Annotated in this window: 109 protein-coding genes, 1 other RNA gene and 2 pseudogenes (1 of these 112 running past the window's edge); 47 read left to right on the top strand and 65 right to left on the bottom strand. The window is 59.8% G+C overall.

Translation table 11 applies throughout. The features are described 5' to 3' along the window. Positions 1-252, top strand: the final stretch of a protein-coding gene (locus tag BEN48_RS12750; RefSeq protein ID WP_070735315.1) for a hypothetical protein. 486 nt of this gene lie to the left of the window's left edge; the window shows 252 of its 738 coding nt (coding positions 487-738); its start codon lies beyond the left edge, outside the window; its stop codon occupies positions 250-252. A gap of 98 nt (positions 253-350) precedes the next feature. Here the strand turns inward: BEN48_RS12750 and BEN48_RS12745 are convergent, their stop codons facing one another. Both BEN48_RS12745 and msrB read right to left on the bottom strand, forming a co-directional pair. After that, a complete protein-coding gene (locus BEN48_RS12745; protein ID WP_125932628.1) occupies positions 351-722 on the bottom strand; it encodes a hypothetical protein in 372 nt (123 codons plus the stop codon). A gap of 369 nt (positions 723-1,091) precedes the next feature. After that, positions 1,092-1,643, bottom strand: coding sequence for a peptide-methionine (R)-S-oxide reductase MsrB (gene msrB / locus BEN48_RS12740; RefSeq protein WP_070735313.1), 552 nt, complete (start codon positions 1,641-1,643; stop codon positions 1,092-1,094). A gap of 240 nt (positions 1,644-1,883) precedes the next feature. Here msrB and typA point away from each other — a divergent pair, with 240 nt between their 5' ends. The 4 genes from typA to BEN48_RS12720 all read left to right on the top strand — a co-directional run bounded on the left by typA (position 1,884) and on the right by BEN48_RS12720 (position 7,113). After that, positions 1,884-3,695: a translational GTPase TypA gene (gene typA / locus BEN48_RS12735; protein WP_070735312.1), complete on the top strand. Its 1,812-nt coding sequence runs from the start codon at positions 1,884-1,886 to the stop codon at positions 3,693-3,695. Between the two features lie 108 nt (positions 3,696-3,803). Next, positions 3,804-4,322, top strand: coding sequence for a DUF6630 family protein (locus BEN48_RS12730; RefSeq protein ID WP_070735311.1), 519 nt, complete (start codon positions 3,804-3,806; stop codon positions 4,320-4,322). Positions 4,323-4,431: 109 nt separating this feature from the next. Then, positions 4,432-6,210, top strand: a complete 1,779-nt coding sequence (locus BEN48_RS12725) for a hypothetical protein (protein ID WP_070735310.1) — start codon at positions 4,432-4,434, stop codon at positions 6,208-6,210. A 387-nt stretch (positions 6,211-6,597) separates the two neighbouring features. Next, entirely contained in the window at positions 6,598-7,113 is a 516-nt protein-coding gene (locus tag BEN48_RS12720; RefSeq protein ID WP_125932627.1) for a hypothetical protein, read from the top strand. A 1-nt stretch (position 7,114) separates the two neighbouring features. On the opposite strand, the gene BEN48_RS12715 is transcribed toward BEN48_RS12720, so the two are convergent. Beyond that, positions 7,115-7,936, bottom strand: a complete 822-nt coding sequence (locus BEN48_RS12715; protein WP_070735308.1) for a TrmH family RNA methyltransferase — start codon at positions 7,934-7,936, stop codon at positions 7,115-7,117. An 82-nt stretch (positions 7,937-8,018) separates the two neighbouring features. On the opposite strand from BEN48_RS12715, the gene BEN48_RS12710 reads away from it, so the two are divergent. The 4 genes from BEN48_RS12710 to BEN48_RS12695 all read left to right on the top strand — a co-directional run bounded on the left by BEN48_RS12710 (position 8,019) and on the right by BEN48_RS12695 (position 12,279). Beyond that, complete coding sequence (locus BEN48_RS12710) at positions 8,019-9,509, top strand: sensor histidine kinase (RefSeq protein WP_070735307.1); 1,491 nt, start codon at positions 8,019-8,021, stop codon at positions 9,507-9,509. A gap of 100 nt (positions 9,510-9,609) precedes the next feature. Beyond that, positions 9,610-10,020, top strand: coding sequence for a response regulator (locus BEN48_RS12705; protein ID WP_070735306.1), 411 nt, complete (start codon positions 9,610-9,612; stop codon positions 10,018-10,020). A gap of 527 nt (positions 10,021-10,547) precedes the next feature. Continuing rightward, the gene (locus BEN48_RS12700; protein WP_125932626.1) at positions 10,548-11,297 is read left to right on the top strand and encodes a hypothetical protein; all 750 of its coding nucleotides are present in this window, start codon (positions 10,548-10,550) and stop codon (positions 11,295-11,297) included. Between the two features lie 208 nt (positions 11,298-11,505). Further along, complete coding sequence (locus BEN48_RS12695) at positions 11,506-12,279, top strand: endonuclease III domain-containing protein (protein ID WP_083321042.1); 774 nt, start codon at positions 11,506-11,508, stop codon at positions 12,277-12,279. A 191-nt stretch (positions 12,280-12,470) separates the two neighbouring features. Here the strand turns inward: BEN48_RS12695 and BEN48_RS12690 are convergent, their stop codons facing one another. Further along, positions 12,471-13,607 carry a glycosyltransferase family 4 protein gene (locus BEN48_RS12690; RefSeq protein ID WP_125932625.1) on the bottom strand — a complete coding sequence of 379 codons (1,137 nt, stop codon included), beginning with the start codon at positions 13,605-13,607 and terminating at the stop codon, positions 12,471-12,473. 320 nt (positions 13,608-13,927) lie between these two features. Here BEN48_RS12690 and BEN48_RS12685 point away from each other — a divergent pair, with 320 nt between their 5' ends. After that, on the top strand, positions 13,928-14,821 hold the full coding sequence (locus BEN48_RS12685; protein WP_125932624.1) for a hypothetical protein: 894 nt from the start codon (positions 13,928-13,930) through the stop codon (positions 14,819-14,821). Between the two features lie 137 nt (positions 14,822-14,958). Here the strand turns inward: BEN48_RS12685 and BEN48_RS12680 are convergent, their stop codons facing one another. The 4 genes from BEN48_RS12680 to BEN48_RS12665 all read right to left on the bottom strand — a co-directional run bounded on the left by BEN48_RS12680 (position 14,959) and on the right by BEN48_RS12665 (position 18,742). Next, the gene (locus tag BEN48_RS12680; protein ID WP_070735302.1) at positions 14,959-16,161 is read right to left on the bottom strand and encodes a threonine synthase; all 1,203 of its coding nucleotides are present in this window, start codon (positions 16,159-16,161) and stop codon (positions 14,959-14,961) included. A gap of 63 nt (positions 16,162-16,224) precedes the next feature. After that, positions 16,225-17,130, bottom strand: a complete 906-nt coding sequence (locus BEN48_RS12675) for a LysR family transcriptional regulator (RefSeq protein ID WP_070735301.1) — start codon at positions 17,128-17,130, stop codon at positions 16,225-16,227. Between the two features lie 36 nt (positions 17,131-17,166). Beyond that, entirely contained in the window at positions 17,167-17,409 is a 243-nt protein-coding gene (locus BEN48_RS12670) for a hypothetical protein (RefSeq protein WP_070735300.1), read from the bottom strand. A gap of 190 nt (positions 17,410-17,599) precedes the next feature. After that, a complete protein-coding gene (locus tag BEN48_RS12665; RefSeq protein WP_070735299.1) occupies positions 17,600-18,742 on the bottom strand; it encodes a sensor histidine kinase in 1,143 nt (380 codons plus the stop codon). A 190-nt stretch (positions 18,743-18,932) separates the two neighbouring features. Here BEN48_RS12665 and BEN48_RS12660 point away from each other — a divergent pair, with 190 nt between their 5' ends. After that, positions 18,933-19,145 carry a hypothetical protein gene (locus tag BEN48_RS12660; RefSeq protein ID WP_070735298.1) on the top strand — a complete coding sequence of 71 codons (213 nt, stop codon included), beginning with the start codon at positions 18,933-18,935 and terminating at the stop codon, positions 19,143-19,145. Positions 19,146-19,240: 95 nt separating this feature from the next. On the opposite strand, the gene BEN48_RS12655 is transcribed toward BEN48_RS12660, so the two are convergent. Beyond that, positions 19,241-21,958 (bottom strand): S8 family serine peptidase, encoded by a 2,718-nt coding sequence (locus BEN48_RS12655; RefSeq protein ID WP_070735297.1) that lies wholly within the window; start codon positions 21,956-21,958, stop codon positions 19,241-19,243. A gap of 481 nt (positions 21,959-22,439) precedes the next feature. Between BEN48_RS12655 and BEN48_RS12650 the strand changes: the two genes are divergently transcribed. Further along, entirely contained in the window at positions 22,440-22,871 is a 432-nt protein-coding gene (locus BEN48_RS12650) for a hypothetical protein (RefSeq protein WP_070735296.1), read from the top strand. A 17-nt stretch (positions 22,872-22,888) separates the two neighbouring features. Here the strand turns inward: BEN48_RS12650 and BEN48_RS12645 are convergent, their stop codons facing one another. The 4 genes from BEN48_RS12645 to BEN48_RS12630 form a co-directional block, all read right to left on the bottom strand. After that, positions 22,889-23,761, bottom strand: coding sequence for an SMP-30/gluconolactonase/LRE family protein (locus tag BEN48_RS12645; protein ID WP_070735295.1), 873 nt, complete (start codon positions 23,759-23,761; stop codon positions 22,889-22,891). Positions 23,762-23,845: 84 nt separating this feature from the next. Next, positions 23,846-24,835: a 2-dehydro-3-deoxygalactonokinase gene (locus tag BEN48_RS12640; protein ID WP_070735294.1), complete on the bottom strand. Its 990-nt coding sequence runs from the start codon at positions 24,833-24,835 to the stop codon at positions 23,846-23,848. Between the two features lie 192 nt (positions 24,836-25,027). After that, a complete protein-coding gene (gene dgoD / locus BEN48_RS12635) occupies positions 25,028-26,176 on the bottom strand; it encodes a galactonate dehydratase (RefSeq protein WP_070735293.1) in 1,149 nt (382 codons plus the stop codon). 164 nt (positions 26,177-26,340) lie between these two features. Next, positions 26,341-26,967, bottom strand: coding sequence for a bifunctional 4-hydroxy-2-oxoglutarate aldolase/2-dehydro-3-deoxy-phosphogluconate aldolase (locus tag BEN48_RS12630; protein ID WP_070735292.1), 627 nt, complete (start codon positions 26,965-26,967; stop codon positions 26,341-26,343). A 176-nt stretch (positions 26,968-27,143) separates the two neighbouring features. On the opposite strand from BEN48_RS12630, the gene BEN48_RS12625 reads away from it, so the two are divergent. After that, on the top strand, positions 27,144-28,412 hold the full coding sequence (locus BEN48_RS12625; RefSeq protein ID WP_070735291.1) for a family 1 glycosylhydrolase: 1,269 nt from the start codon (positions 27,144-27,146) through the stop codon (positions 28,410-28,412). Between the two features lie 189 nt (positions 28,413-28,601). Here BEN48_RS12625 and BEN48_RS12620 read toward each other — a convergent pair whose 3' ends face one another. Next, complete coding sequence (locus BEN48_RS12620; protein ID WP_158010179.1) at positions 28,602-29,780, bottom strand: aminopeptidase; 1,179 nt, start codon at positions 29,778-29,780, stop codon at positions 28,602-28,604. A 383-nt stretch (positions 29,781-30,163) separates the two neighbouring features. Here BEN48_RS12620 and BEN48_RS12615 point away from each other — a divergent pair, with 383 nt between their 5' ends. Beyond that, positions 30,164-30,925 carry a DUF4197 domain-containing protein gene (locus BEN48_RS12615; protein ID WP_083321041.1) on the top strand — a complete coding sequence of 254 codons (762 nt, stop codon included), beginning with the start codon at positions 30,164-30,166 and terminating at the stop codon, positions 30,923-30,925. A gap of 80 nt (positions 30,926-31,005) precedes the next feature. Further along, a complete protein-coding gene (locus tag BEN48_RS12610) occupies positions 31,006-31,479 on the top strand; it encodes a MaoC family dehydratase (RefSeq protein WP_070735289.1) in 474 nt (157 codons plus the stop codon). 143 nt (positions 31,480-31,622) lie between these two features. Here the strand turns inward: BEN48_RS12610 and BEN48_RS12605 are convergent, their stop codons facing one another. The 3 genes from BEN48_RS12605 to BEN48_RS12595 form a co-directional block, all read right to left on the bottom strand. After that, positions 31,623-32,024, bottom strand: a complete 402-nt coding sequence (locus BEN48_RS12605) for a DUF779 domain-containing protein (RefSeq protein ID WP_070735288.1) — start codon at positions 32,022-32,024, stop codon at positions 31,623-31,625. A 72-nt stretch (positions 32,025-32,096) separates the two neighbouring features. Then, entirely contained in the window at positions 32,097-32,567 is a 471-nt protein-coding gene (locus BEN48_RS12600; RefSeq protein ID WP_125932623.1) for a hypothetical protein, read from the bottom strand. A 117-nt stretch (positions 32,568-32,684) separates the two neighbouring features. After that, a complete protein-coding gene (locus BEN48_RS12595) occupies positions 32,685-34,214 on the bottom strand; it encodes an aldehyde dehydrogenase family protein (protein WP_070735286.1) in 1,530 nt (509 codons plus the stop codon). Positions 34,215-34,482: 268 nt separating this feature from the next. On the opposite strand from BEN48_RS12595, the gene BEN48_RS12590 reads away from it, so the two are divergent. After that, positions 34,483-35,409, top strand: a complete 927-nt coding sequence (locus BEN48_RS12590; RefSeq protein WP_070735285.1) for an AraC family transcriptional regulator — start codon at positions 34,483-34,485, stop codon at positions 35,407-35,409. Between the two features lie 20 nt (positions 35,410-35,429). Here the strand turns inward: BEN48_RS12590 and BEN48_RS12585 are convergent, their stop codons facing one another. Then, positions 35,430-35,951, bottom strand: a complete 522-nt coding sequence (locus tag BEN48_RS12585; protein WP_070735284.1) for a GreA/GreB family elongation factor — start codon at positions 35,949-35,951, stop codon at positions 35,430-35,432. A gap of 168 nt (positions 35,952-36,119) precedes the next feature. Here BEN48_RS12585 and BEN48_RS12580 point away from each other — a divergent pair, with 168 nt between their 5' ends. Then, positions 36,120-37,331, top strand: coding sequence for an MFS transporter (locus BEN48_RS12580; protein WP_083321040.1), 1,212 nt, complete (start codon positions 36,120-36,122; stop codon positions 37,329-37,331). A gap of 8 nt (positions 37,332-37,339) precedes the next feature. Here BEN48_RS12580 and rfbD read toward each other — a convergent pair whose 3' ends face one another. The 6 genes from rfbD to BEN48_RS18805 form a co-directional block, all read right to left on the bottom strand. After that, entirely contained in the window at positions 37,340-38,203 is an 864-nt protein-coding gene (gene rfbD / locus BEN48_RS12575) for a dTDP-4-dehydrorhamnose reductase (RefSeq protein ID WP_070735283.1), read from the bottom strand. 27 nt (positions 38,204-38,230) lie between these two features. Next, complete coding sequence (locus BEN48_RS12570) at positions 38,231-39,172, bottom strand: TIGR03915 family putative DNA repair protein (RefSeq protein WP_193408677.1); 942 nt, start codon at positions 39,170-39,172, stop codon at positions 38,231-38,233. A gap of 57 nt (positions 39,173-39,229) precedes the next feature. Next, the gene (locus BEN48_RS12565) at positions 39,230-39,727 is read right to left on the bottom strand and encodes a GNAT family N-acetyltransferase (RefSeq protein WP_206599858.1); all 498 of its coding nucleotides are present in this window, start codon (positions 39,725-39,727) and stop codon (positions 39,230-39,232) included. Between the two features lie 83 nt (positions 39,728-39,810). Continuing rightward, positions 39,811-40,080: a hypothetical protein gene (locus BEN48_RS12560; RefSeq protein ID WP_070735280.1), complete on the bottom strand. Its 270-nt coding sequence runs from the start codon at positions 40,078-40,080 to the stop codon at positions 39,811-39,813. An 8-nt stretch (positions 40,081-40,088) separates the two neighbouring features. Beyond that, on the bottom strand, positions 40,089-41,357 hold the full coding sequence (locus BEN48_RS12555; protein ID WP_070735279.1) for a putative DNA modification/repair radical SAM protein: 1,269 nt from the start codon (positions 41,355-41,357) through the stop codon (positions 40,089-40,091). Positions 41,358-41,417: 60 nt separating this feature from the next. Then, positions 41,418-41,609 carry a hypothetical protein gene (locus BEN48_RS18805; RefSeq protein ID WP_125932622.1) on the bottom strand — a complete coding sequence of 64 codons (192 nt, stop codon included), beginning with the start codon at positions 41,607-41,609 and terminating at the stop codon, positions 41,418-41,420. Between the two features lies 1 nt (position 41,610). Between BEN48_RS18805 and BEN48_RS12550 the strand changes: the two genes are divergently transcribed. Continuing rightward, on the top strand, positions 41,611-43,572 hold the full coding sequence (locus tag BEN48_RS12550) for a BamA/TamA family outer membrane protein (protein WP_083321039.1): 1,962 nt from the start codon (positions 41,611-41,613) through the stop codon (positions 43,570-43,572). 240 nt (positions 43,573-43,812) lie between these two features. On the opposite strand, the gene BEN48_RS12545 is transcribed toward BEN48_RS12550, so the two are convergent. Then, positions 43,813-44,256 carry an energy transducer TonB gene (locus BEN48_RS12545; RefSeq protein WP_070735278.1) on the bottom strand — a complete coding sequence of 148 codons (444 nt, stop codon included), beginning with the start codon at positions 44,254-44,256 and terminating at the stop codon, positions 43,813-43,815. A gap of 409 nt (positions 44,257-44,665) precedes the next feature. On the opposite strand from BEN48_RS12545, the gene BEN48_RS12540 reads away from it, so the two are divergent. The 9 genes and pseudogenes from BEN48_RS12540 to BEN48_RS12500 all read left to right on the top strand — a co-directional run bounded on the left by BEN48_RS12540 (position 44,666) and on the right by BEN48_RS12500 (position 52,534). Beyond that, entirely contained in the window at positions 44,666-45,001 is a 336-nt protein-coding gene (locus tag BEN48_RS12540; protein WP_070735277.1) for an ArsR/SmtB family transcription factor, read from the top strand. Between the two features lie 27 nt (positions 45,002-45,028). Then, positions 45,029-45,484, top strand: coding sequence for a DUF6428 family protein (locus BEN48_RS12535; RefSeq protein WP_070735276.1), 456 nt, complete (start codon positions 45,029-45,031; stop codon positions 45,482-45,484). Positions 45,485-45,570: 86 nt separating this feature from the next. After that, positions 45,571-46,680 (top strand): ACR3 family arsenite efflux transporter, encoded by a 1,110-nt coding sequence (gene arsB / locus BEN48_RS12530; RefSeq protein WP_317043707.1) that lies wholly within the window; start codon positions 45,571-45,573, stop codon positions 46,678-46,680. A 64-nt stretch (positions 46,681-46,744) separates the two neighbouring features. After that, complete coding sequence (locus BEN48_RS12525; protein ID WP_070735275.1) at positions 46,745-47,170, top strand: arsenate reductase ArsC; 426 nt, start codon at positions 46,745-46,747, stop codon at positions 47,168-47,170. An 18-nt stretch (positions 47,171-47,188) separates the two neighbouring features. After that, positions 47,189-48,250, top strand: coding sequence for an ArsO family NAD(P)H-dependent flavin-containing monooxygenase (locus tag BEN48_RS12520; RefSeq protein ID WP_070735274.1), 1,062 nt, complete (start codon positions 47,189-47,191; stop codon positions 48,248-48,250). Between the two features lie 79 nt (positions 48,251-48,329). Then, positions 48,330-49,166 (top strand): CvfB family protein, encoded by an 837-nt coding sequence (locus BEN48_RS12515; RefSeq protein WP_070735273.1) that lies wholly within the window; start codon positions 48,330-48,332, stop codon positions 49,164-49,166. 290 nt (positions 49,167-49,456) lie between these two features. Beyond that, positions 49,457-50,110 (top strand): NAD-dependent epimerase/dehydratase family protein, encoded by a 654-nt coding sequence (locus BEN48_RS12510; RefSeq protein WP_070735272.1) that lies wholly within the window; start codon positions 49,457-49,459, stop codon positions 50,108-50,110. A gap of 73 nt (positions 50,111-50,183) precedes the next feature. Continuing rightward, on the top strand, positions 50,184-50,762 hold the full coding sequence (locus tag BEN48_RS12505) for a hypothetical protein (protein ID WP_070735271.1): 579 nt from the start codon (positions 50,184-50,186) through the stop codon (positions 50,760-50,762). A gap of 540 nt (positions 50,763-51,302) precedes the next feature. Further along, positions 51,303-52,534, top strand: a pseudogene (locus BEN48_RS12500) (isocitrate dehydrogenase (NADP(+))). Positions 52,535-52,642: 108 nt separating this feature from the next. Here the strand turns inward: BEN48_RS12500 and BEN48_RS12495 are convergent. The 9 genes from BEN48_RS12495 to BEN48_RS12455 form a co-directional block, all read right to left on the bottom strand. Then, positions 52,643-53,017, bottom strand: coding sequence for a cupin domain-containing protein (locus BEN48_RS12495; protein WP_070735270.1), 375 nt, complete (start codon positions 53,015-53,017; stop codon positions 52,643-52,645). Between the two features lie 119 nt (positions 53,018-53,136). Beyond that, positions 53,137-53,739, bottom strand: coding sequence for a hypothetical protein (locus BEN48_RS12490; protein WP_125932621.1), 603 nt, complete (start codon positions 53,737-53,739; stop codon positions 53,137-53,139). Positions 53,740-53,883: 144 nt separating this feature from the next. Continuing rightward, positions 53,884-55,101, bottom strand: a complete 1,218-nt coding sequence (locus BEN48_RS12485; protein ID WP_070735268.1) for an MFS transporter — start codon at positions 55,099-55,101, stop codon at positions 53,884-53,886. Between the two features lie 90 nt (positions 55,102-55,191). Further along, entirely contained in the window at positions 55,192-55,563 is a 372-nt protein-coding gene (locus BEN48_RS12480; RefSeq protein WP_070735267.1) for a hypothetical protein, read from the bottom strand. 1 nt (position 55,564) lies between these two features. Next, positions 55,565-55,870, bottom strand: coding sequence for a hypothetical protein (locus BEN48_RS12475; protein ID WP_125932620.1), 306 nt, complete (start codon positions 55,868-55,870; stop codon positions 55,565-55,567). Between the two features lie 241 nt (positions 55,871-56,111). After that, the gene (locus BEN48_RS12470; protein ID WP_070735265.1) at positions 56,112-56,807 is read right to left on the bottom strand and encodes an OmpH family outer membrane protein; all 696 of its coding nucleotides are present in this window, start codon (positions 56,805-56,807) and stop codon (positions 56,112-56,114) included. 100 nt (positions 56,808-56,907) lie between these two features. Next, on the bottom strand, positions 56,908-57,867 hold the full coding sequence (locus BEN48_RS12465) for a succinylglutamate desuccinylase/aspartoacylase family protein (RefSeq protein WP_070735264.1): 960 nt from the start codon (positions 57,865-57,867) through the stop codon (positions 56,908-56,910). A 207-nt stretch (positions 57,868-58,074) separates the two neighbouring features. Further along, complete coding sequence (gene rimK / locus BEN48_RS12460; RefSeq protein WP_070735263.1) at positions 58,075-59,028, bottom strand: 30S ribosomal protein S6--L-glutamate ligase; 954 nt, start codon at positions 59,026-59,028, stop codon at positions 58,075-58,077. Positions 59,029-59,099: 71 nt separating this feature from the next. Next, positions 59,100-59,576, bottom strand: coding sequence for an ATP-dependent zinc protease family protein (locus BEN48_RS12455; RefSeq protein WP_070735262.1), 477 nt, complete (start codon positions 59,574-59,576; stop codon positions 59,100-59,102). A gap of 26 nt (positions 59,577-59,602) precedes the next feature. Between BEN48_RS12455 and BEN48_RS19440 the strand changes: the two genes are divergently transcribed. Next, positions 59,603-59,821: a macro domain-containing protein gene (locus tag BEN48_RS19440; RefSeq protein ID WP_070735261.1), complete on the top strand. Its 219-nt coding sequence runs from the start codon at positions 59,603-59,605 to the stop codon at positions 59,819-59,821. 8 nt (positions 59,822-59,829) lie between these two features. On the opposite strand, the gene BEN48_RS12445 is transcribed toward BEN48_RS19440, so the two are convergent. The 5 genes from BEN48_RS12445 to BEN48_RS19170 form a co-directional block, all read right to left on the bottom strand. Further along, positions 59,830-60,534 (bottom strand): hypothetical protein, encoded by a 705-nt coding sequence (locus tag BEN48_RS12445; RefSeq protein WP_125932619.1) that lies wholly within the window; start codon positions 60,532-60,534, stop codon positions 59,830-59,832. Between the two features lie 60 nt (positions 60,535-60,594). Then, positions 60,595-61,476, bottom strand: a complete 882-nt coding sequence (locus tag BEN48_RS12440; protein WP_070735259.1) for a 4-hydroxy-3-methylbut-2-enyl diphosphate reductase — start codon at positions 61,474-61,476, stop codon at positions 60,595-60,597. A gap of 268 nt (positions 61,477-61,744) precedes the next feature. Next, positions 61,745-62,434, bottom strand: coding sequence for a (d)CMP kinase (cmk, locus tag BEN48_RS12435; protein ID WP_070735375.1), 690 nt, complete (start codon positions 62,432-62,434; stop codon positions 61,745-61,747). A 31-nt stretch (positions 62,435-62,465) separates the two neighbouring features. Next, on the bottom strand, positions 62,466-62,870 hold the full coding sequence (locus tag BEN48_RS12430; RefSeq protein ID WP_070735258.1) for a hypothetical protein: 405 nt from the start codon (positions 62,868-62,870) through the stop codon (positions 62,466-62,468). Positions 62,871-63,001: 131 nt separating this feature from the next. Beyond that, entirely contained in the window at positions 63,002-63,163 is a 162-nt protein-coding gene (locus BEN48_RS19170; protein ID WP_158010178.1) for a hypothetical protein, read from the bottom strand. Positions 63,164-63,240: 77 nt separating this feature from the next. On the opposite strand from BEN48_RS19170, the gene ade reads away from it, so the two are divergent. Beyond that, positions 63,241-64,902 (top strand): adenine deaminase, encoded by a 1,662-nt coding sequence (ade, locus tag BEN48_RS12425; RefSeq protein ID WP_070735257.1) that lies wholly within the window; start codon positions 63,241-63,243, stop codon positions 64,900-64,902. A gap of 187 nt (positions 64,903-65,089) precedes the next feature. Beyond that, complete coding sequence (locus BEN48_RS12420) at positions 65,090-65,590, top strand: hypothetical protein (RefSeq protein ID WP_070735256.1); 501 nt, start codon at positions 65,090-65,092, stop codon at positions 65,588-65,590. Positions 65,591-65,621: 31 nt separating this feature from the next. On the opposite strand, the gene BEN48_RS12415 is transcribed toward BEN48_RS12420, so the two are convergent. After that, a complete protein-coding gene (locus tag BEN48_RS12415) occupies positions 65,622-66,008 on the bottom strand; it encodes a response regulator (protein ID WP_158010177.1) in 387 nt (128 codons plus the stop codon). A gap of 84 nt (positions 66,009-66,092) precedes the next feature. Continuing rightward, positions 66,093-67,067 (bottom strand): annotated as a pseudogene (locus BEN48_RS12410) (PLP-dependent cysteine synthase family protein); the annotation flags it as partial. A 323-nt stretch (positions 67,068-67,390) separates the two neighbouring features. Between BEN48_RS12410 and sucD the strand changes: the two are divergent. Both sucD and BEN48_RS12400 read left to right on the top strand, forming a co-directional pair. Next, on the top strand, positions 67,391-68,272 hold the full coding sequence (sucD, locus tag BEN48_RS12405) for a succinate--CoA ligase subunit alpha (RefSeq protein ID WP_070735253.1): 882 nt from the start codon (positions 67,391-67,393) through the stop codon (positions 68,270-68,272). A 78-nt stretch (positions 68,273-68,350) separates the two neighbouring features. Next, a complete protein-coding gene (locus BEN48_RS12400; protein WP_158010176.1) occupies positions 68,351-69,586 on the top strand; it encodes a hypothetical protein in 1,236 nt (411 codons plus the stop codon). A 236-nt stretch (positions 69,587-69,822) separates the two neighbouring features. Here the strand turns inward: BEN48_RS12400 and BEN48_RS12395 are convergent, their stop codons facing one another. Further along, positions 69,823-70,467, bottom strand: coding sequence for a hypothetical protein (locus BEN48_RS12395; protein WP_083321037.1), 645 nt, complete (start codon positions 70,465-70,467; stop codon positions 69,823-69,825). A 347-nt stretch (positions 70,468-70,814) separates the two neighbouring features. On the opposite strand from BEN48_RS12395, the gene BEN48_RS12390 reads away from it, so the two are divergent. After that, a complete protein-coding gene (locus BEN48_RS12390) occupies positions 70,815-72,227 on the top strand; it encodes a mercuric reductase (protein WP_070735374.1) in 1,413 nt (470 codons plus the stop codon). 347 nt (positions 72,228-72,574) lie between these two features. On the opposite strand, the gene BEN48_RS12385 is transcribed toward BEN48_RS12390, so the two are convergent. The 4 genes from BEN48_RS12385 to BEN48_RS12370 form a co-directional block, all read right to left on the bottom strand. Next, a complete protein-coding gene (locus BEN48_RS12385; protein WP_070735250.1) occupies positions 72,575-73,342 on the bottom strand; it encodes a Swt1 family HEPN domain-containing protein in 768 nt (255 codons plus the stop codon). A gap of 76 nt (positions 73,343-73,418) precedes the next feature. Next, positions 73,419-74,684 (bottom strand): NADP-dependent isocitrate dehydrogenase, encoded by a 1,266-nt coding sequence (icd, locus tag BEN48_RS12380; RefSeq protein WP_070735249.1) that lies wholly within the window; start codon positions 74,682-74,684, stop codon positions 73,419-73,421. A 139-nt stretch (positions 74,685-74,823) separates the two neighbouring features. Further along, positions 74,824-77,832, bottom strand: coding sequence for a M16 family metallopeptidase (locus BEN48_RS12375; protein ID WP_241502264.1), 3,009 nt, complete (start codon positions 77,830-77,832; stop codon positions 74,824-74,826). A 246-nt stretch (positions 77,833-78,078) separates the two neighbouring features. Continuing rightward, positions 78,079-80,154, bottom strand: coding sequence for a DNA polymerase III subunit gamma/tau (locus tag BEN48_RS12370; protein WP_070735248.1), 2,076 nt, complete (start codon positions 80,152-80,154; stop codon positions 78,079-78,081). Positions 80,155-80,464: 310 nt separating this feature from the next. On the opposite strand from BEN48_RS12370, the gene ssrA reads away from it, so the two are divergent. From ssrA to BEN48_RS12350, 4 genes are all read left to right on the top strand, one after another. Beyond that, positions 80,465-80,836: a transfer-messenger RNA gene (gene ssrA, locus BEN48_RS12365) on the top strand. 446 nt (positions 80,837-81,282) lie between these two features. Beyond that, positions 81,283-82,026, top strand: a complete 744-nt coding sequence (locus tag BEN48_RS12360) for a hypothetical protein (RefSeq protein ID WP_070735247.1) — start codon at positions 81,283-81,285, stop codon at positions 82,024-82,026. Between the two features lie 156 nt (positions 82,027-82,182). After that, entirely contained in the window at positions 82,183-83,250 is a 1,068-nt protein-coding gene (locus BEN48_RS12355; RefSeq protein ID WP_070735246.1) for a glycosyltransferase family 4 protein, read from the top strand. A gap of 130 nt (positions 83,251-83,380) precedes the next feature. Then, positions 83,381-84,721 carry a flippase gene (locus BEN48_RS12350; RefSeq protein WP_070735245.1) on the top strand — a complete coding sequence of 447 codons (1,341 nt, stop codon included), beginning with the start codon at positions 83,381-83,383 and terminating at the stop codon, positions 84,719-84,721. A gap of 268 nt (positions 84,722-84,989) precedes the next feature. On the opposite strand, the gene BEN48_RS19165 is transcribed toward BEN48_RS12350, so the two are convergent. Further along, entirely contained in the window at positions 84,990-85,172 is a 183-nt protein-coding gene (locus BEN48_RS19165) for a hypothetical protein (protein WP_158010175.1), read from the bottom strand. Between BEN48_RS19165 and BEN48_RS12340 the strand changes: the two genes are divergently transcribed. From BEN48_RS12340 to BEN48_RS20200, 5 genes are all read left to right on the top strand, one after another. Then, a complete protein-coding gene (locus BEN48_RS12340) occupies positions 85,156-86,031 on the top strand; it encodes a glycosyltransferase family 2 protein (protein ID WP_070735243.1) in 876 nt (291 codons plus the stop codon). The two genes, BEN48_RS19165 and BEN48_RS12340, sit on opposite strands and share 17 nt — an antisense overlap. Positions 86,032-86,052: 21 nt before the next feature. Continuing rightward, positions 86,053-87,105 (top strand): glycosyltransferase, encoded by a 1,053-nt coding sequence (locus tag BEN48_RS12335; protein ID WP_070735242.1) that lies wholly within the window; start codon positions 86,053-86,055, stop codon positions 87,103-87,105. Positions 87,106-87,164: 59 nt separating this feature from the next. After that, the gene (locus BEN48_RS12330; protein ID WP_070735241.1) at positions 87,165-87,923 is read left to right on the top strand and encodes a WecB/TagA/CpsF family glycosyltransferase; all 759 of its coding nucleotides are present in this window, start codon (positions 87,165-87,167) and stop codon (positions 87,921-87,923) included. A 60-nt stretch (positions 87,924-87,983) separates the two neighbouring features. Then, a complete protein-coding gene (locus BEN48_RS12325) occupies positions 87,984-89,192 on the top strand; it encodes a glycoside hydrolase family 26 protein (protein WP_158010174.1) in 1,209 nt (402 codons plus the stop codon). 120 nt (positions 89,193-89,312) lie between these two features. Beyond that, on the top strand, positions 89,313-89,474 hold the full coding sequence (locus BEN48_RS20200) for a hypothetical protein (RefSeq protein ID WP_158010173.1): 162 nt from the start codon (positions 89,313-89,315) through the stop codon (positions 89,472-89,474). Between the two features lie 90 nt (positions 89,475-89,564). Here BEN48_RS20200 and BEN48_RS12320 read toward each other — a convergent pair whose 3' ends face one another. The 7 genes from BEN48_RS12320 to BEN48_RS12290 all read right to left on the bottom strand — a co-directional run bounded on the left by BEN48_RS12320 (position 89,565) and on the right by BEN48_RS12290 (position 96,851). Then, complete coding sequence (locus BEN48_RS12320) at positions 89,565-89,948, bottom strand: DUF3037 domain-containing protein (RefSeq protein ID WP_070735239.1); 384 nt, start codon at positions 89,946-89,948, stop codon at positions 89,565-89,567. Continuing rightward, the gene (locus tag BEN48_RS12315) at positions 89,926-90,720 is read right to left on the bottom strand and encodes a HipA family kinase (protein ID WP_070735238.1); all 795 of its coding nucleotides are present in this window, start codon (positions 90,718-90,720) and stop codon (positions 89,926-89,928) included. Before BEN48_RS12315 ends, BEN48_RS12320 begins: the two co-directional genes overlap by 23 nt. A 188-nt stretch (positions 90,721-90,908) precedes the next feature. After that, on the bottom strand, positions 90,909-93,482 hold the full coding sequence (locus tag BEN48_RS12310) for a DUF5916 domain-containing protein (RefSeq protein WP_083321035.1): 2,574 nt from the start codon (positions 93,480-93,482) through the stop codon (positions 90,909-90,911). Between the two features lie 178 nt (positions 93,483-93,660). Then, positions 93,661-94,413 (bottom strand): DUF4097 family beta strand repeat-containing protein, encoded by a 753-nt coding sequence (locus tag BEN48_RS12305; protein ID WP_070735237.1) that lies wholly within the window; start codon positions 94,411-94,413, stop codon positions 93,661-93,663. A 109-nt stretch (positions 94,414-94,522) separates the two neighbouring features. Next, on the bottom strand, positions 94,523-95,290 hold the full coding sequence (locus BEN48_RS12300) for a DUF4097 family beta strand repeat-containing protein (RefSeq protein WP_070735236.1): 768 nt from the start codon (positions 95,288-95,290) through the stop codon (positions 94,523-94,525). 104 nt (positions 95,291-95,394) lie between these two features. Continuing rightward, entirely contained in the window at positions 95,395-96,219 is an 825-nt protein-coding gene (locus BEN48_RS12295) for a HEAT repeat domain-containing protein (RefSeq protein WP_070735235.1), read from the bottom strand. Between the two features lie 80 nt (positions 96,220-96,299). Beyond that, positions 96,300-96,851 carry an RNA polymerase sigma factor gene (locus BEN48_RS12290; RefSeq protein WP_206599857.1) on the bottom strand — a complete coding sequence of 184 codons (552 nt, stop codon included), beginning with the start codon at positions 96,849-96,851 and terminating at the stop codon, positions 96,300-96,302. 342 nt (positions 96,852-97,193) lie between these two features. Between BEN48_RS12290 and BEN48_RS12285 the strand changes: the two genes are divergently transcribed. Then, complete coding sequence (locus BEN48_RS12285) at positions 97,194-97,574, top strand: hypothetical protein (protein ID WP_070735234.1); 381 nt, start codon at positions 97,194-97,196, stop codon at positions 97,572-97,574. 230 nt (positions 97,575-97,804) lie between these two features. On the opposite strand, the gene BEN48_RS12280 is transcribed toward BEN48_RS12285, so the two are convergent. The 5 genes from BEN48_RS12280 to BEN48_RS12260 all read right to left on the bottom strand — a co-directional run bounded on the left by BEN48_RS12280 (position 97,805) and on the right by BEN48_RS12260 (position 102,218). Beyond that, entirely contained in the window at positions 97,805-98,086 is a 282-nt protein-coding gene (locus BEN48_RS12280) for a hypothetical protein (RefSeq protein WP_070735233.1), read from the bottom strand. A 127-nt stretch (positions 98,087-98,213) separates the two neighbouring features. Continuing rightward, a complete protein-coding gene (gene uvsE / locus BEN48_RS12275) occupies positions 98,214-99,200 on the bottom strand; it encodes a UV DNA damage repair endonuclease UvsE (protein WP_083321033.1) in 987 nt (328 codons plus the stop codon). Between the two features lie 266 nt (positions 99,201-99,466). Then, entirely contained in the window at positions 99,467-100,171 is a 705-nt protein-coding gene (locus BEN48_RS12270) for a carboxypeptidase-like regulatory domain-containing protein (RefSeq protein WP_125932615.1), read from the bottom strand. Between the two features lie 106 nt (positions 100,172-100,277). Further along, entirely contained in the window at positions 100,278-100,904 is a 627-nt protein-coding gene (locus BEN48_RS12265) for a hypothetical protein (protein ID WP_070735231.1), read from the bottom strand. Positions 100,905-101,009: 105 nt separating this feature from the next. Continuing rightward, a complete protein-coding gene (locus BEN48_RS12260) occupies positions 101,010-102,218 on the bottom strand; it encodes a metallophosphoesterase (RefSeq protein ID WP_241502263.1) in 1,209 nt (402 codons plus the stop codon). A gap of 156 nt (positions 102,219-102,374) precedes the next feature. Here BEN48_RS12260 and radC point away from each other — a divergent pair, with 156 nt between their 5' ends. Next, positions 102,375-103,148, top strand: coding sequence for a RadC family protein (gene radC / locus BEN48_RS12255; protein ID WP_083321032.1), 774 nt, complete (start codon positions 102,375-102,377; stop codon positions 103,146-103,148). A gap of 213 nt (positions 103,149-103,361) precedes the next feature. Here the strand turns inward: radC and BEN48_RS12250 are convergent, their stop codons facing one another. From BEN48_RS12250 to BEN48_RS12225, 6 genes are all read right to left on the bottom strand, one after another. Beyond that, positions 103,362-104,168: a hypothetical protein gene (locus tag BEN48_RS12250; protein ID WP_070735229.1), complete on the bottom strand. Its 807-nt coding sequence runs from the start codon at positions 104,166-104,168 to the stop codon at positions 103,362-103,364. Positions 104,169-104,417: 249 nt separating this feature from the next. Continuing rightward, complete coding sequence (locus tag BEN48_RS12245; protein ID WP_125932614.1) at positions 104,418-105,674, bottom strand: VpsF family polysaccharide biosynthesis protein; 1,257 nt, start codon at positions 105,672-105,674, stop codon at positions 104,418-104,420. Continuing rightward, on the bottom strand, positions 105,668-105,955 hold the full coding sequence (locus BEN48_RS12240) for a hypothetical protein (RefSeq protein ID WP_070735227.1): 288 nt from the start codon (positions 105,953-105,955) through the stop codon (positions 105,668-105,670). Before BEN48_RS12240 ends, BEN48_RS12245 begins: the two co-directional genes overlap by 7 nt. A gap of 93 nt (positions 105,956-106,048) precedes the next feature. Continuing rightward, a complete protein-coding gene (locus tag BEN48_RS12235; RefSeq protein WP_083321031.1) occupies positions 106,049-108,340 on the bottom strand; it encodes a GumC family protein in 2,292 nt (763 codons plus the stop codon). Continuing rightward, positions 108,327-109,115, bottom strand: a complete 789-nt coding sequence (locus tag BEN48_RS12230; protein ID WP_070735225.1) for a polysaccharide biosynthesis/export family protein — start codon at positions 109,113-109,115, stop codon at positions 108,327-108,329. The genes BEN48_RS12235 and BEN48_RS12230 overlap by 14 nt, the downstream gene beginning before the upstream one ends. A 237-nt stretch (positions 109,116-109,352) precedes the next feature. Continuing rightward, positions 109,353-110,111, bottom strand: coding sequence for a DUF4184 family protein (locus BEN48_RS12225; RefSeq protein ID WP_070735224.1), 759 nt, complete (start codon positions 110,109-110,111; stop codon positions 109,353-109,355). 623 nt (positions 110,112-110,734) lie between these two features. Here BEN48_RS12225 and BEN48_RS12220 point away from each other — a divergent pair. From BEN48_RS12220 to BEN48_RS12210, 3 genes are all read left to right on the top strand, one after another. Then, positions 110,735-112,087 (top strand): exopolysaccharide biosynthesis polyprenyl glycosylphosphotransferase, encoded by a 1,353-nt coding sequence (locus BEN48_RS12220; protein ID WP_241502262.1) that lies wholly within the window; start codon positions 110,735-110,737, stop codon positions 112,085-112,087. Between the two features lie 194 nt (positions 112,088-112,281). Further along, positions 112,282-113,112: a T9SS type A sorting domain-containing protein gene (locus BEN48_RS20270; RefSeq protein ID WP_083321030.1), complete on the top strand. Its 831-nt coding sequence runs from the start codon at positions 112,282-112,284 to the stop codon at positions 113,110-113,112. Positions 113,113-113,135: 23 nt separating this feature from the next. Further along, positions 113,136-113,684 carry a JAB domain-containing protein gene (locus BEN48_RS12210; RefSeq protein ID WP_317043706.1) on the top strand — a complete coding sequence of 183 codons (549 nt, stop codon included), beginning with the start codon at positions 113,136-113,138 and terminating at the stop codon, positions 113,682-113,684. The last annotated feature ends 42 nt before the right edge of the window (positions 113,685-113,726 follow it).

The raw sequence follows: 113,726 nt of genomic DNA, 5'->3' as shown, positions 1-113,726 counted from the left end.
ACTGCCGAAGCGCCCAAAGCCCGCAGCCGCAAGCCCGCAACTCCCGCAAAGGCCACCGGTGCACGCCGCGGCCCCAAGCCTGCCGCTGCCGCTGCAGATGCCGCTGCGCCAGCTACGCGCCGTGGCCCCAAGTCCGGCACGGCCGCTACCGGCGCCCGCCGTGGACCAAATCCCCGCGCAGTAGCCGCTCCGGAAGTTACCGATGCAGAGAACTCTGCCGATAGCGCCAGCACCAACGAGGCAAGCGCATAGTTTTTTTTCGCAGCCACGGATTCTCGCAGCAAAAAGCCCGCCCCATTGAGTTGGGGCGGGCTTTTTGTTGCTATCAACGGCCGGGCGACCGGCTGTCGCTAAGGGCGCGGTGGCGGCGGTGGCGGGGGAATATTCACGGGCGCATCGTAGTTGAGGCGCTGAATGCGTGTGGCGGGAGTGGTGTTGTTGGGGTCGTTGGAATTCAGGTTTCCAATGCGCTTTTGGCGGTTGATGTCGGCCGCCTGCTCGCCCAGCTGCACCCGGTTGGGCGTGGCATCGGGAATGGCGGAGTTGGTGCCCGTGCCGTTGCTGTTGTAAATAGCCCGGCGGTCGGCGTCGGTTCTAATTTCGGTGGGCACGGCGGAGGGCGCAGCCCTTTCGGCAGTTTGGTCGGTGGCAGTGCAGCTGACCAACAGCCCCAAGGTAAGGGCGCACCCCAACCGCCCGCTGCAAGTAAGAAATATGTTCATGGCCCGTGCTGGAAAAAGGCCGCCCACATTGGCGGCCTGATTCAAACGGCGGACGGCGGCTTGTGGTTGGCTGAACTACGGCACTGGGCGGCAGACCTTGCCCGTAGTGATGCCGTTCCACAGCACCACGCAGGTTTCGAGGCATTGAATGGTTACCGGCTGGCGCTCCACCCACGAGTTGGGGTTGTGGGCGCATAGCTCGCGCCGTACATGACCTTAGTTCAAATACGCTGGTGGCAGAACGGCTGAACTGCTAATTCGGCCGTGACGCAAGCGGCCAAAAGCGGAGCCCTGCCAACAAAAATGCCCCCCAACGTAGATTGTCGGGAGGCAGTAACAAGTCGCATTTTGAGAAAAGCGCGCAGGATTTTATTTCTTTTTCTGGAATACCAACGCGTTGCCGTCCATGCAGTAGCGCTGGCCGGTGGGCTTGGGGCCGTCGTTGAACACGTGGCCGAGGTGGCCGCCGCACTTGGCGCACACAATTTCGTCGCGGCTCATGCCGAAAGTATCGTCCGACGCCACTTTGACGCTGGTAGCCGCAGCGGGCGCGAAAAAGCTGGGCCAGCCGGTGCCTGATTCAAACTTGGTGTCGGAGAAAAACAACAGGTTGCCGTCGGCGGCACAGTAGTAGCTGCCCTCGGCGTGGTTGTCGTGGTATTTGCCGGTGAAGGGGCGTTCGGTGCCTTGCTCACGGAGAATGTAGTATTGGTCGGGCGTGAGGGCCTTTTTCCATTCGGCCTCCGTTTTCTGCACCGGAAATTCATCGGGCTTGCCAGTCACGGCCTTGGGCTGAAAATAGGTCTTGCCCGACGCGGTACTGCTGGGAGGGGTGGTGTTCGCAGCCACATCACGCTTCTGCGAGCAGGCTGAGTTGAGGGTGAGCGCCGATACTGCTAAAAATAAAAGAGAGAAACGCATGGTCAGGGGGTGAAGTGAGATTCAGGTGCTCAACATACGAGGGAGCACCAGGGTTCGGTCTGCCAGGCAGACGGAAAAAGGCCGGGAACCTTACGCCCTGTCTAATCGATTTAGGACGATACGCTTGACCGCGCAACGACCAGCGCAGGCCCAGCTTCAGATGGGTGCTGAGTAAGAGTTGAGTAACCCAAGGCTTTGCGCGTTTTTATCCGTACCTTTGCACCCGCAAAAACAACCCATATGGCCAACAATATCCGTAACATTGCCATCATCGCTCACGTTGACCACGGCAAGACTACTCTGGTGGATAAAATTATCCACGCATCCAAGATTTTCGACGCGCACCAGCACTTCGACGACCTGATTCTTGACGACAACCCCCTGGAGCGCGAGCGTGGCATTACCATCGTTTCCAAAAACGTATCGGTACGCTACAACGGCACCAAAATCAACATCATCGACACCCCTGGTCACGCCGACTTCGGCGGTGAGGTAGAGCGCGTGTTGAAGCTGGCCGACGGCGTGTTGCTGCTCGTGGACGCCTTTGAAGGTGCCATGCCGCAGACGCGCTTCGTGCTGGGCAAAGCCATTGCTCTGGGCCTGAAACCCATTGTGGTGGTGAACAAAGTGGACAAGGAGAACTGCCGCCCCGACGAGGTGCACGAGCAGGTTTTCGACCTCATGTTCAACCTTGGTGCTTCGGAAGACCAGCTCGATTTCGTGACCTTGTACGGTTCCTCGAAGCAGGGCTGGATGAGCACCGATTGGAAAGTAAAGACCGACAACCTGATTCCGTTGCTCGACGCGGTTATCTCGTCGATTCCGGCTGCCCCTACCTTGGACGGCACGCCCCAGATGCAGATTACCTCGCTCGACTACTCGTCGTTCGTGGGTCGTATCGCCATCGGCCGCGTGCACCGCGGTACGCTGAAAGAAGGCTCGAACATGAGCTTGATGAAGGCTGACGGCAGCGTTAAGAAAGTAAAAATCCGCGAGCTGCACGTATTTGAAGGCCTCGGCCGCGTGAAAGTAGACTCGGTAAGCAGCGGCGAAATCTGCGCCGTGTCGGGCATCGAAGGCTTCGACATTGGCGACACGCTGGCTGATGCTGACAACCCCGAGCAATTGGACCGTATCAGCATCGACGAGCCGACGATGAACATGCTGTTCACCATCAACAACTCGCCGTTCTTCGGCAAGGAAGGCAAGTTTGTGACGTCGCGTCACCTGCGTGACCGTCTGTTTAAGGAAACCGAGAAGAACCTCGCCCTGCGCGTGGAAGCCACCGACAAAGAGGACACCTTCCTCGTGTTCGGCCGCGGCATTCTTCACTTGTCGGTACTGATCGAAACCATGCGCCGCGAAGGCTACGAACTGCAGGTGGGCCAGCCCCAGGTGTTGTTCAAAGAAGACGAGAACGGCAAGCGCACCGAGCCCATCGAATTGCTGGTGGTGGACGTGCCCGAGGATTCGGCTGGCAAGGTGATTGAATTGGTGAGCATGCGCAAAGGCGAAATGACCATCATGGAGCCCAAGGGCGACTTGCAGCACCTGGAGTTCACCATTCCGTCGCGCGGCCTGATTGGCCTGCGTAACAACGTGCTGACTGCCACTGGCGGTGAGGCTATCATGAACCACCGTTTCGTGGATTATGAGGAGCACAAGGGCCCGATTCCCGGCCGTATCGCAGGTTCGCTGATTTCGCTGGAAACCGGTGCCGGCACCGCTTACACCATCGACAAGCTGCAGGACCGTGGCTCGTTCTTCGTGGACCCAGGTGAGGAAGTGTACGGTGGTCAGGTTATCGGCGAGCACACCCGTCCGAACGACCTCACGGTAAACATTCAGAAAGGCAAGAAGCTGACCAACATGCGTGCCTCGGGTACGGATGACAACGCCAAAATCACCCCCAAGCGTCAGTTTTCGCTGGAGGAAGCCATGGAATACATCCAGAAGGATGAGTACCTGGAAGTGACGCCTAAGTCGATTCGGATGCGCAAGATTCTGCTCGACGAAAACGAGCGTCTGCGCTACGCCAAGCAGGCCGACTAAATCACTGATTTGCGCGGATTACCCGTGATTTCACTGATTATTTTTTGAAGGAGGGCGCGGCTTTGGTCGCGCCCTTTTTTATTTATCATAACTGTTGTTTTTTGTTTTATGAATCAAGAGAATCTGAGCCGCTTCGTGCAGCTTTTCACCCTGAATGATGCAGAAGCCACCCAGCGCGTGAGCGAGCGGCTGGCGCTGGCGTTGCAAGAGCCAGCAGCGTACCAGGAGCATGACCTTTATGCTGATGAGTTAGCAGAGCGTGATATTGTAACAGAACTTCCTGCGCAAGAACTGCGCGACATAGCCCTTATCGACGCACTGACGAGCGAGGGCTTGGCTTGGGAAAGCAACATGCGGGAGCCAACTGAAATGTTAGTAGAAGGCCTCAACGAAGTATTGACCATTCAAAATCGCACACAAGTAGATAAGTCAACGCTAGCCAGCCGTCGCAATACGGGACCTGAAGTCCTCGATTATTTGCAGGATACCTTGGAAACAAAAGGCCTGGCGCTAGTGCTCTTCACACTGGACAGCGACTCGTACCCGCTGAGCGTGGTGGCGGAAGACCAGGTGGAGCACACCCGGAAACTAGCCAAAGAGCTGGGCTTTGAGCTGGTGGTGTATTAAAGGGCCTAACGCGATGCTGGCAAATTGCACAGGGTGATTACAGCATCAGTGGCATGTTGGTACAGGCCAATTGCTTTTCGTTGACTTGCTCGATTTATAAAAAGATTCAATGCGGTTTCTACTGCTCTTCGCGTCAGTTTCGGCGCTGTTTGTTGCAGGGTATTTGACCGTGCTTTACGGCTTCACTGCTTACGAAGAGGTGCAAGCCGAACTAGTAGTCGCTACTGCCCGGATTAAGCCTGCTACCCTGCCCTATATGCTTCCTGCGCTTGCGCACACGGCCATGCGCTACGCTACTTTGCGGGGCATCATTGCCCTGGTGTTGGCAGGTTCTGTTATGGCGCTTGTTGCGGTGGGGCGCCGGGGCGGGCGGCGCGAAATGCGCCGCCTGTGCCGGGAGGTCGTACGCGCCTTTCGGCACATGGGTCGCGTACGGCAGGAGTTGACGCAAATGGAGAAGTGGACGGCCGGATTATTCCTGCTGCTGATGCTGGTAATGCGGTATTGGTTTTTGCGGAACATTTCCTTCGACCCAGACGAGATGGTGAGCCTCGATTACTTCGCGCGGCACGGAGCCCGGCTAACTGCCGGCTTTTATCAGCTCCCCAACAACCACGTGCTCTACAACGTGCTGGGGGCAGCGCTACTGCGGCTGGCCCCACCCGCCACCGACCCGGAGTTGATGGTGCGACTTCCCTCGTTTGTACTTGGCATGGTGGGCACGGGGCTGGTATATGCGGCGCTGACGTGCTTCACTTCGTTTCGAGTGGCTACGTTCACGGTTTGCTACGTTCAACTAGTGCCGATGAGCATGGGGTATGCTATTACGGCACGGGGCTATGGCCTACAAGCAACCTGCGTCTACGCGCTTTTTCTGGCGGTGGTGCTGCTGCTGCGTGGCCCCTCCTACCACCGCTTGGCGTGGGCAGTGGTGATAACCAGCAGTTTGCTGGGGTTTTACCTAATTCCCACCTTCATTTATCCATTTTTGAGCCTGGGGGCCGGATTGGTTGGCGGAGCGTGGTGGCAAGGACGCGGATGGGTCCGCGTGGTTCAGGCGCTGGTGGCCGGGGCCACGGTCCTAGTGCTGACGGGTCTGTTATACCTGCCTGTTGGTTTGCTTTCAGGTTGGTCTACTTTGTTGGCGAATCCTTACGTGGCGCAGCTAAGCGCCCAAGAATTTTGGAAATTGCTCGGCCCCTACTACCTCTGGGGTACGGCCGGGGAGTTGTTTGGGCAGCAACTGGTTACTGTCCCTCTGCTGCTTTTGCTCCTGAGCTGCGGCATGCTGGCCATCCGGTACTGGGCGCCCCTTCGCTACTGGCCAGTGGCGGCCGTGGCTTGGGTGGGGCTAGTGGGTCCGCTGCCGTTGCTGATGGCCCAACGGGTATTTGCGCCCGCCCGCACGCTGCATTACGTCGTGTTTTTCGGATTGTTACTGGCTGCCTTTCTCTTTGAAGCGGTGGTGCGGCGCCTCCACCTTCCTGCTCGCGTGGCGTGGCTGCTGGGCGGTGTTTTGGTGGCTGGCTATGCTGGCTACCGGGTTCCCCGTCAGGTCAATGACCTAGAGCTAAACCTTGTGCGACGGGCTCGGGCCGAACGAGCCTACCGTTGGATGCAGCAACAGCACCCTCGGCGGGTATTTACCAATGCCCAAATCTACCACGCTTATTTGCAGCACCTGGAATTGGCTTTGCGACTCCCACCCTTGCCCCTCTACCTAGCAGGCGATGGCCCCGCAATCGGCCCTTATGACTACCTGATGTTGAAACGTGGTAGTGCTCTACCTGTTTGGGCCGCCCAGCTGCCGTATCGGTTGGCGTATCAACAAACTGATTTGCTTATTTACCGTTTGGCAACGGAAGCACCTACCGAACCAGCTAACTAAGAGTGAGCCAGAGCCGTGCAGCAACATACAGTTCATGTAAGGCCTCATGCCGAGCAGCATAAGGCAGAGCAGCCCCAGCAGCGATAGCAGCTTCTGCGTTCGCAAATAGTAACAGCGTGAGGGCATTGTAGTGCTAATGAACTGTTCCCAATTGTTGAAGTGCCTAAAAAAAGCACGCCCTGCAGGAATAGGTCTTGGGGCACCGAAGTCAGGCTGATTTAAAAAAACCCGCCAATTTGGCCCGTGCGACAACCTGCCTGACTACTTCCGGTCGGACGAGAGTAGGCATTTGTAGATGAGATGTCACCTGACCTTTATTTGCAAGACGGAAATAGGTCCGTATTCTATTCTAGCATTTTAAACATTTTTTTGGCTAACTTCACTATTTTGATTGCGCTCACCGGATTGGGTTTGGCGGGCGCATCGGCAGCGCGCGGGCAGGACGCCGCGGCGGCTATGATGGAGCACCCGGCCACAAGCGACTACCGGCTTTCGGCGCGGGGCTTTGAAGACGCTTACGGGTTCAACGACACGGCCCGCGCGGTTATTCAGCTGTACTATGCAAGGTGGAACACCGGCCTCAAGATTATGAAGTACGCCGGGTACCCGGTGCCGGTGGCCACTGCGCTGGGCCGGCACTACGAACCCGACCCGCGTACTTACGGGGCCGCGCCCAACTACAGCAAGTATTATTATGACCCGTGGGTGGCACCGGTGGCATTCAGCTTGCTGGGCATTTCCACGTTTGGCTTCATCAAAGCCACCACCTACAATCGCCGGCAACTGTACACGGTAATCCGGCAGTACCGCGCTACCCGGCGGCTGCCGGCAAGCGTGCCCACGGCCGCTCTGCGCCCCTACCTGCAGGTGCTGCTGGGCGAGATGGCGCCCGCGGCGCGCTAGGCTACCCGCGCTGTCGCACTGCCTCAAATGTGAGCACGGCGGTGGCCACGCTCACGTTGAGCGAATCGATGCGGCCGCGCATGGGCACGATGATGGTTTCGTCGCAGGCAGCGCGCATCTGAGGCGTGAGGCCGTCGGCTTCGGTGCCCATCACCAGGGCAGTGGGGCCACGGAAATCGCAGGCGGTGTAGTCGCGGGCGTCGGGGGCAAGCGCGGCGGCGTAGGTCCGAATGCCTTTCCCCTGTAGAAAAGCCAGAATATCGGCCACCGGCGCGGCCACAGTGGGCACCGTGAACACGCACCCGATGCTGGCCCGAATAACGTTGGGGTTGAACAAATCGGTGCGCGGGTCGCCGATGAGCACGGCATCGACCGGGGCGGCGTCGGCGGTGCGGAGGATGGCGCCGAGGTTGCCAGGCTTCTCCACGGCTTCGAGCACGATGACGAGCGGATTGGGCGGCAGCCGCAGGTCGGCCAGGGTGCGGGCAGGGGTGCGCAGCACGGCCAGCAGGCCGTCGGAACCTTCGCGGTAAGCTACTTTTTCAAAAACGGGCTTGGTCACCTCAAACCATTCGGGCGCGCTATCCAAACCAGAAATAAGGTTCTGCAAGTCTTGCTGCCCGGTTCCATCGGCTAGTTCGGGGCACGAATACACGGTAGCTACCGCCACACCGGCTTCCACGGCAATGGTGAGCTCGCGCAGACCCTCTACCAGGGTGAGGCCCAGGGCGCGGCGCTCGGCCGACTTCTGCTGCAGGCGCAGCAGCTGCTTGATGCGCGGGTTTTGGGGGCTACTGAGGCGGTCGGAAGGAGCAAATGGCATGGGCACGAAGATACGGGCGGAGTCGCCGGCCCCAACCCTGCCCCGGGCACCCGCGTAGGGCGGCCCATTACCTTCGCATCCAATGAAATCAAAAATTGACCCCAAGATTATTGTCGGCCTGGTACTGGCCGTGGGCATTCTGCTGCTCACCGCCGCGGCCTCGTTCTGGAGCATTCGCGGCCTGGGCGTGCAGACCCGACGGGTGGAGCACACGTACCAAGTGATGCAGCAGGTAGCCAATGTGACGGCCGTACTCAAGGACGCCCAGGCGGGGGTGCGCGGCTACATCCTCACCGGCGACACCGCCTACCTCCGCCCCTTCAGTCTGGCCACCAACGAGTTGCCGAATAGCCTGGAGCGGCTGGATAAGCTAACTGCCGACAACTCGACCCAGCAGGCCCGCCTCGACTCGCTGCGCGGGCTGGTAGAGCAGGAATTCCGTATTCTGCGGCCGCTGACGCAGTTGACCAGCTCGATGAGCAAGTCGGCCATGCAAACGTCGCTCGATACCGACCGTCAGACCCTGCGCCAGGTGCGTTCCCTTTACAATCGGATTCAAACACAGGAAATGGCTTTGCTTGCGCAACGCAGCGCCACGCAGGAGGTGTTTGCAAAAGCCACTCCCATTGTGGTGCTGGTGTCGGCCGTGCTTGCGGTGCTGATTGTGGTGTGGCTGGTGGTGAAAATAGTGCAGGAGCTGGCCGATAACCGCCGGCTGCAAAGCGAACTGGCCGATATCAACGCCGAAGTCAGCCTGCGAATTGCCCAAATCCGGGCCCTGGCCGAGCAGGTGGTGCAGGGCGACTACAGCGTAAAAATCACCGATACGGCCGAGGATAACCTGGGGGGCCTGGCGGCTTCGCTCAACCGCATGACCCAGACGCTGGATGCCAGCTTTAGTGCTCTGGAAAAGCGCAACCAGGAGCTCGACCAGTTCGCCTACGTGGCCTCCCACGACCTGAAGGCGCCCCTGCGCGGGGTAACCACCATTGTGAAATGGATTGAGGACGAGCTGTCGGAGGAGCTCTCGCCCAAGCTCCGCACCTACCTCGACCAGATGAAAGGCCGGTTGAGCCGCCTCGAAGACCTCATAAACGGCCTGCTGGCCTATGCCCGCGTGGGCCGCACCGCCCAAACCGCCACCCAGGTCGACGTGGGCCAGCTGCTGCGTGAAGTGGCGGAGCTGGTGGTTCCGCCCGACTTCACGCTGCGCACCAGCTCCGACATGCCGGTTTTCCTGACCAACCGGCTGGGCCTGCAGCAGGTGTTCACCAACCTGCTCAGCAATGCTGTGAAGTACCACCACCGCGGGGCCGGCCAGCTGGAAGTGAGCTGCCGCGATACCGGCCGCTTCTACGAATTCCGGGTACAGGACGATGGTCCGGGCATTGCCCCGGAATATCATCACAAGATTTTTTTACTGTTTCAAACCCTGCGCGACCGCCACACGGCCGAAAGCACGGGCATTGGCTTGAGCATTGTGCAAAAGATAATTGACGAGCACCAGGGCTCCATTCGGGTCGAGTCGGCGCCGGGCCAGGGAACGGGCTTTATCTTTACCTGGCCAAAGTAAACCTGGCTGGGAGGGAACCCAACGGTTGGGGTTTGGGCTTGTTTAGTTTGACCACGGTTGTGGCTGGTTCCCTGCGAACCTTACCTTATTTTTGTGTTGTATGCGTTCCGTTCTACTTGTTGAGGATGACATTTTTGATACCATGACGGCGGAGAAATCCTTCGCCAAGTTTAATGTGCCGCACCAGCTGCACACGGCATTCAACGGCGAAGAAGCGCTGGATTTGCTGCTGGGGCGCAACGGCGCCGAAGCCCTGCGCCCCCTGCCCGAGGTAATTCTGCTGGATTTGAACATGCCCCGCATGAACGGCATTGAATTCCTGACGGAGCTGCGCGGCAATCCCGAATTTCATCACATTCCGGTGTTCATCACCACCACGTCCAGCATGGACGTGGACCGCCTTAGCGCCGAAAAGCTGGGCGTGAGCGGCTACATTCTGAAGCCCTTGGACTTTGAAAGCACCACCGACCTGGCCGATAGCCTGAGCCTGCTCGAGAAACTTCTCAACTAGCCTGCGGCCGAGTAAACGAACGCCTCACCGGTCCTCACAGGAAGCGGCTGAGGCGTTTTTTTGCTTACTGCCTTTTTGGTAGTTCTCCCGGCAAAAGGCAGTACCTGCGCAGGCTTGAGATGGTTGGCAACCGCGCAGGTGTGTTCGGGGAAGGATATTTTGGTAACGGACACTGGAATTCACACTTCCTGCCAATGGTTTGCGTTGGGACCGTGCCAATGTGCGGGCACGCTTTTTGGGGCGGGCCTCCCATATTTGCCGGGCGTTGGTACCTTGTCCAGTTCCCTTCCCACTCCGTTGGTCCTTACTATGAAATTCCCCGTTCTTTTTCCGGCGTTCCTAGTGTTGTTCGCAGGGTCGGCCGTGCAGGCCCAGGATGAGCCCCCCCGTCAGCTGGGGGCGCCCCCGTCTCTGCCCGCCCCGGTCCGGCCCCGCCCGGCCCCGGTTCCCCGCCAGCTCGATACTGTGCCGACACCCCCCCTGACACCACCCGCCGCGCCACCGTGACGGCCCCGCTGCCCGCCCCCATGGCAGCCCCGGCCCCCGTGTATGCGCCCGCACGGGCGGGCCAGCTGCCCGGCAACAACTCTCAACCCACCCGGTTTCAGGTGGGGCTGAAAAACGGCATGCTCTACAACGCTTCCGATGTGGAGATAAAATCGCCGCTGTTTGGGCGGTCGTACCTGCTGCTGGATGGCCAGCGCAAGCTTGACTTGGGCGAAGTGGGCTTCTATGAAGACGAGACGGGCCACTACGTGCGCACCACGCTGCCCAATTCCACGCGTGAGGCCACGCTGCGGCGCGACAAAACGGGCCGCATCAGCCTCTATTCTATCACCTCATCGCAGTACAACTCGGGCCCCGGCGGCTTTGGCAACCCCGGCTACGGGCGGTACGGCTACGGGGGCTACGGCATGGGCGGCTACCCCTACGGGGGCTACCGCACCGTGAAAACGGAGTACTTCTCCAAGGACAACGGGCCCATTCAAGACCTGAACAGCCGCAACCTCATGCTGGCTACCACCGACAACGCCGGCGCTCAGCAGCTGCTATTCGACTCGCGCCGGTACCAGCGCCTCACCGTAGCCAGTTACGTTGTGGGCGGCGGCCTAATGGTGGCCGGCCTGCTGCAGTCGTTGCGGCCCTCCGACTCGGGTCAGGCTATTTCGCCGCTGGTGTATGCGGCGCTGCCAGTGCTCATTGTGCCCATTGTGCTGCAAGGCAAGCAGGCCAGTAACCAGCGCCAAGCCATCAGCCTGTACAACTCGGTTCGGTAAGTGCAGGGGTGAGGGGCAAGTGCGGGAGCGCTAGGAATACCAGCAGACCCTGATGCTGAGCGCAGCCGAAGCATGACGTGCCACAGCAGTCATAAAAACTTCCTGAATAGCCCCAATCTATTGACTGACAATCCCCTTTCTCAAGAACAACCAACCCTCGTCTCCCTCAAAAGGCAACCCACGCACTCGTTGTGCGCGTAGGCGTAGCATGAAAGCAGCCGCTTCCCTTATTACCGCCGAGGCATTGGCTGCGGATGTTGCCGTGCGCCAGGCCAAAACCCTGTTGGTGCACGGCCGGCTGTGCGCCGAATATGGGGCACCGTTCCCCTTCTTCAGCACCAAAGACCCGCTGAGCGAACTGGTGAGCGCGCTGCTCTCGCACCGCACCAAAAACGCCGATTCGCACCGCGCCTACCAGACGCTGCGCGCCACGTTCCCCACCTGGGAGGCCGTGCTGGAAGCACCGGTCGAGGACGTGCAGCACGCCCTCCGGGCGTGCACCTGGCCTGAGCAGAAGGCACCACGCATTCAAGCAGTACTACGCGAAATAAAGGAGCGCTGCGGCACGGAGGCGCCGTGCTCGTTGGATTTCCTGGCCGAAATGCCCATTCCCGAAGCACGGGCGTGGCTGGAGAGCATCAGCGGCGTGGGACCCAAAACCAGCGCGGCTACTCTGCTTTTTAGCTCCTTGCGCATACCGGCAATGCCTGTGGATAGCCACCACCACCGCGTGGCCCAGCGCTTGGCGCTTATTGGCCCCAAAGTGGGCGAAGGCCCTGCCCACAAGATACTGGAAGCCCTATTGCCTGAAGGTTGGGATGCCCAGCAAGTGTACGACCACCACGAGGCCCTCATGTTCCACGGGCAGAAATGCTGCTACTTCCATACCCCCGCCTGCGGCCGCTGCGCAGTGCTGGACCAGTGCCCGTTTGGACAGGCCCGGATGAGTCCCCGCGCTCCCACTCTTTTTGACGAGGCGTAGCCCCATTTTTCGTCCGCATTCAGTCTTCACCTCAACGCCGCGTCGTTCTGTGGAACTGGCATACCATACCGCTTACAAAGTGGACGTGGTGTTGAGGCGAGCTAGCAGGCCAGCCAAGTGGCATTTAGGGTTGCGGGCGCGTTGGCAGAATCGGGCCAGTGGCCTTGCCGTTCCGAAGTGCAGTAAAGTGGCTACCTCACCACGTCGAACAACACACGCTCCGTCAATTCGCACTGGTGATGGTGGGAATACTTGGCCAGCGCCTCCGTCTGGGCTTGCTGGCCCAACTGCCGGGCCAGGGCGGGGTCGTGGAGCAACCGTTCGACGGCGGCGCAAAAAGCAGGCTTGTCGCGCAACGGAAACAGCAAACCGGTGCGGCCATCGTCCACTATTTCGAGCGTGCCGCCGGTGGCCGAAGCCACCACGGGCAGGCCTGCGGCCATGGCCTCAATGGTCACCATGCCGTAGGTTTCGTTGACGGAAGCCGTGATGGAAATATCAAGGGCGCGGTAGGCTACTTCGGGCTGCGGCGCGAAGGCCCGCACGTGCACGGCATCGGCCAGGCCCAGGGCCTGCACGCGCGCCAACACAGCCTCGCGGTAGGCGTTGCCCTCGTTGCGGGTCGACTCGCCCACAAAAAGCAGGTGCACTTGCGGATGGCGCTGGCGTAGCGCCGCCACCGCCTCCACCACAAAGTCCTGCCCTTTCCCGTCATCGAACCGGCCAATAAGCCCCAGGAGCACTGCTTGCGTTGGCAACGCCAGCTCCAGCTGCGCGCGGGCCTGGGCCTGGGAGAATGCGGGGCGAGCAAACTTTTCCAACTCAATGCCCAGCGGCACCACGTGCAGGCGGGCGGCCGGCAAACGGGTTTTTTCGAGCACTTCCTGAGCCAGCCGGTGCAAGGGCGTCAGCCAGGCGTCGAGGGCACGGTAGCGCAGGGTGTGCACCAAGCCGCGCTTGGCCAGCCCCAGCTGCATGTGCTGCTGGTAAAGCAGCCGCAACGAGGGCAAATGCCATTTTTTGCACAGCACTGCCAGCCCCAAATCGCCGTTGCGGGTGACGATAAGGGCCTTGGTTTTGAATTTTTCGAGAATGCTGCCGAGGCTAGCTGCGGCCGGGAAATCGACTGCCTTCCACGGGTTGCGGAGCAGCGCCACCGGCAGATTCAGCTCATGCCCCCGGGCCGCAATTGGCGAATCTGGCAGGGTTATGAGTTGCACCGGCCAGCCTCTTTGCGTCATCCAGCCTGCAAAGCGAACGGTATTCAACTCCAGCCCTCCCCAACTGCTCGACAGGCACAACAACGAGATGGGAAAAGGCTGAGTCACGGCAGAAAAAAGGCAGCTACGGGTGGTTTCACAGCAAATTTAGTCAATCCCGCCTCAGAACTCGAAGCCCTTATCAGGCGCGGCGCGCGACTTTTGGTACCAGTTAAATTCATGACACCGTCAATTTAATTCAAGCTTCAATTATGACCTAGCGAGGCACCAAGGGTAATGTAAGGAATGCAGAGACGCCACAGATTACGTCTCGCCCAAAGCCTATTTCTCTTGACGAACTTGTACTTTTGACCAACCGGCCCGGTCGTTTAAGACGCTACAGACATAATTGTCTATGCTGCAAAACGCAACTCCTGACCACGTGAATTATGCCAGAGGTGCCCTGCTCCCTGATTTATCTTGCTTACGGCTCGGATGAGTTGCACGCGGAGGCCATTTATAGCCTGCTTTCCTATTACAAAGTCGCTCATAAGCCGGCCCAGGTGCTGATTTACACCGACTCGGAGGCTGCATTCCGGCAAGTGCTCGGGGAACGAAACGAGGTTGTGTATCCGGCTGTTTCCTCTGCCCAATGGCAAAACTGGCGCGGCAACAGCAACAAGGTCTATCTTTTGAAAATAGGGGTGCTGGGCCACGCGGCACAATACTACCCCGGCAACCTGCTTTTTGTTGATACCGATACCATCTGGCAAGCCGACCCTGAACCGCTGTTTAAGGAGGTAGAGCAGGGGAAGTACGTTATGCACGTCAGCGAAGGCCGGCTAGCGGCGGGAAATCTGCTGAGTCGCAAAGTACACAAGCACCTGAAGGGGCACGCATTTCCGGTTGGTACCCAGCGCTACTTCGTTGATGAACGCACGCTGTTGTATAACTCCGGGGTTATCGGAATGACATCGGCGGCTGCCGAGAGACTACCGGAAGTGGTAGACCTGGCCGACCAGCTGTACGCCACTTATAACAAGCACATAATGGAGCAGTTGGCTTTCAGCCTGTGGTTTGGTGCCGACCGCGCGGTGGTTGAGGCGGCTCCCTACGTGGTGCACTACTGGAATTTGAAGGCGGCCCGCCCGCTGCTGGCCCGCGTGTTCCGCGAACACGCCGGACAGTCCCTGGAAGAATTCTACAACCAGATGATAGAGCTGAACATCAAAGAGTTACATGAAGCCGAGATGAGATACCGCAACCTGCCCTCGTGGCGCCGAACGCTGCTCAAACTGATAGGGCGCAACTGGCAAATGCCGCGTGTTAGTGCAACCCAATAAGTACAAACGTAGCACAGCGAATGGCATGCGGTTCGCCGAATCCACCGCAAGCTGTGCCCCGCCTGGGAGCTCGAAGTGCCCTGCCAACCACGGGATAGGTTGAAGTGGCTACATGCAACACGTTGCCTTCCGAACGACTAGCCGTTGGCACGGCCGGCCACGTTCTCCATGTATTTCTGGCCGCTGCCGGTGTTCAGGAGCAGCACACTTTCGTCGCGGTGCAGCCAGCCAGTGGCCAGCAGGTGGCGGGCGGCCATCCACACGGCGCCGCCTTCGGGAGCCACAAACAGGCCTTCGTCTTTGCCGAGGTCGCGCATACCGGCCATCATGTCTTCATCGCTCACGCCCACCACGGTGCCCCTCGATTCGCGGAGCACGCGCAACATCATGCTTTCGCCCAAAGGGTGGGGCACAGCCAGGCCGTTGGCCAGCGTAGCGCTGCCTTGGTAGCTGTGGCAGTTGGCTTGGCGGCCCTCGTAGGTTTCGAGCAGGGGGCAGCAGTTTTCGGCCTGCACGGCCACCATGCGGGGCAGTTTCACATCGGGCGCGAGCCAGCCGAGCTGCTTCATTTCCTGGAAGGCTTTCCAGATGCCGATGAGGCCGGTGCCGCCGCCGGCGGGGTACAGCAGCACGTCGGGCAGCGTCCAGTTCAGCTGTTCGGCTATTTCGTAGCCCATGGTCTTCTTGCCTTCGAGGCGGTAGGGCTCCTTGAGGGTGGAGATGTCGAGCAGGGCGCCGTTGGCGTTGCGCTGGCGCACGCGGGCCCCGCAGTCGCTGATGAGGCCATCCACCAGTTCCACTTCGGCTCCGTACCAGTAGCACTCCTCCTTAAAGGCCTGCGGGGTGTGGCGCGGCATCACCACCACGGCCTTGAGGCCGGCGCGGGCGCAGTAGGCGGCCATGGCCACGCCGGCATTGCCGGCCGTGGGAATGATGCAGCCATCTACGCCCAGTTCTTTGGCTTTGGAAATGGCCATGCCAAGGCCGCGCGCCTTAAACGAGCCGGTGGGATTTTGGCCTTCGTCCTTTAGCAGCAGGGAAGACAGCTCGTGGCGCGCGGCCAAGCGCGGCAGGTGGAGCATGGGAGTCATGCCCTCGCCCAGGGTCACTTTGTTTTTTTCGTGGAGTAGCGGCAGCAGCGCCCCGTAGCGCCACATCGACGAATCGGCCTGGTCGATAACATCACGGCTCAACGGCTCGTGCAGGTCGTAGCCGGCCACCAGCGGCAGGCTGCAGCAGGCGGAAACGCGCTGCAATTCGAAGGCAGAATAGGACGTGCCGCAGGCCGAGCAATGCAAGGTGGCGAGGCGCGAAATGGATTCGGAGGCTACAAGGTTCATAGAACAAAGTACGGGAGCGCAGCAGCCGTAGTATGCCTTATGGGGATGGGATTTTGGAATAGCCTATGCCTTTGTGGAATAATACCGTTTGGTGAAAAGCAGGAAGTCCCGGTAAGGCGCATTGTTTTCAGTGCCCTTGCGCTGAATAAAGTTGAACTCGCGCTTGAGCGGGAAGTTGTTGATTTTCACCTCCGAAAACTCGCCCGAGGCCAGTTCCTTCACCACGGCCTGGCGGGGCAGGAAGGCCAGGCAGCTGTCTACGCGCACGAAATTCTTGAGGGCTTCGGTGCCGCCCATACGCACGCGCACGGGCAAAGCGGCCAGCTTGATGCGGTGGTGGGCCAGGGCCTCCTCCAGCACGGCCAGGGTACCGGAGCCGGCCTCGCGCAGGGCCAGCGGCGTAGTGAGCAGGTCGTGCACTTCGAGGGTGCGTTTTTCGAGGGGGTTGCGGGCGGCGCACACGGCCACCACGTCGTCGGTGAGCAGGGGCGTGTAGGTCACGTTGCTCACTTTGTGGATGCCTTCGATAATGCCCAGCTCGATTTCGTGGTCGAGCAGGGCGCGCAGGATGTTGTCGGAGTTGCGGTTTTTGAGGCTGAGCTGGCGGTTGGGGTGCAGGCGCAGGTAGGCCGACACTACGGGCGGCAGCACGTAGAGGGAGATGGTGGTGCTGGCCCCGATGAGCAAATTCAGGCTCGGCGCAAACTCCGAGCTCAGCTCGCTCATTTCCTGGTGCAGCTCGTGCTGCAGCTGCTTGGCCTGCAATAGCTTCTGGTATAGCTTGAGGCCAGCGGGCGTGAGCTGGATGCTGCTGCCCAGGCGTTCAAACAGGCCGGTTTTGTAGTGTTCCTCCAGGGCCTTCACCTGCTTGCTCACCGCCGACTGACTGATGAACAGCGCCTGGCTGGCCTTGGTGAAGCTCAGGCGCTGGGCCACTTCGAGAAAGACTTCGTGCGGGTGGGAAAGCATAAGAATGCGAAGGAACGCAAACTCCTCCAGTTCCCACTAAAACACCGAAAAAACCAAGCCAACGCGGTGGCCATTGCCGAGGCTGTGGTGCAGGTGCGACACGGGCAGCTTGTCGGGGCGCGTGAAGCTGCAAGCGTGTGATAGTGCCGTGGACCGCACCCACTGAATGGCCGAGCAATGCAACACATCGGGGCGGGTGGTAGCGGCGCTTAGCCGCAAGCCGGTTCTGGCTTGCACGGCGGCAATCTCGGCTTCGGCCGCGGCTGCGAAGTCAGCCAACGTGTTGTGTTGCTCAATGCAGGAAAAACAAACGTGTGGCCGGCTTGGCCGAGAATGGCGGGATTGGAGTTTTGGGCGGTAGCGCAGCTGAGGAAGGTGCTGGGCCTGGTGGGGTAGCGGGCGCAAATGCTACTCAGCACGCGCTGGACCGTCATGCCGAGCGCAGCCGAACCGCCTAGATCAGCCCCCCTTACACCCCTCCCCCCTTACGCGTCGAGTTCGACCAGCGCGGCCGGACTGAGGCTGCGACGGCTTCTGAACGAGGAATTTCTACGGTGAAGGTGCTGCCGATGCCTTCGGTGCTCTCGACGAAAATATTGCCGTGGTGCCACTCCACAATGGTTTTGCATAGCGCCAGGCCCAGGCCGGTGGTGGCTTCGCCGCGCAGCCCCGGCCGCCGGGCTTTGGTGAACCGCTCGAACAGGTAGGGCTGCATGGCCAGCGGAATCCCGACCCCGTCGTCAATCACGTGGATGAGCACGGTGCCGGGACCGGGCGCGATGTGCACCGCAACGTATCCGGCATCGGGCGTAAACTTAAAGGCGTTGCCAACCAAGTTGATAAGCACCTGCGTAAACTTATTCACGTCCAGGTTAGCGTATATCGGCTCGTCGGGCAGGGTGTAGGTGAAGTGGTGGCCCAGCAGCCGCTGCCCAAGCTGAAGCTGGTCGAGCGGCACGCGCAGAATGGCCCCTATATCGACCCGGTTTACCTTGAGGTCGGAATTGGCCGAGGTCAGAAATTCGATGTTGATGAGCTCACGAATCATCTTCACGCTGTCGCGGCTGGTGGTTGCGAGCACACGCAGCATTTCGGGAATGCGGCTGTTTTCCGGTGCTACCACTTCCTCGTGCAGAAACTCTGCTATTTGCTGCACCATGATGAATGACCCGCTTAAATCGTGCGAGAGAATTTCCAGCGTTGCGTTTTTGCGGCTATTGAAGAGGTCGGCATTTTCCTGGTAGCGCTTGTTCACACTCACATCGCGCAGCGTGCCGCCCAGCAGCACGCGGCCATCAACTTCCTGATAAGAGGGCGTGAGGCAGAACCACTGATTGGGCTTGCCGGGCGCCTGGAGACGCACTTCTACCTCGTCGTTTATCTCGTTTTGCACCCATTTGGCCCAGTAGTGGGCAAGGTAGGCCAAGTCGTCGGGGTGCAGGCGCTGGAGCAGGGCCGGCAGCTCGGCGTTTACTCCGTTCAGGCTGCCGTGCAATACGGTTTGGTAGGCACCATTGACGAACACGATGCGGCGAGCCGCGAGGTCGTACACAAACTGCACATGTGGACTGGCTTCCGCCTGGTCGAGAAAGAAGGCGGCGAATTCGGACATCAGGCAAGGGCTTGGTTGATATGAAAGATACTGCTTATTATCTGCACAAGACGGGCACCTACTCAACCAGGGCTCCAGGGATTAAAATGGAATAAAAGCAGGGCAAAACCCGACCGTTTCAGGCAGTATGCCCGGTCATGGGGGTTGCTAATTATTGCTGCCTTCCAGCACATTATTCCTCCTTCTGTCCATGCTGGCCCGTCACCGATTTCTGCTGCTATTTCTCACACTGCTGGCTACTTCGTCGTGTTCCAAAAAAACCGCCCAGGAACAGGCCACTGAAATGGTCCAGACCGACAACGAAGAGATAGACCCGTACTCCAACCTGGTTTTCGCTTTTGATGAAGCCGTGGTGGCCAATGCCCAGCTCAACCGCCGGGACACCACGCAGTACATGCGTTAGCGCACAATTACTCATACAAGCACTGCGTTTTTGCAATAAAAAAAGGCCTGCTCCATTTGGAGCAGGCCTTTTTCAAGTAGCGGGGTTGATGGTGCTTATTGCACTACCAAGCGCTTAGTAGTTACCGATTCGCCGGTTTTCACTTTGAAGAGGTAAGTGCCACGGGCCAGCTTGGCGGCGTCGAACTTTACCTGGTGCGAACCAGCGGTTTCGTTGCCAACCACCAGGGTCTGCACTTTAGCACCCATTGCGTTGAACACTTCCACGCTTACGGGACCATCCTGAGCCAGGGCGTAGGTGATGGTGGTAGTACCCGTGAAAGGGTTGGGGTAAGCAGCCACTTCCTGCGAAGCCAGGGCCGAAGCGCCGTTGCGAGCCTGCACAGCGGGCTGGGTCTGGGCGTTGTACTGCTGGAAGGTGCGGGTCACGATGACAGCGAAGTCGCCACGGGTGATGGTCTGCGTGGGCTTGAACGTAGCCGTGATGGTGGGCTGCAAGTCGTAAGGACCCTGCGTGATGCTGAAGAAAGCGTTGATGAGGTTGAGCTCCAGAGCAATGCTCACGTAGCCTTCCATACCAGCGGGGATGCTGCTGGCATCGTCTATGGCTACAGCCTGGCCGTTGAAGTTCACGGTTACGGGCTTGCCGGTGCGGGCCAGGGCCTGCTGCTGGAAGCCGAGGCTCTGCACCAGCGAGTAAGCCAGAGCAGTGCGGTCTACTGCAGTGTTGGGCGAGAACTTGCCGTTTGTGCCGGCCAGCATTACACCGTTGTTGGCGTGGAACCGGTCGCGCTGGGCAGCGCCGCGGGCGGCTACAGCCTCGGTCAACAATACCTCGCTGCCATCTACGTCGGAGAAGGTGCGGACACCGGTGGTGGGCAGGAACTGGCGGATGCCCTGGCCCATTACCAGGTAGTCGGCCAGCTGAATGCGGGTCAGGTTAGCATCAGGCTTGAAGCCGTTAGACATGCCATCTACGAGGCGGTTGGTCACAGCCATCTTGATGGCTGCTTCGGCGGGGTGGCCAGCGATGTCGTTCAGGTTCGAGGTGCCAGCAGGGGTTTGCAGCACGATTTTGCCTTTGATGGTTTCGGGCAGGGCCGCACCGCGCAGGCCTTCTACCCGCAGGGTCCAGGTACCGGAGATGGGCGAAGTCACAGCCACACTGCGGTCGGTGGAGATGGTGAAGGTAACAGGGGTACCCGAGCTACGACGCACACCGTTGGGGTCGAGCAACACCAGCGTGGTGGTGTTGCCGGTTTCGCCCAGCAGGCCAGCCGATGTAACTTTGGCTTCCAAGCTGTTAACGCCGGCGCCCACCTGGAATTTGATTTCGTTTCCAGCCGTAATGGCGGGGTCAAACTTGATGGTGAAAGGCGTGGTAGCAGCGCTCGAATTCACGCTGCTCTTGAAGGTACGGGTGGCATTCAGCGTCGAACCGTAGGAGGTGGAGCGGAAGGCCTGGTCAACGGCGGCGAAGGCGTTCACGTAGCCGGCACCTACTTCCCACGACTCACGGCCGGGCATGTTGGTGGCGGTTTGTTGAATCAGGGCCTTCACCTGGGCTGGCGAGAGCGAAGGCTTGGCTTCCAGAATCAGGGCGATGACGCCGGCCACGTGGGGCGTCGACATCGAGGTGCCGCTGCTATGGGTGTAGAAAGGAACCTGAGCGGGCGTGAGCACGGCCACGTCGGTGGGCGTGCCGAGGGCAGCTACCGGAGCAATCACACGGGTCGACACAACGTCAACGCCCGGTCCAGTAATCACGGGCTCGTTCTTAAACGTCCAGGTTTCGCCGTCTACCACGAAGGTGCCCTGCTCGCCCTTCACACCGCGCGAAGAGAAGCCAGCCAGTTGGCCGTTGCGGTCGCCAGCGCCCACCGAGATGGTCCAGGGAGCAATAGCGTAAGGGTTGTGGGTGTCGGCGCCGGGGCCGGAGTTGCCAGCAGCAAACACCACCGTCATGCCACGGTCGTAGCACTTCTTGGTCACCACGTTGATGGGGTGGTTGGGGTTGAAGGCACCGCTCGAACCGAAGGAGTTGCTGATAACGCGGATGTTGTACTGGAACTGGTGCGTGAGGGCGTAGTCGAAACCGCCGATGGCGTCGAGAACAAACAGGGCACCGCCCGAGCCGTAGCCCACCAGCGAAGCGCCGGGCGCTACGCCTTCGTATTTGCCACCCGAACGGGCGCCGTTGCCGCCCACCGTGCCGGTGCAGTGCGTGCCGTGGCCCGAGTTGGTGTCGGTGTTGAGCACACCTTCAATTGGGGTGAACGGCAACATGCCATCCACGCTGTTGAGGTTGGTGGTGCCCAGTACGTTTTGAACCAGGTGCGAGCCGAACTTAATGTCTTCGTGGGTACCGTCTACACCGCTGTCGTTGATGAGAACGCCAATGCCACGGCCCGAAACCGGCGTGCCGTTGTTGCGCGTCGTGGTTTCGCGGTCGGTACGCAGGCGCTTCACGCCCGTCAGGTTGGTATCGTCGAAGTTGTAAAAGTCAAGCTGTTTGTTGCTGTAAAGCGAACGCACGGCCGGATTCTGAGCCAAGGCGTCAATTTGCGCAGCAGTAGCCATCACACCCGCCACTGGCAAGGCTTTGAAGGTGATGCCTTTGGTAATACCCAGCTCCTGGAGCAAGGCCAGTTGCGAGGCCTGAGGGGCACCGCTTCCATTAAATGTAACAATTACCTGAATCATAGGGCTGGTGGCAAGGGCAGTCCGCAGTTCGGGGTCTACCGTAGCCTGGCCAAACGAAGTGCCAGCGCTGAGACCTACCATGAGGCAGGTTGCTAGGAAAGTTTTTTTCATGTAGCTGTGTGAGAATATGGAAATGGGTTGGTGGACAGTATGGACAGAGAGAAGAGAATCACGAATGGCGCCCGCCTTATCTGGCCTTCCACAGACTTACGGAGACTTAAGATGTATGGATTTACCAGTTTTGAAATTTTTTTCAATAATTGGTCATTTTGATAAAATATGAATAAAGTTCTTGGCCATTCCCCCCATACCTCTTGAAATTTTCATGCTACATACCGCCATTTCGCGCATTTGTCTCAATCGTCCATATCCCCTTGATGTGCCTATATCTTTATTTTTTTGACTTTTCCGGGGTAGCCGCCTTCAACCACTGTGCCCGATGACTTTGAGATGTGCTACTGCCTAACCGATATATTTGATGATGAATCGGCAGACCGGAATACGATTTGGGGGAATTTTGCTACTGGGAGTATTCATACTACTGGGGCTTAATTGGACGTGCCCACTGCCTCCAGCACCGCGCTAATTTCCCGTGGTGCTGGCCGCCGACGGCACCGTACTGCACGCCTACCTCAACGCCACGCAGAAGTGGCGCATGAAAACCGAGCTGGCTGAGCCGCTGGACGTCCGGCGCCACGCTGTCCCGGCGCTGGCCCCGCACCTGGCACGCCGGCTGGTGGCGCAGTTCCCATGGCAGGCCAGCATCCGGTCCACGCTGCGGCGCGGCCCCCAGGCCAAGGCCGAATACCTGCTCAACCGCGCCGAAAAACAGCCGCCGCTGCTAAGCTGCGCGGCGGGCAGCGAGGTGCGGCAGGTGTTTTGGTACGTGAACGACCGGTTTCTGCGCGCTGCGGCGGCTACGGGACGGGTGTTCATCAGCCCGCCCACGGGCAACGTGAAAATCTCCCGCGCCGACGACCACGGCCGCAACGTGGACATTCAGCTGCCAGTAGCCGAGCTCTAGGAAGCTGCTGTCGCTATTTAATTTCCAAAAAAGCACGCCGGCACCCCTGCCACACCCGGCACCGCCGCAAACACGTTGCCAGCCAGCGGATACTGCTCGTGCTGCTCCGGCGTGAAGCCATCGCGGGCGGTGGTGATATAGAGCGTGGCCAAATCGGGCCCACCGAAGGCGCAGGAGGAAGTAAAGGGCGCGGGCACGGTTATTTGCTGGAGCAGCGCGCCGGTGCCGGGGTCGTAGCGGTGCACGGCAGCGCCGCACCACAGCGCTACCCACAGCTTGCCCTCTGCGTCGATGGTCATGCCATCGGGCAGCCCATCTTCGTCTTCCGGAAAGCGGATAACGACCCGCGGGTTGGCAATGCTGCCGGTCGCGTTGTCGTAGTCGAACGCCTGCACCGTGAGGGTGGGTGTGTCGATGTAGTACATGGTCCGGTGGTCTAGCGACCAGGCGATGCCGTTGGAATTGGTGATGCCGCGCAACATTACGTGCAGGCTGCCATCGGGGTCGAAGCGGTAGAGGGTGCCGGCGTGGGGCCGCTGCTCCATGTGAAACGTGCCCACCCAAAACCGGCCCGCCGGGTCGCACTTGCCGTCGTTGAAGCGCAGGTTGGAGTCAGTGAGCGGATTGGCCAGGAGCTTGAGGTGACCGGTGCGCAGGTCGAGCTCGTGAATGCCGGTTTGCAGGGCCAGCAGCACGTTACCGTTGCGCATGGGCACCGCCGTGCCCACCCGCGCGCCCGTCGGAAAGCTGGAGTCCTGCCCGGTGGCCGGGTCGAACACGTGCAAGGCATGGCCTTCGATATCAACCCAGTATAGCTGTTGCGTGGTGGGGTTCCACACGGCCCCCTCGCCCAGGGCTGCTTGCGCATGCAGTACGGCGTGTGCTTCCATAATGAGTGTTTAGCCATTAGCACTTAGCTACCAGCTGTTAGATTTCGGGTTCATCAACAATGACTTGCAGAAGGCGTAGCGGCGTCAGTGGGGCTGGGAGAGGGCGCTGTAGTTGAGCACTTCCAGTTGCCCCCGCAACGTCACTTCTACGGCAGTTTTCGTCTCGATGGGACATTGCTCGGCGATGCCCAGCGCGTGCAGCGCGGCGCAGTAATGGTTAATTAGTACGGCTTCGCCGGCCAGCACAATGCTGGCGGGCAGGTTATTGAGTAGGTCCCGGCATTCGCTGCCAATCACCAGGCCGCTCAGGTAAAAATAATTTTCCCGCTTGCTGGCTTTACCGAACAGGTCGTTGGTGCGCACCATAAATGCGTTGTGCAGCAGGTTGGCGTGCTGGCTGGCGCGCACGCCCTGTTCGAACCAGTGCCGGTGGTTGGCCTCCTCCAGCCGGCCGCCTTCTTCCACCGAGGCGGCCAGAATGCTTTCCTTCGACAGGAGCGAAAAAAGCTCTCCCGTCATGTAGGTTTCAAACGCCACGGCCTGGCCCGCGCGCACCCGCACGTGCTTGGCGTGCGTGCCGGGGTGCAGAAAAAGCTGCTCCTCGTCACTGGTTTCGAAGCCGCAGCCCACCAACTGCACTTCTTCGCCGCGCATCACATCAGCCTCGCTTTTGACGCCGGAAATTAGCAGGACCGGATGGGCAAAATCAGCGGTTGGCGCGAGGGTTTTGGTAGCCAGGTCGGCGCCATCGGTGGCGAAAGGCAGCGCCTTGTAGGGCAACTCCATCATGCCAATAGTAGATGAAGCCATGCCCGACATTACCACGGGCACCCCTTTCAGTGAAGTACCAACGGCTTTTTCCAGCGTTGTGAGGTGCTTGCGCACAATGCCCAGGTAGAACGCCATGCGCTGCTCGGCAGGCTGGTTGGCTTGCTGCCAAAGCTCGGCCGTGGCCGCATTGCCTTCCTTGGAGCTGGCCTCGGCCAGCACGTTGAGCCCCGCACGCTCCACCAGCCGCAGCCGGAAAGATGAAGTGCCCCAATCGCAGCTGAGGAAAGTGGTTTGTGAGTCCATGGTTCTGTAAGAACGTAAACTCCCCTCCTCAGCCGAGGAGGGGATGTTCGAGCCAAAGGCTCGAACGGGGGTGGTTGGCCTCGTTGAACGACTCGCAGCCGCTTCGTTCGGGTGTCGTTCAACGAGGTCAACCACCCCAGCGCCCGCTACGCGGCCGCGTCCCCTCCTCGGCTGAGGAGGGGAGTTTTGCCCTTACCACTCCGCCACGCTGCCGTCGGCATTACGCCAGATGGGGTTGCGCCAGTTGTGGCCAATGGCGGCGCGGCTGAGCAGGTATTCTTCGTTGATTTCAATGCCCAGCCCCGGCCCTTCCGGGATTTTACAGAAGCCGTTTTCGTAGTCAAACACCGTTTTATCCGTCAGGTAATCAAGCAGGTCGTTTTCCTTATTGTAGTGAATGCCCAGGCTTTGCTCCTGAATGAAAGCATTGTGGCAGGTGGCGTCTACCTGCAGGCAGGCAGCCAGCGCAATGGGGCCCAGCGGGCAGTGCGGAGCCGCCGCCACGTCAAACGCCTCGGCCATGCTGATGATTTTTTTGCATTCCGTGATGCCACCGGCGTGCGAGAGGTCGGGCTGGATGATGTCGGCGTAGCCATCAATAAGCAGCTGCTTGAAGTCCCAGCGCGAAAACATCCGCTCGCCCGTGGCAATGGGGATGGTCGTGTGCCGGGCAATTTCGCGCAGGGCCTCGTTGTTCTGCGACAGCACCGGCTCTTCGATGAACATGGGGCGGTAGGCTTCCAGCTCCTTGGCCAGCACCTTGGCCATGGGCTTGTGCACGCGGCCGTGGAAATCGATGCCGATGCCCAAGCCCGGCCCACCGGCCTCGCGCACGGCCGCGATGCGGGCCAGCGCGGCGTCAATCTTGACGTAGGAATCGATGTATTCCATCTCGTCGGTGGCGTTCATTTTCACAGCCGTGAAACCCTTGGCCACCATGCCGGCCGCCGCCTGGCCCACTTCGTGGGGCCGGTCGCCGCCAATCCAGGAATATACGCGCATCACGTCGCGCACCCGGCCGCCCAGCAGCTGGTGAATGGGGGCGTTGTGGTATTTGCCCTTTATGTCCCACAAAGCCTGGTCGATGCCGGCAATGGCCGACATTAAGATGGGGCCACCGCGGTAGAAGCCGCCGCGGTACATCACCTGCCAATGGTCTTCGATGTTGAGCGGATTTTTGCCGACGAGGTTTTCCATCAGCTCGGCCACGGCGGCGGCCACGGTAGCGGCCCGGCCTTCAATCACGGGTTCTCCCCACCCCACAAGGCCAGCATCGGTTTCTAGCCTTAGAAACAGCCAGCGCGGCGGCACTTGGTATAATGTAAAGCGGGTGATTTTCATGGGATGTTTGTTAGCATACGAAACGTTAACAGAACGTCATGCTGAGCGGAGCCGAAGCATCTCTACCGTGTAAGTAAATCAATCACCCAGCGAAGCGGTAGAGATGCTTGGCTCCGCTCAGCATGACCGGTGGTTGGGTTGTTCTGCTCTGGTTCTACATCGTTCTACCCCGCCACCGCTTGCACAAATTGCCGGGCTTTTTCCGTCAGCTGCCGCAGGTATTCCTCCGTTACGGGCTGGCTGGTATCTACCAGCGCGCTGCCCAGCCCGAAGGCCACGGCACCGGCTTTCTGAAAATTCCGGATGTTATCGAGCGACACACCGCCGGTGGGCATGAGGGGGATGAAGGGCAGCGGCCCGGCTATGTCCTTGAAATAAGTGGCCCCTACCGAGGCAGGAAACACCTTGATGATGTCGCCGCCGTGTTCGTAAGCCTGTAGGATTTCGGTGGCCGTGAATGCGCCGGGAATGCTCACGGCGCCGTAGCGCTTGGTCATTCGGATGGTCTTTTTGTTGACCGTGGGCGAGATAATGAACTGCGCGCCGGCTAGCAGGGCGGCGCGGGCCGTTTCGGCGTCGAGCACGGTGCCAGCGCCCACCAGCAGTTTGCCCGCCATGGCGCCCGCCAGCTCTGCGATGGAAGCCAGTGCACCGGGCGAGTTCAGGGTGACTTCTATGCTCCGGACGCCACCCGCGTGCAGGGCCTGCGCCATTTTCACCAGGTCAGGTGGGTGAGCCCCGCGCACGATGGCCACCAGCTTGTGTTCCAATAGATGCGCCAACGCTGTCATAGCCGGTTTCAAAAAAAGGTGGTGCGGGACTGCTGCTTCCTGACAACGTAGAACGCGGAAGGCGGGTTAGAATCGCCACCGCCGAAACCGGCACGAAACACGAACGCCGCGAACCGAGTACGCTTATTACTGCCTGGCTTGTCAGCGCTGGGGCTCTTCACCTTTTACTGTTTGCCATGGGTCCCCAATTTCTTTTTGCCACGGGCATAGAAAACAGCAACCCCACCATTCAAAACGGCACGGTGCGCGTGGACGAAATGGCGAAATGCGGGCATTACGAGCATTGGCAGAAGGATTTTGAGCTGGTGCAGGAGTTGGGCATTTGCTTCCTGCGCTACGGGCCGCCCATTCACACCACGTTTTTGGGCCCGGGCAAGTACGACTGGGCCTTTGCCGACGCCACGTTTCAGGACCTGCTGCGGCGCAACATTGCACCCATTGTAGACCTGTGCCACTTCGGCGTGCCCGACTGGATAGGCAATTTTCAGAACCCCGATTTCCCCGTGCTGTTTGCCCAGTACGCCCGCGCTTTTGCCGAGCGGTTTCCGTGGGTGCAACTCTACACGCCGGTAAACGAGATGTACATCTGCGCGCAGTTCTCGGCGCTATACGGCTGGTGGAACGAGCAGCTCAGCTCCGACAAAGCCTTCGTGACGGCCCTCAAGCACATTGTGAAGGCCAACGTGCTGGCCATGCGCGCCATTGTAGAAGTGCGGGCCGATGCCATTTTCATTCAGAGTGAGTCGTCGGAATACTTCCACGCCGAAAACCCGGCCGCCATTCGCCCGGCTGAAATCATGAACGCCCGCCGCTTTCTGTCGCTGGACCTGAACTACGGCCGGCGCGTGGACTCCGAAATGTACGAGTACCTGATGGACAGCGGCATGACGCGCGAGGAATACCACTTCTTCATGCACAACAACCTAAGGCATCATTGCATCATGGGCAATGACTACTACAGGACCAACGAGCACCGCGTGTCAGCCGACGGCCGTACCCGCGCGGCGGGCGAAATTTTTGGTTACCACGTCATCACCAGCCAGTACCACGACCGTTACCGCCTGCCCGTGATGCACACCGAAACCAACCTCTGGCAGGGTCCCTGCGGCGACGAAGCCGTGAACTGGCTCTGGAAAGAGTGGGCCAATGTACTGCGCGTGCGCAACGACGGCGTGCCCGTGGTGGGATTTACGTGGTATTCCCTCACCGACCAGGTGGACTGGGATACCGCCCTGCGCGAAGACAACGGCAACCTCAACCCCCTCGGCCTCTACGACCTGAACCGCAACATCCGGCCCGTGGGCCAAGCCTACAAGCAACTCATCGCCGACTGGGACCACGTGCTTCCAACCCGCAGCATCTGCCTGCAGGTGCCCATCGTAATGCCCCAGGAAAGCCACCGCATCTGGGCCCAGGCGCAGGAACGCAAGGCCAAAGCCGACTAGGCCAACCGGTCGACCGCACCGGCCAACACCCCTTCTGTTGATGCCACCTAGTTTCGCTCTCTTTCTCCGCAAGGCGCCAGTCATCGTTTGGTTCAAAGGGTGAATATCCGTCGATGGGCAAACGAAAAAGGGCCAGTCAATAATGAATTGCCTGACCCTTTTAGTAAGCTAAAGAGTGTGGGTTTCGGCTTATTTACGGCTTTTCTTAGCTGCGGACTTCGTGCTGGCCATGGTCGGCGACACGAGTTGGCCGTTGCGCACAATCGTTTTGCCGTCTATTTCCACCGTGGCGTTGATGATAGGGAAGCTGTACCCACCTGGTGTTTTATTCTGGCCGCCATACAGCGCATTATTGCCCGTGTTTACGTACACCATGCCGGCCGCGGTGGCCGGGTGGTACGCCTTTGCGTTATCCGTTTTCATCAAGGGATTAAGCCCGATGGAAAACTTGTCTACTTGAAGCCCGGGAGCGCCGTAGGCAGCCATTTGTGCTTTGAAAGCATCGGCTCCCACCTCGGCCTGCACGTTTTCGACTTGACCGTTTTTTAAGTCGGCTTTGAAGCCTTTCAGCGGTTTGCCGTCGGAGACGTTGTCGTTGGCAACCGCGAGCCGGCCCGTAGCCGAAGTTTCTTGGAAGGTGCCGTAGACTAGCCCGCCGGGCAAGTTCGCCGTCCGGTTGTAGATGAGTTTTTCCTGTTGGTCGGCCGCCGACAATACCCCATCATCGGCAAACACGGGGCGGCTGCCCAAGTCCACGGTCAGGTCGGTGCCTTCCGGCGAGGTGATGTGCATTTTTTTACCCGTAGCCAGGAGCTGCTTCATCTGCTCGGCTTGCACGGCAATGGCCGAGTAGTCGGCCCCGATGCTGCCCCATATCATTTGCTCGTAGCCAGCGTAGTCGAGCTGTTGCGCCGCCGCGTAACTTTTGCTCGGGTAGGTTACATACACGCCCCGCTGCATGCTAGCATCTAATTTCTGTTGGTAGCCAGATGCCGCAGCCACCTGGCCGAATTTAGCTCGACGGGCCGTGCTTATGCCTGTCACCACCGCGCGACCGTCTTCAACAGTAGGCAAGCCAATGAACACATCGGCTTGCAACGACATGTTGCTGAACTTATTGGCTTGAATGGCTTCTTCGGGCGTTTCCAAGTTCACGGCGCGCACCACTTTATCAGTTTGGACCCACATGCGGGGCTGTCCGCCAGCGCGGGCCACTTCCACGGCTATGGCTTCCATGAGCGGCATCGTGTGCTGGCCACCCGAAATGATGACTGCCTCGCCGGGTTTTACCCCGGCCGAGGTGTTCACGATTTGCTTGGCAATTTTTTCGTAATCCTGCCCGAAGGCCGAACCGGCTGATAAGAGCAAGGCCGCAGCACAGGCTATTTGCGTAAAGTTTTTCAAAATCGTAACGGGGTTAAAGAGTAAAAAAATGATTTTGGGGTTGGCGCAACCGGTCACGCCGCCTGTCAAGCACTGACGGGCGCAAGCGGAAGAAAATCAGGCTATTTGCTGAAGCACCAATTGCTTATCCAATGTTACAACTAATTATATTAAGTTTAGATAATTTTGTACTTAATTAAAAATTTATTTTATTTTATCTTGCAAATATTCGATTATGATTTTCCATCAATACGCGGGCAGTTCTGGCCTACAGGCCATGCGTGAGGCGCTGATGGGCCAGTGGCAGAACTTCGGCACGGGCGTTGCAAGAGGTGCTTTGCTGGTACCCTTCGCCTGCCCTATCCCTTATGAACAACCGCACCCTTACCGTCCTTGTCCTGCTGCTGGCTGGTTCGCTCAACGCTTCGGCTCAGTTTCGCCTGCCCGGCCTGATAAACATCAAGCTGCCTACGGGGGTGAGAACTCCTACCGGCAACACCAGTAGCAAGCCCACTGGCGGCCTCTCCAACACCGAAGCAGCCAACGGCCTGAAAGCCGCCCTGATGCAGGGCATCGGCAAGGGCGCCGACCAGGCTTCGCAAACCGACGGCTTCTACCTGAACCGCCTCATCCGCATCCCGTTTCCGCCCGATGCCCAGCGCGTGGCCACCACGCTGCGCAGCATCGGGTTGGGCAGCCAGGTCGATAAGTTTGAGCTGAGCCTGAACCGCGGGGCCGAGGACGCGGCCCGTAGCGCCAAGCCCATTTTCCTGTCGGCCATCAAAAGCCTCACCTTTTCGGACGTGTGGAACATTCTCACGGGCCAGCCCGACGCCGCCACCCAGTACCTGAAGCGCACCACCAGCACCCAGCTCACCAGCGCATTCGCCCCCATCATGCAGCAGAGCCTGAGCAAAGTAGGCGCCACCCGCTACTACACCGACCTGGCCACCACCTACAACCAGCTGCCGCTGGGCCAGCCCGTGCAAACCGACCTCACGGAGTACGCCACCGGCAAAGCCGTGGACGGCCTTTTCACGCTCATCGCCCAGGAAGAAGCCAACATCCGCGAAAACCCCGTGGCCCGCACCACCGAATTGCTGCGCCGGGTGTTTGGCCGCAACAGCTAGCGCCTTGGCTTAATTGAATTGATATGCCGGGTGGCGTATGTTTGCGGGCCCTTACCGCAACCGTACGCCACCTTCTTCTTATGTCCAAACTAACTATTCGCAGCCTTGCCGAGCTGGAGGCCTGCGTGGGCCAGGAGCTGGGTGTTTCCGAGATGCACACCGTCACCCAGGAGCAGATTAACCAGTTTGCCGCCGCCACCCTCGACTTCCAGTGGATTCACGTCGATGCGGAGCGCGCGCAGGCGGAGTCGCCGTTCAAGGCCACCATTGCCCATGGCTACCTCACGGTGGCCCTGCTGCCCTACCTGTGGCAGCAAATCGTGGCCATCGAAAACCTGAAAATGCAGGTGAACTACGAAATCGAAAGCCTGCGCTTCAACCAGGCCGTGACTGTGAACAGCCAGGTGCAACTGCGCGCTAGCATGCTCTCTGTGGCCAACCTGCGCGGCATTGCAAAGGCCCGTGTGGGCGTAACCCTGGAAATTGAAGGCTCCAAAAAGCCCGCCTACACGGGCGTGGTCACGTTCCTATACCACTTCCAGGAACCGGCATAAGGCTAGACCGAAACATTAAAACTCAGAAGGTCATGCTGAGCTTGTCGAAGTATCTCTACTGCGCCACCAAACAGATTTAGTATTGCGGTAGAGATGCTTCGGCAAGCTCAGCATGACCGTTCTGGGTATCCTAAAGTCGGAACCTACTCTGCGGCCTGGTCTTCCAGGTACTCCTCGCCTTCCCGCACCGGCAGCATATCCTTGGCTTCTTCCTCGGTGAACAGCCGCGAGCGAATCAGAAACCGCACGCCCAGCGGTATTTCCAGCGAGAAGCTGGCGCCCCGGCCCTTGGTCACGTCCACGGTGAGCTGGGTGTGCTGCCAATACTCGAACTGGCTGGTGCTCATAAAGAAGTCGCAGCCGTGAATCTGGCCCAGCCACACGTCGTTGCCGCCGATGCGGAACTCCCCTTTCTGGAAGCACATGGGCGAGGAGCCGTCGCAGCACCCGCCGCTTTGGTGGAACATGAGCGGGCCATTTTCGTCGCGCAGCAGGTCAATGGTGGCTTCGGCAGCAGTGGTAACGAGGACTCTTGGAGTTGACATGTTTTCAATGGGTAAATAGCTGAATGAGTGAGCTCCATTCTCAGCCGATGGGCCACTGCAGGAAACCGCTGCTTACAAAAACCTGATTTCGGAACGAAGTGCCTTGGGTGCGCGGCCTTTGCGATAAAAAAAATACCGCTTGCCATCGCGCTGGTCTTTTATTGTGCTGTTTTCAAGGTCGTAAAAAAGGCCGTGGGCCGGGTCGGTAAGCCGCGTAATGGCTCCTGTCTCGGCATTGCGCTGGTCTACCTGTAGGGGCCGGCCGGGCTGGGGCAGTGCATATACCCGCAGGGTTGGCATGCCGTGCCGTGGAGGTATCTCGCGCAGTACCCAATCCGGGTTATTTGTACCAGGCACTGGCAGCTTCTGGCCGTGGGCTTCTAGCGAAATGAACACGACACTCAAGGCGAGTAACCAGCTGTTTTTTGTTTGCATGGTAGTCAAACTGTTAAAAACGGGAATAGTTGAATCTACGCAAAAATCAGACGGACCGCTACTTAGCCGAGGCATTAGGCTTTCATCCTGACCAAACCAGAACGTCATGCCGAGCGCAGCCGAAGCATCTCTACCGCGCAACCGACTAAAGTTACTATTGCGGTAGAGATGCTTCGGCTGCGCTCAGCATGACGTTCTTTTTTAGCGACGATTCCGCCCAACGGCTTAAAAGAAGCCCAATTTCTGCTTGCTGTAGCTGATGAGCATGTTTTTGGTCTGGCGGTAGTGGGCGAGCATCATCTTGTGATTTTCGCGGCCAAACCCCGACGCTTTGTAGCCGCCGAAGGGCGCGCCGGCGGGGTAGTCGTGGTAGCAGTTCACCCACACGCGGCCGGCCTGAATGGCGCGGGGCATTGTGTAGAGCTCGTGGGCATCGCGGCTCCAGAGGCCGGCGCCGAGGCCGTAGAGCGTGTCGTTGGCCATTTCAATGGCCTCGTCGTTGTCTTTGAAGGTCGTCACGGACAGCACCGGGCCGAATATTTCCTCCTGGAAAATCCGCATTTTGTTGTGTCCGCGGAAGATGGTAGGCTGGATGTAGTAGCCCTCGGCTAGCGTGCCGTCTTGCTGCGAGTAGGCTTCACCACCCACCAACACCTCAGCGCCTTCGGCCTTGCCGATTTCCAGGTAGCTCAGGATTTTCTCAAATTGGTCGTTGCTGGCCTGGGCACCCATCATCGTAGCGGGGTCCATGGGATTGCCGAGCTTAATGGCTTTCACGCGCTCAATGACGCGGGTGATAAACTCGTCGTAGATGTCTTCGTGCACCAGCATCCGCGAGGGGCAGGTGCAGATTTCGCCCTGGTTGAGGGCAAACATGACGGCGCCTTCGATGCACTTGTCGAGGAAGTCGTCGTCGTGGTCCATCACGCTCTTGCAAAAGACGTTCGGCGACTTTCCGCCCAGCTCCATGGTCACGGGAATGATGTTTTCGGCAGCATACTGCAGGATGAGGCGACCGGTGGTGGTTTCGCCGGTAAAGGCCACTTTGTTTACACGCTTGTTGCTGGCCAGGGGCTTGCCGGCTTCCAGGCCGAAGCCGTTCACGACGTTGAGCACGCCGGGCGGAATCACGTCCTGCAGCAGCTCCATGAGCACCATGATGCTGGCCGGGGTTTGCTCGGCGGGCTTCACCACCACGCAGCAGCCGGCGGCCAGGGCGGGCGCAATCTTCCAGGTGGCCATCAGCAGCGGGAAGTTCCAGGGGATAATCTGGCCCACCACGCCCAGCGGCTCCTGAATCACAAGCGAGAGCGTGGTTTCGTTCAGCTCCGTGGCCGAGCCTTCTTCGGCCCGAATCACGCCCGCGAAGTAGCGGAAGTGGTCGATGGCCAGCGGCAGGTCGGCCGCCATGGTTTCGCGGATGGCCTTGCCGTTTTCCACGGTTTCCACAGCTGCCAGGTGGGCCAGGTTGGCCTCCATGATGTCGGCAATTTTCAGCAGCACGTTGCTGCGCGTGGTGGGCGAGGCCTTGCTCCAGGTTTTGAAGGCTTCGTGAGCGGCGTCCAGGGCCAGCTCAATGTCTTCTTTGGTGCTGCGGGCTACTTTGCAAAAGGCTTTGCCGTCGATGGGCGAGGGATTTTCAAAGTACTGGCCCTTGACGGGGGCCACCCATTTGCCGCCGATGAAATTGTCATAATGGGACTTGAATTTGGGACGTGCTACCACGGTGGAGGTTGCTTCGAGAGTTTCAGCCATGACGTTGTTAAAAAAGTAAAGGTTGAGTGGGAATGTCAGATGGTAAAGGTCTCTGAATAACCTTTTCACGGGTTGTGGTATTGTCTTAAAGTGTGCGGGAATAATCGCAACTTGTGGAGCGGCTTGAATAACAGGGCCCGTCATGCCGAGCGCAGCCGAGGCATCTCGCGTGCCGCAGTAATCCATCGTTAGACAATGCGAGCGAGATGCCTCGGCTGCGCTCGGCATGACGTTCTTCTTTCGTTTGTTCACCAATCTCATCCCACCCATGCCGTCCCGCCTGCACCTGTCCGCTGCCATTGCCCCGCTCGCCCCCGAGCGCCTGCACAGCCTCGTCGAAAACCGCACCGTGTACGCCCTCGATGGCTTTGAGCTGAACGTGTTCGAAACCCACCAAGCCGCCCACCGCGTCCGTCTGCGCCTCGAGGGTTTGGCCCTGACCACCATGCTGCGCGGCAAAAAGGTGATGCACCTGCCCGGCCGCGCCGCCTTCGACTACCTCCCTGGCGAGTCGGTGGTGGTGGAGAAAGAGGGGCTGATGGAAATTGACTTCCCCGAGGCCTGCCTCTGCCAGCCCACTCAGTGCCTGGCCGTGGCCATTGCGCCCGATACCATCCGCCACACCCTGGACCTGCTCAACGAGCGCTACCCCCGCGCCGAAGCCCACCAGCCGTGGTCCCTGCAGCAGCCCGACTACGCCCACCTCACCAACACCCCCGAGCTGACCGACACGCTGAGCCGGCTGGTGGCCGTGTCGCGCACATCCCACGCCAACAAGGACGTGCTGGCCGGCTTCACCATGCAGGAATTGCTGGTGCGCCTGATGCAGACACAGGCCCGCCAGCTCATTTTCCACGACTACGCCCGCTACGTTACCACGCACCGTTTCGCGGCCGTGGTGGACTACATCAAGCAGCACCTGTCCGAGAAATTATCCATCGATAAACTCAGCGCTCTGGCCTGCATGAGCAAGGCCACGTTCTTCCGCGTCTTCAAGCGCGAGTTCGGCATTACACCCGTCGAGTTCATCATCCGGGAGCGGCTGGGCGAGGCCAAGCGCCTGCTGCGCCACCCCTTGGCCAGCGTAGCCGACGTGTGCCTGCGGGCGGGGTTCAACAACCTCTCCTACTTCCAGGCTTTGTTCAAGAAGCACGAAGGCGTGACGCCAGGCGCCTATAGGAAGCAACTGGTGTAAGAACGCGCCTCGGCGCGTTCTTACACCGCGTATTCGATGGCCGTGATTTCCACAATTTCCTCGGTTGGCCCCAGCTTCAGCGGCACTTGCTTTTTCAGCTTCTGGCCCTGCACGGCCCGCGCAATGGGCGCCACAAAGGCGACTTTGCCGGCGGTAATATCCGCTTCATCCACCCCCACAATGGTGAACGTTCGCTCCTGCCCCACCCTGCCGCCGCGTACCGTGCGCAGCGTGACGGTGGCCCCAAAGCGCACTTCCTTGGGCGGCTGCCCGGCGGGGTCCACGGGTTTGGCGCTGCCCAGCCGCTCGGCAAGCAGGGCAATGCGGCCGTTGCAGAAAGACAGCTGGTGGGTGCGGTCGGTGTCGTTGTCGTGGTTGGCTTCGGCCAGGGCGCGCTCGGCTTCCAGAGCGATAAGCTCGGCGCGCAGCAGCTCCAAGCCGTGAGGCGTCACGTAGTTGGGCGTGCCGGGCGGCAGCGCCGCGCGGGGCGGAATGATGGGCGGCGTCTGGGCATCGTCCTCTTTGGTAAATCCTCGGCTCATGGATGGTTGAACGCAGGCACATGAGGCGGGTTGCCGGGGTGCGTGCGGCCCTGTGCAGCCGGCCCCAGTTATCCAGAGTCGCAGTAAGCTGCGCGGGGCGCAACCATCGGCAGCATCACGCTGTTGAAGGGGCTTTGTGCCCTGGCCACCGTGCCGCCGTTTCCTTCCATGCCCAGTACCGCTTTTGATACGCGTCTTCCCACCCTACCAATCCATGCGGTATCGCCGCCGCTCAGCAAGGCCCTGGTCTGGCTCATGGCCATCACCTGCGGCCTGGTGGTGGCCAACCTTTATTACAACCAGCCGCTGCTGGGCGAAATTGGCCGCACGTTTGGGCTTTCCGAGAGCCGCGTGAGCTTGGTGGCCACCGTGACGCAGGTGGGTTACACGCTGGGCCTGCTGCTGGTGGTGCCCCTCGGCGACAAACGGGAACGCAAGGGCCTCACCCTGATGCTGCTGCTGTGCGCCGCCGTTTGCATGGCCGGGGCTGCTTACGCGCCCAGCTTCGCGCTGCTGGTAGTGGCCAGCCTGCTGGCTGGGGTGTTCTCGTCGGTACCTCAATTGCTGATTCCCATGGCAGCCTCGCTGGCTTCGGAGGAGCAGCGGGGCCGGGTAGTGGGCAAGGTGATGAGCGGGCTGCTGATTGGCATTCTGCTCTCGCGCACCATCAGCGGCTACGTGGGGCTGCATTTCGGCTGGCGCGCCATGTACTGGGTGGGGGCTGCGCTCATGGTGCTGCTCACCCTGGTGCTGGCCCGGATGCTGCCGCGCAACCAGTCGCACTACGCGGGCAGCTACGGCAGCCTGCTCCGTTCCCTGGGCACCCTGGCCCGGCAGCTGCCGGTGCTGCGCCGCTCGGCGCTGGTGGGGGCCTGCCTGTTCGGGGGCTTCAGCGCGTTCTGGACCACGCTGGTCTTCTTTCTGGAAAGCGACGCCTACCATTACCACAGCGACGCGGCCGGCCTCTTTGGCCTGGTGGGCGCGGCCGGGGCCTTCGCGGCTTCCTTCGCCGGCAAATCGGCCGACCGCAAGGGGCCGGACTACGCCCTCACGCTGGGCATTCTGCTGTTTCTGGGCGGCTTCCTGCTGCTGGGCTTCGGCGGCTACCACCTGGCGGGCCTCATCGTGGGCGTACTTATTGTGGACGTGGGCCAGCAGATGGCCCACATTTCCAACCAGACCCGCGTGTTCAGCCTGCTCCCCGAAGCACGCAGCCGCCTCAACACCGTGTACATGACGGCCTGCTTCATCGGGGCTTCGGCCGGCTCCTTCCTGGGCGGCTTCGCCTGGGACCATTTCCAGTGGCCCGGCGTGTGCGCCGTGGGCCTGGGCCTGGTGGCGCTTGCCTACTGCGCGAATCGGTTTTACGGCCGGGAATAGTCCCCCCGCTACTGCGCGGCAGCCAGCCGCTCCATGCACGTGCGCAGGCTTGCCTGCCAGTGCGGAATGGCCACGCCAAGCTGGGCTTTGGCCTTGGTCTTGTCCATCACCGAATACATGGGGCGGGTGGCCTTGGTGGGGTATTCGGCCGTGCGAATGGCCACGGTGCGTGTAGGCAGACCGCCCAATTCGAAAATGGCCACCGCGAAATCGTACCACGACGTGAGGCCTTCGTTGCTGTAATGGTAGAGGCCAAACTGCTGGTTCTGGGTTTCGATGATGGTGAGGATGCAGCCCGCCAAATCGATGGCGTAAGTAGGCGTACCCACCTGGTCCCAGATAACGCGCAGCTCCTCGCGCTCGCGTCCAAACTTCAGCATGGTTTTCACGAAGTTATTGGCGTATTCAGAGTACAGCCAACTGGTGCGCAGGATGAAAAACCGGTCGGTGTGGGCCGCTATCACCTGCTCGCCTTCCAGCTTGGTGAGGCCGTACACGCTGATGGGCTCGGTGGCATCGGTTTCGAGCAGCGGCAGGTTACCATTACCGGCAAACACGAAATCAGTGGAAATCTGAATGAGCACGGTACCGTAGTCGCCACATAAGCGGGCCAGATTTTCCACACCGTCGCGGTTGATTTTGCGGGCCAGCTCTACTTCATCTTCCGCCTTATCCACGGCCGTGTAGGCGGCGCAGTTGATGGCATAGGCCGGGCGGTGCTGGGCAAAAAGCGCTGCCAGACCCTCCGTGTCAAGAATATTGCCCTGCGCCTCAGACAGAAACACCAAGCCGGACGTGCCTCTTTCCTGCGCTACGTGCGCCAGGCACTGCCCCAATTGCCCGGAGGCCCCAAAAATCAGTGTCGTACGCATTGCCAAGCCTTAAATGAAGCGCCAAAGTTAGGGTTGTTCCGGCGGCGGCAATAGTTTCAGGCCCGCCGACACTTCCTTGCCCACAATCACCTGCTTGTTTTTGATGGGCTCGAAGCGCACTTCGCGTGGCTGTTTCTCGCTCAGGTATTTCCAGTAGCGCAGGGGCATGTGGCGGCGGTGCAGCTTCAGGTTCTTGCGCTCCGGGATGTTCACGTGGTCGAAATACGACTGCCAGAGCAGCTTAAACAGAGGCTCGCGCTCATCGAGCACCGTGGCGGAAAGGTCGGAGGACTTCTGCGGCTTATCTGGTTCGAAGCGCACCACATCGGTGCGGGTCAGGTCGTAGTACAGGCCGTAATGGCGGCGACTGTCGTAAATCAGCCAGCGCTGGTCGGCGTAGCGCTTGGTGAAGTGCGCGGCGATGAGCGGCAGCACGTCGAAGTCGGGCTCGATGGTGGCGTGAAACAGCTCGTCGGTGGTTTTTTCGAAGCGCACGAAGGCTTCCATGCGGTGCTTCTCGCGGAACATCTGCTGGGCCAGGCGCTGGATGCGGCGCACGTCGGCATTGGCATAGTTCTCCGAAATATCGCGGCCGGAGCGCAGGGCCAGGTCCACGTACCGGAAAATGAGCAGCTCCCGCTCGGCGTCTTCGCTCAGAAACACGTGGTAGAGACGGGCGCGGGCCTCGGCATCCATCGTCTTCAGCAGCCCTTCCCACACGCGGGTGGCCAGGGCTTCGTCGGTTTCGCGGTGGGCGGGCTGGGCAAACAGGCCGGTCTGGGCCGTGGCCTCGGGTTGAATGCTGTTGGGCGCCGCCCGCCAGTCGTACACCGTAAAAATCACCGTGAGCAAGCCCTCAAACGTGCCATCGTAGGTATAGTCGCGGGGTGGCGCGGTGAGCTCGGGGGCACCAGCCCGGCGAGCGGGCGTGACACCAGGGGCGGAAGGCGGGCGGCGTACGGGTCGCAAGGGCAATAAAAGTTGAAGTAATAAAGCGAGGCTAACCGGATTTTACTACGGCAAAAATCACTGCTGCCATTCTGATTTCAACATGGACATCACGATTTTATCGTGGAACGAACCCCGCCGAAGGCAGGCCTGCCGCAGGCGGCCCTCCACCCTAAAACCAGCCTTAGCATACGCTTTCAAGCCGCCCGTGTTCGGCTCCGAAACGGTGAGCATAATCCGGTTGAGGCCGAGCGTGGTGAAGCCGATGGCTACTACTTCTTTGGTTACTGCAGTGCCGATTCCCTTACCCCAAAAGGCTTTTTCACCAATCAGAATAAAGTATTCACCCGATTGATTGGTAGTGGAGACGCCCGACAGCCCGGCGTAGCCAATCAGCTCGTTAGTATCCGTGGCGTAGATGCCCAAATTGAGGCTTTTTGCGTCCTGCAAGGTGGCCACAAACCAGGCATCTACCTGCTGGGGCGTGCTCATGGACTGAAAAACCGACATCGAAAACTCAATAACCTCCGGGTCGGCAATCCATTTATAGAAGTGCGCAACGTCTTCCCGTTGCAAAGGGCTAAGCCTAACCATAGAGCATTTTTTCAGCGAAGGTATCCACCTGGATTTTGCTGAAAGGCTACCAGCCGGGCGGCCCCTTATGCCGCCTGCTGCGTTTCCGTGCTCATCTGGGCCAAAGCGCGGGCGCGGGCATCGTCGTGCAACTGGCGCACCAGCGGCACCAGCTCGCTGATGCGGCAGCAGCACGAGAGGCGCGTGACTTTGTCAGAGGGTGCGACGACAGGCATTGGCACGTTTTGGCGATGGATGATTTTCATAACCGAGAATAAAATGTCGTTTTGCGCGCCGCCCAGGCTGCTGGTTTGTGCCTTGGGCCGGCCTTGCGGGAAGTGAGCGTCGTAGTTCATGGCGGCTTTTAAGAGGCTTGAGCGAATAAATCCAGCTGCTGCGTGACCAGCGCCGAGCGCACCGAAGCGCCCCCGAACAGAATCTGGCGGCGAACCTGCTGCTCGCTCAGCTCGCCGATGATGGCCCGGTGCTCGCCCTGGCAGGTGAGGAAGTACTTGGCGCGCTTGAGCACCACGCCCAGCTGGCGCAGGGTTTCCATGTTGAGTGAGGCAAAGCGGCGGGCGGCCACAATGCGCTTGGCCGAGCGGGCCCCCACGCCGGGAATGCGCAGTATCATTTCGTACTCGGCCGTGTTCACGTCCACCGGAAACACGTGGCGGTTGCGCAGGGCCCAGGCCAGCTTGGGGTCAATTTCCAGGTCGAGGTGCGGGTGGGCCGGGTCGAGGATTTCGTCGGCCTGGAAGCCGTAGAAGCGCATCAACCAATCAGTCTGGTACAGGCGATGCTCCCGGATAACGGGCGGCTGCGTCACCTGCGGCAGGCGGGCGTCGTCGGTCACGGGAATGTAGCCGGAGTAGTACACCCGCTTCAGGCCGTAGCCCGTGTACAGCGAGTCGGTGAGCTTGATGATTTCCAGGTCGGTTTCGCCGCTGGCGCCCACGATGAGCTGCGTACTTTGGCCGGCCGTGGCAAAACCGGGCACTTTCTTGAACAGCGCCTTCTCCTCCTTATTCTGAATAATACCGTCCCGAATCTGGGCCATCGGCGTCAGGATTTCCTGGTAATTCTTCTCCGGGGCCAGCGTGGTCAGGGCCAGCTCCGAAGGCAGCTCGATGTTCACGCTAAGACGGTCGGCGTACAGGCCAGCTTCGGCAATGAGCTCCTCGCTCGCGCCGGGAATGGTTTTGACATGGATGTAGCCGTTGAAATTGTGCTCGGTGCGCAGCTTCTTCACGATGCGCACGAGGCGCTCCATGGTATAATCGGGGCTGCTGAAAATACCGGAGCTCAGGAACAGCCCTTCGATGTAGTTGCGACGGTAGAAGTTGATGGTCAGGTCCACCACTTCGTCCACGGTGAAGGCAGCACGCTTCACGTCGTTGGAGCGGCGCGAGACGCAATAGGCGCAGTCAAAAATGCAGTGGTTAGTGAGCAGAATCTTCAGCAGGCTCACGCAGCGGCCGTCTTCGGTGTAGCTGTGGCAGATGCCCATGCCCTCGGCATTGCCCAGGCCTTTGCTCTCGTTTTTGCGCTTGCCACCGCTGCTGCTGCACGACGCATCGTATTTTGCGGCATCAGCTAATATGCTTAGTTTCTCTTGAATGCGCTCGTTCATGCGAAGTGGCTTGCTTTCGGGCTTAAAAGTAATATACAGCCGCCTATTAGGCGCTATTACTTAAGCTAATTTTTTTGGTAATAGTTTCTTTTTATCAAAAAATAAGCGGACTGTCATTTCCCGTTCTTTAGCAAAGTCAGCTTGTTCTGCACCGGCGTGGGACTGAGCCTGTTCCTGGCGGGCTGGCGGGCGCTTGCAAAGGCGCGCATGGGCTGCAGGCTCCTTTTCGTAATTTGCAGCGTTGCGCCCCATTATGAGCTTTCGCTTTTGTATTTTGTTGGTTCTGGTGCTGCTCCGGCTGGGGGTGCGGCCGGCGCAGGCGCAGGCGTTCGACCCGCGCTCGGCGGTGCCGCCCGACTCGTTGCGGGCCAGCCGAGAAATTCTGCCCCACCGGGCCGACTCCCTGCGCCAGCGCTTCGACGAGGAGCGGATGCTGAACCGGCTGAAGGCCTACTCGCGGCGCAAAACCCTGGCCGGGCGGGCCGTTTCGGCCCTCTTCAACTTCACCAAACGCCAGGAAGAGCGCGCTGGCCTCGATGCCGTGCTGCTGGACCGGCAGTTCGACGCCCACAATTTCAAAATAGTGCGGCGCGTGAACATCCGCACCCTGGACGCCTTCGGCTATAGCCTCACCGACTCCACCAAGGTGCCGCGCTCTTTCCTGGATAAGTCGGGCAACGCGTTCCACATCAAAACGGCGCGCTCGCGGGTGCGGCAGGTGCTGCTGTTCCGGCCCGGCCAGCCGCTGGAGCCCCAGGCACTGTCGGAGTCGGAACGCCTGCTGCGCCAAACGCCTGAGCTGCTCGACGCCCGCGTGCTGGTGAACGAAACCACCACCACGCGCGACAGCGTGGACATTGAGGTGCTCACCACCGACGTGTTCAGCACCTCCGGCGGGTTCGAGCTGGGGTCGGCCACGGCGGGGCGCATCACCCTCGGCGACCAGAATTTTCTGGGCCTGGGCCACCAGCTCAAAAACTCCTACCGCTACGGCCGCGGCCTGAAGAGCGGCACCGACCAGGAGCCCCAGCAGTGGGCGTACGAGGGCAGTTACACGGCGCCCTTCCGGCACTTCATCTTCGCCCAGGCCCGCTACCGCAACGAGTACAACTACCGCGGGGGCGGCCTCACGCTGCGCCGCGACTTCTACTCGCCCAGCGTCCGCTACGCCGGTTCCATAAGTGTCAATACCTTCAACCAAAACGTGGCCCTGCAAATCCCGGCACCCGGCGAGCCCTACGTGTACTACCCGCTGCGCTACTCCGTGCAGGACGCCTGGGTGGGCCGGGCCCTGCGGCTGCGCTCCTACGACCTGGGCTACGAAAACCCCGGCCGCATCATCGTCTCGGGGCGGGTGTTCAATACCAACTACCGCGCGGTGCCGCAGCCCGAACCGGGCGTGCCCATTTCCGCTACCGATTTCCAGAACGGCACCACGGTGCTGGGCACGGTGGGCTACTCCGTGCGCCGCTATTATAAGGACCGGTACCTGTTCGGCTTTGGCCGTACCGAAGACGTGCCCACGGGTACGCTACTCAGCTTCACGGCCGGCTACGAGTTCAACCGCGCGGTGCCGCGCCGCTACATGGACGTGCGCTTGGCGGCGGCGGGCTTCAGCACGCGCAGCGGCTATCTCTACGGGGCCGTGGGCGTGGGCGGCTATCAGCTGATGAACTCCTCGCGCCGTTGGGAGCAGGGCATACTCTCCACCGAGCTTACTTCCTTCACCAAGCTCTACAACCGGGGCAACTGGCAGTACCGGCACTTCCTGGGCAGCAAGGCCACCGTGGGGCTCAACCGCCGGCCGGGCGAGTTCCTGCAGGGCATCACCAACGAGCGGGGCCTGCGGGGCTTTTCGCCGGGCCAGCCCATTCAGGCCACCAGCCGCTTTGTGGTGAACTACGAAACCACGCTGTTTACGCCGCTCTCGCTGCTGGGCTTCCGGCTGGCGGGCGTGGCCTTTGCCGATGCCGCCTGGGTGAGTGAGCGCCCCCGCGGGGGCACGCCCTTCTCGGGCTCGCCTTACACCGGGTTTGGCCTGGGCCTGCGGTTTCGCAACGAGTTCACGGCCCTGCGCACCTTCCAGATACTGGTGGGCTACTACCCGCGCGGCATTACCGCCGCCAACGGAATACGCCTGTTTGAGACGAACCGCGAGACGGTGACTTTCACCGACTTTGGCCTGGGCCAGCCCGGCACGGGCCTTTACCAGTAAAACCTGCTAAATACTCGTGTAGCAGTAAGCGTACTGCATTTAAAACGTCATGCTGAGCGCAGCCGAAGCATGACCGCCTTTTTTGCTACGGTTATTTTTGCGTGAGCACTTGAAAAGCCGTCGGGGGTGGCGGAGGAACCAGGCACACAGCACCTGGTTTCTCCGCACCCCCCGACGGCTTTCTATATGTCTGCTACGTAGTTAACCGTTTAAAAGTAAACGGGCAACTCCATTTTTCGACTAGCGCTGGGAATTGAAGGAGATGGGCACGGTGCAGGCCACGCGCACGGGCAGGCCGTTGACACGGGCGGGCTGCCACGGGGGCATCAGCCACACGAGGCGCAGGGCTTCGTCGTTCAGGCCGTTGCCGGGGCCGCTCACCACGTGGGCGTCCTGTACCTTGCCTTCGGCGTTCAGCACGAAATTGACAAATACGCGGCCGGAGATGTTGCGCTGCAAGGCCTGCTTTGGATAGCGGATGGATTTGCTCAGATACGCGGCAAACGCTTTGTCGCCGCCAGTGAACTGGGGCCGAACCTCCGGGTTGATGTACACCGAATCGGGATAAACCAACGGCTTGGCTGGCACCGACGTGCGCTGAGCAGCAGGCAAGGCATTCTCGTTGCCGGCTTGCGCCAGCGTCTGGCTGTGAGCAGTAGCCCCGGTGAAGAGAGCGAAAGCCACTAGGGCTTGAAAGCGTAAAGATTTAAGCACGGCAGTAGGGGATTACGTGAATGAATCAGAAATAAACGAGCAGAATACTCTGATAATTTAATAACGAGTATGTCTGCTTATCGGATTTACACAAATTGTCTTTTCGATGGAATAGCCAAATAATAAGACGGAATAGACTAATAGCACCATAAAACCACCTTTTAGCCCGTTCGGCGTAGATGATGATGCAATATATAGGACAGAAACGCATTTTGCAACATCATACTTTTGATGCTTTTGCACTTATACCGTTGTTTGACCTACTGATTTTTTCTATTATTTATTGCATAATAACAATATCATAAAGAATCAAACTGCTCAATTGAATATGGCTGCTACCTTTGCAATCGTTAATCGACGATAAACGAAATACACTTCTATGGCCTTGCATAAACGAGACCAGTTTACCAGCAGCGAGCAGCAGCTGGCTGTCATTGCCAAAGCCTTGGGGCACCCGGCGCGCATAGCCATTCTGCAGCTGCTGGCGCAACGGCAGTCCTGCGTGTGCGGCGAGCTGGTAACGGAGCTGCCCATTGCCCAAAGCACCGTGTCGCAGCACCTGAAGGAGCTGAAAGCCGCCGGACTGGTGCAGGGCGAAGTAGACGGCCCGCGGGTGTGCTACTGCATTGACCGGGCCGGCTGGGCACGTGCCCGCCACCTGTTGAGCGGCCTGCTGGCCGATTTGCCCGAACCCGCTGCGGCCTGCGCCTGCTGAACAATTCCTCTTTAAAACCCAGAAAACATGAAAATCACTGAACTGAAGCAGTCCCTGGCGGGACTCACGGCCATCAACTTTAAGCTGCCCGATGGCCGCTACCTCCCGGCCCATTTCCACGTGACGGAAGTGGGACTGGTCACGAAGCATTTTATTGACTGCGGCGGGGTGGAGCGCCGCGAAACCGTGGCCAACTTCCAGCTGTGGGAAGCCGGCGACTACGACCACCGGCTCGCGCCCGAGAAATTTCTGCACATTCTCAACCTGTCGGAGAAAATCCTGGGCCACGAGGACCTGGACATTGAGGTGGAGTACCAGCAGGCCACCATCGGCAAGTTCGGCTTGGCCTTCGATGGCCAGGATTTCAGCCTAACCGCCAAGCAAACGGCTTGCCTGGCCCAGGATGCCTGCGGCATTCCAGATGCCTTTGCGGTGCTGCCTCAGTTGCAGGTGGCCTGCACGCCCGGCGGCGGTTGCTGCTAAGCTGCGCTGAGGTCGGCGGCGCGTGGCGTGGCGCCGCCCCGGCCGGCCGTTTCCTCTCCTTTCAAGTCCTGAATACCCTGCCTCCCTTGTCAATCATCAATTCCCCGGCCTCACGGCCCGCGCCGGTGCCCACGGCTCTGGCGCAAAAGAAGCTGTCGGGACTCGACCGCGGCCTTACCCTGTGGATATTTCTGGCCATGGCGCTGGGCGTGGGCCTGGGCTATTTCGTGCCCGGCATGGAGCAGGCAGTGAACTACTTTTCGGTGGGCACCGTGAACGTGCCCCTGGCCCTGGGCCTCATCCTGATGATGTACCCGCCGCTAGCCAAGGTGAAGTACGAGCAGCTGCCGCGGGTTTTCAAGAACACGCGCATCATTGGGCTGTCGCTTTTTCTCAACTGGATAGTAGGGCCGCTGCTGATGTTTTTTCTGGCCATCTGGCTGCTGCCCGACAAGCCGGAGTACATGGTGGGGCTGATTCTCATTGGCATTGCCCGCTGCATTGCCATGGTGCTGGTGTGGAACGACCTGGCCGATGGCAGCCGGGAATACGCCGCCGGCCTGGTGGCGCTCAACTCCATTTTCCAGGTCCTGTTCTATAGTGTGCTGGCCTGGCTGTTCATCAGCGTGCTGCCGCCCTACTTCGGGCTGAAAGGCTACGCGGTGAACATTGGCATTGGGGCCATTGCGCAGAGCGTGCTGGTGTACCTGGGCATTCCGTTTGCGGCCGGGTTTCTGTCGCGGCTGGTGCTGCGGCGGCTGAAGGGCGATGCCTGGTACGAGGGCGTGTTCCTGCCCGCCATCGGGCCGATTACGCTGATTGCCCTGCTGCTCACCATTGTGGTGATGTTTAGCCTGAAAGGGGAGCTCATTGTGCGCATTCCGCTGGATGTATTGCGCATTGCGCTGCCGCTGGCGCTGTATTTCGGCCTGATGTTTTTCATCAGTTTCGCCGCTGGCAAATGGCTGGGGGCCGATTACGCCGAGAATGCGTCTATTGCTTTCACGGCCACCGGCAACAACTTTGAGCTGGCCATTGCCGTGGCCATCGGCGTGTTTGGGCTGAACTCGGGTCAGGCCTTTGCCGGCGTCATCGGCCCGCTGATTGAGGTGCCGGCCCTCATTGCGCTGGTAAACGTGGCGTTCTGGCTGCGGCGGCGCTGGTACGGCGGGCGCAGCGTGGCGCAGCCGGTATAAACGGGTCTGCCACTCCCTTACTTTCACTCCGTGCTATCCCTGTCAATCTTCTTTTTTCATTTTCATGTCTGACCCCAAAAACGTGCTGGTGCTCTGCACTGGCAACTCCTGCCGCAGCCAGCTGATGCACGGCTACCTGGCCCAACTGTTGGGCGATAAAGCCACGGTGTACAGCGCCGGCATCGAAACGCACGGCGTAAACCCCAGAGCCGTGGCCGTGATGCAGGAAGACGGCTTGGACATTGCGCACCACACCAGCAACCACGTGGACGAATACGCCGCCGTGCCGTTCGACTACGTTATCACGGTGTGCGACAATGCCCGCGAGGCCTGCCCGGTGTTCCCGTCCAGCGCCACGCAGCTGCACCACAACTTCCCAGACCCCGCCAAAGCCACCGGCACCGAGGCCGAAGTCATGGCGCAGTTCCGGGCCGTGCGCGACCAGGTGAAGGCTTACGCCCAGAATTTTCAGCGCCAGTATTTTAGCTGAAGCTGCCCGCCAAACACCATGGAGGTTTTCACCACCGATGTGCTGGTTATCGGGGCCGGGCAAAGCGGGCTGGCCGTGGGCTACTACCTGCGGCGGGCCGGGCGGGCCTTTGTCATGCTGGATGCCGCTACCACACCCGGTGGCGCGTGGCCGCACGCCTGGGACTCGCTGCGGCTGTTCTCGCCGGCCGATGCCAGCTCCCTGCCCGGCTGGCTCATGCCCCGCCCGCCCGATGGCGGCTACCCCACCCGGCAGCAGGTGGTGGACTACCTCACCGAGTACGAGCGCCGCTACGCGCTGCCGGTGCAGCGGCCGGTGCAGGTGCAGCAGGTGGCGGCCACGCCCGCCGGCTTCGTGGTCACCACCTCGGCTGGGCAGTGGACGTGCCGGGCCTTGGTGTGCGCCACGGGCTCCTGGGCGCGGCCGTTTATCCCCGACTACCCCGGCCGGGCGGCATTCACGGGCCGGCAGGTGCACTCCGGTGCCTACACTAACCCGGAGTCTTTTGCGGGCCAGCGGGTGCTGGTGGTGGGCGGAGGCAATTCCGGCGCCCAGGTGTTGGCCGAGGTGTCGCAGGTGGCGGCCACGACCTGGGTCACGGAGCGCGAGCCGCGCTTCCTGCCCAATGACGTGGACGGTCGGGTGCTCTTCACACAGGCCACGCAGCGCTACCACGCGGGCGAAACCACCACCCGGCCACCCACCCTGGGCGATGTGGTGATGGTGGAGACCGTGAAAGAAGCTCGGGCCCGCGGCGTGCTGCACAGCGTGCGGCCGTTTGCCTGCCTCACCCCCACCGGCGTGGTGTGGCCCGACGGCCGCGCCGAAGATTTTGATGCCGTGATTTGGTGCACGGGCTTCCGGCCGGCGTTGTCTTTTCTGGAAAACCTGGGCGTGGTGGAGCCCGATGGCCGCGTGGCCACCGTGGGCACCCGCGCTACGGCCGTGGCGGGGCTGTGGCTGGTGGGCTACGGCAGCTGGACGGGCTTTGCCTCGGCCACGCTCATCGGCGTGGGGCGCTCGGCCCGCGCCACGGTAGAGGAAGTACGGGCGTTTTTGGAAGTGCAGCCGCTGGGGTAAGTTCGCGCAGAACCCGGGCATAGGTGGGATTCCCGGTTCCGGGCCGACCTTTGCCCTCCACCCTATTCAACCTCACCCGATGGCCAGCCTCCTCCTCGGCGATTACAACGACCTCGAAGTAGCCCGCGAAACCAGCGTCGGCCTGTACCTCACTTCCGACGACGGCGACCTGCTGCTGCCTAATAAGTACGTGGAGCCCGGCACCCGCGTGGGCGATGTGCTGCGCGTGTTTGTGTACCGCGACTCCGAAGACCGCCTCATTGCCACCAACTTGCGGCCGCTCGCGCTGGTCAATTCCTACGCCGCCCTCACCGTGCGCGACCATGGCCCGGCCGGCGCCTTCCTCGAATGGGGCCTCGAAAAAGACCTGCTCCTGCCCTACCGCAATCAGCGCCGCGACCTGCGCATCGGCGAGCGGGTGTTTGTGTACGTGTACCTGGATGAGGAGAGCGACCGGCTGGTGGCGTCCACCAAATGGAAGCAGTTTCTGACCAACGCGCCCTTCGCTGGTGAACCCGGCGACGCCGTGCGCCTGCTCGTGGCCGACGAAACCGAACTGGGGTACCCCGTCATCGTGAATGGCACCCACCAGGGGCTGCTGTTTCACAATGAAGTGTTTCGGCCCCTGCGCGTGGGCGAGCAGCTGCCCGGCTTCCTGCGCCTGGTGCGCGAAGACGGCAAGCTCGATGTGCGCCTGCAAAAGGATGGCTACGGCGAAGTAGAATCGGCCACGGACACGCTGCTGAAAGCCATTCAGGCCGCCCCCGGCGGCCGCCTGCCCCTTGGCGACAAAAGCCTGGCCGAAGACGTGTACCGCCGCGTGGGCATGAGCAAAAAGGTATTCAAGAAGGCGCTGGGCGCGTTGTTCCGGCAGGGCCTGGTGGTGCTGGAGCCGGAAGCCACGATGCTGAAGTAGCCCGATACAACTCCCCTCCTTACCAAGGAGGGGATGTTTGCGCGTCAGCGCGAACGGGGGTGGTGCCACCGGAGGGTGGGCGTTGAACTGAAGGGCATTGGACTTCCGCAGATACTGGTTGGGCCGGCTGCGTCAACCCTGCGCTTGAATCGTCGTTCTTAGCAAGTCGTTCTTCTTACGTCTGCCTCCGCCCACCCTCCGGTGGCACCACCCCCGTTCAAGTCCTTGGCTCGAACATCCCCCCCTTGATAAGGAGGGGAGTTTACCGTTCTTCTTTATTCCCCTTTTTCATGCGCAAAACAGCTTTACTCGTTGGGGCCACGGGCCTCATTGGTTCGCATTTATTGCCGCTGCTGCTCGAATCGGAACGGTACGCTAAGGTGATTGTGGTGGGCCGAAAGGCAGTGCCGACGGTTCATCCCAAGCTCACGCAGGTGGTTACGGAGTTCGATAAGCTGGAGGACGTCAGCCTGCAGCTCATTGCCGACGACGTGTTTTGCTGCCTGGGCACTACCATGAAACAGGCCGGCTCGAAAGAAGCTTTCTACCGGGTTGACTACTTGTTTGTGGTGAAGGTGGCGGCCCTCACTGCCGGCAATTTCGCTTCGCAGTTCATGGTGGTTTCCAGCTTGGGGGCCGATGCCGAATCGGCGGTGTACTACAGCAAGGTGAAAGGCGAAATGGAAGCCGCTGTGCGGGATTTGCCGTTCCGGGCCGTTCATATTTTCCGGCCTTCGCTGCTGCTGGGCGACCGGCCCCAGCCCCGGCTCGGGGAGCGCATCGGGGCGGCCGTGCTGGGCGTGCTGAAGCCGCTTATGCGTGGCCCGCTCGAAAAATACCGGCCGGTGATGGGTGGTACAGTGGCCGCGGCCATGTTGCGGGCAGCCGAAGACGACGGCGGGGGCGTCTGCATTCACTTGTCTGATGAAATTGCGGCGGATTAGGCCGAGTTGGCTAAAGTTCGGCGCTGGTCGCTTAATTTTGTCCAACTTTTAGCATCACCCATTTCGTCGTTACATGAAACGCATACCGTTTATTCTTCTTATCATCCTGCTTGCCCTGCCGGGTTTCACAGCCAGCGCCCAATCTAAAAAAGGCAGCGGCGGCGGCAGCTCAGGGTACAATACCGGCATCGGCCTGCGCGGCGGCGGCTATTCTTCGGGCCTTACCGTCAAGCACTTTGTAGGTAGCGGCAAGGGTGTAGCCATTGAAGGCCTGCTCACGACAGAGTACAAAGCCCGCGGCATCCGGCTCACGGTGCTGGGCGAGAAGCACCACGGCGTGGCCGATGTGAAAGGCCTGCAGTTTTACTATGGTGCCGGCTTCCACGCCGGGTCCTACCAGGGCCGCTACTACTTCGCCGATGAGCGCTACTACTACAAGGGCCGCAAGGGCGACAGGTATTTGGTGCGCGACTACCGCTTCGACGAGGAAACCTACGTGGCCTTCGGTGCCGACCTCATTCTGGGCCTGGAGTACAAGCTGACCGACCTGCCGTTTGTGGTGGCCGTGGACTACAAGCCATTCTTCGACGTCTTCAACGGCTACACCGGTTTCTACAACGACGCGGCCGTGAGCCTGCGCTTTACCTTCTAAAGCGGCATTTCCACCAGGGCGTTTACGAATAGCTCCGACAACCAAAAGCCTCGTCAGTCCCTGACGAGGCTTTTTCGTGGACAGGCCCCGCTACATTTGTTGCTTGTGCCAAGCCATTCAGCCCATCTGTCATCCTGAGTTTGCGAAGGCTTTTATCACGGGTGCTCGTTTGGGATTGACACAAAGCTGTGCAGACGTCATGACCTCTTCAGCGGGTTCGGGAGGATGACTAGTTTGCGCGTCTGGAAATCCCCTTCCTATTCTGTTCCTTGCTGCATGTGCCCTGTTCCTACCCTTCTCTATGGCCTCTGCATTGTGGTTCTGGGCGTGGCCTTGCTGCTTGGCGCCACCGCCTGGCACTACTATTTCAGGCGTTAAGGAAGGCGGCGGCAATTACCTTTCCACAACCCGTTAAGCCTGCCAATCACCCAATATCGGGGCAAGCCAGGGGTGCGCCTTTTAGACAACAACCGCTTACCCGCGTATTATTGGGCTCCGGAAGCCCGGCAATAGCAAATACCTAACACCCCCACGCAGCACATGACCAAAATTAAAGTAGCAAATCCCGTAGTGGAGCTCGATGGCGACGAGATGACGCGCATCATCTGGAAATTCATCAAAGACAAGCTGATTACGCCTTATCTGGAGCTGGATATCAAGTACTACGACCTGGGGATTGAGTACCGCGACGAGACCAACGACCAGGTGACCATTGATGCCGCCAATGCCATTAAGCAGTACGGCGTGGGCATTAAGTGCGCCACCATCACGCCCGACGAGGAGCGGGTGCAGGAGTTTGGCCTGAAGCAGATGTGGAAGTCGCCGAACGGCACCATCCGTAATATTCTGGACGGCACCGTGTTCCGCGAGCCCATTGTGATGAGCAACGTGCCCCGCTTGGTACCGAACTGGACGGCCCCCATCTGCATTGGGCGCCACGCCTTCGGCGACCAGTACCGCGCCACCGATTTCGTGACCAAGGGCAAGGGCAAGCTCACCATCACCTTCCAGCCCGAAGACGGCGGCGAAACACAGTCGTTTGAGGTATTCAACTTCAAGAGCGACGGCGTGGCCCTGGCCATGTACAACACCGACGAAAGCATCCGCGGCTTTGCCCACGCCTGCTTCAACCAGGCCCTGAGCAAAGGCTGGCCCCTGTACCTGAGCACCAAAAACACCATCCTGAAGAAGTACGATGGTCGCTTCAAGGACATCTTCCAGGAGATTTACGAGCAGGACTACACCGCTAAGTTCCAGGAAGCCGGCATCACCTACGAGCACCGGCTGATTGACGACATGGTGGCCTCGGCCCTGAAATGGCACGGCAACTTTGTGTGGGCCTGCAAAAACTACGACGGCGACGTGCAGAGCGACACCGTGGCCCAGGGCTTCGGCTCGCTGGGTTTGATGACGTCGTGCTGGTAACGCCCGACGGCGGCACCATGGAAGCCGAAGCCGCTCACGGCACCGTGACGCGCCACTTCCGCGACCACCAGAAGGGCAAGCCCACCAGCACCAACCCCATCGCCAGCATCTTTGCCTGGACGCGCGGGCTGGAGTTCCGCGGCAAGCTCGACGGCAACCAGCCGCTGATTGACTTCTGCCAAGCGCTGGAGCAAGTATGCATCGAAACCGTGGAAAGCGGCAAAATGACCAAGGACCTGGCCGTCTGCATCCACGGCAACAAGGTGGAGCACGGCCGCGACTACCTCTACACCGAGGAATTCCTGGAGGCCCTCGACGAGAACCTGAAGAAGAAGCTGGGCGCCTAAGCCCGGCCCACGCTACTTGCAAAAGCCCATCCGGTCACCGGATGGGCTTTTTTTTGGTGGCGGCGCAGGTGCCGCATGCGTCAGGCGTTGCTGCACTTCCGGCTGTTTCTAGCCGCGCTTCAGGCCCAGGCGTTCCACGGTTTCACCCTCAAAGTCGAACTCGATGAGGATGGCCGGCTCCTCGCCCACTACCCAGCCGTCGTGGCCCGGCGCGATGGCCACGGCCTGCGGGGCCACAAACTTCTCCACGGTGCCGTCGGCGTACTGAATATCAAACTCGCCGCTGGCCAGAAAGCCCACGTGCGCGTGCATGCAAAGCGGTGTGCCCACTATGTCCTTCATGTTCTTGGACCAGCGGAACCCCCGCGGGTACACAATGCGTTTGACGCGGGCATTGCCGGTTTGTACCACGTCGACAGTTACCCCGCCGACTTCGCGGCGCGTGGCGCCCTTCAGCGGGGCCAGAAGTGTGTTTGTATCCATGCCCTAACTTACTGATTTAATTCGTTTCAGGCCCTTTCACAACGCGAAGTATCAAGAACCGGCAGACCACGCCGGCCGCCCGGCGCACCGCCAAGTACCGCCTAGCGCTGCACGCAGGACTACTGCTTCGTTGGGGGCGCGGCAACTACCTGGGTATTGGCCGGCAGGGGGATTTCGCGCGATGTCTCGAAAGCTCCGGGCTCGGAGGCGCTCTCCTCTACCCGGCGCTGCACTACGCGCAGGCGGTTGCCGTCCACGTTCAGCACGGCCAGGTCGGAGCTGGTGCCCGTGGCAGCGTGGTAGCTGCGGAACCCCAGAAGCATGCCCTTGGGAAAGCCGGCCAGCCGGGCCTTGTCCGCGTCCACCACATCGGGCGGGCTGGCAAACTTTCCCAGGTCGATGTCCATGGCCTTGGCCCCTTGCAGCAGCAGGTAGGCGCTGGTTTTGGGATGAGCTGGGTCGTCAGGATTTGGGGCAGGCTTAAAGGAGAAGGAAAGCCGCACAATGCCAAGCTCCTTGCGTGACGGAATGGCGGCGGGGGCAGCGGCATTATCGGCAGGTGGCGCGGTGGCGGCGGCCATGGCCGAATCGAGCCGGGCAGTATCGGCCGGAACTACCGCATCCGGCGCGGCAACCGTGGGCGCAGACGTAACAGGGGCGGTCTGGTTGCAGCCAGCCAGTACCAGCACAGCCGCAAACATGGGTAAACACAGGTGTTTCATGAGAGAAAAGATTGAGAGGCCAATGGCGGGTCGTTGTGGAAAGGGCAGGCCATCGGCCTTAATTAATTACGAAGCTATTCAGAAAGTCAAAGAGCCCGTCATCCTGAGCTTGCGCAGGATGACGGGGCTTGTTCTAATAACCGCTCAACTGCTACTGGTTTCGGCGCGGGCTGCCCGGGTGGCCAACAGGCCCAGCACGGGGCCGGGCGCCAGCAGCAAAAACAGGTAGCGTGCCTCCACCTGGCCCTGCAGCGCCGCAAAAACCTGCAGGCTGACAATGGTAAGCGCAAATCCCAGGCAGGTAACAAGGGTGAGGGCCGTGCCCGTGGCGGTGGCCGGCGCCCGCTGCGCCACCACGGCCGAAAACTGCGGCGAATCGGCCACCACGGCCATGCCCCATACCAGCACCACCGCCCCAAATGCCGGCCGCGGCAACGCCAGCAGCAGCGGGCTCAGCAGGCAGCAGGCTCCCGATATGGCCAGCGCCCCGCGGGCCGTACCCAGGCTGCCCCAGCGCTGCGCCAGGTAGCCGCCCAGCACGCAGGCCGGCGCCCCGGCTGCAATCAGCCCAAAGGCCCAACCCACACCAAACGCGCCGCTTTCGGGGTGCAGCTGCGCGTGTGTGGCCAGCAGCAGCGGCACAAACGCCCAAAACGTATATAGCTCCCACATGTGCCCGAAATAGCCCAGCGCTGCCCGCCGAAACGGAGCTTCCCGAAACACGGCCCAAGCCGCACTCAACTGCAGCCGCGCCCCCGGCCGGCGAAATGGGCCATTGGGCACCAGCAGCCACAGCAGCAGCCCTCCCGCCAGGGCCAGCCCCGAGGTGCTGAGCACCACCGCTTTCCAGGACAAGTCGGCCGCGAGCAGGCGCAGCAGGTGGGGCAGCGCGGTGCCCAGCACCAGCGCCCCCACCAGGTACCCCAGCGCCCGTCCCAGACCGTTTTCGTAGTAGTCAGCCGCTATTTTCATGCCCACCGGATAAATCCCGGCCAGGCACAGGCCGGTGGCAAAGCGCAGTCCCAGCACCAGGGCGGGTGTGGGCTCCGGCAGCAGCAGCGCGGCATTGGTGAGGCTGCCTGCTACCGCGCACCACAGAAACAGGCGGGCCGGTGCCACCTTATCGGCCAGCTGCAGCAAGCCGAAAACCAGCGTGCCCACAATAAACCCCAACTGCACTGCCGACACCACTGCCCCCAACGACGTGCCCGCCAGCCGGACTTCGCGCAGCAAATCGGGCAGCACGGCATTGCCGGCAAACCACAGGGAAGTGCAAGCAAACTGCGCGAACACAATGATGGGCAGTATCCAGCGAGGCCGTTGATAGCCGGTAGCGTAAGAAAGGACAGATGCAGTGGGCAAAGCAGAATTATTCGAAGCGAAAGCGCCCCAAACGTACGCCGAAAGCGTCGATGGCCGATTTTACTTCCTGCAACAACCTGCTTTTTCGGTCTAATCCCCCGGGCGGTTTAGCCAGTACCGAAAGGCCAGCGTGCCCACGCCGTAGGCCACCACGTCCCACGGGTCGGCCACGGCAGTGGCGGAGACGTACGGCAGCAGCCCCTCAAACCAGACCGACGCATAAGCCCACGCAGCCAGCAGCCAGGAATCGGGCAGCACAAATGCGCGGGAGCGCACTACCAGGCGCCGTTGCGCGGCCAGGGCTACGCTCAGTATCGCGGGCATGCCAGCCATATCGGCCAGGTAGCTGGTGAGCAGCGTGGGCAGCGGCCACTGCAGCACGTGCCGGTTGAGCTGATGGGCAGCATACAGGACCACGGCAGCTACAAACAGGGGCTGGCGAAACTCCGGCCACTGCCTCATGCTAGCCTGCCACGGCCGCAACCAGCCACAGAATAAACGTCATGATAGCGGCAAAAGCCAGCTGCCCACCCCGGACAATGGTCTTGAAGAAGCGCACTACCGGGCCATCCGTAGGCTTTATCTCCATCAAAATCACCGATGAGGTTTTTTGATTGGCCAGGGCGTCGCGCGCAATGGCGCTTTCCAGCGCCTGCGGGTCGAGCAGCGCGCCGCAATGCTCGCAGCGGTCGTCGGGCCGTTGCTGCCACGCCGACCACTGCTGGCAGGACGGGCATTTCTTGGAAGCAAGTAAGGGAGAATCCGACATATGAAAAAACCGTGCAGCCCACAGGCGCTTTACGTAGCCAAGCCGCAACCGATGCGGCCCTTGCTACACCCCAAAGGTCCGAAAAAAAGCCTCGCCGGTGCACGGCGAGGCTTTTGGTAGTTTTATTGCAACCGGGCGCTGGCTTACCAGTGCCGGCCGTGGTGCTCCCGGTGGCCCTAATGGGCCCGGGGCGGCGTAGCATACATCGCCACAGGCAGCAGGTAGCCGGCAGCGCTGCCCGTTACTTCCGGTACTCGGCGTTCAGGTAAGCCAGCACCGGCGTGGTGATGTCCAGGTCCTTCTGGCCGTAGGCAATGGTGCCGCTGGGGGCCGCAATCAGAATCAGCTTGTAGCCCTTGGCTTTGCCATAGGCTTCCACCTTTTTGTTCACGCTTTCGAGCACCTTCTGGGTCAGCTTGGCTTCCTCTTCTTGGGCCTGAGCCTGGAGTTGCTGCTGCTTCTGGCCCACTTGCTGCTGCTGCTCCTGCAGCTTCTGCTCGGTGGCGGCGCGCTGCTCGGCCGAGAGGGTTGGGGCTTGCTTCTGGTAGGCTTCCACGGCGGCTTTGAAGCTGGTCAGCATGGACTGGTTCTGGCGCTCCCAGCCGCGGGCTTTGCCCTCAAAGGCTTTGCGGGCGTCCTTCATGCCCTGGTAGCCGTCCAGCATTTTAGTCGACTCCACGTAGGCAATCTTGCCGTCGGTGCTGGCGCTTGGGGTGGCAGTGGTGGTGGTGGTGGTAGCGGCCAGCGCAGGCATTTCAGAGACTTCGTCAGTAGCAGTAGTATCGGCCGTGCTCAGGTTGGGCGAGGCCATCACGGCCACGGATTTGTCGGTGGCAATGGCGGGGGCTACCACCCGATTGTTGAAATGCAGGAAATACAAAACGGCCACCGCCAGCAGCAGCGCAATGTTAATGGTTAATTGAATCGGGTTTTTCATTGACGAAGAAGATGAGGAAAGAACAAAAGTAAGGGAATAGCGTGCGCTTACCGGCAAGCCCCGGCCTTCAATTTTCTTCCCGGTGGCTGCCCCGCTCTTCCTACTCCGGCACCGCTATGTGCACCAGCGCATCGCCCTGGTTCACCACGGGCATGTGGTTGAGGCCAATGACGTAGCCGCTGAGCGGCGACTCCAGCCGCACGGACTGCTGCCCGTAGGGGTCGGCTACGGAGCCGTATATCTGGCCCTTCTTGATGTACTCCCCATTCACAACCAGGGCCCGGAACAGGCCCGCAAACCGGGCCCGCAGCCACGTATGGCGCCGGCACACAATGCCGGGCCGGCTGGGCACAGGCGCCGCCGGCCCCATGCCCAGGTGGTGCATCACGCGCAGCGTGCCCGCCAGCGCTTCCTCTATGCCGGGCTCGTCGAGGCGCATGCTTTCGCCGGTTTCGTACACGATGATGCGCTTGCCCAGGCCCTGCGCCGCCTCGCGCAGGGAGCCAAGGCGCAGCGCCGCATGTATGGTAAACGGCGCCGCAAAGGCGGCGGCCATGCCGTCCACCAGCGGGTCTACGCCGAGCTGGCAGCGCACTTGCGGGAAGTTGGCCCGCGTGGCCCCACCGGTATGAAAGTCAATGCCGTAGTCAATCAGGGGCATGATTTCGCGCATGAAGCGGTGGGCCACGCGCCCGGCCAGCGACCCGCGCGGAAACCCCGGAAACGAGCGGTTCACGTCCTTGCCATCGGGCACGTCGCGGCTGAAATTCAAAAATCCGTAGATGTTGAGAATGGGAACGGCAATGACGCTGCCGCGCAGCGGCATCAGCAAATCGCGCCGCACCAGCCGCCGAATGGTTTCGATGCCGTTCACCTCGTCGCCGTGCATGCCCGCCATGAGCAGCAGCGTAGGGCCGGGCTCAGTGGAGCGCAGCACGTGCACCGGCACGTCAATCACCGTGCCCGATGGCAGCTTGGAAATCACCAGCCGCGTGAGCACCCGCTCGCCAGGTTGAATGACGAGGCCATTGAGGTGAAACGGCACTGCAGAAGCAAGCATAAGCAACAATAAGAACGACAAACTCCCCTCCTTTTTTAAGGAGGGGACGCTTACGCAAAGCGTAAGCTGGGGTGGTAAAGTCGTTGAACGACACCCGAACAATTGCCGAACAATGTAACCTCGTTCGCCCATCGTTCAACGAGGGTCACCACCTCCGTCCGGGCCTTGGCCCGAACATCCCCTCCTTGAAAAAAGGAGGGGAGCTGGCTAAGTGCCAGCCGGCACATCCGACTGCGCATCCACGGCGCGGTCAGCGGCTTTTTTGGGTTTTGGCTTGGCCTTTTTCGCCCCGCCCAACGAAGCGGTGTACTCAATGATGCGACCGGCAATGTCCTGATTGGTGGCTTTTTCAATGCCTTCCAGCCCCGGCGACGAGTTTACCTCCAGCACCAGCGGGCCGCGCAGACTCTGCAGCATGTCTACGCCGGCAATGCCGAGGCCAAGGGCTTTAGTAGCCAGCAGGGCGGCGGCTTTTTCGGCCCGGGTCAGCTTTACCAGCGTGCCGCTGCCGCCCCGGTGCAGGTTGGAGCGAAACTCGCCCTCCTTGCCCTGGCGCTTCATGGCCCCCACTACTTCGCCGTCTACCACAAAGGCGCGGAGGTCGGCCCCTTTGCTTTCGGCAATAAACTCCTGCACAATGATGCGGGCCTTGAGGTTGTGAAACGCCTCAATCACGGACTGGGCCGCTTTGGCCGACTCGGCCAGCACCACGCCCAGGCCCTGCGTGCCCTCCAGTAGCTTGATGATGACCGGCGCGCCGCCCACCTGGTTTATCATGGCCGGCACGTCTTCGGAGTAATTGGTGAAGGCCGTTTTGGGCATGCCCACCCCGGCGCGGCTCAGTATCTGCATCGAGCGCAGCTTATCGCGCGAGCGCACAATGGCCTGGCTGTCCACGGCAGTGGGCACCTTCATCATCTCAAACTGCCGCACCACGGCCGTGCCGTAGAACGTGACCGAGGCGCCAATGCGCGGAATGATGGCATCGATGTCTTCGAGCCGCTCGCCCTGGTAAATGATGCCGGGCTGGCCCTTTTCCAGCACCAGGTTGCAGTGCAGGTGGTCGAGCACCACGGCTTCGTGGCCCTGCGCCAGGGCAGCCTCCACCAGCCGTTTGGTGGAGTATGATTTCGGCTCACGCGAGAGAATGGCCAGTTTCACGGGTTGGCTACGGGTTGGTGGATGAAAAGCATAGAACGGGGTTCCGGCAACAAAATACGGCACAAAAGAGGTCAGCGGCGGGCACGGCGGGCGGCCGCGCGGGCCATGGCTTTGTAGGAAAGGTTGCGTTTGGCCACGTCTACCACGAAGCGGCCCTGCTGCAACAAGCTGCGGCCCAGCAGCACGGGGTATTTCATGTCGGACCGGTCGGAGAGGGAAAAGTCGGCTTCAAAATTCTCACCATACAGCTGCACCACCGCCCGAATAACGTACCGTTCCTGCACCTCGCCGTTCGACGAGCGAATGTCGCGCAGGGCAAATTCGGCAAACGTCAGCGGCCGTCCGTCGGCGCCTTCGTGACCGGGGTCGAGCAGTTCAACCACCAACACGGCGCGTTGTTCAGCATCGGTTTCAATGTGAATGTTGCTGCAGTGAATGGCGCTGGTGTAGGCACCCGTGTCCACCTTGGCCTCCACGCCTCCCAGCGCAAAGGCTGGGAAGTCGACTAACTCACGGCGGCCCAGCAGGCGTTTCGAGGGACGGTTCATGGGCTCAATATAGGCGCGGGCTGGGAATGAACGGCGTCGATGCCATTGTCAACGCCGCCAATTCCAGCCTGCTCGGCGGCGGCAGGGCCATTCACTGTGCTGACGGTTCTGCTACTCTAGACCAATGCCACGCCATCCGGGTGCGCGCGTGGCTGGTCGCACACGACTTTCTGCGCACAGTCGCATTCGTGGCGTTTGATAACGAAATTCGACGGCTTTACGAGCAAGAAGTTCCGGCAGCCTGAACTGGCGGCTACCTGGCAGCGGGCCGGGTCCGGAATTCGTTGTAGCCCTGCACCAGCTTCACCATGTCGCGGTAGTTTAGTTTGCCGCTGTTTAGGGCTGCCACTACCTCGGGGTCATCTTGGAAATAAGTTGCCATTTGAGTAGCGAAGCTCATCCGCTCTACTTTAACCAAGCCCTGGCCGGTACGCCGCAGAAACCACTGGCGGTCGGGAAGGCCGCTCAGCCCGGTGATGCTCCAGGCCGAGGGCCCAACCACTCCAGGCGGGCCCACAACGGGTTGCGGGGCCTCGGTGTAGTTGAATAGTTCCACCGGCCCATTCACCAAGCGCGTGGCAAGAAGATGCTTGCGCTTCCCCTTCAACACAATGTGCTCCTGGTACAACCCATTTAGCTTAACGGACACCACCTTGTCTACGTCGATGCTCGACGGCGCGCGATGAAACCGCCGTGCTTCCGCTTCGTTCCGATAAAAAGGCAGATACTTGCTGAACCCCAGCGGCTCGATGGGCACCCAAACGAAGTGCGTCTTGCCATCGGAACCCAGAATTTCGGCCTTGCCGAAACCGTGAATGTTGTTATCGAGGTACGAGGTGTCTATTTCCAGCTTCACCGAATCGGGTGCAGCCGAAGCAACCGGGGCCGGCTGTTGAGCACTGGCTTGGCCCGCGCCAACCAAGCACAGCAGTCCAACCAAAGGGAATCGAACGTTCATTAGGTAGAATGGAAACCTTTGTGAGCAGCGTAAATCGCCCAAAGATAACCGACCACCTGCTTACGCCAGCTCCTTCACGCCCTCAATGCGCTGGGCCACCTGCTGCATCAGCCAGAGCGGTGTGCTGGTGGCCCCGCAAATCCCCACCGTATTCGCTCCCACCAGCCATTCCTCTTCCACTTCGGTTTCGTTTTCGATGAAGTAGCTGCGCGGATTGATGGCGTTCACCACCGAAAACAGGGCTTTGCCGTTAGAGCTTTTGCGGCCGCTCACAAAGAGCACCACGTCGTACTCGGTGGCAAACTTGGCCAGTGCGGGCTCGCGGTTGCTCACCTGCCGGCAAATGCTGTCGTTGGCATCAAAGCTGTCGAGCTGACCGCCAGCGGCCGTGATGCGGGCCGCCATCAAGGCCTTCATTTTGTAGAAGCCGGCCGTGCTTTTGGTGGTTTGGCTGAACAGGGTAACGGGGCGGGCAAAGTCAATCTGGTCCAGGTCGGCTTCGTTCATCACAATGATGGCGCGGTTGCCGGTCTGGCCCGCAAGGCCGGCCACTTCGGCGTGGCCGGGCTGGCCATAAATCACAATCTGGCCGTCCTGGCGCTGGCTCAGGTCGAAGGCGTGCTTCACCCGGTTTTGCAGCTTGAGCACCACCGGGCAGCTGGCGTCAATCAGCTCCAGGTTGTTTTGCAGAGCCAGCTGGTAGGTTTCGGGCGGTTCGCCGTGGGCCCGGATGAGGACTTTGGTGTCGCGCAGCTCGGCCAGCTGCTCGCGGTCGATGATGCGCAGGCCCTGCTGGTGCAGGCGCTCCACTTCCATGCGGTTGTGCACGATGTCGCCCAAGCAATACAGCTGCTGGCCCTGCGCCAACTCGTCTTCGGCCATCTGAATGGCGAATTCTACGCCGAAGCAGTAGCCGGAATTCTTATCTATCGTGACGTTCATGCTGAGGGTTTAACACCGCGCGGGCCGGTGGGGTTCGCCGGGACAAAGGTAAGGCCTGAGCCGTGGCGTCCTCCGCAAATGTTGGCCCAACTTCGGGTTCCGGCAGCTGGCGCGCGTCTGCGACGCGCTGCCGATTGGTGCCGAGCCTGCGGCTCGCCGGCGAACGACTCGCGACTGAGCCGGTCAAACTGCTTCACCCGAGCCGCAGGCTCGACGCCAGCAGGTCACGCGTCGCAGACGCGCGCCAGCCCAGAATCTTGGCAATTTCCTACGCGTGCGGCGTAAACAGCGCGGCCGATACCCGTTCCAGCACAAAATCCACCTGCTCCTCAATCACGAGGTGCGTGGTGTCGAGCAGCACGGCGTCGGCGGCACGGCGCAGGGGGCTTTCGGTACGGGTCGAGTCGAGGTGGTCGCGCTTGCGCAGGTTCTCAATAATGTCGTCGAGGGCGACCTGTTCGCCGTTCTGGGCCAACTCTTCCTGCCGGCGCTCGGCGCGCACCACCACCTCGGCGGTCATAAAAACCTTCACTTCGGCGTCCGGAAACACGGTGGTGCCAATGTCGCGGCCGTCCATCACCACGCCGCGCTTGCGGCCCATGCGCTGCTGCTGGGCTACCATGGCGTGCCGCACCATCGGGATGACCGACACTTCGCTCACCGAGTTGGAAATTACCATCTGGCGGATGTCGTCTTCGCGGTTCGTACCGTCGAGGAACACCTCGTTGCGGCCCGTGCGGCGGTTGCGGCGGAAACTGATTTGCAGGGTGTGCAGGGCCTGCTCAACTGCGGCCAAATCCTCAAAGGAAATGTGGTGCTCCAGCAAGTACAGCGTCACGGCGCGGTACATGGCGCCGGTGTCCACGTAGGCGTAGTGCAGGGCCGCAGCCACGGCCTTGGCAGTCGTGCTTTTTCCGCACGAGGAGTAACCATCAATGGCGATAACGAGTTGTTTCATAACGACGCGGGCGGCCATTGGCCCCGCAAGATTACGAAATCCAAGCCTTACGCACGGCAGGCAGCGTCTTTAAGCGGGCGGGCACAGAGGCAAAAAAGGCCGCTACTGATGCGCTTTCTCCCTCATTCAGTTGCGCATTGACTAAATGGAAGGGGTTAAAAAAAAGTTTTCCGGCCAGCCCCACGCCCGTGGTGCCGTCGCGGCCGGTGCCCCATTCGCCCCGGTATACCTGCACCAGGCACTGGCCCAGAAAACATCCCAGGGCCATCATCACGCCTTCGCGCTCGGCATCGGGCAGCTTGCCGCGCTGGGCCTCAATGAAGTTGGCCAAGTGAGCCACGGCCTCGGCATCGAAGGCCTTAAGTTTTAACTGTACCCGCACCTGTTCGGCAGCGGCCAGAATGGAAGCAAGAGGTGCGGAAATTTCGTCGGCCATTGATAAGTTATGATAATTGCAGGGGTGCCTTAGTGGCCGAGACCACCGGCTGTTAGCGTTGCGTTTGGCGAGCAAAGGCCCGGTTTTACTTTGTTTCGACTAGCGGCGGCTTGCCGCTTCTCCGACCCAGCCTACCGGTCACAGGGACAGGGCTCGGCTTTGCCACGGCCGTGCTTTTTGTACCAGCTGGTTTTCTTTTGTTGCGTGGTGCGGCGGGCGCAGCTGCTCAGGGTGCTGGCTCCCAGGCTTAACACCAGAACCAATAGCAGCAGAAACGACAGGGACTTCCTCATGGCAGGTATTTTACTCAAAGTTAAGGTTCTTTGCGGGCTGAGCCGACAGACTTGCTCCCCCATTCTTTGCTTTTCGCATGACTCCCGCTACTTTCTCTCTCCTCGCCAACGTCGTCGACGTTTTTGCTCGTTCCATTCAGCCCGCCGTTATTTCCGTGGAGGCCGGCCGCATCGTCAGCATTGCCCCCACCAACGAGGCCGAGCCTAATGCCACCCTGCCCTACGTTCTGCCAGGCTTCGTGGACGCCCACGTTCACGTAGAAAGCTCCCTGCTGGTGCCCACCGAGTTTGCCCGCCTGGCCGTGACGCACGGCACGGTGGCCACCGTGTCGGACCCGCACGAAATAGGCAACGTGCTGGGCGTAGCCGGCGTGGAATTCATGCTGGAAAACGCCAGCCACTCTCCGTTCAACTTCTGCTTTGGCGCCCCCAGCTGCGTGCCGGCCACGCCGTTTGAAACCGCCGGGGCCGAAATCACGGCCGCCGACATCGCCAAGCTTTTTGAAAACCCCAAAATCGGCTACTTGGCTGAGATGATGAACTGGCCCGGCGTGCTGCACCGCGACAGCGACGTGATGGCCAAAATCGCCATTGCGCAGGCCGCCGGCCGCCCCATAGACGGCCACGCCCCCGGCCTGCGCGGCCCCGACGCCGCCCACTACGCCAGCGCCGGCATCAGCACCGACCACGAGTGCTTCACGGCGGCCGAAGCGCGCGACAAGCTGGCCGTGGGCATGAAAATCCTCATCCGCGAAGGCTCGGCGGCCCGCAACTTCGATGCCCTGATTGAGCTGCTGCCCGAGCACTACGCCAACCTGATGTTCTGCTCTGACGACAAGCACCCCGATACGCTGGTGCTGGGCCACATCAACCAGCTGGTGCAGCGCGCCGTGGCCCTCGGGGCCGACGTGTTTCAGGTGCTGCGCGTGGCCTGCATCAACCCCGTGAAGCACTACAACCTGCCCGTGGGCCTACTAGAAGTAGGCGACGCGGCCGACTTTATTGTGGTGAAGGACCTGCGGAACTTCGACGTGTTGCAAACCTATCTAAACGGAGTACTGGTAGCCGAAAACGGCCAGTCGCTGCTGCCGGCGGTGCCCATTGCGGTGGTCAACAACTTCCACGCCCAGCCCGTGCGGGCCGAGGATTTCCTGCTGCCCGCGCCGCACGGCCAGCAGCCGGTGCTGCGCGTTATCGAGTGCTTCGATGGCCAGCTTATCACTGCCCGGGTAGACTTGCCAGCCCGCGTGGAAAGCGGCCTTGTAGTGCCCGATGTGGCCGCCGACGTGCTCAAACTGGCCGTTATCAACCGCTACCAGCCGCACGTAGCGCCAGCTGTGGCGTTTATCCGGGGATTTGGGCTCCGGCACGGGGCGCTGGCCAGCAGCGTGGGCCACGACTCGCACAACATCACGGCCGTGGGCTGCGACGACGCCAGCCTGGCGCGGGCCGTGAACCTGGTGATTGCGGCCAAGGGCGGACTGGCTGCCGTGGGCCCCGACGGCCAGGAAATCCTCGTGCCGCTGCCCGTGGCCGGGCTCATGTCGAACCAGGAGGGGCAGCTGGTGGCGCAGGATTATGCGGCGGTAGATGCACTGGCCAAGCAGCTGGGCTCGCCCCTGGGAGCGCCGTTCATGACCCTTTCTTTTATGGCGCTGCTGGTGATTCCCAGCCTAAAGCTGAGCGACAAAGGCTTGTTTGACGGACAGCAATTCGCGTTCGTGGACGCGGTTGAATAGACAACCCAGAAACCTGCTGCGCGCCCCAAAGGCAATTTTCACCGCTGCTCTACGTAACAGGTTTCCGGCGAGGCCAGTATTGGCGCCCCTTTAAGGCCGGCGGTGTTCCGTATTATCCGACATTATGTTTTTGTTAAATCTGCTTCATCAACCTCATTTTAGTAATCGCACGCTTCGAGGGGCGGCGTTGGCACTGCTGCTGGCCGGCGGCTTCGGCCCCGCACCAGCGTGGGCCCAGAAGTACCGCACGGCGGCCGGCATCCGCGCAGGCGGCGGCAACTACGGCCTTACCGTTCAGCAGCTGGTGCTGCCCAAAACCACGCTGGAAGGCTTGGCGCTGCTCTCCCCGCGCGAGCGCAGCGCCACCGTGCTGGCGGAGCGGCACTTTGGCATCCTGGGGCCCAGCCTCAACTACTACTTTGGCGCGGGGGCTCACGTGGGCTCGCACAAAGACGACGGCAGCTTCTGGGGCCTCGACGGGATAGTAGGCGCCGAGTACAAAATCCCCTTCGCCCGCGTCGTGCTCGCCGTCGATTTCAAGCCCACCATAGAATTCAATTCTGATGACTGGAACCGCTTCCCCACCGCGTTTTCGGTGCGCTACATCATTGTGAAGCAAAAGAGCGAAGGAATCAAAGGGCTTTTTGACAAGATTAAGACCAAAATAAAAGGCCCCAACTCGGATTGAGTCGGGGCCTCTTATTTGAAAGTACGGCTGCCTACTGAAACCGCTTTTCGAGCAGCTTGCGCATCTTTTCTTCGGTCAGTGGCTTGGTGAGGTATTCTACGTTGGGGTACATCGCCACGCGGGCCGTGTCGGCGCCGTGCATGGAGGTGGTGAGCACGGCCATCACCGTCTTGTCCTGCACGGGCTGGGGCAGGGCGTTGTAGAGCTCCAGGAACTCGAAACCGGAGATGCCGGGCATTTTCAGGTCCACAAAAACCAGGTCGGGCGCGGGGCTACCGGTGTCTCCCCACAGCTTTTCAAACGCCTCATCGGCGCGCGAAAAGGTGCTCACCTGGTCGGCCACGGCCAAACGACCCAACAGCCGATTGTTGAGAAAGCTGGTGGTTTCGTTGTCGTCAACGAGTACAATATGATTCAAATTCGCAGACATTTATGCGGGGTAGTTTCTAGCTTTTACGAAGATACCAGTCTGGGACCACTCCCGCAATAGTCAGGCCACTTACAACCAGCCCTGCTCGCGCATCCAGTCGTCGTTGTAGATTTTGCCGAGGTAGCGGGTACCGTGGTCGGGCAGCACAATTACCATGGTATCGTCTTCCTTGAGGTGCTCGCGGGCATATTCGAGGGCGCCGAATACGGCCGAGCCGCACGACCAGCCCACAAACAGGCCTTCTTCTTTGGCCAGGCGGCGCGTCATTACGGCAGCATCCTGGTCGGTCACTTTAATGAACAGGTCAATCTGGTCGAAGTCCACGTTCTTGGGCAGAATGTCTTCGCCGATGCCTTCGGTCTTGTAAGGGTAAATTTCGTTCTCGTCGAAAATACCCGTTTCCTTGTATTTCTTGAAGACCGAGCCGTACGTGTCGAGGCCCACCGTGACGATGGCCGGGTTCTGCTCCTTCAGGTACTTGCTGGCGCCGCTGATGGTGCCGCCCGTGCCCACGCCGCAGGCGTAGTGCGTGATTTTGCCCTCGGTGCCGTTCCAGATTTCCGGGCCGGTGCTCTCGTAGTGTGCGGCCGCGTTCGAGAGGTTGTCGTACTGGTTGGGGTAGTAGGAATTGGGGGTTTCCTGGCTCAGGCGGCGCGCCACGGAGTAGTAGCTACGCGGGTCCTCGGGGGCCACGTCCACGGGGCACACCACCACTTCGGCGCCCACGGCGCGCAGAATGTCCTGCTTTTCCTTGCTCTGCTTGTCGCTCATCACAAACACCGTTTTGTAGCCTTTGGCAATGGCGGCCAGCGCCAGGCCCATGCCGGTGTTGCCGCTGGTGCCTTCAATGATGGTGCCGCCGGGCTGAATAAGGCCGGCCTTTTCGGCGTCCTCAATCATGCGAATAGCCATCCGGTCTTTCACCGAGTTACCGGGATTGAAGTACTCTACCTTGGCCAGAATGGTGCCTTTGATGCCGTCGGTTACTTTATTGAGCTTGACGAGCGGCGTGTGACCAACGGCCTCGATGACGTGATTGAAATACATTGAAACGTATTGTGGGTTGCTTTTGAAGTAGAAGGCAAAGATAAGGAGTAGCGCGCCGGGGAGGGATTGACTGGAGTTAGTCTGCGAATAAAGAACGTCATGCTTGTCTGGCGTCCGCGAGCCGAAGCAACGCTACCGCAACAGTAATCTGTTTACCATTGCGGTAGCGATGCTTCGGCTGCGCGGACGCCAGATGAGCATGACGTTAAAGGGATTGCACAACTTCTACCTTGCCCTTGCCCTAAAAAGCCCTACTTTTGCACCACTGTTGCCCAGCCGGGCCACCCTCTCCCACTCCATCAACTCCCCAAAAACACCTCCGAATGAGCGTTCTGGTTAATAAAAACTCCAAGGTTATCGTGCAGGGCTTCACGGGCTCCGAAGGTTCGTTCCATGCCCAGCAGATGATGGACTACGGCACCAACGTGGTAGGCGGCGTGACGCCCGGCAAAGGCGGCTCCGAGCACCTCGGCCGTCCCGTGTTCAACACCGTGGCCGAAGCCGTGGAGAAAGCCGGTGCCGACACCAGCATCATTTTCGTGCCGCCGGCTTTCGCCGCCGACGCCATCATGGAAGCTGCCGACGCGGGCATCAAGGTGATTATCACCATCACCGAAGGCATTCCGACCAAGGACATGATTGCCGTGAAGCATTACCTCAAGGACCGCAAGGGCATCACCATGATTGGGCCCAACTGCCCCGGCGTGATGACTGCCGGCGAGTGCAAAGTGGGCATCATGCCCGGCTTCATCTTCACCAAAGGCAAAATCGGCATCGTATCCAAGTCGGGTACGCTGACCTATGAGGCCGTGGACCAGCTCACCAAAGCCGGCCTGGGCCAGACCACGGCTATCGGCATCGGCGGCGACCCCATCATCGGCACCACCACCAAGGAGGCGGTAGAGCTGCTGATGAACGACCCCGAGACCGAAGGCATCGTGATGATAGGCGAAATCGGCGGCGGCATGGAAGCCGAAGCCGCTCGTTGGATTAAGGAAACCGGCAACAAAAAGCCCGTGGTAGGCTTCATCGCCGGCCAGACTGCCCCTCCCGGCCGCCGCATGGGCCACGCCGGTGCCATCGTAGGCGGCGCCGACGACACGGCTGCCGCTAAAATGGCCATCATGCGCGAGTGCGGCATCCACGTAGTGGATTCGCCCGCCGAGATTGGCGACACCATGCTGCGCGTACTGGGCGGCAAGTAGTCTTCGCTTTACAGTTGTTATTGCAGAAAAAGCTCCGGTACTTACCGGAGCTTTTTCTTTGCCTGCTATTTTTTCTCATTGTCTCACTTCTCCCAATTCTCTACCGTGCGCAAACTCAGTCTTTATATCATGGTGGGCACATTGCTCGCTGGCACGGCCTGCCGCAAGGAAGTGGAGAAACTAGTGGTGCAAGAGGTAGAAAAGCAGCACAGCTGGACCGAGGTCAAGCACCTCATTAACTATCAGCGCAATGTGCTGCAAGTAGTACCGGGTACGAACATTCTCAATTTGCAGTCAATAGGCAGATTTGAGGTTCTTTCGCCCATTTCCGGCTCTGTTGAGAAAGAGGCCAACGGCTACTATACGGGATTCGGTCACACTTTATCCCGTACCTGGTTTCTAAACCCGATGCCTTGGGACGTGCGCAACGTGGTTCCAATGAACGCAAATTTCTACGTCAACCCAACCGGCGACAACGTCGCTTCTGATACGGTACTGACTATTTACCCAACCAAGTTTTTGGACCGGGGCACGCGGCTGCGGCTGCGCAAACTTGACCCCACCGCCACGCGGTTTGAGAACAGCCTGTTAGGCACGCGCTTCCCTTTTGGGGCTATCAACCGCAGCGACTATCTGCTGTGCGGCTACCGCACCACTGACCTGGCGGAAAACGCTTTCCACCTGGTGTTGAGCCAACTAGTTAACACGGCTACCACGGGCTCAACCACCACCAACACAACTCTTCCGGGTACCACGCAGGTCAGCTCGCGGCTTATTCGCATACCCACCCCCAGCCCTAGCCAACTCAGCTTCAAATCGTTTTGGGCCGTTGACGACTATTTCCTGGTGTGGTGTGCGGGCTTTGGCCTGTTCAAAATCAAGGAAGATGGCTCCTTTCAGCAGGTAAATGGCACGTTTACCCAGGCCACTGGCCCGGTAAGCCCTACTGCAATTTTCAAGTGGAAAGGCGTTGTTTATGCCATGCAAACCGGTGGCACCATGTGGACTTCGGTCAACGACTGCGCAAGTTGGCAGCGCCTGGACGGCTTCAACTCTGGGCTTAGTCTATCAACCTTTTATCAGGTGGGCGACAGCTTAGTAGGCATCACGCACGGCGTCATCACCAACAGCATCTACAGTCTGAAGTTTTTGAATGCCAATACGATACGTTTACGCGAGGTAAAGAACGACGGCTTAGGTTATGCTGATTTCTCCGACCTTGCGCAACTCGGTGATACCGTATACCTGGGCACTACCAGCGGCCTTTACAAGCGGCCGCTCACAAGTTTCTTCGAAAGCAAAGCCAAACCCTAAACGAATGAAAAAGCCCCGCACTGTTCTTGTCCTTACCCAAATCTTTTTCCGACTTCCCCGAGGTAACGCCAAGGCCCTTTTTGGCTGGCTGGCCCCGCCTGAAAAGCGGCAAGCCGGCCAAGCAATCACGCAAAAACGCCCTTCCAGCCATATGGCCGGAAGGGCGTTTGAGTTTTGGGTAAGGACAAGCACTGTTCGGGGCTTTTTCATTCGGTGTCTCACCCAACTACACACGGCTACTGCGATAGAAACCCATCGCCAATGTTCACAATGACACCGACCTGAAACACCGAATTTGCGGCCTTGAGGTACTTGTTGTTGCGGAAACCGAACATCTGACCGCTCAGAAACTGCAGCTGCACAGGGCCCGCAATTTGGGTGCGGGTGAAGGTGATGGGCTCGAAAAAGAGGTTGTTTTCGCCGGGGGCTGCCAGGCCGTTGATGCGAAAGTCGTTGAGCTGCACGTAGCTCATGCGCAGTGCCGCGCCGTAGGTGAGCGGGAAATCGTGGTTGAAGAGGCGAATATTGTCCTTCTTTTTGCGGGCGTAGTTCACCTGGGTAAATACCTTCGACAGGCTGCCGTTGAACCGGTCGGTCACCACTTGCTCGCTATTGCGCTCGATGCGCTCGGTGCTGCCGCCACCGCCGCCCACGTACACTTCCAGCACGCGGTTGTCGGATATTTTGGTGAAGTAGCCGAGGCTGGCTTCGCCAAAATCAATGTTTTCCGTTTTGCGGGACTTTTTGCGGTGCATGGACGAAAACGTGGCCGCGGCCCCCAGGTGATTGGTGAGGCCATAGGCGCCCTGCAGGGCCGTGTTGCCTTGCAGGTTGGTGCTGAGGCTGCCGTAAATCTCTCCCTGCTGGGTGAGCAGCGGCACGTGGGGCGGCGGCGGAAAGTAGAGTGACGAACAGCTGGAAAGCCCCGTAACAACGAGAAAAAGAGCCAGTAGCGGCAAATGCTTCATAAAGGAAACGCAGGATAAACAGAGGCAAAACAACGCCTGATACGGCAATTTCGTGTTTTTACGCCACTTTTCAGGTTTTGGGCTGGAAAATGGTTTTACTGAAGAACGTTGATGCTTGCGCGTGGTACGCATTCTTGAAGGTATTCATGCTGAGCTGGCGAAGCATGACACCCAGCCCGGCACACGACAAATTCCGGCTTACTATTCGGCGCCTTGCCAAGCGAGACCGTATGTACGGCAACAACCTTGTTTCACTCCTTATGCCTGCAACTACTTTCGACGCCATCATCATCGGTTCCGGCCAAGCCGGCAACCCGTTGGCCACCGCTTTGGCTGGCGCGGGCCGCAAGGTGGCACTCATCGAAGAAAACCGCCTGGGCGGCTCCTGCATCAACTACGGCTGCTCGCCCACCAAGACGCTTATTGCCACTGCCGAACGCCTGCACCAGCTGCGTACCGCCGCTCAGGTAGCAGCCCCCGAAACCGCCCACGCGGCCGACTTGAGAGTAGACCTGGGCGCCGCCGTGGCCCGCAAAGACCGGGTGGTTGCCGCCATGCGCGAAGGTGTGCGGGCCAACCTCACCAAGAAGCAGCCCAACATCACCCTGTTCGAAGGACACGCTGCCTTCACGGGGCCGCACGCCCTGCACGTGGCCCTGGCCACCGGCCGCACCCAGGGGCTCACGGCGCCGCTCATCTTCATCAACACCGGCACCCGCGCCGCCATCCCCGACGTGGACGGCCTGGCCGACGTGGGCTACCTCAGCACCACGCAGCTGCTCGACCTGAAGGAGCTGCCCGAGCACCTCATCATCCTGGGCGGCGGCTACATCGGACTGGAGTTCGGCCAGATGTTTCGGCGCTTCGGCAGTCGCGTAACCGTTGTAGAATCGGGGCCGCAGCTGCTGGAGCGCGAAGACGACGACGTGTGCCGTGGCCTGCAGGACGCCCTGGGCGCCGAGGGCGTGGAGTTTGTGCTGAACGCCCGCGCCCACAGCGTGAGCCGCAGCCCCAGCGGCACCATCACCGTTTCGGCCACTACCAGCACCGGCGAGCGGCGCCTGCGTGGCTCCCACCTGCTGGTGGCCACCGGCCGCACCCCCAACTCCGACAAGCTGGGCCTGGGGTTCGCGGGTGTGAAAACCGACGAAAAAGGCTACATCCCGGTCAACAATAACCTACAAACGAACGTGAAGGGTGTGTACGCGCTGGGCGACATTCACCCTGGCCCGCAGTTCACGCATTTGGCCTACGACGACTACCGCGTGGTGCGCGACGCACTACTGCACGGCCGCAAACGCTCGGCCCGCGACCGTCCCCTCCCCTACGTGATGTTCACTGACCCGCCCATGGCCCGCATTGGCCTCGACGAAGGCCAGGCCCAGGATAAAAACGTTCCCTACCGCGTGGCCACCATGCCCGTGCGCACCATCGGGCGGGCCCAGCACACCAGCGAGGCGCGCGGCTTCTGGAAAGTACTGGTGGGCAAAGACGACCGGCTGCTGGGTGCTACCCTACTTGGCCCCGAAGCCGGCGAAATCATGGCCGTTATCGAAGTAGCCATGGCCGGGCGGCTAAAGTACCAGCAGCTGCAGGAAATGATATTCGCCCACCCCACCTGGGCGGAGGGGCTGAACAACGTGTTCCGGGATTTGAAGAAGGGCGGGAAGTAGCAATAGCTGACGTTGCCTGCTGGCTCCTGCTGGCGCGCGTCCGCGACGCGCTGCCCACTGGCGTCGAGCCTTTGGCTCGGGTTCTAAGCCAGTAGAATATGTTGTTCAATGCCCGAGCTACAAGCTCGACGCCAGTGGGCAACGCGTCGCAGACGCGCGCCAGCCGGGGGCGCTTCTGTGACGCGCTGCCTACTGGGTGCGAGCCTTTGGCTCGGGTTCTGAGCTAATTGAAGACATTGTTCAATGCGCGAGTTGAAAGCTCAAAGCCAATGAGCAGCGCGCCGCAAACGCGCGCCAGCCGGGCAGGAAGTAACAATTGAAATGGTCCGAGTTACATTGGGCTAAACTCACGCCAGTTTTGGGAGAACTTGATACTTGAAAATGACTGCATCATCATACCCATCGCTTGCATGATAACTCCTTTGGCTTCTAATCAAAATGCAAATAGTCAGTTGTTGTCGGATGTGGGCTTCGGACAATAACACTTGAATGTGCTTTTCAGATTGCCAGTCCCTATAATCTATAGAGTACTCTATTCGTTCATCCTTTGGATCAGTTGCAGACACCACAAACTCTAGAATATCTCCTTCACGCAGGGTCAACCCAGTTATGATACCAAGGTCACCCATTTTCCAACTATTGCCATAGTTATCATGAACACTTTCAATTCTTGGAAAATAGCTTTCACCTGTCTCTTGCATACTTCTAAATTTTGTGATTCTATTTCTGATTTCACCAGTCAACCCAACTACAATGTGCTTTTGGTAAGTCAAAAGTTCTCGGCCATGTGCATTCGTATTTCTGAAATCTTCAAGTAGTTTAAGAAAAATTTCTATTTCTTTTTTTTCACCAAATGCATTAACAAATAACTCCCAGTTTTTTCTGATAATATTTCCTAAATCATAGAAATCAGAATAGTAAATTAGCCGTGGGTCGCAATTCGAATATCTCTGCTTCCTTAACTCCGCTTCAAACTTTTCCTTCCACTTATTTATTCTTTCCTCTGGCAACCCGCATTGGTAGAACCAACTTGTCCCAAACTTCTTTTCGAGTGTAGCTGACAAGAAATCTCTCAATACATTTTCGACGTCCTGCAGAGCTTGTTTTTCATTCATAGTTGTAAATAAAACCCCCGCGCCAGCCTAGGCCGACGCGGGGGTTTCTAATGTTGCTTAGGCCGAGGCCAAGCTACTACATATTGTTCACAATTTCCTGGGCAAATTCGCTCGTTTTGAGGAGCGTAGCGCCGTCCATCTGGCGTTCGAAGTCGTAGGTCACGCGCTTGCTGGCGATGGCAGCTTCGAGGCCTTTGTTAATGAGGGCGGCGGCTTCTTTCCAGCCCATGTGCTCGAGCATCATCACGCCGGAGAGGATAACCGAACCGGGGTTCACCTTGTCCTGGTTGGCATACTTGGGCGCGGTGCCGTGGGTAGCCTCGAAGATGGCGTGGCCGGTCAGGTAGTTGATGTTGGCGCCGGGCGCGATGCCGATGCCGCCCACGATGGCCGCCAGCGCGTCGGAGATGTAGTCACCGTTCAGGTTCAGCGTAGCAACTACCGAGTACTCGGCGGGACGCAACAGAATCTGCTGCAGGAAAGCATCAGCGATGCTGTCCTTGATGATGAGCTTGCCCTGCTCCTGCGCCTGCTTCTGCAGGGCATCGGCCACGGCCACGCCCTGCTTGGCCACTATTTTGTCGTACTGCGCCCAGGTAAACACCTTGCTACCGAATTCCTTCTCGGCCAGCTCGTAGCCCCAGGTCTTGAAGGCACCTTCGGTGAACTTCATGATGTTGCCCTTGTGCACGATGGTCACCGACGGCTTCTTGTGCTGTAGCGCGTAGTTAATGGCGGCGCGCACGAGGCGCTCGGTGCCTTCCTTACTCACCGGCTTGATGCCGAACGAGGACGACTCGGGGAAGCGAATTTTCTTCACACCCATCTCATCCTGCAGGAATTCCAGCATTTTCTGGGCCTGCGGCGTGCCGTTCATGTACTCGATGCCGGCGTAGATGTCCTCGGTGTTTTCGCGGAAAATGACCATGTCGGTCAGCTCGGGCTGGCGCACGGGCGAAGGCACGCCGTCGTAGTAGCGCACGGGGCGCACGCAGGCATACAGGTCCAGTTCCTGGCGCAGGGCCACGTTCAGCGAGCGGATGCCGCCGCCCACGGGCGTGGTCAGGGGGCCTTTGATGCCCACCAGGTATTCGCGGAACGCGTCGAGGGTTTCGTTGGGCAGCCAGTTGTTGGTGGCTTTGTAGGCTTTCTCACCGGCCAGCACTTCCTTCCACATCAGCTGCTTCTTGCCGCCGTAGGCTTTCTCAACGGCCGCATCAAATACCAGCTTGGAAGCAGCCCAAATGTCCGGCCCCGTGCCGTCGCCCTCTATGAAGGGAATAGTGGGTTTGTCCGGTACGTTCAGCTTGCCATTTTTAATGGTGATTTTTTGCTCTGCCATGTGGGTCGTGTGTTGTATAAATCTGTCATCCTGAGCGCAGCGAAAGACCTTATCGCGTCAGGCGTCGGTGGTAAGAATTCAACTAAGTGCAGGCGGGATAAGGGGCTTCGCTGCGCTCAGCATGACAATCATCGGGGGGCTAATACCCGAAAATCTCCTTCAGCGTGAGCTGCTGCACCTGGCCGTATTTGGCCAGCTCCTTAAAATTCAGCCGGTCTTTCGAGCCTATAACCAGAATGACCTGGTTCTGGCCTTTAATCTTGGCGTTTTGAAACTTATTCAATTCATCAAAAGTCATGTTCTGGGTGCCGGTGTACACGTCGCGGCGCAGGTCGTAGTCGAGGCCGAGGCGGCGGGCGCGCTCGTAGCTCAGTAGCACGTTGCCCTTGGTGATGCGCTCGGTGCTGATGCTGTTGCGGATGGAGTTCTTGGCAATTTCCAGATTGGCTTCGGCCACGGGCATGTCCGTTAGCAAGGCCTCCATGCCGGCCATGGCCTCGGGCAGCTTGTCGCTCTGTGTTCCGATGTAGCTCATGTTGTAGTTGGAGCGGCCCACCTTGTCGGCGTTGGCGTAGCGCGACGACGCGGAGTAAGCCAACGCCTTGCTTTCACGCAGGTCCTGGAACACGATGCTGCCCATGCCGCCCCCGAAGTACTCGTTGTAGAGCGCCACCGTGGGCACCATCTCTTTGTTGTACACGTCTCCCTTGGTCAGGAACAGGATTTCGGCCTGCACCATGTTGTAATCAACCCAATAGACTTTCTTGTCTTTCAGAGGTTGCTCAGCAAAGTCTTTGGCAGCTGGGGTAGGCGTAAGCTTAGCCGGCGTGCGATGCTCTGCTTTCAACACTGCTACGGTTCCCTCCTGAGGAAGGGGACCGTAGTACAGCACGCGGTGCTGATATGTCGGCAGCTTCTTAATGAGCGCAGTGAGTTGCTCGGGCTTCACGGCCTTCAGCTCCTTCTCACTCATCACATTGGTGAAGGGGTTTTTCGGCCCGTACTTCACGTAGTTCACCATGGCCGCATTCAGAATCACGCCCTTGTTGAGCTTGGCATCCTGCCGGGCTTTGAGCATCCCGGCCACCATGTTTTTCAAAGCAGCAGCATCGGGCTTGGGGGCATTTATTAGCTGTTCAAATAGCTTGAGCGCGGGCTCCAGGTTGGTGTCGAGGCCGTTCAGGGTCACGAAAATACGGTCGGTACCACTGCTCACGTTAAAGGAGCAGCCCAGCTTGTAAAACTCCTGCTGCAGCTGCGCGGCCGAGTAGCTGCCAGTTCCGAGGTACTGCAGATAGTCGGTGGCCAGGCCCCAACGGGGGTCGTTGTTGGTGCCGATGTCCAAGATGTAGTACAGATTGAACAGGCCATTCTCCGCATTGTGCGTGTAGTAGAGCGGCAGCCCCGGCTTGATGGCTGTTTCCTGAATATCCTTCTTGTAGTCGAGAAACACCGGCTGCAGCTCCGAGCTGGGCATGGCCGTGAGCTGCTTGTAGTAATTGGAGGCCACGTCGCGGTTGGCTGGCACGGGCGTGATGGCAGGCTTCACCACCTTCACCTTGTTGGGGTCGGTGCCGGTGCGCTTGTACACGGTCACGTAGTTGTCGCCGTAGTTGTCGTTGGCGAATTTCACGATTTCCTCCTTGGTGATGGAAGCAAACGTCTCCTGCTGCTGCAGGTAATCTTTCCAGTCGACGCGCTGAATAAACGCCTCGTACATGGCAGTGGCGCGGGCCTCGTTGCTTTCGTAGCTCTTGGTGCGCTCCAGCTTGTCGTTGTTGATGATGGCCGGAATCAGCCAATCGGGGAAGTTGCCGGCTTTCACCTTGCTTAGCTCGGCCAGCAGCAAGCTCTTCACCTCGTCCAGTTTCTGGCCCTGGCGCGGATTACCGTAGATAACGTGGGTCGAATAATCGGTGTTGAGGTCCGTGAACGACGTAGCCTGCAGCACTTTCTGCTGCTGGTTCAGGTTGAGGTCAATCAGGCCAGCCTGCCCGTTGGTCAGGATTTTATCCAGCATCTGCAGGCGTATGCCGTCACGGGTAGCTTTACCTGGCAGGCGGAAGCCCAGCATCACGTTTTCCGCCTGTGGCCCCACCACTTCCCGCACCATCGGCACGGTCAGCGGCTTTTCTACCGGCGGGTTGAAGGCCGGAGCTGATTTGGCGGGCAATGCGCCGAAGTATTTGTCGATAAGCCGAATGGTCGCATCGTAGTCCAGGTCGCCGCTCAGGCACAGGGCCACGTTGCCCGGCACGTAGTACTGACCGAAATACTTCTTGATTTCCGTGATGGACGGGTTTTGCAGGTGCTCTATCGTGCCGATGGTCGTCTGCGTGCCGTAGGGGTGCGTGGGGTAGAGCGCGGCGTTGAGGGCCTCGTACTGCTTGCGGAAGTCGCTGTCCAGGCCCCGGTTTTTTTCTTCGTACACGGCTTCCAGCTCGGTGTGGAACAGGCGCGGCACCATCTCCTGCATGCGCTCGGCCTGAATGGCCGTCCACTTTTCCAATTGGTTGCTGGGGATGTCTTCCTGGTACACCGTTTCCTCGCTCGAGGTGTGGGCGTTGGAGCCTTTGGCCCCGATGGCGCCCATCACTTTGTCGTACTCGTTCGGCACGGCGTAGGTAGCGGCTACCCCCGAGATGGAGTCAATCTGGTGGTAAGTTTTCTTGCGCGCGGCGGGGTCGTTGCGCTGGCCGCGGTACGTTTCGTACAGCGCCTCAATCTTGTCGAGCTCTACTTTTTCCTTAGCCCAGTCCTGCGTGCCCAGCTTAGACGTGCCCTTGAACACCATGTGCTCGAGGTAGTGGGCCAGGCCGGTGGCAGTAGCGGGGTCGTTCTTGGAACCGGCGCGCACAGCTACGTACGTCTGGATGCGCGGGGCATCCTTATAGTCCGACAGGTAAACTGTCAATCCATTATCCAGCTTATAGATACGAACCTGCAAAGGGTCGCCGGGCACTGTTTCGTAGCGATATTCCTTCGGCGCGGCAGGCGTGGTGGCGGGAGCAGTGGCCGTAGCGGAGGCAGTTGCAGCGGGCTTGGTGGATTGGCACTGAGTGGCAAAACCTAACACCGCCAAGGCCGGAAACAGCAGTAAAAAGTTGTTTTTCACGAAGGGCGCGGAAGGATAGCCGGGATGATTCAAAAAACAAAGGTAGCTGGCTGATAGGGGAATAAAAAAAGAATTTTTCAACTACCTTGCCGGATTTTACCACCGCCGGGCATACACGGTGGTGCCGCCCCACCCGTTCCCCAAACGATTGCGGCCTTTACTGAGTGCGGGATTTATGTTTGCAATGAAGCAGGAGCATCCCTGGCTAAAGGCGGTCATGCTTCGGCTCCGCACAGCATGACCGCCTTTTTTGCTACGGCATTGCTTCTGCCCGACCGCCTAATAGTCGGCTTCCAAACCCAAGCGTTGCTTGGCTTCGCGCAGGGCGGGAAACCGCTCAGCCAGGTACTCAAACTTGTCTGAGGTAGTGTAGAGCTTTTTGGCAGTGGGCGCGGCTACCGTCACCACGGGCTGCACCGTGAGGCGCGGGTGGCCGGTGCGGCGGCGCAGCTCGGCCAGGAACTCTACCCGCATTTCGTTGAACTGGTCCACCTGGATGGGGTTGTCAACGGCCAGTTCAATGTTGTGCTCAGCGTTGGCCGTCACGGCGCGGTTCAGCACCCAGTACTCGCTCATGCGGTCCTGGGCGCGGCGCTCCTCGGCTAGCTGCTGCCACACGCGCTGCAGCAGGTCCGCATCGATGGGCGCCACGGGACCGGTGTTGAACTGCGGCTCGGTGGCGGCCGCGGCGGCCGGGCCGGCGGCCTGCTTGTTGCTGAGGCCCTTCAGGCTGGGCATTTTGCTGTTCAGGCCGGGCATTCTGGCAACGGCGGCCGCGGGTGTGGGCTTGGGGGTGGGCTCGATGCCCTCGAAGCTGGGCACGCCGATTTCGACGTGCGGCAGCGTGTCGCGCATCTGGTGGCGCTCGGTGATGGCCGCGGGCGGGTCGGCCTCAATGCTGGGCGTGTCGTGCAGCTCCTCCACACCGTTTTCGACAGGGAGCGGCTCGGGGCCATCGGCCGGGGCCAGGCCGGTGGCTACGGGCGCGCCGGCCGGCATGGGCAACTCACTGGCCGAGGCCACGGGTCGGGCAGCGGCTACGTAGGGAGCCGCCGGCGACTCGGTAGCATAAGCAACCGGAGCCGCGTGGGAAACCGCCGGGGTTATGGCGGCGGCAGTGGCTATCGGGGCGTGTTGGGCGTGGCCTTCTCCAACCGAATCAGGAGCGCCGGCAGCGGCTCCTCCCCCATCGCTCAGGCTACTAGTTTTTTTTTTAGCCTCGCCGTTTGTGGCAGGGCTGAGGTCACGCACGAACTGCACGGCCCCATTCAGATAAGCCAGCTTCATGAGGGACAACTCTACGTGCAGGCGCTGGTTTTTAGCCTGCTTGAACTCGCGGTCGCACTGGCTGATGAGGTTGAGGGCCGAGAGCAGGAAAGCCAGCGGCGCGGCCTGCGCCTGCGCCACGTATTGCTTCTTGATGCCGTCGGACACTTCCAGCAACTGCACCGTCACGGCGTCTTTGCACACCAGCAGGCCGCGCAGGTGCTCGGCGGTGCCCACCACGAAGTTGTGCAGGTCGAAGCCGTTCTGCATCACCTCATCGAGCAGCAGCAGCGCGGCCGAGAGGTTTTCGCTCAGCAGGCTGTCTACTAAGCGGAAGTAGTAGTCGTAGTCGAGGATGTGCAGGTTCTGCACCACCTCTTTGTAGGTCAGGTTGTTGCCGCCGAAGGTCACCATCTGGTCGAACATCGACAGGGCATCGCGCAGGCCACCATCGGCTTTCTGGGCCAGCAGGTGCAGGGCGTCGTCTTCGGCCGTAATGCCCTCCTGGGTGGCCACGTAGCGCAGGTGCCCGCGCATGTCCTCCACCTTGATGCGGCTGAAATCAAAAATCTGGCAGCGCGACAGGATGGTGGGAATAATCTTGTGGCGCTCGGTGGTGGCGAGGATGAAAATGGCGTAGCTCGGCGGCTCCTCCAGCGTCTTGAGAAAGGCGTTGAAGGCCGCGTTCGAGAGCATGTGCACCTCGTCGATGATGTAGATTTTGTACTTGCCGGCCTGCGGGGCGTAGCGCACCTGCTCCACCAGCGAGCGAATGTCCTCCACCGAGTTGTTGGAGGCCGCGTCCAGCTCGTGCACGTTGAATGAGGCGTTTTCCTGGAAGGCCACACAGGAGGCGCAGGTACCGCAGGCCTCGGTTTCAGGGCTGAGGTTGGTGCAGTTGATGGTTTTGGCCAGGATGCGGGCGCAGGTGGTTTTGCCCACGCCGCGGGGGCCACAAAACAGGAACGCCTGGGCCAGGTGTTGGCTTTGAATGGCGTTTTGCAGCGTGGTGGTGACGTGCTGCTGCCCCACCACGCTGCGAAACGTGGAGGGACGGTACTTGCGGGCCGAAACGACGAAATTATCCATAAGCTATGCCTACAAAGTTACCCAAAAAAGGGCGGCTTTGGAAGGGGTTTTGGCCCCGTCTGTCATCCTGAGCGCAGCGAAGGACCTTATCACTCTGGAACAGTTCGCAGTAAAAAACCCACTGTCTTTTCCGTCAACAAATGATTTACTGCGCATCGTTCAGACGTGATAAGGTCCTTCGCTGCGCTCAGGATGACAGTTGTAAAATGGAAACCTTCCCTCCTGCCCTGGCGTTTCTACCATATCCGCGTACCTTCGCGGCCCGCTTAGCCTCTTTGGAGGCCGCTGCGGGAATCGTTCTTTACCATTTGGGGATGACCGGAATTGACAGCTCGCGCAAATTGCGGGTAAGCGTGCCAGGAGTTGATGGAAGCTCTCCTGTAAAAAAATCTATCAAACAACAACCGGCGACTATTCGTACGCCATGGCTGCCTAGTTTAGAATTAGGTAACGTCATCGTTCCGCCTGGGTAAGTTTCTACACCTGGGAGTTCGGAGCGTCGTAAGTAGAAAATAGTCTTCGGGGAGCTGTGACTCGGAGGCGAAACGCAACTGCAGCTAGGGGAATTTCAAGGGCCTGACTGACGCCTGAAATTCCATGAAAATTCAAGTCTGGATACGCACGTAGAAAGCACGTTGATTTCCTTGTCTGGACCAGGGTTCGAATCCCTGCATCTCCACTTTAAACCCCGTTTGCGCAAGCAGGCGGGGTTTTTCGGTTTTGGGAGGACTTATTCTCCGTTTGTGCTGCTCGCGGCTGCGGCAACGCCATGTGCCGCAATGGGTAGGAGGCCCTTTGTGCCTGGTGGCCCCAACGGAGAAACATTAGAGGACCTGTACTACTTCTCCGCGCAGCCAGCAACGGCTTTTACTTTTTTACACCCGGCAGCGGTACTTCTCCTGTTGCTGTAGAACTGCAGCTGGCCCTTCACATCGGGGCTAATTGCCCCGGCCGAATCAGTCAGCTATCGGGCGGGTACGTTGACCAATGGCGCAGAGCCACGCGGGCAATAATGCGCCCGGCGAAGCTGCTGTGTAGCCATATTTTTGTTAGACATTCGCCAAGTGCTTTCCAACCTAAGGGTTATGCAGCTCCTCTTTCCTGCCGAGCACGTTGCCTTTCGCCATCATGACCTCTTTTACGCTTACCCTCAATATCACCCCTCAGCAAGTGCTGCGCTGGCTCCTGGCCTGCATTGTTTTCCTTGTGGCGGCTTCGGTGGTGGCTGATATTATCACGGCGCAGCACCCTTCCAAGTCACTCAGCAAGTTATTTGGGTTGGACGAGGAGGGCAGCATCCCTACTTATTTCGCCTCGCTTATCCTGCTGCTATCGGCGGGGCTGCTATTGCTCATTGGCCGCGAAAAGCGCCGGCGGCAAGACGCCTATTCCCGGTACTGGTACAACCTGGCCCTGTTTTTCCTGCTGCTTTCCATAGACGAGATGGTGAGCATTCATGAGTACTTCACCTACTACCTGCATACGCATTTGGGCGGGCACGGCGCCAGCCAGACGTCCTGGGCAATAGTGGGCATGGTGGTGGTGGCTGGGGTCGGCCTGCTTTACCTGCGCTTTCTGTTGGCACTTTCTTCCCCTACCCGGGTGCGCATGCTGGTAGCCGGCGCCGTGTACGTGCTGGGCGCGCTCGGCTTTGAGTACCTGGGGGGGCGCATCATCAATGCCTCCTCTGACCAAAGCCTGCTCTACCAACTCTGCTACACTGTGGAGGAAAGCCTGGAAATGCTTGGCGTATACCTATTTATCCGCATGCTACTGCTGTACATGGCCCAGGAGCTGCACGCGGCTCAGGCCCCGGCGCTGTCCCCCCCGGCCGGGTCTCTTGACGCGCCCAGGTGCGCAGCGGCCTTGTAATGCGCGCAGGTGAGTGCTGGTCTTTAGTCCTTGAACCTCATCAGGCGGCTGCCTAAACTAACCTATTGGGGTAGGCCACAAAATCACCGCTTGGGGCGAGTGGGCTGGTGGCATGCCTGCGCCGAGCTTTCTTTACTGCAATTACTCCTGAGCACTATGAAAATTGCCATTGTTGGACCGAGCGTTACACGCACCAAGGGCGGCATGGCCACGGTTATCAGCGACATGCTTGCTAATAAAACGACGGGGATGGAGTTTGTACACCTGGTTTCGCACGTGGAAGGCAGCGCAACCGAAAAACTGGTAGGTGCGTCGCAGGCATGGCTGCAGCTACTGTGGGAGCGGGCCGTCGACGTGGTGCACATTCACGTGGCTTCGGATGCGAGCTTTTACCGCAAAAGCGCTTTTGTGTTGCAAAGCCGCGCAAGGGGCCTGCCTGTGGTAATGCACGTGCACGGCGCCGATTTCGACACGTTCTATGCCCAATCCAACGCGCTGCAGCAGGCATATATTCGAAAAATATTTGGCATGTGCAGCAAGGTCCTGGTGCTATCCGACTTCTGGAAGGCGTTTTTTCAGCAGCACATCATCCAGGGCAAGGTAGCAGTGCTGCACAATGGCGTGTACCCCGCAGCTTTTGCGGCGTGCTATACCATGCCCGCTAACCTGAACCGTTTTTTGTTTCTGGGGCGCCTTGGGCAGCGCAAGGGCGTGTACGACCTGCTGGAAGCGGCGGGGCAACTCATCAAAGAGCAAGGCCATGCCAACCTGGAATTTTACCTGGCCGGTGATGGCGAGTTGGAGCTGGTGCAGCAGGCTATCGAAACAAAGGGCCTCCAGCAACACGTGCGCGTGCTTGGCTGGATGGGCGACGAGGAAAAGCGCTATTGGCTGCGCGAGACCGACACCTTGGTGCTTCCCTCCTACAACGAAGGCCTGCCCATGTCCATTCTGGAAGCCATGGCAGCTGGCAAAATTATTGTCAGCAGCCGGGTAGGCGGCATACCCGACTTGGTGACCGAAGGCGTGAACGGCTTCCTGATAACGCCCGGCGACGTGCCCAGCTTGAGCCAGCACCTGGCCTACGTGGCCACGCACCCCCAGGAAATGACGGAGATGGCCCGTCGCAACCAACAAAAAATAGCGGCCGAGTACAACCTCGAGAAGCTGACCGCGTGGCTGATGGCCATGTACCGCAGCATAATCCGTAAGCCTCATTCCTGACCCGGCTTCTGGCACCCGCCCGCCTGCCCACGTCTGCTTTCCTGCTGCTGCCATCCGCGTTCAAGCCCAGCACTCATCACCTCCGGCAACTGGATTCCTGCCGCACTATTACCCTGATTAGCGCTTCAAAATGGCCAAATTGGTGAAACAGAACAGCAGCCTGTTCAAAAACTTCTTATCGCTGAGCCTGCTGCAGGTGGCCAACAATGTGCTGCCTATTATCTCCATCCCCATCATCGTACGCATCATTGGACCCGAAAAATTCGGGGTTATTAATTTTGCCAGCGTCATCATGTCGTACTTCATTCTGCTCACGAACTACGGCTTCGACCTGACCGCCACCCGTGCCATTGCCTTGAATCGCAACGATGTTGAGGCCCGCAGTCACTTGTTCAACCAAGTACTGTATGCCAAGCTGCTGCTGTTTGCCGTGTCCCTGCTCATCTTCCTGGTGCTGCTCGACACGCTGCCGCAGCTGCGCGAGGAAAAGCAGGTGGCCATCTACTCCTTCCTGATTGTGTTTTCCTTCGTGCTCACGCCCAACTGGCTTTACCAGGGCATGCAGGAGCTCTACAACATTGCCATTTTCAACTTCATCACCAAGCTCCTCTTTACCGTGTGCGTGCTGGTGGTCATTAAAGAGCGGCAGGACTACGTGTGGCAGCCCCTGCTGATTGGGGTGGCGCACGTGTTAGTGGGCGTTGTGGCTTTTGCGTGGGCTGTGCGCAAATACCAGATTCGGCTGTTTTATGTGCCCCTCCAACAGGTGCTGCGCCACCTGTGGAGCGAACGGGTCATCTTCTTCTCGTTTGTTTCCATCAACGTCTACACCTATGCCACTACCCTCATTCTGGGCCTGGTGCAGAACAGCGAGGCGGTGGCTTTCTTTTCGGCCTCTTGGCGCCTGGTTATCATCATGCACACCATCGTCACCATTCCCATCGGCATGTCGCTGTTTCCGTACATCGGCGAAAGCTTCGGCATCAGCCGCGAGAAAGGCATCGAGCGCATTCAGATGACGGCCCCGTTCATTGTGTACCTCACCGCGCTGATGGGCGCGGGCGTGTGGCTGCTGGCGCCGTTCATCATCACCATCTTCTACGGCCAGGCCTTTGCTCCTTCCATTGCCGTGCTGCGCATTCTCTGTTTCATTCCCGTCATTATGGGCCTGAGCAACCTGATGGGCGTGCAAACCATGGTAAACTTAAAGATGGACCGGCCTTATACCTACATCATTGCCTCCGGTGGCGTGATTGGCCTCGGGCTGAATTTGTGGCTGGCCAGCCAGTTTAGCTACATTGGCGGTGCCTGGGCCTGGCTGCTCACCGAGGCTTCCATTGCCCTGATTATGTGGGTATACCTGCGGCGCAAAGGCATTCAGGTCCTCAATGGCAGCTACTTTAGCTACGCGTACATAGCCGCTGCGGTGGTGCCCCTCGTCCAAACCCTCCAACGGAAGCTGGGCCGCTAGTCCTGCAACTTGCTCAACTGCCTAGTAGCCATGAACGCCGAAAAGGAAATATCATTCTTGCTGCTGATGCTGTTCCTTTTTTTGGGGACCTGCGTGCTCGATGCGCTGCACCACCCACAGTCGGCCCCCGCCAGTGGGGGCATTTTTCGCCTGCACCCGGCCATGCACTTCGTAAAGTCTGACGTCATCAGGAATTCCTGGCTAATCCGGGTTTTAAAATTCGGCACCGTCCTGACCGGGCGTGCTGTAGGGGCTGCTCACGCTGCTGCTATTCAGCCTGTTTCACAAGCTGGCGCTTCCTTTCCAGTTCGTTCTGCTGACTGCTTCCGGCAACAATTCCATTGCCATCAACACCACGCCGATATCCATCAGCACTCTGGCCTGCTTGGTAGGATTCAAGTCCTACGCTCGTGAATACAAATCCGCCCCCGCCCATGAAGAAGATATCCATCGTCATTCCGGTATATAACCGCAAAGCCGATTTGCCGCGCTGTCTGGGCAGCATTCAATCGCACACAGCCAACTACGAAGTAATTGTAGTGGACGACGGCTCTACCGACGGCTCCTTCGAACTGCTGCAGACGTTAGATATTCCGAACATGCGGCTGTTCAAGAACCCCGGGAACCGGGGCGTGAATTACACCCGTAACCGCGGCGTAGAGCAAGCCAGCGGCGACTACGTTCTGTTTCTGGACAGCGACGACAAGCTTTTCCCGGATGGTCTGGATACCGTTTTCGGTCACGTCAATGCGAACCCCCTGGTGCGGCATTTCCTGTTTTTTAGCTCCCCCAACGTTAATAAGTCAGCCACTGCTCCCTACCACACTACCTATGCAGAATGGCTCACCGAAAGCGTGTTCGGCGATTTCGCCCACGTCATCGAGAAAAAAACGCTGCTGGAATTTCCGTTTTTCGAGCAGTTTCGGGCGTATGAAAACCTGAACTGGCTGCGCATTATCAAAGCCACCGAACCGCAGCGGGTGGTGCCGAAACTAGTGACGTGGATGGACCAGGACCGCACCGACAACCTGACCAAAACGCTACGCCTGAAAAACCGCGAAGCCATTGCCGGCAAATTTGCCTACCTGCAGGCGTATTTTGGGCTTTATGGCGCCGACCTGTATGCCCTTGACCCGGTGCAGTACCGGGCAAAGCTCCACCACGCGTTGTTACTGGGCGTTGCGGCCGACTTGAAGCCGCAAGCGCGGGCCCTTGTTGAGGCATCTTCTCTACCGCTGAAAGGCCTCTATAAATCGGTGGTTGCCCTCACGCCTGCTGTCGCTTTGCAAAAACTGATTACGCTGAAGTAGCCCCGTCTGCAACCGAACGCCATGAAAATCGTGCATTGCTTTTTTACGCTGGAGATGGGCGGTGCACAGGTGCTGGCCGTTGACCTGCTGAACCAGATGTGCAAGGAGCACGACACGGCGCTGGTCATCGTCAACAACATTCACAGTCAGGCCTTGCTCGATAAGCTCGACCAACGGGTGGCAGTGCACAAAATCGACCGCCGGGAAGGCAGCCGCAACCCCTGGCCGCTGCTCAAGTTCAACCTGCTGCTTCGCCGGCTCAACCCCGACATCATTCATTGCCACGAGCCGGACATCGGCAAAATCATTCGGGCCAGGGTAGGCAAGCTGCTTTACACCATTCACGACATCGGCATTCCGAGCAAGCACTACCACTACTACGCCGCCCTGGTGGCTATTTCCGACGCCGTGCAACAGGAGCTGGCGCAGCGCTTCGACCGGCCCATTGCAAAGGTGTACAACGGCATCGACGTTGCCTCGTTCCGGAAGCGAACGGACTACTCCCTGGCCGGACAGCCCATTAAACTGGTGCAGATTAGCCGCCTCATGCACCAAAAAAAAGGACAGGATGTGCTGCTGAATGCCCTGCACCTCGTGAAAAACAACTACGGCTACGCCAACTTCCATCTCGACATCATCGGCAGCGGCGACTCCTTGCCCTTCCTCCAAAACCTGGTGGCGGAATTGGGCTTGACGCAAGAGGTCAGCTTAGCTGGCGAGCGCAACCGCGACTGGCTGTACGCCAACCTGAGCCACTACCACCTGCTGGTGCAGCCCTCGCGCTACGAGGGTTTTGGCCTGACCCTGCTGGAAGGTTTTGCGGCCGGCCTGCCGGTGCTGGCGTCGGACATTGAGGGACCGGCCGAGATTATAGGTCGCACGCCCCGCGGCTTTTTGTTTGCCAAGGGCGACAGCCAGGCTTGCGCGCAGGCGCTGTACCTCATATTTCAGGAGTACGAAAGCGGCCATGTTGCCCAACTCATGCAAAACACCGAACCGATTACTGACCGGGAGTACTCCATTAAATCCTGCGTGGCCGGGTACCTGCAGCAATACCGGGCCCTGCTGGCGTAGCGGGTCGGCAGCGCTTGGTTTATGTATTTCGTATCATCCCTTTTTAAAGCTTCGCCGCAGTGGAAAAGATAAAAATCGGCAAGGCGCTGGTCAACAACGTCACGCAGCAGGAGGCCATCCAGGAAATTGACCGCCTGGTTTCCAGCGGCGCCAAAGGGTATGTGGTAACGCCCAACCTCGACCACGTTGTGAAGCTGGAAACCGACCCGGAGTTTGAGCGCATCTACGCGAATGCGGCGCTGGTGCTGGCCGACGGCAACCCCTTGATTTGGGCCGCCAAAATTCTGGGGACGCCGCTAAAAGCGCTGGTTACGGGCTCCGATTTGTTTCCGGCGCTGTGCCAGCACGCCGCGGCCCGCGGGCACCGCGTATTTTTTCTAGGCGGCCTGGAAGGCGTGGCCGAAAAGGCTGCTGCAGCCCTCAGCCAAAAATTCTCTGGCCTGCAGGTAGTGGGCACCTACAGCCCCCCGTTTGGCTTCGAAAAAGACGATGCGGAAAACGGCCGCATCGTCCGCATGGTGAACGCCGCCAGGCCTCACCTGTTGTTTGTGGGCGTGGGCGCTCCCAAGCAGGAGAAGTGGATATACCGCCACATCGAAAGCCTAGACGTTAACGTGGCGCTGGGCATTGGGGCTTCTTTCGATTTTGAGGCCGGCACCATCAAGCGGGCGCCCAAGGCCATGCGGCAGCTGCACATGGAATGGTTCTGGCGCTTTGCTAACGAGCCCACCCGGCTGTTCCGCCGCTACTTCATCGACAGCACCGCGTTCATTCCCATCATTTACCGACAACGAAAGCAGCAGAAAGAACATTCGTAACAACGGTTGCTTGTGCACACGTGCTTAATCTTAGCTGGCCACAATTCTAATTCGATGCTGATGCAAACTACCCGCCGGGCCATGCTTTTGGTTGTCTTCTGTGCCGTGCTCAGCGGTTGCTTGGCGCTAAGTGGCAGCCAGCTGGCGCGGCCACAACCCAGCAAGCAGCTGACCCAAGCCCGCGCCGCCCTCACCGATAAAGCTGCCACACCTGAAACGGCTGCCCTGTTCGCCAACCTGCGCGCTTTGGCGGGCCGGCACGTGTTGTTTGGCCACCAGAACGATACCCGCAAGGGCTACGGCTGGACCAAGGACTACCAGGCAGCCCCCGTACCGCCCGGCAAGTCGGACGTGCGGGAGGTAACCGGTGCCTACCCGGCCGTGTATGGCTGGGACCTGGAAAGCATTGCGGGCTTCTACACTGGTCCCGTGGTGGAGCACGAAAAACAGTTGTTGCGCCAACTCACCATCGACGCCTACAACAGGGGCGGCATCAATACCTATAGCTGGCACTACAACAACCCTGTGTCGAAGGTGAGCGTGAACTGGCGCGACTCGCCCGTGGAAGCAGTGGCCCGCCTGTTGCCGGGGGGCAGCCACCACCGGGTATTCACCAATTCCCTGCGGGAAATTGCGGCATACGCCAACTCTTTGATTGGGGCCGATGGCCGGGTGATACCAATTATTTTCCGGCCGTTTCATGAAATGGACGGCGACTGGTTTTGGTGGGGCAAGAGCCACTGCACTGCGCCCGAATACCAGCAACTCTATCAGTTTACGGTGACCTACCTGCGCGACAGCCTGCAGGTGCACAGCTTTTTGTACGCCTGGTCGCCCGACCGCAACTTCGCCAACGAGTCGCAGTTGCTGGAGCGTTACCCTGGCGATGCCTATGTCGACGTGGTGGGCCTGGACAATTACGGCGACCTGCGGCCCGATGTGCTCCCCGAGGTGGCCCTGCAAAAAATGAAGCTGGTGGCCAACTACGCCGCCCGCCATCAAAAAGTGGCCGCACTCACCGAAACCGGCCTGGAAAACGTGAGTGACCCGGCGTGGTATACCCAGCGCCTGCTGCCGCTGTTGGGGGCGCAGCCCGGCCCGGCTTATTGCATGGTGTGGTCCAATTCAACCAAGACGTTCTGGACGCCCCCCCTGACACACCCAGCCGCACCCGACTTTCGAACATTCCAGCGCAATGCCTTGCCGGCCTTTGGGGGACAATTGCCCAGCTTCTACACGCTAAGGCCCCAAAATAAATCAACCAAGTAGCATCCTGCCAATCAACCTCCGGTAGACCAACTCTCAGCCCGTTCTTCAATCCTGCCTGACCGTGAGCAGTCGGGCTCGGACCGAAAAAGTATGGCCCACGGTTATCGTCCTCGACTCGCAGTGGCTAAAGACGCGGCCACGGAGCAGACTGTGGGCTTCGACGCCGGCAAGCTCATCAAGGGACGCAAGCGCTTGGTGCAGACCAACACGCTGGGCAACGTGCTGATTAGGCTCGTGCTGCCCGCCAACGCTGTCGATGGAGCGGCCACCATTGCTTTTTAAGACGAGGCACCTGCTACCCACGACTTGTGGGGTCGGTTTGCCCTCCAATTGCCGGCACCAGTCCAAAAGTGGCCAAGGCAACCAGCACGGCTACTCCACCAGTTGGGCGTAGAGCCGGGCCAGGGTTTCGGCCGCGTCGGCGCACAGGCCGGGGTGCACGGGCGAAGTTTGCACGATGGTGCTGCGGGTGGCCGTGAGCCAGCGAAACCGCTCGGCAATGCCAAACTGCCCGATGGTGCCCCCGGCCGCGCGGCCCTGGCAAATGCGCTCGAAGGCCTGCAGGCGGGCCTGCACTTCGGCTACATCTAAGGCGGGAGCCACGGCCTTCAGCTTGGCTTCGGGCAGTTGAAAGCGGGTTTGCAGGAAGCCAAGGGAGCGGCAGTAAAGCACCACGCCCACGTTCAGGAATTCTTCGCGCTCCACCCGGGGCACCACGCGAAGTACGGCGTACTCAAATAAGTGCATTGCGGGCATCTTGGGCTTCCTGAACAAAGGTTTCGGCGGCGGCCAGGCGGGTTTCCAAGAAGCGCACGTAGTCGGCGCGCTGTGCTTCGGCGGGGGCGTCGCCATTGGTGAGCCACTCGGAGGGCACGAGCGCCACCACGGCCTGAATGCGCTCGGGCGTGAGTTTGGCGCGGCTCTCGGCATCTACTTCGGCCAACTCGCTGGCCTGGGGCAGCAGCACGTGGTCTTTCACCTGCGGGAAGGGGCGTGGGCGCGGCTGGGCCCAGTCGGGGCCGGCGTGGTGGGCGTAGAGGGCCGCGCCGTGGTCGATAAGCCACAATTCCTTGTGCCACATGAGCAGGTTGGTGTTGCGGGCGGTGCGGTCCACGTTCAGCGTCAGGCAATCGAGCCACACAATCTGCGAAGCCAAACGCGGCTCGATGGTGGTTACCAGCGCATCGAAGGTGATGGCGCCCGAGAGGTAGTGCAGGGCCAGGTTGCGGCCGGTGCTGGCGCGCAGCAGGTCCTGAATTTCCTCGTCGGGCTCGGTGCGGCCGAATGCTTCGTCGAGCTCGCAAAACACCAGCTCGGGCACGCGCAGGCCCAGTGCCCGGGCCATTTCGCCCACAATGAGCTCGGCAATGAGGGCCTTCACACCCTGCCCGGCGCCCCGAAACTTGAGCACGTAGAGGAAGTTGTCGTCGGCTTCGACCAAGGCGGGTAGGGAGCCGCCTTCGCGCAGCGGGGTCACGTAGCGCGTCACGGCCACGGTTCGGAGTTCAGGGGCACTGGTAGCCGGCATAAGGAGGTAATTACAGCGCAAAGAACGTCATGCTGAGCCTGTCGAAGCATCTCTACCGCAGTAGTAAATGAATTACTCTCGCAGTAGAGATGCTTCGGCTACGCTCAGCATGACGTTCTTATAAATGCGGTAGCGATGCTTCGACAGGCGCAGCATGACGGCCTACTACTGTGCAGGGGTCTCCTCCCCTACTGCTTTTTGCGCAGGGCCAGGTAATCGAGGTAGTAGAGCACCTTCACCGACACCGAGTTATTGTGCGGGGTGTTGATGGTGTTGTTGAAATTGTCGAAGTACTGCGGGGTGGCTTCCTCGGCCTGCAGGTAAGTAGTGCCGGCGTTTTTCCAGACCACGCTGATTTGGGAGCCGGGCGCAAACCACCACGAGTACACGGCGTCGATGTTGAAGGCGTTGTAGGTGTTGTTGCGGTTGCGCTGGTAGTCCACGGGGGTTTCCACACCGTTGGGGAGCAGGGCCGTGAAGTCGGCGTAGCGCACATTGCTGGTGTAGTGGCGCATACGCAGCGTGAACGACATGCGGTTGGTGAAGGTGTAGGCCGTCGACACCACGTTCGATACCGTGAGCACGTTGCGCCGGCCCAGCAGGAGGGTGCCCAGCAGCGGCTGGTCCAGGGGGTGGCTGGCGTCGAGGCCGCCGTTGACATACCCCACTTGGCTGTCCCGGAAATTGAAGTCCGTGCTGTAGCGGAACGTGAGGTGGTCGTTGACGCGGTACCGCGGGTAGAAGCCCAGGCCGTAGCCCATGCGGTTGGGGCGGCCCGGCACCTGGGCGTCGGCGGCGTAGCGCCGAATGCCGCCATTGCCGCTCAGGGCCCATTTTTTGCGGGCGTCGGTGTTGAAAAACCCACTGACGTTGAGGCTGCCCGGGATGCGCACGTAGTACTCCCCCAGCGGGTACACGCGCGGCTCAAAAAAGTCGTGCTGCGCGGCGTCGCCGTTCAGGTTAAAGCCCACCTGCAGAAAGCTCTTGGTGAAGGTGGTATTGGCCCCGGAGTAGAATCCAATGCCCTGGTACCGCGAGCGGTTGCGCACGTCCTGGTAAAGCAGCGTGTGGCTCACCCCGCCGTGGGTGAACAGGTTATTGACCTTCCAGAAGGGCTTGTAGATGCGGTAGCCGCCCTCAAGGGACTGCTGGATGTTGTTGTTGCCGAACAAGATGCCCAGGTCGTTGGGATTATAGGTGTCCGACTCGATGCCGTGGGTGAGGCTCCAGGTGAAACTGCCGCTGATTTTGCTCAGCCCCACCTGGTACTTGTAGCCGTTCGGGTCGTTGATGTTCTCGGCGCTATCAAAGGCCTTGCCCCGGCGCTGCGAATACACCACGCGGCCGTCCACGGCGTAAGCGTTGGCCTTGTTGGCGAAGCGGAACAGCCCCCCGGTCACGTTGGCGTCGTAAGTACTGCCGGCGCGCGTTACGTTGGTGTTGACGAGGCTGACGAAGGAATTGTTCTTCAAGCTCTGGTCGAACACCACGATGTTGTAGTTGCTGAACGGCTGCGTCAGCACCCGGCGCTCGGCGCCCGTTTCCTCGTGGCGCAGGGTGGCGTACACATCGTTGCTTACGGCGTTGAAAATGCCCACGCCCAGGCCCTTGCTGGTGCGGCCCGATATTTTGGTGGCGTTCAACAGCGGCGTTTCGGCGGGGTTGCGCAGCAGCCGCTCGTTGGGGCCGGCCGCCACGTTGTAAAACCCAATGGGCGTGGCCCCCACCCGGCGCGAGTAAAACAAATTACCCTTGTTGAAGAGCTCCGTGCCCTCCGTGAAAAACTGCCGGTTCTCGTTGAACTGCACCTCAAAGGGCGAGAGGTTGAGCACCTGGTTGTCGCTCTGCACCTGCCCAAAGTCGGGCACGAGCGTGGCGTCCAGCGTGAAGCTCTCGTTGATGCCCCACTTCACATCGGCCCCGCCGTTGAAGCTGGTGGTGGTGCGCTTGGTGCCCTCGGTGCTGAGCGGGTTATGATTCACGTAGCCCGACACGTAGGGCGTGAGCGAGAGGCGCAACGGCGGTTTCACCCCTTGCACGCCCGTGAGTACGCCCCACTGGTTCACAAAGCCGTCGACCTGGGGCTTCACCTCGTTCCAGTAGAAACGCTGGTTTTCGCGCTGGCGCTGCCGGTAAAAATTCACGCCCCAGCGCTGCACGTCGGCGGTGCTGAAGCGGATGGCCGAGTACGGAATGCGCAATTCGGCCACCCAGTCGGTGCCGCGCAGGGCGGTGCGGCTTTCCCACACGGCGTTCCAGGCAAAGTCCTCGCCGCCGGCCGGGGAGTAGCGGGCATCGGCCTGCACCCCGCTGCTGGTCACCACGAAGCTGTAGCCGTTGAGCTGGTCGGAGTACGTGTCAAGGAAAAAGCCGAGCCGGTCGGAATTGCCGAATACGTCGCGCTCCGTCAGCTCCCGCGGAATGGAATCGGGCGACACATCGTGCATCACAGCGCCCACGTAAATGGCCGCGTCGTCGTAGAGCACGCGCACTTCGGTGCGGTGCTTCTCGGGCACGCCGGGGTTGGGGCGCTGCTGCACAAAGTCGGTAGCGGGCTGGGCCTCGGCCCACGCGGCCTCGTCCAGCACGCCGTCTATTTTCATGGGCTGGGCAATGCGTACGGCCGCCAGCTGGCGCTTGGGTGCGGCCGTTGCAGGGGCCGCAGCCGCGCTGGGTGCGGCCACTTGCCCCAGGGCCGATTGCGCCGCACCCACTAGCCCCAAATACAACACTACTCCGCGCAGAGAAAAGGTAAAAGTCATAGCCCAGAGAAGCTAAAGTGAAGACAAATCCAGGGACGCAGGAATCCCTGCCCCGCTGCAAAACCGGAAAAAATACCTGTAAATCCCACCTGTAGAACGGTCCTATTGTGCAGCCGCAGCAGTTTTAAAGTCATGCGTTGGCCTCATTTTGCGGGGAAACTGCCCGTACTTGGAATGATTACTTCCGCTTGCGGAAATACACGTCGTTGCTGATGGATTCGAGCTTGACGAGGGGGCCGCTGCCCCGGAGCGTGCCCCGGAGCTGGTACCCCACAATGGGGTTGTCTTTGCGGTTGCTGAAGGCCACGTCCTGGTCGGTGTACACTTCGCCGGTAATGGTTTTAAGCGACACTTCCGCCCCAGTGGTGGGGGGCCAGGTCACGTCCACAAAGCCGCTGATGGACTTGGCGTCGATGGCGCCGGTGAGGCCCGCAATGTCGATGTCGCCGCTGATGGTACTCACGCGCAGCACCACGTCGGCCGGCACCGTGATTTCGTAGTTGATGATGGCGCACACCTGGTTGACGGTGCGGCCGTCGCGGTCATGCCCTCCACTCACTTTTCCGTTGGTAATGGTGGTGTTGTAGGACTCACCGTAGTAAGCGCCGCCGTTGGGGCAGTCGCCGGGCTGGGCGTTGCGCAGCAGTTCCTTGTCGAATGCCGACGTCAGCTTCAGCTCGTCGCCCGCTTGCTCGGTGGTGAGCAGCAGGGCATCGTTTAACTTGTTTTGGTTGATGCTCACCGAGGCCTTGAGCGTCATTTTGCCGCTGGCGCCGCTGCGAATGCGGATGTTGGTGGCCTGCCGCAGGTTGAGGAATACCCGTTGGCCAGGGGCCAGATTCGCGGTTTTCTCAACAATTTTTTGGGCCGTGGCCGGCTGGGCGCCGCTCACGGCAAGAACCAGCAAGAATAAGAAAAAGAGGCGACGCATGATGTTACAGAAATTAAAGGTGGATGTTGGGCCGAGCCTTGGCGCGGGTTGGCGGTTAAGTCAGAAAGGTTGGTAGTTGTGCTGGCGGCGAACGCGCTAAGGCGCGTTACTACTTGGATTTGCGGACAAAAATGTCGCCGCTCACCGTTTTGAGCGAGATGGAATTGCCGCCGCCGTTCACGCTACCGTCCACTACCTGGCCGCCAATGTGGCGCATGTTGTCCTCGCCTTTGCCCAGGTTGATGTCGAAATCGGTGTAGACCTCGCCCGATACCGAGCGCAGCTTCAGCGTGGCTTTGGTGTTGGCGAGCATGCTCACGTCCACGTCGCCGCTCACGGTTGAAATGGACGTGGGCCCCTGGCGCAGGGCCGCAAACCGCACCTGAATGTCGCCGCTCACGGTGTTGGCCACCACGGGGCCGGCCACGTTGGTCAGCCGGATATCGCCGTTTTTCACGTTTACTTCCAGGTCGCCGTTCACGTCGCGCACCTGAATGTCGCCGCCGTTCCAGTTGGTTTGGTTGTACTGCACAGCCGAGTTGCGCGGCACCCGAATGGTGTACTTCGTGTCTTTGCGCGAGGCCTTCACGATACGCACCGTATTATCGGTCTGAATGACCGACAAGCCAATTTTGGTGTTGTCCACGGCCGAGTTGTAGATAGGGCGCAGGCCCTCCGCCCGCTTGGGTACTTCTTCGTAGCCGTTGCCGGTTATCACCAGCTCGTTGCCGTCGGTGCCTTCCACCGTCACGTCGCTGCCCTGCATGTCGATGACGATTTTGCGGTCCTTGCCGCCGAGCTTGGTTTTGTATTCCTGGGCTTGCCCGGTGTGGGCGGCCAGTAGGCCCGCTACTGCGAGCAACATGAGCTTATTCATAAATAGAGGGGAAAATGTAGGAAGTGAGGTACCGGCGCGGCACCGGAAAGCCGGCGCCGCGTTGCAGAAATCAGGTGAGAAAAAGGCGGTGAATCGAGCGGGATTTATATCAATTTGCCAATACCGGCTTCGGCCTGGGCCCGCACCACGGGCAGGGCATCGGCGCGTTTAGACAGGCGTTCGAGCTGGGGCACGGCGCGGCGCACGCGCATCGACACCACCATGTCGATGAGGGTAATTTGCACGTTGGGGTCGGTTTGAATGGCCAGCGAATGCGCCAGCCCTTCCCGCACCCGGGGGTCGTCGCGCAGGCGATAGAGGGCCTCGCAGGCAGCCAGACGCACGTTGGGACTGGCGTCGAAATTGAGGGTATTGAGCAGCACCTGCACCGTGGGGTCGCCGGGTTCCGACGCCTTGCCAGAATTGCTCACCAACTGAATCCGGTCGCTGGCCGAGGCCGTGCGGCCCGCCAGCGCCTGCCGCAACGCTACCGATTCCGGCTTGCCGGAAGCCACGGCAATGGCATTGCTGCTGCGGGTGCCCCAGGGCAGTTGCCGGCCCAGCAACACCCCGGCGGCAACCAACACCACGCTGGCCGCAACGCGCAACCAGGTGGCAGCCGAGGCCCACATTGGCACCACGCGGGCTTCGGGGGCGGGCGGCGCGGCGGCCACCGGTTGCAACAGCGCCTTTTGCTCTTGCAGCAAGGCCATAAAGTTGGCGCGCAGCACCGTGCCGGGCACTTCCGGCAGGGCGGCGTCCAGGTCGGCGGTAAGGGCGCGGAGCTGGGTGACCTGCAGCTGGCAGCCCGAACAGGTGGCTAAATGGGCCGCCACGCGGTCGGCCTCGGCGGCGGGCAGGCTGCGCTCGGCGTAGGCCGGGAGTAGCGCTTCCAGCTCGTGGCAGGCAGAAGGTTCGGGCGTTTTCATTTTTAGTTGTCGGTTGCTGGTTGTCGGCTTTTTGTTTCTATTGGCTGGGGCTGAATCCCTTATTCAGCTGACAACCAGATTTAATCGGTGAAGTAGATTTTGCGCAGCGCTTGCAGGGCGCGGTGGGCTTTCACGCGGGCGGCTTCGGCGGTGCAGCCCAGGAGCTGGCCAATTTCTTCGTAGCCAAAGCCCTGGAAACGGTGTAGTACCAGAATTTCGCGCTGCGGCGTGGGCAGCAGAGCCAGGGCTTCGTGCAGGTCGTCGGCGCAGCTGTTCACCCGCATTTGGGCGAAGGCGGCCCCGCGCAGGCCGCCGGTTTTTTCTACTTCCGCTACGTCGTCGGCGGCGCGGAGCTTTTGCTGGCGTTGCCAGTAGTCGGCGTGCACATTGCGGGCCATCTGGTACACCCAGGCCCGGAAGGGCTGGGTGGGTTGGTAGCTGCTGCGGTATTTGAGAATGCGCTCGAACACGGTCTGGGTCAGGTCTTCGCTGGTTTCGCGGTCGTTGGTGAGGCGGGTGAGGTAGTTGAACAGGGGACCGTGGTAGCGCTCAAACAACGGCACGAGCTGGTCGAGGTCGTCGGCGCGTACTGCGGCCATCAGGTCTTCGTCGCTCGTACTCGTGGTGGTCACGGGTGGGTATTTGGGGGTGAATTGCAAGGAGTACCAAGCTGCGGAGCATTCGTTACAGCGGGGCCAAACTTTTTTTTCGTAAGGCTGCTGGCTGCATTGTGCAAGGACAAGCACCTGTTGCGGTAGGTGGCATTCGTCGGCCCCGAGCACCTGCATTATCTCCGTCACCCATCGATAGTTGTTGAGTTGCGGTTGCAACAGAGGGATAAAGAAAGCCTACCCGTCCAAATTATAACCTCCGCCGGTAACTTTTTGCCTTTCAGGCACGTAAAGCTTCTCACGCCGGCTGATTCCTTGAGGGAGCAGCCGGCGTTTTTGTTTTCAATCCAGCCCCCACCCGTCATGAAAACCTTCCTTTTACTGGCATCGGTCCTGTTCGCGGCTTCGGCCCAGGCCCAAACCATTCCCTTCGACCCCACGGCGCCTGTGCGCGGCGGCAGCCAGGGCCAGACCGCCATCCCGCCCGTCAACCCGGCGCTTAACCAGAGCACCATTCAGGGGCCGCCGGAAATGCAACGCACGCCCACCAACCGCGACGCTCAGCCCAGCCGCCAGCTGCCCGAACGCGGCTACACGCCAGCCGCCACACCGGAAATGTCGCCCACATCCGTCCCCGACGTTCGCGAGCAGCCCATCATTAAGCGGAGCCCTAGGCGCAACTCGACCGAAGCTGTCCCCAGCCGCTCGCGCCGAAGCAACAGTAGCAACGTGCCCCAGCCGTAGCCTATTCATATCAGAATTATAGTAAAAAGCCGTTCAGTTATCTGAACGGGCCTTTTTACTTGGTTTTGAAACTAGTGCCTATCCGTCATATCGAGCGTAGTCGAGGTATCTCGCGTACCACTGCTACACCAATTATAGGAGAGTACTGGTGGCATGCGAGATACCTCGGCTGCGCTCGGTATGACTTGCTAAGGCAGTGGTAGTATATGACGACTGCGCAACGACTCAGGCTACTTTTTACCTTTTTTATCGGCGTGGGCCAGCAGGTCGCTGCCGTGGCGGCGCAGGGTGTCGGCCAGGTCCAGGAGGGGCTTCTTGAGGTCGGCCGCGGCGGTTGCGCTGATTTGGCTGGTTTGGTTGCCCAGCATAGTGAGCGAATTGCCGATGGCAGTGGCGCTCAGGGCGCCGCTGGTGAGCAGGGACTGCAGGTTGCCGATTTCGCGGGCAATGTCCTGCAGGCCGGGTTCGCCGCTCTGCAGGAACTGCTGCTGCCAGGTTTCGGTATTGTCCATGGCCGAGCCCAGAGGCAGGCTGGTGAGGCGTTTTTGAGGGCGCTGACGGTGGCTAGAAGGTGGTCGGATGGCATTGAAAGGGGGTTGAAGTGATACAAGAAGGATTGAAGCCGCCGGTGCGGCGGTATTAAACGGCAGTTGATTTGGGGGCGCGCTTGGCCTTGGGTGGCGCGTTGGGGTCGGGCGGCAGGGTGAGCGGCGGGCTGGGGATGTTGGGGGCCGGGGCGCTTAGGCCCAGCTCGCGCAGAATGGCCACGGCGCGCAGGGCGCTGGCTTCCTTGTTCTTGATTTCCAGCATCAGGTCCATGTCGAGGCCGTGCAGGTTGCTGAGGAATTCGCGGAACCGCTCGTCCACCAGGTCGTTGGTGTGCTTGCCTTTGCGTTCACCCAAGGCCTGCGAGCTGTAGTCCATCATGGGCACGCCGTCGCGGGTGGGGTGCCAGGTGGCGGCGGCCAGGCGCAGGGCCTCGGCCATGGGCTCCTCGTGGTTGAGGCACTCGTGGTGGAAGTTGTCGAATAGAATGGGCACGCCAGTTAGCTCGTGCAGGCGCAGGCAGTCGCGCAGCGGAAACAGCCGGTCGTCGTTTTCCACCACCACGCGGGCCTTCACGGCCGCGGGCAGCGTGGCGTGCACCGCCGCAAACCGGCTGATGGCCAGTTCCCGGTCGCCGTATAGCCCGCCCACGTGAATCTGGAGCTTGGCTGTGCCATCGAGGCCCATCAAATCCAGCATCGAGCCCTGGTAAATCAACTCATCGATGCTGCGCCGCACAATGTCGGGACTGGGCGAGTTCAGCACCACAAACTGGTCGGGGTGGAAGCTCACCCGCAGGTCATTGGCCTTGATGTAGTCCCCTATTTCCCGGAAATGCGCCGCGAAATGTGTTTGCCAGGGGAAGGTGTTGATTTCGTGCGAGCCGAAGGGCACAATGCCCGAGCCCATCCGGAAAAAGAGCAGGCCCTGGGCCACGTTCCATTCCAGCATGCGGCGCAGGCACACCAGGTTGGCCGACACCGCCGCCAGCAGCCGCTCCTCGGAGTAGGAAGCCAGCCGGAAGGTGTTGGCGGCGCTGCAATCCATCGCCTCGTTCACGCAGGGATACCCGATTTTCATATCTTAGGCTTACGGGAAAGGGCGGATGGCAGTTATCAGTATTCTGGACCGGCTATCCTCCCCGCCGGCTAACCTCACCCCTGCCGGGCACGGCCCCGGCCCCTCTCCAAAAGAGAGGGGAGCCACGGCGGCACGAGCGTAGCATTGACACTCGCCTATTTTCACATCATACGTCAGGCTCCCCGCTCTTTTGGAGAGGGGCTGGGGCCGTGCCCGGCAGGGGTGAGGTTGGCGCGTTGAAACCGTCCCCGGGCTGGGGCCAACACCTACGGCTCGTAGCCGCGGTTGTCTTTGAAGGCCTTATTGTACTGCAGCTTCGCCTTGCGGGCTTTTTCAGCTCGTTTCGCGGCTTCAATCTCCTCCATCTTGCGGCGCTGTTTGCCCTCGCGTGAGAATTGGTCGTAAATCAGGCTCACCGGGCTTTGAATGGTGGGCACCGGCGCTTTGGGGGCAGCCGAATCCACGGCGAACAGGGGCTTGGGTTTGGGGGGACGCTTGGGTCCGTTTACTACCGCCGGAGCTGGCTTTTTCATGTTGCGCAGGGCGCGATTGATGAGGGCGCGGTCGGCGCGGTCGCTCACTACCTGCACCTCGCCTAGCTGCACGCTGTCGCGCACCAGCCGAATGCGCACAATGAACTGCGAAAGGCCCGTGCCGCCCAGCGGGAAGCGTTGCGATTTGTAGCCCAAGGCCCGGAACAGCACGGTGTCGGTGGGCAGCGCGTCTATGGCAAAGCTGCCGGTGGCGGTGGTTACCACACCGGTGCGGGTGCGCTGCACGGCCACTGTAGCGCCCTGCAGCGGCAGGCGCGTGTCGGCCGCCGACACGGTGCCGCTCACGCGCACCTGCTGCTGGGCCTGCACCGGTTGCGCCACGCCCAGCCACCACAGCAGGGCGGCCACCAGCCACTGCAGGCGCCTACATGCGCCGGGCCTACTCACCATCTGTACCAATCCACCTAATCTTATCACGCCGCATAAACATCATTTCCCTGCAAAGTTGTGCAGCAGGGAGACAAAAAAAGCCCGCACCGTTGCAGGTGCGGGCCCAAGGCGCTAGGCAAAAAAGCCCAACGAGCTATTTCAATTTGGTTTTGTTGCCGCTCTCGTCCTTCATTTTGATGGTGCCGTCGTCGCCGTCCATTTTGGTTACGTTGCCGTTGGCATCCTTGATTTTGATGTCGCCATCGGCTTTCACCTTCACTTTGCTGCCTTCATCCGACATATCCATATCAGACGAAGAATTCATGTTGCCCGACGACATGGCCGCGTCTTCGTCCGCCATGTTGTAGTAGGTCATGCGGCCCGTTTCGTAGGCCTGGTACTGGGTGGGGTCAGCGAAAATGGTTTTGAATTCTGCATCGGCAACGGCCATCGACTCGCGCTTGGCAGCGGCCATGCCGGTGGTGTCGGTAGCGTACTTGGTCTGCATATCGCCCATCTGGCGGTAGCGGTTCACGTACACGGTGCGGATTTTGTTTTTGGTCGCTTCGTCCGTGATTTTCATATCAGCCACCATTCTGTCGGCAATGCGCTGGGCGCGGGCCTCCATGTCGGCTTCCGACATGGCAGTTGTGGTGGTGGTAGTGGTAGTGGTCGTCATGCCATCGCCGGCGGCTACGGTGGTGTCGGTGGTCTTTTCCTGCGAGCAGGAGGCCAGCGAAAGGGCAGCAGCGCCCGCGAGAATCAACAGGGAATTTTTCATGAATGGGAGGATTAAAGAAAACAACCGGAGTGGTTGGTTTGTTGAGGGCGCTTTACGGAGAGGCCGTGCCGGATGTTACCCCAACGATATAATTCCCGGGCACGGCTAGGCGCGCCGTAACTCAAACACGGTTATTTCGGGGAGAAATCCCACCCGGCCCGGATAGCCCAAATAGCCCAATCCGGTGTTCACGTACAGCTTCTGACGGCCCTGTTCGTAGAGCCCAGCCCACTGCTTGTACACATACTGCACGGGGCTCCACTTCAAAAACGACAGGTTGACGCCAAACTGCATGCCGTGGGTGTGTCCGCTGAGTGTCAGGTCGATATCGGGGTAGTTCAGCACCTGCGCTTCCCAGTGCGAGGGGTCGTGCGAGAGCAGGATTTTGAAGGGCGCGTCGCCGCTGGCGGCGTGGGCCTGGGGCAGGTTGCCGTACTTGGGGAAGTTGGAGTGGCCGCTCCAGTTCTGCACGCCCAGCACCGCTATTTTGTCCTCGCCCCGCGTGATGGTGTGGCTGGTGTCGTTGATGAGCGTCCAGCCCATTTTGGCGTGGTTCTGCATCAGGCGCTCCAGGTTGGCGCGCTTCTCGGCCGGGCTTTCCCACTGCACGTAGTCGCCGTAGTCGTGGTTGCCGAGGCTGGAGAAAATGGGCAGCTCCGACTTGATACCAGCCAAAGCGGGCATGTGCGGCTCCACTTCGGTGGCGCGGTTGTTCACCAGGTCGCCGGTCATGAGCACGAGGTCCGCCGCCTGCTTATTGATGAGGGCCACCGCCCGCTCCAGCGGTTCGGTGGAGCTAAAGCTGCCGGTGTGCAGGTCCGAAATCTGCACCACCTTGAAGCCGTCGAACGCGGGCGGCAGGTTGGGGAAGCGCAGCGTCACGCGGCGCACCTGGTAGTCGGTGGCGCCGCGCACCATGCCCCAGAGCAGCGCCACAAACGGAATGGCGCCGATGCCCAGCGCCAGCTTGGCCAGAAATTCGCTGCGCGGCATGGCGTTGCCGGCCAGGCCCGCGGGCTGCGTGGCCGCCCCCATGGCCCAGCGTACCAGCCGCGTGGCATCTTCCAGCAGCAGCGGAATTAGGATAATAAACTTGCCGGCCAGCAGCAGCAGCGGCAGGCTCATGATGTAACTTTTGAGCACGGTATTGCCCATTTGGCGGGTGGTGCCGGCCCAGAAGGCCAACGCCCACACGCCCAGCGAAACCACCCAGTACACTATTGCAATACCCCGGCGCGCGGCCACCGACTGGTGCTGCGCCATGGTGCGCACGGCCTGATACCCATACCATTCGGCCAACACGATGACGGCCAAAAACAACCATAAAACCAACGGATTTCGCATATTCAGATTTAAAGCGGACACTGCCGCACGTGCATAACGCCCCAGCCGGCTTGGTGTTTAAACGCGCCCGCCAGGCTGTTACTTTACATTTAATTGATATTCCCTCCTCTACCAACCCCGTGCCGCATGGAAGCACCTGACAGCCTGACCGAACGCACTGCCCTGCCGGCCGCCGCCCCGCCCCTGCCGGGTACGCCCCCGCCCTACGCCGCCCCCGCTGCCTCCGGCATCAAGAGCTGGGCCGAGGACGACCGGCCGCGCGAAAAGTTGATGACCAAGGGCCGCGCCGCCCTCTCCGATGCCGAATTGATTGCGATTCTGCTGGGCTCGGGCACCACCAAACTATCGGCCGTGGACGTGGGCATGCTCATGCTGAAAGGCGTGGACAACGACCTCAACGCCCTGGCCCGCGAAAGCGTGAAGCAACTATGCCGCCACCCCGGCATCGGACCAGCCAAGGCCATTACGGTGGTGGCGGCGCTGGAACTGGGCCGCCGCCGCAAGGAGGCCGATGCCGCCCCGCGCACCACCATCACCTGCTCGCGCGACATCTACCAGCTCATTCGCCCGCACCTCATGGACCTGCCCCACGAGGAATTCTGGGTCATCCTGCTCAACCGGGCCAACGTGGTGATGCGCAAAACGGCCATCAGCCGCGGCGGCGTGGCCGGCACCGTGGCCGACCCGAAAATGATTTTCAAAGAAGCCCTGGAGCAGCTGGCCAGCAGCATTATCCTGGTGCACAACCACCCCAGCGGCAACCGCAACCCCAGCGCCGCCGACATCCAGCTCACCAAAAAGTTAAAGGAAGCCGGCAGTTTTCTGGACTTGCCCATACTGGACCACCTTATTTACTCCGACCAAGGCTACTACAGCTTTGCGGATGAAGGGATGCTGTAGGGTGGTGTTGAAACCACCGTTTTGCAGCACGTTAATCAACGGTTTCACAAGTCTTGGTGTGCCGTTTCTTTCCATTTATGTATAAGCAAATTCTGCTACGGCCAGTTTGGAATCTATCCTGTCCAGTCTTTACCTACCGTTTTTAAAGCCCGTTATATTGCCGAAAAACCTGCGCGGCGTTGGCAAAAAGGGTTTTGGCGTGGATTTCTAGCGCTAGGCAACAGGGACCGAAGCATCGTTTTCGGGTGCCAGCAAAGTAGCTGCGGCTATTTGCCTACGGTTTTGCAGCCAAAACCACACGCCAATACTTAGGAACAAGAGCGCGATGCCACATTCCTTAATTTCCACGATTTTGATGCCCGTCAGCTCGCTATTGCCGGGCAGCAACAACCGGCCTACGTGCAGCAACGCGTTGTTGAGTACCAGCAGCCCGCCCATCCACAACGGCATCAGTGGCACATTCAGGACCGCCCAAAAGCGGCGTAGGCGAGCCACAAGCAGCGAACTCAGGGGTACCAGTAAGCACCAGGAATAGCAGAACAGGTTGATGAGGTTTTCCTGGCGAAACACTCGGAGCAAGAGCCCGCCATTTTGAACCACCCGGCCGTTTTGGTCATAGTATTCATACACGAAAGCGGGCTGATTGTGCAGGGTGGTTTCCTGCTGGAGGTTGTCGGCAAACATGCCCGTGGCGGTTGTGTTGAACACGCGCTGACCCCAACTGATTTCTTCGCCCCCGCAAAAGAAAAACAAGATTGCTGCCAGCAAGTAGAAAAGGTTTTTTCGAGTGGTGAAAAAGAGAAAATTGTTGCGCTCAGGCCTAGCGAAATACAAGTACATGAAAACTCCTGCGGCGGCAAAAAAGGCCAAAAACGTCAGGTTTTCAAAAAAACTGTCTTCCTGGGTGATGCGCACCAGCAGTTGAGTGGGCAGCACCAGCACAGTGGCGTAAGCGCCAATAATCCATCCCAGCGAGACCAGGATAAATCGAAAAGTGAGCGGGTTAGATTTGGGCATCATGGAATAAAGTTGAAACATCACTACCAGCACACTGGCGGTCAGCAGGGAGCGGAGTAGCCGCCAAGCCCGCGCCATGGGTCCCTAATCCCACTTGTTGCTTTCGGCGCGGTCGAGGTAGGTCGGCCGTTACCCGTGGGCCGATGCAGCGCAGCCTATTGGCGCTGTAGCGACGGTGGACAACCAACAGGGCCACATGAGGATGCGCTACCTATTTGGTTGAGGATGCAACAAGCTGGTTTTCGATACCGCCTACAGCGCAAAGCGGTACCGGGGCGTAGGCGTGGCAAACAGGATAACGAACAAGGTGATGACCGATGTGCTGGACGCCAATGAGTTGTTGGTGGCGGCAGTGACGAAAAATAGACCCACCGCCAGCAGCGCATACGGCCCCGACACCAAGCGGCTGCTGAAGCGCAGGAAAAAGAACAAGGCCGCCGCCAGCAGGCCGCTGAACACCAAGCCAAACTTGAGCAGCCACACGATGAGAAAATTCTCGATGATGTAGATGTCGTAGAGGTACATCAGGTAGTCGATGCGCTCTTGCGGCCGGGCCCAAAGAAAGACCGAAGGCCGGCTAAAGTCAATCAGGTTCAGGGCTTCGACCCGGGCTCCGGCGCTGGAATCGTCGTAGAACGAGGCGTCAATCAGCCGCTCGCCGAAGGGCGTGAACAGCACCAGATACGCCAGCCCCAGAGCCGAGAAGGCCACCAGCACGGCCACGGCCAGCTTGTTGGACCGCCGGTAGTACGGCCGCTCCGAAAAAAACAGTGGAAACAGGTACAGCCCCGCTACCGCTGCAACAGATACGTACAGGCTCGCTCGTGCCCCGTAGCAGAGCAAGGCCGTGAGCAGCACCAGCAAGTAGCTCCACTTGCGCGCGGTAGACAGCTCGGCCAGCAGCACAAACATTACGAACACAAACGTTATCAGAGCGTTGTTGAGCGGGTGGCCAAGCAGCGACGACGACCGGAACACGTCGCCGAACAGGTCATCGGCCAGCGGAAAGAAGTTGTGCGACAGCACCCGCTCGGCAATAGCACCCGCCGAATTCAACAGCACTCCCACCAAGGCGTAGTGCGGGGCCCGGGCCGCGATATCGGGTGGCAGGGTGCGCAGGTAGCCCAGCACCAGCACCGGCACCAGTAGGGTGTCGAAGATATAGCCGATGGCGCTGGCTGTGCCGCTGAGCCCCAGGTAGGCCATCAAGGCCAGCAGCGTGAGGGCGTAGGACAGGCTGGCCCGGTTGCGGAAAATGGCCCGCAGCAGCGAGTAGTCAAACAGCAACCCGTTGAACAGTACCAGGCCGAAGAGCAGGTAGGTGAGCGGGTGAATCTTGGTGAAGGTGCTCACGGCCTCGGTTCCCATCACATAGCCCAGGTGCTTAAGCACGTTCATGCCTAAGAAGCACAGCGCCACGATGAGCAGCAAGGTAGCGTGCTGTAGGCCCCGGATGTTCCAGGCATGGGCTGGGGCAGGCGGCAACAATGTAGAGGCGGGAGCTAACATGGCCACGTCAGGAAATGGCCACTGCTAGAACCGTGCGGGGCTACCCCAGCCCCCACTGCCAAGAAAAGCCCCGTGATGCCTGCCGCAAAGTGCAGGCCCAAGGCACCTGTTCCTTCCTCACTTTTATAAAAGCGCAGCATCGCCACGCTCACTAGTGCCAGCGAGAGCGGCCCGTAATTTTCCAGCGTCAGCAAGCGGGTAAAGGCCACAAGGCTTACCAGATTGGTAACGGCCGAAAACACAAAGGCCGGCGAGGATTTACTGATTTTCAATACCTGCATAAGCAGCCTGCAAAGCGCAGGGAAACATTTTTTTTGTTTTGAGGGCCGAAGGAAAAACCAATGCGCCAGTAGGGAGCTAGCGGTCGGTTTAATCTAAGCCAACCCGTCGTTCAGCACCAGGAACACGCGGCGAAACTGCCCGCCCGCAGCCAGCCCCGTGGCCACGTCGAGATGTGCGGCTCGCGCGTGGCCCAGGCGCACCACGTACAGGCAGGCATCTACCAGCGGAGCCAACGACAGCGCGTCGGCCACCTGACCCACGGGGGCCGTCAGCACCAGAATGTGGTCGAATTGGGGCTTCAGGCCCGCCAGCAGCTCTTGGGCGCGGCCGCTGGCCATCAGCCCGGTCGGGTTGGGAGCTAGAGGCCCCGCGTCCATCCATTGCACGTTGGGGCCCAGGCTGCTGGAGTTCATTAATGGAGCCGACGGTCCGCCCGGCCCATTTAAGTAGTTCGATACGCCAGCTGCGTTGTTGGCAGCGAGGTACTTGCCCAAGTGCGGCGTGCGCAGGTTGAAGTTTACCACCGCCACCCGCTTGCCCACCTGGCCCAGGCTGGCGGCCAGGTTCAGGGCCACCACGGTTTGGCCCTCATTGGCTTGCCCAGCGGTGAGCAGCAACACCTGCGCGGGGCCTCCGGCCAGGGCCGCCAGCACATCGGCGCGCAGGTAGTGGTAGGCTTCGGCTTGCGGGCTGCCCGCATCCTCGGCCACGGGCAGCAGCTGGCCCGGCCGCAGGCGGCCCACTTGGCCGGCCACGGGCACAGCTGAGCGCTGGGCCACAGCCGCGCGGGTTTCCACGGCGTCGCTGAGCAAGCCTTTCGCGCTCACGAACGCCAGCGGCAGCAGCAGGCCCGCCAGCACCGCTAGCAGGTACACAATGGGTTTGGAGGGTTTTACTGGCTTCTTACTAATCAGGGCCGGGTCGAGCACGCGCGTATTGGAGCCCGTGGCCGCCAGCGAAAGCGCCGCTTCTTCGCGCTTCTGCAGCAAATACAGGTAAATGCCCTGCTTTACGCCCTGCTGCCGATTAATGGACTGCAACTTGCGCTCGATGGTAGGCACCTGCCGGGTGTTGGCATCAAACTGTCCCGACCGGGCTTCGAGGGTGCTTCGCGTGAGGCTCAGCCCGGTTTTGATGGTGCGCAGGTTTTCCAATATGTTTCCGCGCAGGTCGCTCAGCTGCTCGTCAATGTTCACCACCAGCGGGTTGTCAGGCTGCGTGGTACGCAGCATCCGGTCGCGTTCCAGTTGCAATTCGTTGAATTTGGCTAGCAGCGCCAGCAGCGTCTGGTCCTGCAAGCCCAGGTTGCTGGGTGCCAAACTGGTTTTGCTGCCCGGCCGCGTCAGGTAGCGCTGCAACGACTCCAGCACATCCAACTGAATGGTCACGTCGGCGAGCTGCTTGTTCACGTTTTTGGCCTCCTCCCCATAAATCGCAGCCTCCTGCGTCACGTTGGTCACCGCGTTCTGGCTTTTGAAGGTTTCCACCTTCTTCTCCACGTCCGTCAGCTCGCCGGAAAGGGCCAGCAGCCGGCTGTCGATAAACCGAATGGTGTTTTCGGCCAGCGCATTGCGGTCTGCTTTGTTTTCGCGGTTATATACCTCAATCAGCTTGTTGACGATGGCGGTGCCTTTAGCGGGCACGGCTTCGAGCAGGATGATTTCGACCACCGCGGCCTTCTTGTTCACGGGCTCCACCGTTAGGTCGTGGCTGTAGTCCTCCGCCAGCGTGGGCAGGCTATGCAGCTGCACCAGCACGGTGCGGTTCGACGAGGCCGGCACCGCCGCGCCAGCTGATAGCACCGTAAACCGGCCGTAGGGCTTCTTTACTTCCTGCCCGTAGCGGTGCGTGCTGCGGCCAGCCTCCTCGTCTTCTATCTCGAAGGTGTTAGCGTCTTTCAGGTGCACCGCAATGGGGTGCTTGGCGGCCGCAGGCGCCAGCGTACGCACCACCACCCGAATGGGCACCTCCGGCCCGTATAGCTCCTCTTTCCGCCATGTGCCTTCCGCAAAATAGCTGGCATTAAGCGAGAGCTCGGTTAAAACCTGCCGGAGCAAAAAGCGTGATTTCAGCGCCTCGGTTTCGTTCTCGATGCTGGTGGTGGCGTTAAAAATGTCTAAATCCTTAAATGCCGGATTACTCGCCGAAAAGTCCGGCCCCCGGTCGATGCCGCGTATCAGCAGCTTGCTGGTCACAGTGTATTTGGGCGTCGTCACCGCCAAAAACACTGCGGCTAAGACCAAGGCCAGCCCCAGGCCCAGCGCAAACAAAGGCCAATGTCGAGCATATTGCTTCAGGATAGCAACCGGGCTGATGCTGCCACTCCGTTCGGACCCCACGGGCACGTCCCACGCGCCGGGTGCCGGGCCGTTAGCGCTGCGCATTGGCCAGAAAAATGGCGATGGCCGTAATAGCGGCCACGGCAATGGGAATGTAGCGGTTGCCTGCGCTGGTTTGGGCCACTTTAGAGCGGTTGTGGGGCTCTACGTACAGGATGTCGTTTTGCTGCAAATAGAAATAGGGAGAGTTCAATACCTCTTTATTGTTCAGGTTGATGCGAATGGTGCTGCGGGCACCGTTCTTATCCCGCAGGATGAGCACGTTGTCGCGTCGCCCAAAGGCCGTCATGTCGCCGGCCAGCCCGAGGGCCTCCAGAACATTGATGCGCTCGGAAGGAATGTTGAACGTGGACGGGTGGTTGACTTCGCCAATCACCGTCACTTTAAAGTTCAGGAACAGAATGTTGACGATGGGATTTTTCACGTACTTCGTGAACTGCTGCGTCATTCGCTCGGTCGCCTCCTTTTTGGTTAGCCCACCCAAGGCGACCTTGCCCATCACCGGAAAGTTGATTTCACCGTTTTTGTCAACCAGGTAGCCCTCGTTGATTCTCATTACGCCCCCAGCGCCCGCGCTAATGCCCGCGGGCATTAGCACCCCGCTGTTGAAAAGCACATTAGACTCCTGGTTCAAACTGCTCAGGCTGATGCTAAGCAGGTCGTTGGGTTGAATTCGGGGCTCGTTGCTGTTATCGGCCGGAGCCAGATACGTGACGGCTTGCTTCAAATCGCTGAAGTACACCAAGTCGCGGCCGGGTCGACATGCGCTTGCCATCAGCAGCCCGGCGAGCCCGAGCAACTTGAATAGAGGTTTTAACATCAAAATGGGAGGAAAATATGGCCGACCAAGGCGCATGGCGCCGCCTAACCAATATGGGCACCCCATTTTTGGGGCTAGGGGTACCTTACGTAACCTAAGCTTAAAACGGATTGTTTTGCAAGATTATTTTGCAAGAATGTTTACATAAAAACCTTGTTTTGACAAAACCCGGCTTGCCTCAGACCTTAGGTGTTCGCGCCTATGCCGCTGGCCGACGGCACCGGGGAATCAGGCAAGTCAGGGGTTGCCGGCACTTCTGGCTTTGCGGCGGCCCAACTTGCCCAAGAGGGGAGTCAGAACCAGGCTCAATAAAAAAGCGGAGAGCACCGTGACGGCGATGTCCCAGGAGTTGCCGGTCGTTCCAAAAGCCACGACCCGAACGGCGATGATACCTGCTGTGAGGAGCGCTGCCGCGGGCCAGTACAATCGGAACCCCGGGGCTGGCGTGGGCAGGCGGCGGGCCTTGGGCAACTGCCACAGCATATGGGCCATATAGCCTAGCGCTACCAACGAAGTAACCACGCTCAATACCATAAAGCCGGGCAACCGCACAGGCCCTAGCGACCAATGCGTATCTAAAAACGGCAATTGCCGGGCAAAAGGACCCTGCCGGTGCGTAAGGCCGTCCCATAGCAGGTGAGAAGCTCCCCCAAGCAGCACCGAGGCAACCACCGCCGGGTAATGCTTCACAAAATGCCGCCGCCAATCAAATCGCCGGTACCCGCGCAAGCGGCGCCGCACGGGTTCCGGCAAGTGCTGCATCAACGGGTTGCGCACCACCGCATGAAACACAAAGCTCAAGACCAGTCCCACCGGCAAGGTGAAATACAACAAGCTGAGCCACGTGTGGCTGTAGTAGTTAAGCGCCTTCATTTTGCCGAACTTCTCGAAGTCAGGTGCCATGCTGCCCGCTACCAGGCCCGTAAGCGAAACCCAGCGCTTGGGCAGTCGGCGCAGCGGCAGTATTAGCGCGGGGTGGAAGAGGGTGAACGGCATAGGAGGCTGAAGCAAGCTGACAAAGGAAAGGGCTGGCACCCCTATTTGATTTTGAGCTGCCAGGCAACTTGTAGGCTTCGTCCTGGCATGTTGTTCCGGTGTCTAACCGGCATAGAAGCGTGAGCAGGGGCAAAAATAATGGGCTGTGGTTGGCGCGTCTATTACCAACTAAATACGCTTTCCAGCAAGTAAAACCAAGCCAGTCATACAACCTGCCAAAGTGCAAATATTCCTATAATGGGAATTATTTGGCTTTATCAATCCATTCCTGGGACAACAAACGTAGATATGCCGGGTTTACCCTCTACTCGGGGTCAAATTTTTCGAAGTTTCGTCTTAATTCTACTGTCGAGTCTTAGTCCAATGGCTCTCAAGGCACATTTCACTGAGTTTTACCAAGACTCAGCATGAGACCATAACCAAGCCTTTGTCAACTACCGGCCCTTTCCCGGTCCTTGGCAAGAGTACCGAATACTGTACAATATCAAATTTTTCGTTTTTTAATTCTACAAGCTGGCTTCTGCCTGTGCGGCAGCATAAGTGCTTGAAATGAATTACCAGGCGGCTTTATCTCCCGAGTAATGAATCGACGTTTTCTCAAGTTCCAGCAAATACTGTTTGTGGTGCTGGACCTATTCATTCTTAACCTCATCCTCTTCACCACCCAGACCTCCATTGATGAAGCCCCCGGTAGTAGTCTGGTCACCACGCATACCTTTTACTGGTCGCTGCTAAACTTGCTGTGGCTCACAATGGCGGGCCTGGGCCGCATTTACGCCTACCAGGAGCTCACGTCTTTTCGCAGCTTCACGAAGTCCACTTTTGGCGGCTATTTTATTTGGGCTTTTTTCGTAATGGTGATGGCCTTCGTATTTAACGGCTTTTTCCCACTGCCCCAGGTTTTTCTGTACTCGGCCATTTTGTACTTCGCCGAAGGCTTGCTTTTCAACCGCCTCCTGTTTTTAGCCATTCGGTTGTGGGTTAGCAACAAAGCTTATTTTCATCGTCGTATCATCATTTTGGGTTACAATAGCCTGTCCCGCAAGTTGGCCGCCCACCTGGCAATCGAAGAGCCGAATGCGCGTATCGTGGGCTTCATTGACGAGACCGGCAATGTGCCAAAGGTTTCCAGCATGCCTGTCTTTTCCGGCATCAGCAACACCATGCACATCGCAGGGATGCAGAACATCACCGAGATATTTTCCACCGTCATGCCGGAGGATAATAACGAGATTTATCAGCTGATGAAGCAAGCCGATAAGGCGCTGATTCGTTTTCGCATAGTTCCCAATTTCGCCAGTGTCATCAACCGTCCGGTGCACATGGATTACATCCGGGACATTCCCATTTTGTCTGAGCGGAAAGAGCCGTTGGAAGAAGTTATAAACCGGGTTCAAAAAAGGATTTTTGATATAGCCATCAGCTCGGTAGCTATTGTGTTTGTTCTCAGCTGGCTGGCTCCGCTGCTCAGCCTGATTATTTATGCAACATCACCGGGGCCCGTCTTCTTCGCCCAGTGGCGCAACGGAAAAAACAACCGCCCGTTTCGTTGCTTCAAATTTCGTAGCATGGCGGTGAGCTCCGAATCTGACTCGCGGCAAGCCACGCGCAACGACGTCCGTGTGACCTCCATTGGGCGCTTTATGCGCAAAACCAGTTTGGATGAATTCCCCCAGTTTATAAACGTGCTGCTTGGCAACATGAGCATTGTGGGCCCGAGGCCGCACATGCTGGAACACACCAAGCGGTTCTCGGCTCAGGAAGAACATTACATGGTCCGGCAATTTGCCAAGCCGGGCATTACGGGGTGGGCCCAAACGAATGGATACCGCGGCGAAATCACGGATGTGAAGCAAATTCAAAAAAGGGTTCAGTACGACCTGTGGTACCTGGAGAATTGGAGCCTGGCACTCGACTTAAAGATTACTTTTCTTACCATTTACAACGGACTAAAAGGCGACAGCAAGGCTTATTAAGCCACGGGGCTTCGCTTTCTCTGCCTGCTTCAATTGATAGGGCCCAGCCACGGTCCATGAAGTAAAACACCGTCAAGAAATGTGTTTTTTTGTTCGGCAGGCGGCACAACTTCCTTTCTTCCACTGGTATTTGCGAGCAGTTCCTAACAGGTAATTCTGGGGGTTGAGCTTATCGTTGTGCCTTATTTGTTTTTATGATTTTTCACTACTCTTCTTTAAAAATGCTTCGCTTTATTGGACAGCTTTGTATCTCTCGACCAGCCCTGGTGGCTATATTGCTGCTAAGTCAGGCCGTGGCTGTGCTGGCCCAGGCTCCCGCCAATGACGACTGCGCGCAAGCGATTTTGCTGACCACTAGCCCCACTTGTACTAACACGTTGGCGAACACGACCCAAGCCACAGCTAGCCCTGCTTCCCTGCCTTCCGGTACTTGTAGCATTTCCAACACGCCAGACGTATGGTTCCGGGTGGTGGTGCCATCTGATGGAGGCGTGACCATTAGAACCAGTGCGGCCGCTGGCAGTACCACTACGTCTACCATTCTAGACGCTTACTCAGGGACCTGTGGCAACTTGGTGCTCCTGGCCTGCGACCGGACCACTGGCCAGGGCGGTACCCCTGCGTTTTCATCGCTGGCGCTACGCAACCTGACGCCCGGCAGCATGGTTTACATTCGGTCCCGCGTAAATAACACAGTGGTCGTTATGACCGGCACCTTTAATATCTGCGTTGAAGGGCTGCAGGTGACGGCGAACCGGGCGGCACTGGCCGACGGCTTTCTGAGCCTTTGGCCTAACCCTGCCCAGCACCGCACCCAACTCGCCCTGCCCGCCCTGCCGGGGCAAGCCGCCGCGATGGTCGAAATCATCAACAGCCTAGGCCAGACAGTGCGGACGCAGGCCGTTACCCTGTCGCCAAGTGGTACTACCGTGGAGCTGAACCTTGTGGACTTGCCCGCCGGCATCTACACCGTGTGGGCCCGGGCAGGCCAGGCCTCAGCTACAGTCCGGCTGCTCATCGATTAAGTGGCTTAAACCGGCAAACTTCATTGCATTGGCAGACTTGGCCGGCTGTTTTTTTCTGCAAAACAGCCGGTTGCAGTGCCAGCATTTCAGGCAGCTCCTTTTTACGTCAGAGTACCGCTCTGCCGCCACCCCGGCATCGGCGAATTCAGACGCACTTCGGTGGCCGCCGCCGCAAAGAGGCCGACGCCGCCCCGCGCACCACCATCACCTGCTCGCGCGACATCTACCAGCTCATTCGGCCCCACCTCATGGACCTGCCCCACGAGGAATTCTGGGTCATCCTGCTCAACCGGGCCAACGTGGTGATGCGCAAAACGGCCATCAGCCGCGGCGGCGTGGCCGGCACCGTGGCCGACCCCAAAATGATTTTCAAAGAAGCCCTGGAGCAGCTGGCCAGCAGCATTATCCTGGTGCACAACCACCCCAGCGGCAACCGCAACCCTAGGGCCGCCGACATCCAGCTCACCAAGAAGCTGAAGGAAGCCGGCAGCTTTCTGGACTTGCCGATTTTGGACCACCTCATTTATTCCGACCAGGGCTACTACAGCTTTGCCGATGAGGGGATGCTGTAGGGTGGTGTTTAAACTACCGTTTTGACAAACTCTAAATTCGGC

It is taken from the genome of Hymenobacter glacialis (assembly GCF_001816165.1).
Taxonomy (GTDB): domain Bacteria; phylum Bacteroidota; class Bacteroidia; order Cytophagales; family Hymenobacteraceae; genus Hymenobacter; species Hymenobacter glacialis.
This window is presented reverse-complemented; position numbering and strand designations above follow the sequence as displayed.

Coding starts and splice junctions, on each gene's coding strand:
- BEN48_RS12745 (WP_125932628.1), bottom strand. CDS start 722: ATGAACATATTTCTTACTTGCAGCGGGCGGTTGGGGTGCGCCCTTACC.
- msrB (WP_070735313.1), bottom strand. CDS start 1,643: ATGCGTTTCTCTCTTTTATTTTTAGCAGTATCGGCGCTCACCCTCAAC.
- typA (WP_070735312.1), top strand. CDS start 1,884: ATGGCCAACAATATCCGTAACATTGCCATCATCGCTCACGTTGACCAC.
- BEN48_RS12730 (WP_070735311.1), top strand. CDS start 3,804: ATGAATCAAGAGAATCTGAGCCGCTTCGTGCAGCTTTTCACCCTGAAT.
- BEN48_RS12725 (WP_070735310.1), top strand. CDS start 4,432: ATGCGGTTTCTACTGCTCTTCGCGTCAGTTTCGGCGCTGTTTGTTGCA.
- BEN48_RS12715 (WP_070735308.1), bottom strand. CDS start 7,936: ATGCCATTTGCTCCTTCCGACCGCCTCAGTAGCCCCCAAAACCCGCGC.
- BEN48_RS12710 (WP_070735307.1), top strand. CDS start 8,019: ATGAAATCAAAAATTGACCCCAAGATTATTGTCGGCCTGGTACTGGCC.
- BEN48_RS12705 (WP_070735306.1), top strand. CDS start 9,610: ATGCGTTCCGTTCTACTTGTTGAGGATGACATTTTTGATACCATGACG.
- BEN48_RS12700 (WP_125932626.1), top strand. CDS start 10,548: ATGGCAGCCCCGGCCCCCGTGTATGCGCCCGCACGGGCGGGCCAGCTG.
- BEN48_RS12695 (WP_083321042.1), top strand. CDS start 11,506: ATGAAAGCAGCCGCTTCCCTTATTACCGCCGAGGCATTGGCTGCGGAT.
- BEN48_RS12685 (WP_125932624.1), top strand. CDS start 13,928: ATGCCAGAGGTGCCCTGCTCCCTGATTTATCTTGCTTACGGCTCGGAT.
- BEN48_RS12680 (WP_070735302.1), bottom strand. CDS start 16,161: ATGAACCTTGTAGCCTCCGAATCCATTTCGCGCCTCGCCACCTTGCAT.
- BEN48_RS12675 (WP_070735301.1), bottom strand. CDS start 17,130: ATGCTTTCCCACCCGCACGAAGTCTTTCTCGAAGTGGCCCAGCGCCTG.
- BEN48_RS12665 (WP_070735299.1), bottom strand. CDS start 18,742: ATGTCCGAATTCGCCGCCTTCTTTCTCGACCAGGCGGAAGCCAGTCCA.
- BEN48_RS12660 (WP_070735298.1), top strand. CDS start 18,933: ATGCTGGCCCGTCACCGATTTCTGCTGCTATTTCTCACACTGCTGGCT.
- BEN48_RS12655 (WP_070735297.1), bottom strand. CDS start 21,958: ATGAAAAAAACTTTCCTAGCAACCTGCCTCATGGTAGGTCTCAGCGCT.
- BEN48_RS12645 (WP_070735295.1), bottom strand. CDS start 23,761: ATGGAAGCACACGCCGTACTGCATGCGCAAGCAGCCCTGGGCGAGGGG.
- BEN48_RS12640 (WP_070735294.1), bottom strand. CDS start 24,835: ATGGACTCACAAACCACTTTCCTCAGCTGCGATTGGGGCACTTCATCT.
- dgoD (WP_070735293.1), bottom strand. CDS start 26,176: ATGAAAATCACCCGCTTTACATTATACCAAGTGCCGCCGCGCTGGCTG.
- BEN48_RS12630 (WP_070735292.1), bottom strand. CDS start 26,967: ATGACAGCGTTGGCGCATCTATTGGAACACAAGCTGGTGGCCATCGTG.
- BEN48_RS12625 (WP_070735291.1), top strand. CDS start 27,144: ATGGGTCCCCAATTTCTTTTTGCCACGGGCATAGAAAACAGCAACCCC.
- BEN48_RS12615 (WP_083321041.1), top strand. CDS start 30,164: ATGAACAACCGCACCCTTACCGTCCTTGTCCTGCTGCTGGCTGGTTCG.
- BEN48_RS12610 (WP_070735289.1), top strand. CDS start 31,006: ATGTCCAAACTAACTATTCGCAGCCTTGCCGAGCTGGAGGCCTGCGTG.
- BEN48_RS12605 (WP_070735288.1), bottom strand. CDS start 32,024: ATGTCAACTCCAAGAGTCCTCGTTACCACTGCTGCCGAAGCCACCATT.
- BEN48_RS12600 (WP_125932623.1), bottom strand. CDS start 32,567: ATGACGTTCTGGTTTGGTCAGGATGAAAGCCTAATGCCTCGGCTAAGT.
- BEN48_RS12595 (WP_070735286.1), bottom strand. CDS start 34,214: ATGGCTGAAACTCTCGAAGCAACCTCCACCGTGGTAGCACGTCCCAAA.
- BEN48_RS12590 (WP_070735285.1), top strand. CDS start 34,483: ATGCCGTCCCGCCTGCACCTGTCCGCTGCCATTGCCCCGCTCGCCCCC.
- BEN48_RS12585 (WP_070735284.1), bottom strand. CDS start 35,951: ATGAGCCGAGGATTTACCAAAGAGGACGATGCCCAGACGCCGCCCATC.
- BEN48_RS12580 (WP_083321040.1), top strand. CDS start 36,120: ATGCCCAGTACCGCTTTTGATACGCGTCTTCCCACCCTACCAATCCAT.
- rfbD (WP_070735283.1), bottom strand. CDS start 38,203: ATGCGTACGACACTGATTTTTGGGGCCTCCGGGCAATTGGGGCAGTGC.
- BEN48_RS12560 (WP_070735280.1), bottom strand. CDS start 40,080: ATGAACTACGACGCTCACTTCCCGCAAGGCCGGCCCAAGGCACAAACC.
- BEN48_RS12555 (WP_070735279.1), bottom strand. CDS start 41,357: ATGAACGAGCGCATTCAAGAGAAACTAAGCATATTAGCTGATGCCGCA.
- BEN48_RS18805 (WP_125932622.1), bottom strand. CDS start 41,609: ATGGGGCGCAACGCTGCAAATTACGAAAAGGAGCCTGCAGCCCATGCG.
- BEN48_RS12550 (WP_083321039.1), top strand. CDS start 41,611: ATGAGCTTTCGCTTTTGTATTTTGTTGGTTCTGGTGCTGCTCCGGCTG.
- BEN48_RS12540 (WP_070735277.1), top strand. CDS start 44,666: ATGGCCTTGCATAAACGAGACCAGTTTACCAGCAGCGAGCAGCAGCTG.
- BEN48_RS12535 (WP_070735276.1), top strand. CDS start 45,029: ATGAAAATCACTGAACTGAAGCAGTCCCTGGCGGGACTCACGGCCATC.
- BEN48_RS12525 (WP_070735275.1), top strand. CDS start 46,745: ATGTCTGACCCCAAAAACGTGCTGGTGCTCTGCACTGGCAACTCCTGC.
- BEN48_RS12520 (WP_070735274.1), top strand. CDS start 47,189: ATGGAGGTTTTCACCACCGATGTGCTGGTTATCGGGGCCGGGCAAAGC.
- BEN48_RS12515 (WP_070735273.1), top strand. CDS start 48,330: ATGGCCAGCCTCCTCCTCGGCGATTACAACGACCTCGAAGTAGCCCGC.
- BEN48_RS12510 (WP_070735272.1), top strand. CDS start 49,457: ATGCGCAAAACAGCTTTACTCGTTGGGGCCACGGGCCTCATTGGTTCG.
- BEN48_RS12505 (WP_070735271.1), top strand. CDS start 50,184: ATGAAACGCATACCGTTTATTCTTCTTATCATCCTGCTTGCCCTGCCG.
- BEN48_RS12495 (WP_070735270.1), bottom strand. CDS start 53,017: ATGGATACAAACACACTTCTGGCCCCGCTGAAGGGCGCCACGCGCCGC.
- BEN48_RS12490 (WP_125932621.1), bottom strand. CDS start 53,739: ATGAAACACCTGTGTTTACCCATGTTTGCGGCTGTGCTGGTACTGGCT.
- BEN48_RS12480 (WP_070735267.1), bottom strand. CDS start 55,563: ATGAGGCAGTGGCCGGAGTTTCGCCAGCCCCTGTTTGTAGCTGCCGTG.
- BEN48_RS12475 (WP_125932620.1), bottom strand. CDS start 55,870: ATGTCGGATTCTCCCTTACTTGCTTCCAAGAAATGCCCGTCCTGCCAG.
- BEN48_RS12470 (WP_070735265.1), bottom strand. CDS start 56,807: ATGAAAAACCCGATTCAATTAACCATTAACATTGCGCTGCTGCTGGCG.
- BEN48_RS12465 (WP_070735264.1), bottom strand. CDS start 57,867: ATGCTTGCTTCTGCAGTGCCGTTTCACCTCAATGGCCTCGTCATTCAA.
- BEN48_RS12455 (WP_070735262.1), bottom strand. CDS start 59,576: ATGAACCGTCCCTCGAAACGCCTGCTGGGCCGCCGTGAGTTAGTCGAC.
- BEN48_RS19440 (WP_070735261.1), top strand. CDS start 59,603: ATGAACGGCGTCGATGCCATTGTCAACGCCGCCAATTCCAGCCTGCTC.
- BEN48_RS12445 (WP_125932619.1), bottom strand. CDS start 60,534: ATGAACGTTCGATTCCCTTTGGTTGGACTGCTGTGCTTGGTTGGCGCG.
- BEN48_RS12440 (WP_070735259.1), bottom strand. CDS start 61,476: ATGAACGTCACGATAGATAAGAATTCCGGCTACTGCTTCGGCGTAGAA.
- cmk (WP_070735375.1), bottom strand. CDS start 62,434: ATGAAACAACTCGTTATCGCCATTGATGGTTACTCCTCGTGCGGAAAA.
- BEN48_RS12430 (WP_070735258.1), bottom strand. CDS start 62,870: ATGGCCGACGAAATTTCCGCACCTCTTGCTTCCATTCTGGCCGCTGCC.
- BEN48_RS19170 (WP_158010178.1), bottom strand. CDS start 63,163: ATGAGGAAGTCCCTGTCGTTTCTGCTGCTATTGGTTCTGGTGTTAAGC.
- ade (WP_070735257.1), top strand. CDS start 63,241: ATGACTCCCGCTACTTTCTCTCTCCTCGCCAACGTCGTCGACGTTTTT.
- sucD (WP_070735253.1), top strand. CDS start 67,391: ATGAGCGTTCTGGTTAATAAAAACTCCAAGGTTATCGTGCAGGGCTTC.
- BEN48_RS12390 (WP_070735374.1), top strand. CDS start 70,815: ATGCCTGCAACTACTTTCGACGCCATCATCATCGGTTCCGGCCAAGCC.
- BEN48_RS12385 (WP_070735250.1), bottom strand. CDS start 73,342: ATGAATGAAAAACAAGCTCTGCAGGACGTCGAAAATGTATTGAGAGAT.
- icd (WP_070735249.1), bottom strand. CDS start 74,684: ATGGCAGAGCAAAAAATCACCATTAAAAATGGCAAGCTGAACGTACCG.
- BEN48_RS12370 (WP_070735248.1), bottom strand. CDS start 80,154: ATGGATAATTTCGTCGTTTCGGCCCGCAAGTACCGTCCCTCCACGTTT.
- BEN48_RS12360 (WP_070735247.1), top strand. CDS start 81,283: ATGACCTCTTTTACGCTTACCCTCAATATCACCCCTCAGCAAGTGCTG.
- BEN48_RS12355 (WP_070735246.1), top strand. CDS start 82,183: ATGAAAATTGCCATTGTTGGACCGAGCGTTACACGCACCAAGGGCGGC.
- BEN48_RS12350 (WP_070735245.1), top strand. CDS start 83,381: ATGGCCAAATTGGTGAAACAGAACAGCAGCCTGTTCAAAAACTTCTTA.
- BEN48_RS12340 (WP_070735243.1), top strand. CDS start 85,156: ATGAAGAAGATATCCATCGTCATTCCGGTATATAACCGCAAAGCCGAT.
- BEN48_RS19165 (WP_158010175.1), bottom strand. CDS start 85,172: ATGGATATCTTCTTCATGGGCGGGGGCGGATTTGTATTCACGAGCGTA.
- BEN48_RS12335 (WP_070735242.1), top strand. CDS start 86,053: ATGAAAATCGTGCATTGCTTTTTTACGCTGGAGATGGGCGGTGCACAG.
- BEN48_RS12325 (WP_158010174.1), top strand. CDS start 87,984: ATGCAAACTACCCGCCGGGCCATGCTTTTGGTTGTCTTCTGTGCCGTG.
- BEN48_RS12320 (WP_070735239.1), bottom strand. CDS start 89,948: ATGCCCGCAATGCACTTATTTGAGTACGCCGTACTTCGCGTGGTGCCC.
- BEN48_RS12315 (WP_070735238.1), bottom strand. CDS start 90,720: ATGCCGGCTACCAGTGCCCCTGAACTCCGAACCGTGGCCGTGACGCGC.
- BEN48_RS12310 (WP_083321035.1), bottom strand. CDS start 93,482: ATGACTTTTACCTTTTCTCTGCGCGGAGTAGTGTTGTATTTGGGGCTA.
- BEN48_RS12305 (WP_070735237.1), bottom strand. CDS start 94,413: ATGCGTCGCCTCTTTTTCTTATTCTTGCTGGTTCTTGCCGTGAGCGGC.
- BEN48_RS12300 (WP_070735236.1), bottom strand. CDS start 95,290: ATGAATAAGCTCATGTTGCTCGCAGTAGCGGGCCTACTGGCCGCCCAC.
- BEN48_RS12295 (WP_070735235.1), bottom strand. CDS start 96,219: ATGAAAACGCCCGAACCTTCTGCCTGCCACGAGCTGGAAGCGCTACTC.
- BEN48_RS12285 (WP_070735234.1), top strand. CDS start 97,194: ATGAAAACCTTCCTTTTACTGGCATCGGTCCTGTTCGCGGCTTCGGCC.
- BEN48_RS12280 (WP_070735233.1), bottom strand. CDS start 98,086: ATGGACAATACCGAAACCTGGCAGCAGCAGTTCCTGCAGAGCGGCGAA.
- uvsE (WP_083321033.1), bottom strand. CDS start 99,200: ATGAAAATCGGGTATCCCTGCGTGAACGAGGCGATGGATTGCAGCGCC.
- BEN48_RS12265 (WP_070735231.1), bottom strand. CDS start 100,904: ATGAAAAATTCCCTGTTGATTCTCGCGGGCGCTGCTGCCCTTTCGCTG.
- radC (WP_083321032.1), top strand. CDS start 102,375: ATGGAAGCACCTGACAGCCTGACCGAACGCACTGCCCTGCCGGCCGCC.
- BEN48_RS12250 (WP_070735229.1), bottom strand. CDS start 104,168: ATGATGCCCAAATCTAACCCGCTCACTTTTCGATTTATCCTGGTCTCG.
- BEN48_RS12245 (WP_125932614.1), bottom strand. CDS start 105,674: ATGTTAGCTCCCGCCTCTACATTGTTGCCGCCTGCCCCAGCCCATGCC.
- BEN48_RS12240 (WP_070735227.1), bottom strand. CDS start 105,955: ATGCAGGTATTGAAAATCAGTAAATCCTCGCCGGCCTTTGTGTTTTCG.
- BEN48_RS12235 (WP_083321031.1), bottom strand. CDS start 108,340: ATGCGCAGCGCTAACGGCCCGGCACCCGGCGCGTGGGACGTGCCCGTG.
- BEN48_RS12230 (WP_070735225.1), bottom strand. CDS start 109,115: ATGTTAAAACCTCTATTCAAGTTGCTCGGGCTCGCCGGGCTGCTGATG.
- BEN48_RS12225 (WP_070735224.1), bottom strand. CDS start 110,111: ATGCCGTTCACCCTCTTCCACCCCGCGCTAATACTGCCGCTGCGCCGA.
- BEN48_RS20270 (WP_083321030.1), top strand. CDS start 112,282: ATGATTTTTCACTACTCTTCTTTAAAAATGCTTCGCTTTATTGGACAG.